105 protein-coding genes (2 of these 105 running past the window's edge) are annotated in these 115343 nt (G+C 66.4%); 46 read left to right on the plus strand and 59 right to left on the minus strand.

Going from position 1 to position 115343, the window contains the following annotated elements; translation table 11 throughout:
* From AC5Y6X_RS02980 to AC5Y6X_RS03020, 9 genes are all read right to left on the minus strand, one after another.
* Positions 1-224, minus strand: the start of a protein-coding gene (locus tag AC5Y6X_RS02980; protein ID WP_499984391.1) for an MCE family protein. Its footprint begins 1522 nt before the window's first position; 224 of the gene's 1746 nt are visible here — the first part of the coding sequence; the start codon lies at positions 222-224; its stop codon lies beyond the left edge, outside the window.
* Positions 225-1448, minus strand: a complete 1224-nt coding sequence (locus AC5Y6X_RS02985) for an MCE family protein (protein ID WP_499984393.1) — start codon at positions 1446-1448, stop codon at positions 225-227.
* A complete protein-coding gene (locus AC5Y6X_RS02990) occupies positions 1445-2869 on the minus strand; it encodes an MCE family protein (RefSeq protein WP_499984396.1) in 1425 nt (474 codons plus the stop codon). Before AC5Y6X_RS02990 ends, AC5Y6X_RS02985 begins: the two co-directional genes overlap by 4 nt.
* Entirely contained in the window at positions 2866-3984 is a 1119-nt protein-coding gene (locus tag AC5Y6X_RS02995; RefSeq protein WP_499984397.1) for an MCE family protein, read from the minus strand. The genes AC5Y6X_RS02990 and AC5Y6X_RS02995 overlap by 4 nt, the downstream gene beginning before the upstream one ends.
* Positions 3984-5006 carry an MCE family protein gene (locus tag AC5Y6X_RS03000; RefSeq protein ID WP_499984399.1) on the minus strand — a complete coding sequence of 341 codons (1023 nt, stop codon included), beginning with the start codon at positions 5004-5006 and terminating at the stop codon, positions 3984-3986. Before AC5Y6X_RS03000 ends, AC5Y6X_RS02995 begins: the two co-directional genes overlap by 1 nt.
* Entirely contained in the window at positions 5003-6217 is a 1215-nt protein-coding gene (locus AC5Y6X_RS03005; RefSeq protein ID WP_324675003.1) for an MCE family protein, read from the minus strand. Before AC5Y6X_RS03005 ends, AC5Y6X_RS03000 begins: the two co-directional genes overlap by 4 nt.
* Before the next feature lie 83 nt (positions 6218-6300).
* The gene (locus AC5Y6X_RS03010; protein WP_324673932.1) at positions 6301-7146 is read right to left on the minus strand and encodes an ABC transporter permease; all 846 of its coding nucleotides are present in this window, start codon (positions 7144-7146) and stop codon (positions 6301-6303) included.
* Positions 7147-7155: 9 nt separating this feature from the next.
* Positions 7156-7974, minus strand: a complete 819-nt coding sequence (locus tag AC5Y6X_RS03015) for an MlaE family ABC transporter permease (protein ID WP_324673930.1) — start codon at positions 7972-7974, stop codon at positions 7156-7158.
* 386 nt (positions 7975-8360) lie between these two features.
* Positions 8361-9566, minus strand: a complete 1206-nt coding sequence (locus AC5Y6X_RS03020) for a CaiB/BaiF CoA transferase family protein (protein WP_324673928.1) — start codon at positions 9564-9566, stop codon at positions 8361-8363.
* Between the two features lie 317 nt (positions 9567-9883).
* Between AC5Y6X_RS03020 and AC5Y6X_RS03025 the strand changes: the two genes are divergently transcribed.
* From AC5Y6X_RS03025 to AC5Y6X_RS03040, 4 genes are read left to right on the plus strand one after another with little or no spacing between them, the layout of a single operon-like run.
* Positions 9884-10585, plus strand: coding sequence for an SDR family NAD(P)-dependent oxidoreductase (locus AC5Y6X_RS03025; protein WP_499984401.1), 702 nt, complete (start codon positions 9884-9886; stop codon positions 10583-10585).
* 27 nt (positions 10586-10612) lie between these two features.
* A complete protein-coding gene (locus AC5Y6X_RS03030) occupies positions 10613-10810 on the plus strand; it encodes a ferredoxin (protein ID WP_499984403.1) in 198 nt (65 codons plus the stop codon).
* Between the two features lie 13 nt (positions 10811-10823).
* A complete protein-coding gene (locus AC5Y6X_RS03035) occupies positions 10824-12188 on the plus strand; it encodes a cytochrome P450 (RefSeq protein WP_499985205.1) in 1365 nt (454 codons plus the stop codon).
* A 57-nt stretch (positions 12189-12245) separates the two neighbouring features.
* Positions 12246-12689: a hypothetical protein gene (locus AC5Y6X_RS03040; RefSeq protein ID WP_499984404.1), complete on the plus strand. Its 444-nt coding sequence runs from the start codon at positions 12246-12248 to the stop codon at positions 12687-12689.
* Positions 12690-12704: 15 nt separating this feature from the next.
* On the opposite strand, the gene AC5Y6X_RS03045 is transcribed toward AC5Y6X_RS03040, so the two are convergent.
* The 10 genes from AC5Y6X_RS03045 to AC5Y6X_RS03090 all read right to left on the minus strand — a co-directional run bounded on the left by AC5Y6X_RS03045 (position 12705) and on the right by AC5Y6X_RS03090 (position 21977).
* Positions 12705-13880, minus strand: coding sequence for an acyl-CoA dehydrogenase family protein (locus AC5Y6X_RS03045; RefSeq protein WP_499984405.1), 1176 nt, complete (start codon positions 13878-13880; stop codon positions 12705-12707).
* Positions 13864-14862: an acyl-CoA dehydrogenase family protein gene (locus tag AC5Y6X_RS03050; RefSeq protein ID WP_499984407.1), complete on the minus strand. Its 999-nt coding sequence runs from the start codon at positions 14860-14862 to the stop codon at positions 13864-13866. The genes AC5Y6X_RS03045 and AC5Y6X_RS03050 overlap by 17 nt, the downstream gene beginning before the upstream one ends.
* A gap of 180 nt (positions 14863-15042) precedes the next feature.
* Positions 15043-15693, minus strand: coding sequence for a nitroreductase family protein (locus AC5Y6X_RS03055; RefSeq protein WP_499984408.1), 651 nt, complete (start codon positions 15691-15693; stop codon positions 15043-15045).
* 10 nt (positions 15694-15703) lie between these two features.
* The gene (locus AC5Y6X_RS03060) at positions 15704-17086 is read right to left on the minus strand and encodes an acyl-CoA reductase (RefSeq protein ID WP_499984410.1); all 1383 of its coding nucleotides are present in this window, start codon (positions 17084-17086) and stop codon (positions 15704-15706) included.
* The gene (locus AC5Y6X_RS03065; protein WP_499984412.1) at positions 17083-18429 is read right to left on the minus strand and encodes a hypothetical protein; all 1347 of its coding nucleotides are present in this window, start codon (positions 18427-18429) and stop codon (positions 17083-17085) included. Before AC5Y6X_RS03065 ends, AC5Y6X_RS03060 begins: the two co-directional genes overlap by 4 nt.
* 46 nt (positions 18430-18475) lie before the next feature.
* Positions 18476-18916, minus strand: a complete 441-nt coding sequence (locus tag AC5Y6X_RS03070) for a hypothetical protein (RefSeq protein WP_499984414.1) — start codon at positions 18914-18916, stop codon at positions 18476-18478.
* 10 nt (positions 18917-18926) lie between these two features.
* Entirely contained in the window at positions 18927-19625 is a 699-nt protein-coding gene (locus AC5Y6X_RS03075; protein ID WP_499984415.1) for a hypothetical protein, read from the minus strand.
* A 280-nt stretch (positions 19626-19905) separates the two neighbouring features.
* A complete protein-coding gene (locus AC5Y6X_RS03080; RefSeq protein ID WP_499984417.1) occupies positions 19906-20520 on the minus strand; it encodes a TetR family transcriptional regulator in 615 nt (204 codons plus the stop codon).
* 47 nt (positions 20521-20567) lie between these two features.
* Positions 20568-21329: an alpha/beta fold hydrolase gene (locus AC5Y6X_RS03085; RefSeq protein WP_499984418.1), complete on the minus strand. Its 762-nt coding sequence runs from the start codon at positions 21327-21329 to the stop codon at positions 20568-20570.
* A 21-nt stretch (positions 21330-21350) separates the two neighbouring features.
* Positions 21351-21977 (minus strand): TetR/AcrR family transcriptional regulator, encoded by a 627-nt coding sequence (locus tag AC5Y6X_RS03090; RefSeq protein WP_499984420.1) that lies wholly within the window; start codon positions 21975-21977, stop codon positions 21351-21353.
* Between the two features lie 65 nt (positions 21978-22042).
* On the opposite strand from AC5Y6X_RS03090, the gene AC5Y6X_RS03095 reads away from it, so the two are divergent.
* The 7 genes from AC5Y6X_RS03095 (at position 22043) to AC5Y6X_RS03125 (ending at position 28538) form a co-directional block, all read left to right on the plus strand.
* Positions 22043-23467, plus strand: a complete 1425-nt coding sequence (locus tag AC5Y6X_RS03095; RefSeq protein ID WP_499984422.1) for an aldehyde dehydrogenase family protein — start codon at positions 22043-22045, stop codon at positions 23465-23467.
* Positions 23468-23487: 20 nt separating this feature from the next.
* Positions 23488-23868: a carboxymuconolactone decarboxylase family protein gene (locus AC5Y6X_RS03100; protein WP_499984423.1), complete on the plus strand. Its 381-nt coding sequence runs from the start codon at positions 23488-23490 to the stop codon at positions 23866-23868.
* 9 nt (positions 23869-23877) lie between these two features.
* Complete coding sequence (locus tag AC5Y6X_RS03105; protein WP_499984425.1) at positions 23878-24780, plus strand: NAD(P)-dependent oxidoreductase; 903 nt, start codon at positions 23878-23880, stop codon at positions 24778-24780.
* Between the two features lie 201 nt (positions 24781-24981).
* Positions 24982-26073, plus strand: coding sequence for an amidohydrolase family protein (locus AC5Y6X_RS03110; protein WP_499984427.1), 1092 nt, complete (start codon positions 24982-24984; stop codon positions 26071-26073).
* A 37-nt stretch (positions 26074-26110) separates the two neighbouring features.
* Entirely contained in the window at positions 26111-27256 is a 1146-nt protein-coding gene (locus AC5Y6X_RS03115; RefSeq protein WP_499984429.1) for an amidohydrolase family protein, read from the plus strand.
* A gap of 1 nt (position 27257) precedes the next feature.
* Positions 27258-27656: a Rieske (2Fe-2S) protein gene (locus AC5Y6X_RS03120; protein WP_076059019.1), complete on the plus strand. Its 399-nt coding sequence runs from the start codon at positions 27258-27260 to the stop codon at positions 27654-27656.
* Positions 27657-27671: 15 nt separating this feature from the next.
* Positions 27672-28538: an alpha/beta fold hydrolase gene (locus AC5Y6X_RS03125; protein ID WP_499984431.1), complete on the plus strand. Its 867-nt coding sequence runs from the start codon at positions 27672-27674 to the stop codon at positions 28536-28538.
* Between the two features lie 4 nt (positions 28539-28542).
* Here the strand turns inward: AC5Y6X_RS03125 and AC5Y6X_RS03130 are convergent, their stop codons facing one another.
* Complete coding sequence (locus AC5Y6X_RS03130) at positions 28543-29016, minus strand: hypothetical protein (protein WP_499984432.1); 474 nt, start codon at positions 29014-29016, stop codon at positions 28543-28545.
* A gap of 36 nt (positions 29017-29052) precedes the next feature.
* Here AC5Y6X_RS03130 and AC5Y6X_RS03135 point away from each other — a divergent pair, with 36 nt between their 5' ends.
* The 12 genes from AC5Y6X_RS03135 (at position 29053) to AC5Y6X_RS03190 (ending at position 57005) form a co-directional block, all read left to right on the plus strand.
* Positions 29053-30351: an NADH-ubiquinone oxidoreductase-F iron-sulfur binding region domain-containing protein gene (locus tag AC5Y6X_RS03135; protein WP_499984433.1), complete on the plus strand. Its 1299-nt coding sequence runs from the start codon at positions 29053-29055 to the stop codon at positions 30349-30351.
* Positions 30348-30647 (plus strand): ferredoxin, encoded by a 300-nt coding sequence (locus AC5Y6X_RS03140; protein WP_499984435.1) that lies wholly within the window; start codon positions 30348-30350, stop codon positions 30645-30647. The genes AC5Y6X_RS03135 and AC5Y6X_RS03140 overlap by 4 nt, the downstream gene beginning before the upstream one ends.
* Positions 30648-30714: 67 nt before the next feature.
* Positions 30715-31029: a hypothetical protein gene (locus tag AC5Y6X_RS03145; RefSeq protein ID WP_499984436.1), complete on the plus strand. Its 315-nt coding sequence runs from the start codon at positions 30715-30717 to the stop codon at positions 31027-31029.
* A gap of 93 nt (positions 31030-31122) precedes the next feature.
* A complete protein-coding gene (locus tag AC5Y6X_RS03150) occupies positions 31123-49134 on the plus strand; it encodes a BTAD domain-containing putative transcriptional regulator (RefSeq protein ID WP_499984438.1) in 18012 nt (6003 codons plus the stop codon).
* 252 nt (positions 49135-49386) lie between these two features.
* Complete coding sequence (locus AC5Y6X_RS03155) at positions 49387-50448, plus strand: transcriptional regulator (RefSeq protein WP_499984439.1); 1062 nt, start codon at positions 49387-49389, stop codon at positions 50446-50448.
* On the plus strand, positions 50438-51019 hold the full coding sequence (locus AC5Y6X_RS03160) for a prevent-host-death protein (RefSeq protein ID WP_499984441.1): 582 nt from the start codon (positions 50438-50440) through the stop codon (positions 51017-51019). Before AC5Y6X_RS03155 ends, AC5Y6X_RS03160 begins: the two co-directional genes overlap by 11 nt.
* Positions 51020-51354: 335 nt before the next feature.
* The gene (locus AC5Y6X_RS03165) at positions 51355-53010 is read left to right on the plus strand and encodes a thiolase C-terminal domain-containing protein (protein WP_499984443.1); all 1656 of its coding nucleotides are present in this window, start codon (positions 51355-51357) and stop codon (positions 53008-53010) included.
* Positions 53007-53906 carry an alpha/beta fold hydrolase gene (locus tag AC5Y6X_RS03170; RefSeq protein WP_499984445.1) on the plus strand — a complete coding sequence of 300 codons (900 nt, stop codon included), beginning with the start codon at positions 53007-53009 and terminating at the stop codon, positions 53904-53906. Before AC5Y6X_RS03165 ends, AC5Y6X_RS03170 begins: the two co-directional genes overlap by 4 nt.
* A complete protein-coding gene (locus AC5Y6X_RS03175) occupies positions 53903-54715 on the plus strand; it encodes an NAD(P)-dependent oxidoreductase (RefSeq protein WP_499984447.1) in 813 nt (270 codons plus the stop codon). Before AC5Y6X_RS03170 ends, AC5Y6X_RS03175 begins: the two co-directional genes overlap by 4 nt.
* A complete protein-coding gene (locus AC5Y6X_RS03180; protein ID WP_499984449.1) occupies positions 54712-55479 on the plus strand; it encodes an NAD(P)-dependent oxidoreductase in 768 nt (255 codons plus the stop codon). Before AC5Y6X_RS03175 ends, AC5Y6X_RS03180 begins: the two co-directional genes overlap by 4 nt.
* 109 nt (positions 55480-55588) lie before the next feature.
* Positions 55589-56794 carry a cytochrome P450 gene (locus AC5Y6X_RS03185; protein ID WP_499984452.1) on the plus strand — a complete coding sequence of 402 codons (1206 nt, stop codon included), beginning with the start codon at positions 55589-55591 and terminating at the stop codon, positions 56792-56794.
* A 10-nt stretch (positions 56795-56804) separates the two neighbouring features.
* Positions 56805-57005: a ferredoxin gene (locus AC5Y6X_RS03190; RefSeq protein WP_499984454.1), complete on the plus strand. Its 201-nt coding sequence runs from the start codon at positions 56805-56807 to the stop codon at positions 57003-57005.
* A 109-nt stretch (positions 57006-57114) separates the two neighbouring features.
* Here the strand turns inward: AC5Y6X_RS03190 and AC5Y6X_RS03195 are convergent, their stop codons facing one another.
* The 9 genes from AC5Y6X_RS03195 to AC5Y6X_RS03235 form a co-directional block, all read right to left on the minus strand.
* A complete protein-coding gene (locus tag AC5Y6X_RS03195; RefSeq protein WP_499984455.1) occupies positions 57115-57414 on the minus strand; it encodes a DUF1330 domain-containing protein in 300 nt (99 codons plus the stop codon).
* Between the two features lie 23 nt (positions 57415-57437).
* A complete protein-coding gene (locus AC5Y6X_RS03200) occupies positions 57438-57629 on the minus strand; it encodes a ferredoxin (RefSeq protein WP_499984457.1) in 192 nt (63 codons plus the stop codon).
* Entirely contained in the window at positions 57626-58879 is a 1254-nt protein-coding gene (locus AC5Y6X_RS03205; protein ID WP_499985207.1) for a cytochrome P450, read from the minus strand. The genes AC5Y6X_RS03200 and AC5Y6X_RS03205 overlap by 4 nt, the downstream gene beginning before the upstream one ends.
* Before the next feature lie 125 nt (positions 58880-59004).
* Entirely contained in the window at positions 59005-59520 is a 516-nt protein-coding gene (locus AC5Y6X_RS03210) for a hypothetical protein (protein WP_499985209.1), read from the minus strand.
* Positions 59517-60134, minus strand: a complete 618-nt coding sequence (locus AC5Y6X_RS03215) for a TetR/AcrR family transcriptional regulator (protein ID WP_499984459.1) — start codon at positions 60132-60134, stop codon at positions 59517-59519. The genes AC5Y6X_RS03210 and AC5Y6X_RS03215 overlap by 4 nt, the downstream gene beginning before the upstream one ends.
* A 103-nt stretch (positions 60135-60237) precedes the next feature.
* Positions 60238-61386: a thiolase family protein gene (locus AC5Y6X_RS03220; RefSeq protein ID WP_499984461.1), complete on the minus strand. Its 1149-nt coding sequence runs from the start codon at positions 61384-61386 to the stop codon at positions 60238-60240.
* Positions 61379-62200: an enoyl-CoA hydratase/isomerase family protein gene (locus AC5Y6X_RS03225; protein WP_499984462.1), complete on the minus strand. Its 822-nt coding sequence runs from the start codon at positions 62198-62200 to the stop codon at positions 61379-61381. Before AC5Y6X_RS03225 ends, AC5Y6X_RS03220 begins: the two co-directional genes overlap by 8 nt.
* A gap of 16 nt (positions 62201-62216) precedes the next feature.
* Positions 62217-63383, minus strand: coding sequence for an acyl-CoA dehydrogenase family protein (locus AC5Y6X_RS03230; protein ID WP_499985210.1), 1167 nt, complete (start codon positions 63381-63383; stop codon positions 62217-62219).
* 109 nt (positions 63384-63492) lie between these two features.
* A complete protein-coding gene (locus AC5Y6X_RS03235) occupies positions 63493-64791 on the minus strand; it encodes an amidohydrolase family protein (protein WP_499984464.1) in 1299 nt (432 codons plus the stop codon).
* A 362-nt stretch (positions 64792-65153) separates the two neighbouring features.
* Here AC5Y6X_RS03235 and AC5Y6X_RS03240 point away from each other — a divergent pair, with 362 nt between their 5' ends.
* The 8 genes from AC5Y6X_RS03240 (at position 65154) to AC5Y6X_RS03275 (ending at position 71301) form a co-directional block, all read left to right on the plus strand.
* Positions 65154-65684 carry a carboxymuconolactone decarboxylase family protein gene (locus tag AC5Y6X_RS03240; protein ID WP_499985212.1) on the plus strand — a complete coding sequence of 177 codons (531 nt, stop codon included), beginning with the start codon at positions 65154-65156 and terminating at the stop codon, positions 65682-65684.
* Positions 65685-65697: 13 nt separating this feature from the next.
* Positions 65698-66975: an aromatic ring-hydroxylating oxygenase subunit alpha gene (locus AC5Y6X_RS03245; protein WP_324673853.1), complete on the plus strand. Its 1278-nt coding sequence runs from the start codon at positions 65698-65700 to the stop codon at positions 66973-66975.
* Complete coding sequence (locus tag AC5Y6X_RS03250) at positions 66959-67282, plus strand: hypothetical protein (RefSeq protein WP_499984466.1); 324 nt, start codon at positions 66959-66961, stop codon at positions 67280-67282. The genes AC5Y6X_RS03245 and AC5Y6X_RS03250 overlap by 17 nt, the downstream gene beginning before the upstream one ends.
* Before the next feature lie 3 nt (positions 67283-67285).
* Positions 67286-68506 (plus strand): metal-dependent hydrolase family protein, encoded by a 1221-nt coding sequence (locus tag AC5Y6X_RS03255; RefSeq protein ID WP_499984470.1) that lies wholly within the window; start codon positions 67286-67288, stop codon positions 68504-68506.
* Positions 68490-68909 (plus strand): nuclear transport factor 2 family protein, encoded by a 420-nt coding sequence (locus AC5Y6X_RS03260; RefSeq protein ID WP_499984472.1) that lies wholly within the window; start codon positions 68490-68492, stop codon positions 68907-68909. Before AC5Y6X_RS03255 ends, AC5Y6X_RS03260 begins: the two co-directional genes overlap by 17 nt.
* Positions 68906-69997 (plus strand): acyl-CoA dehydrogenase family protein, encoded by a 1092-nt coding sequence (locus tag AC5Y6X_RS03265; RefSeq protein WP_499984473.1) that lies wholly within the window; start codon positions 68906-68908, stop codon positions 69995-69997. Before AC5Y6X_RS03260 ends, AC5Y6X_RS03265 begins: the two co-directional genes overlap by 4 nt.
* A 24-nt stretch (positions 69998-70021) precedes the next feature.
* Positions 70022-70777, plus strand: a complete 756-nt coding sequence (locus AC5Y6X_RS03270; protein WP_499985213.1) for an acyl-CoA dehydrogenase family protein — start codon at positions 70022-70024, stop codon at positions 70775-70777.
* Positions 70778-71025: 248 nt separating this feature from the next.
* On the plus strand, positions 71026-71301 hold the full coding sequence (locus tag AC5Y6X_RS03275) for a DUF4190 domain-containing protein (RefSeq protein ID WP_499985214.1): 276 nt from the start codon (positions 71026-71028) through the stop codon (positions 71299-71301).
* 18 nt (positions 71302-71319) lie between these two features.
* Here the strand turns inward: AC5Y6X_RS03275 and AC5Y6X_RS03280 are convergent, their stop codons facing one another.
* Complete coding sequence (locus AC5Y6X_RS03280) at positions 71320-72495, minus strand: acyl-CoA dehydrogenase family protein (protein WP_499984476.1); 1176 nt, start codon at positions 72493-72495, stop codon at positions 71320-71322.
* Positions 72496-72716: 221 nt separating this feature from the next.
* Between AC5Y6X_RS03280 and AC5Y6X_RS03285 the strand changes: the two genes are divergently transcribed.
* The 4 genes from AC5Y6X_RS03285 to AC5Y6X_RS03300 all read left to right on the plus strand — a co-directional run bounded on the left by AC5Y6X_RS03285 (position 72717) and on the right by AC5Y6X_RS03300 (position 76476).
* Positions 72717-73367, plus strand: a complete 651-nt coding sequence (locus AC5Y6X_RS03285; RefSeq protein WP_499984480.1) for a TetR/AcrR family transcriptional regulator — start codon at positions 72717-72719, stop codon at positions 73365-73367.
* Between the two features lie 195 nt (positions 73368-73562).
* Positions 73563-74765: a cytochrome P450 gene (locus AC5Y6X_RS03290; RefSeq protein ID WP_499984482.1), complete on the plus strand. Its 1203-nt coding sequence runs from the start codon at positions 73563-73565 to the stop codon at positions 74763-74765.
* Between the two features lie 23 nt (positions 74766-74788).
* Positions 74789-75628 carry a mycofactocin-coupled SDR family oxidoreductase gene (locus AC5Y6X_RS03295; RefSeq protein WP_499984486.1) on the plus strand — a complete coding sequence of 280 codons (840 nt, stop codon included), beginning with the start codon at positions 74789-74791 and terminating at the stop codon, positions 75626-75628.
* 11 nt (positions 75629-75639) lie between these two features.
* On the plus strand, positions 75640-76476 hold the full coding sequence (locus AC5Y6X_RS03300) for an SDR family NAD(P)-dependent oxidoreductase (RefSeq protein WP_499984488.1): 837 nt from the start codon (positions 75640-75642) through the stop codon (positions 76474-76476).
* A gap of 6 nt (positions 76477-76482) precedes the next feature.
* On the opposite strand, the gene AC5Y6X_RS03305 is transcribed toward AC5Y6X_RS03300, so the two are convergent.
* The 7 genes from AC5Y6X_RS03305 to AC5Y6X_RS03335 are packed head-to-tail and all read right to left on the minus strand — an operon-like array spanning position 76483 to position 84583.
* A complete protein-coding gene (locus AC5Y6X_RS03305) occupies positions 76483-78912 on the minus strand; it encodes a CaiB/BaiF CoA-transferase family protein (protein WP_499984490.1) in 2430 nt (809 codons plus the stop codon).
* Positions 78913-80031 (minus strand): M24 family metallopeptidase, encoded by a 1119-nt coding sequence (locus AC5Y6X_RS03310; RefSeq protein WP_499984492.1) that lies wholly within the window; start codon positions 80029-80031, stop codon positions 78913-78915.
* A complete protein-coding gene (locus AC5Y6X_RS03315; RefSeq protein ID WP_499984493.1) occupies positions 80021-81265 on the minus strand; it encodes a M24 family metallopeptidase in 1245 nt (414 codons plus the stop codon). The genes AC5Y6X_RS03310 and AC5Y6X_RS03315 overlap by 11 nt, the downstream gene beginning before the upstream one ends.
* Positions 81265-82437 carry an amidohydrolase family protein gene (locus AC5Y6X_RS03320; protein ID WP_499984495.1) on the minus strand — a complete coding sequence of 391 codons (1173 nt, stop codon included), beginning with the start codon at positions 82435-82437 and terminating at the stop codon, positions 81265-81267. The genes AC5Y6X_RS03315 and AC5Y6X_RS03320 overlap by 1 nt, the downstream gene beginning before the upstream one ends.
* Before the next feature lie 28 nt (positions 82438-82465).
* Complete coding sequence (locus AC5Y6X_RS03325; RefSeq protein ID WP_499984496.1) at positions 82466-83710, minus strand: cytochrome P450; 1245 nt, start codon at positions 83708-83710, stop codon at positions 82466-82468.
* Position 83711: 1 nt separating this feature from the next.
* A complete protein-coding gene (locus tag AC5Y6X_RS03330) occupies positions 83712-83906 on the minus strand; it encodes a ferredoxin (protein ID WP_499984498.1) in 195 nt (64 codons plus the stop codon).
* A gap of 11 nt (positions 83907-83917) precedes the next feature.
* On the minus strand, positions 83918-84583 hold the full coding sequence (locus AC5Y6X_RS03335; protein WP_499984499.1) for a TetR/AcrR family transcriptional regulator: 666 nt from the start codon (positions 84581-84583) through the stop codon (positions 83918-83920).
* 106 nt (positions 84584-84689) lie between these two features.
* Here AC5Y6X_RS03335 and AC5Y6X_RS03340 point away from each other — a divergent pair, with 106 nt between their 5' ends.
* Positions 84690-84935 (plus strand): hypothetical protein, encoded by a 246-nt coding sequence (locus tag AC5Y6X_RS03340; RefSeq protein ID WP_499984500.1) that lies wholly within the window; start codon positions 84690-84692, stop codon positions 84933-84935.
* A 53-nt stretch (positions 84936-84988) separates the two neighbouring features.
* Here the strand turns inward: AC5Y6X_RS03340 and AC5Y6X_RS03345 are convergent, their stop codons facing one another.
* Positions 84989-85810 (minus strand): SDR family NAD(P)-dependent oxidoreductase, encoded by an 822-nt coding sequence (locus AC5Y6X_RS03345; protein WP_499984502.1) that lies wholly within the window; start codon positions 85808-85810, stop codon positions 84989-84991.
* Positions 85811-85951: 141 nt separating this feature from the next.
* Between AC5Y6X_RS03345 and AC5Y6X_RS03350 the strand changes: the two genes are divergently transcribed.
* Both AC5Y6X_RS03350 and AC5Y6X_RS03355 read left to right on the plus strand, forming a co-directional pair.
* Entirely contained in the window at positions 85952-86707 is a 756-nt protein-coding gene (locus AC5Y6X_RS03350) for an SDR family oxidoreductase (RefSeq protein WP_499984503.1), read from the plus strand.
* Positions 86700-88304: a multicopper oxidase family protein gene (locus tag AC5Y6X_RS03355; RefSeq protein WP_499984504.1), complete on the plus strand. Its 1605-nt coding sequence runs from the start codon at positions 86700-86702 to the stop codon at positions 88302-88304. Before AC5Y6X_RS03350 ends, AC5Y6X_RS03355 begins: the two co-directional genes overlap by 8 nt.
* Here the strand turns inward: AC5Y6X_RS03355 and AC5Y6X_RS03360 are convergent.
* The 8 genes from AC5Y6X_RS03360 to AC5Y6X_RS03395 are packed head-to-tail and all read right to left on the minus strand — an operon-like array spanning position 88292 to position 97406.
* The gene (locus AC5Y6X_RS03360; RefSeq protein WP_499984506.1) at positions 88292-89119 is read right to left on the minus strand and encodes an alpha/beta fold hydrolase; all 828 of its coding nucleotides are present in this window, start codon (positions 89117-89119) and stop codon (positions 88292-88294) included. The genes AC5Y6X_RS03355 and AC5Y6X_RS03360 overlap by 13 nt on opposite strands.
* Positions 89119-90108 carry a cyclase family protein gene (locus tag AC5Y6X_RS03365; protein ID WP_499984508.1) on the minus strand — a complete coding sequence of 330 codons (990 nt, stop codon included), beginning with the start codon at positions 90106-90108 and terminating at the stop codon, positions 89119-89121. Before AC5Y6X_RS03365 ends, AC5Y6X_RS03360 begins: the two co-directional genes overlap by 1 nt.
* Positions 90096-90926: a coniferyl-alcohol dehydrogenase gene (locus AC5Y6X_RS03370; protein ID WP_499985216.1), complete on the minus strand. Its 831-nt coding sequence runs from the start codon at positions 90924-90926 to the stop codon at positions 90096-90098. The genes AC5Y6X_RS03365 and AC5Y6X_RS03370 overlap by 13 nt, the downstream gene beginning before the upstream one ends.
* 20 nt (positions 90927-90946) lie before the next feature.
* Positions 90947-92254 carry an LLM class flavin-dependent oxidoreductase gene (locus AC5Y6X_RS03375; RefSeq protein WP_499984509.1) on the minus strand — a complete coding sequence of 436 codons (1308 nt, stop codon included), beginning with the start codon at positions 92252-92254 and terminating at the stop codon, positions 90947-90949.
* 2 nt (positions 92255-92256) lie between these two features.
* Positions 92257-93990: an FAD-binding protein gene (locus AC5Y6X_RS03380; protein WP_499984511.1), complete on the minus strand. Its 1734-nt coding sequence runs from the start codon at positions 93988-93990 to the stop codon at positions 92257-92259.
* Complete coding sequence (locus tag AC5Y6X_RS03385) at positions 93987-94904, minus strand: 3-carboxyethylcatechol 2,3-dioxygenase (RefSeq protein WP_499984512.1); 918 nt, start codon at positions 94902-94904, stop codon at positions 93987-93989. Before AC5Y6X_RS03385 ends, AC5Y6X_RS03380 begins: the two co-directional genes overlap by 4 nt.
* The gene (locus AC5Y6X_RS03390) at positions 94852-96534 is read right to left on the minus strand and encodes a bifunctional 3-(3-hydroxy-phenyl)propionate/3-hydroxycinnamic acid hydroxylase (protein ID WP_499984514.1); all 1683 of its coding nucleotides are present in this window, start codon (positions 96532-96534) and stop codon (positions 94852-94854) included. The genes AC5Y6X_RS03385 and AC5Y6X_RS03390 overlap by 53 nt, the downstream gene beginning before the upstream one ends.
* Complete coding sequence (locus AC5Y6X_RS03395) at positions 96534-97406, minus strand: alpha/beta fold hydrolase (protein WP_499984517.1); 873 nt, start codon at positions 97404-97406, stop codon at positions 96534-96536. The genes AC5Y6X_RS03390 and AC5Y6X_RS03395 overlap by 1 nt, the downstream gene beginning before the upstream one ends.
* A gap of 98 nt (positions 97407-97504) precedes the next feature.
* Between AC5Y6X_RS03395 and AC5Y6X_RS03400 the strand changes: the two genes are divergently transcribed.
* Positions 97505-98182 (plus strand): IclR family transcriptional regulator, encoded by a 678-nt coding sequence (locus AC5Y6X_RS03400; protein WP_499984519.1) that lies wholly within the window; start codon positions 97505-97507, stop codon positions 98180-98182.
* Positions 98183-98196: 14 nt separating this feature from the next.
* On the plus strand, positions 98197-99813 hold the full coding sequence (locus AC5Y6X_RS03405; RefSeq protein ID WP_499984520.1) for an FAD-dependent oxidoreductase: 1617 nt from the start codon (positions 98197-98199) through the stop codon (positions 99811-99813).
* A 93-nt stretch (positions 99814-99906) separates the two neighbouring features.
* Here the strand turns inward: AC5Y6X_RS03405 and AC5Y6X_RS03410 are convergent, their stop codons facing one another.
* The 4 genes from AC5Y6X_RS03410 to AC5Y6X_RS03425 form a co-directional block, all read right to left on the minus strand.
* Entirely contained in the window at positions 99907-100260 is a 354-nt protein-coding gene (locus AC5Y6X_RS03410; RefSeq protein ID WP_499984522.1) for a nuclear transport factor 2 family protein, read from the minus strand.
* A gap of 140 nt (positions 100261-100400) precedes the next feature.
* Positions 100401-100874, minus strand: coding sequence for an Rv1443c family protein (locus AC5Y6X_RS03415; RefSeq protein ID WP_324673786.1), 474 nt, complete (start codon positions 100872-100874; stop codon positions 100401-100403).
* A gap of 28 nt (positions 100875-100902) precedes the next feature.
* A complete protein-coding gene (meaB, locus tag AC5Y6X_RS03420; RefSeq protein ID WP_499984524.1) occupies positions 100903-101778 on the minus strand; it encodes a methylmalonyl Co-A mutase-associated GTPase MeaB in 876 nt (291 codons plus the stop codon).
* Between the two features lie 7 nt (positions 101779-101785).
* Complete coding sequence (locus AC5Y6X_RS03425) at positions 101786-102925, minus strand: thiolase family protein (protein ID WP_499984525.1); 1140 nt, start codon at positions 102923-102925, stop codon at positions 101786-101788.
* A gap of 143 nt (positions 102926-103068) precedes the next feature.
* Between AC5Y6X_RS03425 and AC5Y6X_RS03430 the strand changes: the two genes are divergently transcribed.
* Positions 103069-103929: a proline iminopeptidase-family hydrolase gene (locus tag AC5Y6X_RS03430; protein ID WP_499984526.1), complete on the plus strand. Its 861-nt coding sequence runs from the start codon at positions 103069-103071 to the stop codon at positions 103927-103929.
* Here AC5Y6X_RS03430 and AC5Y6X_RS03435 read toward each other — a convergent pair.
* Positions 103868-104569: a TetR/AcrR family transcriptional regulator gene (locus AC5Y6X_RS03435; RefSeq protein WP_499984528.1), complete on the minus strand. Its 702-nt coding sequence runs from the start codon at positions 104567-104569 to the stop codon at positions 103868-103870. The two genes, AC5Y6X_RS03430 and AC5Y6X_RS03435, sit on opposite strands and share 62 nt — an antisense overlap.
* 79 nt (positions 104570-104648) lie before the next feature.
* Here AC5Y6X_RS03435 and AC5Y6X_RS03440 point away from each other — a divergent pair, with 79 nt between their 5' ends.
* Genes AC5Y6X_RS03440 through AC5Y6X_RS03450 form a run of 3 tightly spaced genes read left to right on the plus strand, consistent with a single transcriptional unit; the run spans position 104649 to position 106845 of the window.
* Positions 104649-105809 (plus strand): sulfotransferase family protein, encoded by a 1161-nt coding sequence (locus AC5Y6X_RS03440; protein ID WP_499984530.1) that lies wholly within the window; start codon positions 104649-104651, stop codon positions 105807-105809.
* On the plus strand, positions 105806-106240 hold the full coding sequence (locus tag AC5Y6X_RS03445; RefSeq protein WP_499984532.1) for a hypothetical protein: 435 nt from the start codon (positions 105806-105808) through the stop codon (positions 106238-106240). Before AC5Y6X_RS03440 ends, AC5Y6X_RS03445 begins: the two co-directional genes overlap by 4 nt.
* Positions 106189-106845 carry a DUF7064 domain-containing protein gene (locus AC5Y6X_RS03450; protein ID WP_499984534.1) on the plus strand — a complete coding sequence of 219 codons (657 nt, stop codon included), beginning with the start codon at positions 106189-106191 and terminating at the stop codon, positions 106843-106845. Before AC5Y6X_RS03445 ends, AC5Y6X_RS03450 begins: the two co-directional genes overlap by 52 nt.
* 14 nt (positions 106846-106859) lie before the next feature.
* Here AC5Y6X_RS03450 and AC5Y6X_RS03455 read toward each other — a convergent pair whose 3' ends face one another.
* The 4 genes from AC5Y6X_RS03455 to AC5Y6X_RS03470 are packed head-to-tail and all read right to left on the minus strand — an operon-like array spanning position 106860 to position 110989.
* Complete coding sequence (locus tag AC5Y6X_RS03455) at positions 106860-107627, minus strand: enoyl-CoA hydratase/isomerase family protein (RefSeq protein ID WP_499984536.1); 768 nt, start codon at positions 107625-107627, stop codon at positions 106860-106862.
* Complete coding sequence (locus tag AC5Y6X_RS03460) at positions 107628-108716, minus strand: acyl-CoA dehydrogenase family protein (RefSeq protein WP_499984538.1); 1089 nt, start codon at positions 108714-108716, stop codon at positions 107628-107630. It abuts the gene before it with no gap.
* Positions 108703-109608, minus strand: a complete 906-nt coding sequence (locus AC5Y6X_RS03465) for an acyl-CoA dehydrogenase family protein (protein ID WP_499984541.1) — start codon at positions 109606-109608, stop codon at positions 108703-108705. Before AC5Y6X_RS03465 ends, AC5Y6X_RS03460 begins: the two co-directional genes overlap by 14 nt.
* The gene (locus AC5Y6X_RS03470; RefSeq protein WP_499984543.1) at positions 109586-110989 is read right to left on the minus strand and encodes a class I adenylate-forming enzyme family protein; all 1404 of its coding nucleotides are present in this window, start codon (positions 110987-110989) and stop codon (positions 109586-109588) included. The genes AC5Y6X_RS03465 and AC5Y6X_RS03470 overlap by 23 nt, the downstream gene beginning before the upstream one ends.
* Before the next feature lie 100 nt (positions 110990-111089).
* On the opposite strand from AC5Y6X_RS03470, the gene AC5Y6X_RS03475 reads away from it, so the two are divergent.
* Both AC5Y6X_RS03475 and AC5Y6X_RS03480 read left to right on the plus strand, forming a co-directional pair.
* Entirely contained in the window at positions 111090-111425 is a 336-nt protein-coding gene (locus tag AC5Y6X_RS03475; protein ID WP_324674988.1) for a 2Fe-2S iron-sulfur cluster-binding protein, read from the plus strand.
* Positions 111426-111445: 20 nt separating this feature from the next.
* Positions 111446-111760: a hypothetical protein gene (locus AC5Y6X_RS03480; RefSeq protein WP_499984545.1), complete on the plus strand. Its 315-nt coding sequence runs from the start codon at positions 111446-111448 to the stop codon at positions 111758-111760.
* Between the two features lie 118 nt (positions 111761-111878).
* Here AC5Y6X_RS03480 and AC5Y6X_RS03485 read toward each other — a convergent pair whose 3' ends face one another.
* The 4 genes in view from AC5Y6X_RS03485 to AC5Y6X_RS03500 are tightly spaced (each overlapping or abutting the next) and all read right to left on the minus strand, a layout consistent with a single transcriptional unit that may run on beyond the window.
* Positions 111879-112913, minus strand: coding sequence for a CaiB/BaiF CoA transferase family protein (locus AC5Y6X_RS03485; RefSeq protein WP_499984547.1), 1035 nt, complete (start codon positions 112911-112913; stop codon positions 111879-111881).
* Complete coding sequence (locus AC5Y6X_RS03490; RefSeq protein WP_499984550.1) at positions 112910-113866, minus strand: LLM class F420-dependent oxidoreductase; 957 nt, start codon at positions 113864-113866, stop codon at positions 112910-112912. Before AC5Y6X_RS03490 ends, AC5Y6X_RS03485 begins: the two co-directional genes overlap by 4 nt.
* A complete protein-coding gene (locus AC5Y6X_RS03495) occupies positions 113851-114285 on the minus strand; it encodes a cobalamin B12-binding domain-containing protein (protein ID WP_499984552.1) in 435 nt (144 codons plus the stop codon). The genes AC5Y6X_RS03490 and AC5Y6X_RS03495 overlap by 16 nt, the downstream gene beginning before the upstream one ends.
* Positions 114286-115343, minus strand: the 3' portion of a protein-coding gene (locus AC5Y6X_RS03500; protein WP_499984553.1) for a methylmalonyl-CoA mutase family protein. It continues 520 nt past the right edge of the window; only the last 1058 of its 1578 coding nucleotides appear in the window; its start codon lies beyond the right edge, outside the window — the gene reads right to left on this strand; it ends in the stop codon at positions 114286-114288.

Raw genomic sequence — 115343 nt, forward strand, 5'->3', positions numbered from 1 at the left:
GGCGTCAAACCGACGGACGTCACCTTCCCGAGCTGAACCCCACGATAGGTCACGTTGGAAAACCGGTACAGGCCGCCGGTGGCCGGCAGCTCCAGCGTCACGGTCATGCGGCCGATCCCCAGCAGCGTCGGCGCTTGGATGTAGAACAGGACCATCGCGATCACGCCGATGATCCCGACGATCGTGAAGATCGCCAGCTGGATCCGAACGAAGCGCGACAACATCTATCCGCCGCCTTCCGTCGGTGCCGGTGCCTGTGCAGCAGGCGGAGGCCCGGGCAACGGTGCCGCACCCGGCGGAGGCCCGGGCAGCGGAGGCAGGGCCGCCGGGTCGACCCACGGTGGCCGCACGGGATCGTGCAGCGGATCGTGGGTGTACTGCAGGTAATACGGGTCCCCGGGCGCCGGTACCAACGGCTGGTCCAGCTGGCCCCAGTGGGTCCCCAACATCAGTCCGCGCTTGAGGCGTGGAATCGACAGGTCCAAATCGACGTGCAGGTTGAAGTAGTCGCCTCGGACGGCTCGGTCGACGAAGTTCTGCGTGAACGGGAACACGAACGCCGCCGCGAGCGCCGTGCCCAATTCGGGTCCGACGTCGGCGAGCCCACGGAGGGTCGGCTCCAGGTTCTTGAGATCCTTGACCAGGTCGGCCTGGGAGTCGTTGATCAGCCGGGTGGCGGTGTTACTGAAGACGCGAAGTTTGTCCAGGGCGGCGGTCAGCCGTGGGCGCTCCTTGATCAGCACATCGAGCGCGGGCGGTACCTTCTGCAGCGCCCGGGTGAGAACGTCGCGCTGGTCGGCGAATGTGCCGGCAAGCCGGTTCAGCGCATGAATGGAGTCAACAATGTTGTCCCGCTGGTCGTTCAGTGTTCCGACGAACGTGTCGAGTCGGGTGATCAGATCACGCACGGCGCCCTCCCGCCCGGACAAGGCGACGGAGAAATTGTGGACGATCTCGCCGATCTGTCCCAGCCCCCCGCCATTGACGACCGCTCCCAGCGACGAGAGCGTCTGCTCGGTCGAGGGGTAGGCCGACGACCGGCTGAGCGGGATGGTGGCGCCCGGCTGCAGCCGTCCGGTTCCCTGCTGGCCGAGCGGCGTATTGAGCTCCACATGCATCGACCCCAGCAGGCTGGTCTGGCCGACGGTGGCCACCACGTTGGCCGGGACGACGACATCGCGCTTTACCGAGATCTCGACGTCCGCGTGCCAGCCCTGCACTCTCATCGTCCCGACACTGCCGACTACGACGTCGTCGATCATCACCGGCGAATTCGACTCCATCGTACCGACATTCGGGAGTTCGACGTGGTAGATGTTGGCCCCCGGCCCGCGTCCGACCGCGCCGGGCAGCGGCAGTGAATTCAGGCCGTGGAATGCGCATCCCGTCACCGTCAACATCACGCAGGAGCCGACCGCGAACACCCGCCGCGCTACCCGGGCGATCATTGTTGGGGCCCTTCGCCAGGCAGCAGCATGCCCGACACGCTCGGCGCCGGTGGTGGTGGTGCCATCGGTGTCGACGGCGGGGGCGGCAGCGGCATCGCCGCACCCGGTATCCGCGCCGGCGGCACCGCCCCCGGCGGTCCAACCGGATCACCGGGCAGACCGGTGTAGGCCGATACCGCGGGCGGGATCTCGGGCGGTCCCGGTTTCGGCCCCTCGCCGCCGGGTGCCAGGCGCGGTTCGGTGTAGAGGATCTTGGAGGGGTCTATCGACTTCTGCAGGAATATGTTGATGGGAATCGGCAGGCTGTTGAAGTTGAGCACCCGCAACCCGGGACCGAGGAACAGCGAACACAGCTTGCCCGATTCAACCGCGGTGACGTTCTCGATGGCGCCGAGCGCCGTGCACCCGGGCACGGGCAGCGGAACCATCAAACCCGAAAACGTGGAATTCGCGAAGTTCATGATCCCGAACCCACCCACGATGGTTCCGGTGTCGGCGTTGTAGTCGTTGAAGAAGTTGCCCAGGGCGTTCGGCGAGGTGTGCAGGATATTTTCCAGAGCCGTGTGCTGATCGACCAGGGTCTGCGTGACGTCGGCCAACCGGGCGATCTGCTCGCTGGTCTGGTTGCGCGTCCCGGCGATGAAGCGCTGCACCTCGCCGACCGCCGTCGACAGGTCGGTCAGGGCCGCGTCCAGGTCGGACTTGCTGTCGTTGACCACGCTGGTGAGCGTGGCCAGGCGATTGTTGAACTGCACGATCTGCACGTTGCTGTCGCGCAGCGCGCCGACGAAGGTCTGCAGGTTTTTGATGATGTCGACTATGTTGCCGCTGCCGTTGGCGAGGATGCGGCCCACCCCCGACAGTTGACCGAGTGTCTGCCGCAACTTGTCGCCGTTGCCGTTCAGCGCATCGGCGGCGCTGTCGATGAACCGGCCCACCGACGTGCCCGATACACCGCTCTTGGGCCCCAAATCCGTTGCCAGCCGCATCAACTGGGTTTTGACCTCGTCCCACTCGACCGGTACTGCGGTCCGCTCGACCGGGATAACTGCCCCATCGCGCATGACCGGGCCACTATCGCGATAGGCCGGCGAGAGCTGGACGTAGCGGGCGGCCACCAGATTCTGGGCGACGATGACGGCCTTCGCGTCCGCCGGAATGGGCACGCCGTGGTCGACCTTGAGGGTCATCTTGGCGTGTGTGCCCTGCGGCTCAATGGATTTGATGTTGCCGACTTTGACACCCGAGACCCGCACCTCGTCACCGGGGTAGATCGCGGTGGCGGTGGTGAAATATGCCGTAATCGTCTGTGGGCCGAACACCGTAGCACGGACGAGCACGACGGCGCCGGCAACGATGAGCCCGACCAGCACAACGGCCGCCGCGACCGTCAACCTGCCGCGAGGGATCCGCGAGATCACTGTGATCCTCCGATCCTGCCGCCCAAGGTGCAGGCGGGGCACACCGGAATACCGTTGTACGGCCAGGGAGTCAGTGACCGAGGCACCGGTGAAGGATAGCCAGGACCCTTGGACGTATCGAACGTGCGGAATCCCCAGAGGTAGTCGATGATCGGTTGGAACAGTTGCGGGGCAAGGAAGTTCGGGACGAACGCCTGATAGGCGTACATGCTGGAGATGCCCTCACCGACCGTGATCTCGAACTTGGCAAGGCCCGGCAGCGCCTTGCTGATGTTGTCGCGGTTCTTTTCCAGCATCGCGGTCACCGAATTCAGCCTCTCCAGCGTCGGTGCCAACTTGCTTTCGTTCTCGTGCACCAATGCCGTCAGCTGCTTGGCCACCGCCGACGTGTTGGCCAGCAGGTCCACGATCTCTTGTCGCCGCTCCACCAGCACTTCGAGCAGGGTGTCGGAGTTGAGGATGAGTTTGTTGACCTGCTGGCTGCGTTCGGAGAGCACCCCGGTGACGTCGCCGGCACTCTTGAACAGCTCGCCCAGGTTCTTGTTGCGGCTGTTGAGGGTTCGTGACAGCCGGGTGAGCGCGTCGAAGGCCGGCCCCATCTGAGGTGCGATCTGGTCGAGCGTGGCCGACAGCGTGTCCAACGACTGATTCAGTGCCGTGGTGTTCGTTCCGGCGGTATCCGTCGTGAAGTCGCTGACCGCTTCCGTCAGCGAGTAGGGCGAAGACGTGCGCGAGACGGGGATGAGAGCCATCGGATGCATCGTGCCGCTGCCGGCGGACTCCAACGTCAGCGTCCGCTCGCCCAGCAGCGTCCCGGTGCGGATGTGTGCGGAAGTCTCCGACCCGAGCAGGATGTTGCCCTTCATCGCAAACGTCACCAGGGCGTCGCCGTGGCGCAGCTTCACATCCGACACCGTGCCGACCTTCATCCCCGACACGATCACGGGGTTGCCCGTCGCAAGGCCACCGGCTTCGGAGAACAGCGCCTGATACCTGACCATCGTCGCCCACGAGATGAACCGGTCGGGTGACAGGCCCACCAGGATGACCATCACGATCAAGACCGCGCCGATGAATCCGGCCTTGATGAGCCCCACTCCGCGATACTTGAGCATTAGGGTTCCGTGCACCTTCCAGCTTCAGATCGGAATATCGGGGCTTTCACCGTCCTGCCCTGAAGATCCGTGCCGCGGAGCTCCAACATGCAGAGGTAGTACGGAATGGTGGAGCCGTTCGCGCCGAGTCGAACCAGCTTGCGGTAGTTTTTCGGCGCCTTTCCGATTGCCGCGTCGAGGCGGTCCTTGTCGTCGTCGAGTATCGGCGCCAGCCGACTCAACTGATCTATCGTGCCCGACAGCGGCGGCCGGGCGCTGCTCAGCAGATCCGCCAGCGAGGCGGTTCCGTTGTCCAGGGCGTCGATCGCGGACCCGATGGTGTCGCGGTCGTTCGAGAGCCCGGTGACAAGCCGCTCGAGGCGATCGATCGCGGCCGAAAAGTTACCGCCCTCCTTGTCGATGTACGCCACCACCGTGTTGAGGTTGTCGATCAGCTGCTGGACGGTTTGATCGTTGTCGGCCAAGGTATTCGAAAACGATGTCGCCTTGGTGAACAGCGAGTCGAGAGTCCCGCCCTGACCCTGGAAGACCTGCAGCAGTCCTGCGGTCAGCGCGTTCACATCGCGCGCATTCAGGCCCTGGGTAACGGGTTTCAGTCCGCCGAGCAGCAGATCGAGGTCGAGCGCCGGCGCGGTGCGATCGACGGGAATCTGACCGCCGGCCGGCAGACGCCTGGTCGGGCCCGGACCATCGACGAGCTCGAGGTAGCGATCGCCCACCAGGTTGAGGTAGCGGACCGCCGCCCTAGTGCCCTCGGTGAGGACGATGTTGCGGTCGGCGTCGAACTTCACCACGACCTTCTTGTCCGGCCGCAGCGCAACGCTGTTTACCGTGCCGACCCGGACCCCGGCTACCCGCACCGACTGCCCCGGCTTGAGACGCGACACGTCGTTGAACACCGCCGAATACCCGGTCGTCGCACCCGTCCGGTACTGGCCGAAGATGAAGAACAGGAAGGCGGTCAGCATCGCCATCACGACCGCAAAGATCGCGAATTTGATCAGCGTGGCGCGTGTCCTCATCCGGGCATCCCGACCTGAACGGAGTTGCGTGGCGGACCGGCGATCGGGCCGTACAACAGCTGCTTGAGCAGATCGGAGTTGATCAGCAGCTGTGGGTTTCCGTACCCCACCGGGTCGGCCCCGATATCCGCAATCAGCTGCTTGGGATTCGAGTTGAACGGGATCCTCGGCAGACCCATGCACTGGGGGCCACCCGTCGCCGCAACCTTGGGCAGGTTCGTCGGATACCGGTAACGTTCGCCGCCCCACGTGAGGCTCGCGGATATGTTGATGCTCGGTTCCGACAACGGCGAACCGTGCCCGATGGTGATCAGGCCACCGAACGCACAGGTGAACACCTCGTGGTACTCGTTGGTCAGATCGGTGGTCGGCACCAGCAGATGGAACACATTCGTCAGCGGTTGGCGGTTTGTCGACAAGACGTTGTTGCCGATGTCGGCCAAGCCGATCGCGCTGATCAGCAAGGCATCCAGGTTGTGTTGCTCATCGACAAGCGTCTTGCTGATCGTGGTCGCGTTGGCCGCGGTCTTCACCAGGTCCGGCGCCGCGTCAGCATAGGCGTTGGACACCGTTGGCAGGACGGCAAGGTCGTGCCTGAACGCGGGAAGGCTCGGCTCCAGCCTGGCCAGGAACGAATCCAAGTCGGAGAGCGATTGGCCCAGCTGTGGGCCCCGCCCGCTGAACGCTTGTGCCAGCGCACCCAGTGACTCGTTGAGCTTCGGCGGGTCGATGTGTTCCAGCACCGAAACCAGTTGCTGGAACACCGTGTTGACTTCGACCATGACGTGCTGACCCTGCAGCGTCTGGCCACTGTGTAGCCGCTGCGCCGAGGGTTGCTCGGGCGGTACCAGCTCGACGGACTTCGCGCCGAACACCGTCGACGACGCGATGTTGACGAGCACGTTGCTCGGAATGAAGTGCAGCTGCGACGGGTCCATCGCCAGGTGAATGGCCGCCTGGCCGTTGGGCAGCGATTCGATCGAGGCGACCTTGCCCACCTGCACGCCGCGCATCTTCACCTTGGCGTCCGGGTTCATGACCAGCCCGGCGCGTTGCGAGATCACGGTCACCGGCACGCTTGGGGTGAAGCTGCCCTGAAACAGGCCCACCGCCAGAACGAAGATCCCGACGACCAGCGCGACGGTGGCCAGGCCGGCCAGGGGCCGCGCGTACGAACGGGCGCCGAAGTGCTGCCCCGGCGCGGCGCCGATCGGCGTTGCGGCACTGGTGGTTTCAGACCGGTGGATGGGGCCCGGCCCGAGGTTTCCCGTCACTTTTCTGTTCCCATCCTCTCCTACCCGGATAGGTTGAAGTTGCCGTTGCTGCCGTAAATGGAAAGTGAGACCAGCAGCGTTACCGATACCACGACGATCAGCGAGGTGCGCACCGCGTTACCCGTCGCGTTGCCGACACCGGATGGCCCGCCGGTAGCGAAATACCCGTAGTAGGTGTGTATCAGCAAGATGGTCAGCGCCATCAACACGGCCTGCAGGAACGACCACAACAGGTCGATCGGGTTCAGGAACGTGTCGAAGTAGTGATGGTACAAACCCTGGGACTGCCCGAAGAGGAACGTCGTGGTGAACTGGCTGGCGACGAACGACAGGATGACGGCGATGCTGTACAGCGGCGTGATCGCGAGCATTCCGGCCAGGATCCTGGTGCTCACCAGGTACGAAATCGGCCGAATGGCCATGCTTTCCAGCGCGTCGATCTCCTCGTTGATCCGCATGGCGCCCAGCTGGGCGGTCACCCCGGCGCCGAAGGTCGCCGCCAGACCGATCCCGGCGACCACCGGTGCCGAGATACGCACGTTGATGAACGCGGCAAGAAAGCCGGTCAGCGCCTCGATACCGATATTGCCCAGCGAGCTGTAGCCCTGAACGGCCAGCGTGCCGCCCGCCGCCAGGGTCAGGAACCCGACGATCACGACGGTTCCGCCGATCATCGCCAAAGTGCCTGCGCCCATGCTGATCTCGGCGATCAGTCGAATGACTTCGCGGCGGTAATGCACCGCCGCAAACGGTATGCCGGCGAGCGATTTCCCGTAGAACAGGGTGTGGTCGCCGATCCGCCCCAGCGCGCCGACCGGCTTTTCGAGTTGATGGCTCAACCGTGGATATACAGCTCTCAGCGCCACCGCAGCCCCCTACTTCACCGTCATCTTGATGCCGATCGCGGTGACGACCACGTTGACGACGAACAGGGACATGAACGCATACACCACGGTTTCGTTCACCGCGTTGCCGACGGCCTTGGCGCCGCCGCCGGTGATGATCAGGCCGCGATAGCAGGCGACCAGTCCGGCGATGAGGCCGAAAAGCGCTGCCTTGACACAGGAAATGATCACCTCGGGCACCCCGGTGAGCAAGGTGATACCCGCGGCGAACGCGCCGGGGTTGACGTCTTGCACGAACACCGAAAACGTGTAGCCGCCCAAAATGCCGATGATGCAGACCAGGCTGTTCAACAACAGCGCGACCAGACCCGACGCCAACATCCGCGGCGTAACCAACCGCTGCACCGGGTTGATGCCCAGCACCTCCATCGCGTCGATCTCCTCGCGGATGGTTCGCGACCCCAGGTCCGCGCATATCGCGGTGGCGCCGGCACCGGCCACGATCAACACGGTGACCAGCGGGCCGACCTGGGTGACCGCCCCGAACGCGGCACCGGCGCCGGACAGGTCCGCGGCACCGAGTTCGCGCAACAGGATGTTGAGCGTAAAGCTGATCAGCACGGTGAACGGGATTGCCACCAGCAACGTGGGGGCCAGCGCGACGCGCGCGATGAACCATGACTGTTCCAGGAACTCGCGTGCCTGGAACGGCCGGCGGAACGCGAACTTGACCGCGTCCGCGGACATCGCGAAGAGACCCCCAACCGCCTGCATGGGCCCGGAGAGATTCCTGGTCAGTCTCAGCTGGGGCAGTCCCGGTGACCACCGGTCGTCGCGGCTAACCGACATCGGCCTCAGATCCTTCCAAAGTTATGAGACCGGTAGTCTTGTTCTTGCGCAACGGCTCCGGTAAGTTCAGCTGAACCGGGGGTTCGGGGTCCACGCCACCGACGGCGAAATGCCCAGCGGGCAGCCACATTTCGGCGTTCGTCTCCGGCGTGACAGCCGCTACCACCCTCACGCCAGTCCTCCGTTTCGTTGCGTGAGTCGGCGCTCCAAGACAAGGCGGGCCGAACGAGACCACTTGTCTTGCAGCGTCCGGAGATTATGACTCATGCCGCGTCCAGGTGGAATGGAAAACGCATAACCGTTATCGGACGGCCCGGACCCTCCGCGCTCGCGCACGAGCGGGTCGACAGCCGCGACCTTCGGCTCAAACATTGGCAGCTCCGGTATCAGGTGACGGCGCCGGCCGTCTTGAGTTCGATGATGCGGTCCCAGTCGAGGCCGATCTCCATCAAGATCTCGTCGGTCTGCTCGGCGAATCCGGGCGCCGGGCCGGTCTTCGGCGCGGTGACATCGAACTGAACCGGGTTGGCGACCAGTTCGAGTTCACCTGCGCGCACTACATACTCGTTCGCACGGATCTGCGCGTCGTCGGCCGCCTGCAGGGTGTCCTGCACGGGCGCCCACGGCCCCGCGAGCGTAGCAAAGCGTTCGCTCCATTCGGCGAGGGTGCGAGTCGCGATGGCCTTGGTCAAGATCTCGACCGCGTCGGGTGTGTTGGCCGCGATCTTCTCGACGGTGGCGAAGCGCGGATCGTCGGCCAATTCCGGCTTGTCGATATGCCGGCACACGTCGGCCCAGAACTTGGTGGGCTGCATCATCACGAAGGATATGTAGCGGCCGTCGGACGTTGTATACAGCCCCACCAACGGGTTATTCGGCGCCCCGTGCACGCCGGGCGGCGGCGATTCCATTCGCTGGCCCAGGTGCCTTGTCAACGCCACCGTATGTCCCAGCGACCAAAAGCCGCTGCCCAGCAGCGACACGTCCACGACGGACGCTTCCCCGGTGCGCTCGCGCTTGAGCAACGCCGCCGCGATGCCGCCGGCGAGGTTAGTGCCTGAGATGGTGTCGCCGTACGCCGGCCCGGGCGGCGCGATCATGCCGGGCATCCCCGCCGGGGTGATGGTGGCGGCGGTCCCGGCCCGGCACCAGAACGCGGTCATGTCGTAGCCGCCCTTGGTCGCCTCTTCGCCGCGCGGACCGAGCGCGCTTCCGCGCGCGTAGATGATCGACGGGTTCACCGCCCGGATGTCGTCGACGTCGATGCCGAACTTCTGCCGGGCGCCGGGCAGGAAGCTGGTCAGGAACACGTCGGATCGGCGCGCCAGCTCGTAGAGTACCTCCTTGCCCTCGGGCACCGACATGTCCAGTCCGATGCTGCGCTTGCCGCGGTTGGCGTGCTCGATATTGGGGTTCGGGTCGCCTTCCACGCGCAACATGCCGGTCTGCCGAAGCCCGCGCTGCGGATCGCCGGTCACCGCGTGCTCGACCTTGACCACGTCGGCGCCCCACTCCGCCAGCACGGCACCCGCCGACGGGACGAACCCGTACATGGCGACTTCCAGCACGCGGATGCCCTCCATTGGCCTCATGCCGGTGTCCCCGTGTCGCGGCCGTCCTGCGCTGGCATTCGACTCCCTGGTGTGGTTACGGTCACGAAAATTTCATTCTCTTCCCCGGCGAATCTTACATTCGAGTCTCGAGAATTCAAGAAAGTCTCAGGAATGAGATCGGCCTGCTGACCAGCAACGTAATCGATGCTGTGTTGCCGCGCTAGGACTCTCGGCGCTGGCCGACTGCGGTTTTCTGGGTATGTTGCACGCCGCTTCGGCGCGAGAGTAAGGTTCTCATAATTGTAAGGGAGATTCTTTGTGACTGAGACGACCCAGTTCGCGGCAGAGGCCTCGTCGTGAAGACCGCGGTGGTCACCGGTGGCGGATCCGGCATCGGCCTCGCGGTCGCGCATCGACTCCGTGCCGACGGCCTCGACGTCGCCACCATCGACCTCAGGTCGTCCGACGCCGACCTGTCCTTCACCGCCGACGTGACGGACCGCTCGCAGGTGGACGCCGCGCTGTCGGCGATACGCGCCCGGCTCGGGCCGGTGACTGTTCTGGTCAACGCCGCGGGCCTGGACGGGTTCAAGCGGTTCAACAACATCACGTTCGAGGACTGGCAGCGCGTGATCGACGTCAACCTCAACGGCGTGTTCCACACGATCCAGGCCGTGCTGCCGGACATGGTGGAGGCCGGGTGGGGGCGGATCGTCAACATCTCGTCGTCGAGCACGCATTCGGGCGCTGCCTACATGAGTCATTACGTGGCGGCCAAATCCGCGGTCAATGGGCTCACCAAGTCGTTGGCGCTCGAGTACGGGCCGAGCGGCATCACGGTCAACGCCGTGCCCCCCGGTTTCATCGACACCCCGATGCTGCGCAGCGCGGAGAAGCAGGGTTACCTCGGCGACATCGAGGAGACCATCGCCCGGACCCCGGTGCGCCGGATGGGCAAGCCGGAAGACATCGCCGCGGCGTGTGCCTTCCTGGTGTCGGAGGAAGCCGGCTACATCACCGGTCAGATATTGGGCGTCAACGGCGGTCGCAACACCTGAACGCACCCGATCCCTGAAGGAGACACCGTGAAGGTCTGGGTTGATCCCGAACGCTGCCAGGGCCACACCCTGTGCTCGATGATCGCTCCGGATTCGTTCCTGCTCAGCGACATCGACGGAACTTCGTCGGCGATCGACGAAGAGGTGCCGACAGAACATCAGGACAGCGTCCGCGAGGCCGCGCGGTCCTGTCCCGAGCAGGCCATCATCATCACCGATGAATGAGGGAGACAGCGCATTGAGTGTCGACGACGTCGTCAGCGACAGCGATCGTGAAGCGCACCGGTATCACTTCGACCGGCACACCGCCGAGTACCGCACGCGGTTCAACGCGATCACCCAGGAGATGCACGCCAAGTGCCCCATTGCGTGGAGTGATACCTACGGCGGCCATTGGGTGGCGGCGGGCAGCCATGAGGTGTTCGAGCTCGCCCGCTGCCCCGCGGTGTCCAACGATCACGATGTCAACAACGAGAGGCGTGGCTACAAAGGCATTTCCATCCCGACGGCCAGCCGCATCAACGGCGTGCGCGGCGGCATCCTGGAGATGGACGACCCCGAGCACCGGATCTACCGAAACGTGCTCAACCCTTATCTGTCGCCGGCGGCGGTCAAGCGCTGGGAGCCGTTCGTCAACGATGTGACGCGCGCCTGCCTCGACGAGAGGATCGAGGAAGGCAGCATCGACTTCGTCGACGACTTGGCCAACGTCGTGCCCGCCGTTCTGACGCTGGCACTCATGGGCATTCCGCTCAAGAACTGGAAGATGTACAGCGAGCCGACGCACGCGGCGATCTACACACCCGAGCACTCCCCGGACATCCAGCGCGTCACGGAGATGCACCGGCAGATGGGGCTCGACCTGGTCAACAACATGATCGAGATCCGCGAACATCCGCGACCCGGAATCGTGAACGCTCTGCTCGAGATGCGCATCGACGGCGAGCCCGCCCCCGATCTGGAAATTCTGGGCAATCTTGGATTGGTCATCGGTGGTGGCTTCGACACCACGACGGCCCTGACCGCCCACTCGCTGGAATGGCTTTCGCAGCACCCCGACCAACGCGAGCTGCTCAGCAAGGAACGCGACACCCTGCTCGACCCGGCGACCGAGGAATTCCTGCGCTACTTCACCCCGGCACCCGGCGATGGCAGGACCTTCTCCGACGATGTCGAACTCGACGGCACCCACTTCAGGGAGGGTGAGCGGTTATGGATTTCCTGGGCGATGGCCAACCGCGACCCGTCGGTGTTCCACGACCCGGACGAGATCATCCTCGACCGTAAGGGCAACCGGCACTTCAGCTTTGGACTCGGCGTGCACCGGTGCATCGGATCCAACGTGGCGCGCACCGTGTTCAAATCCATGCTCACCGCGGTTCTCGACCGGATGCCCGACTACCGGTGCGACCCCGAAGGCACCGTCCACTACGAGACCATCGGTGTCATTCAGGGCATGCGGAATCTGCCCGCCACCTTCACCCCCGGCCGCAGGATCGGTGCCGGCCTGGACGAGACGCTGGACAAACTGCAACGCATCTGCGACGAGCAAGAGCTCGCCCGGCCGATTACCGAACGCAAGGAAGCCGCAGTAATCGACTGAGCCACTTCCTGGTCGGCGTGGCTACGAGTTATATTCAGGCCGATCGCGTGCGCGGAGATGGGAGACGCATCCGTGAAGAGGTTCGCAATATGCGTTGCGCTGATCATGGCCGCGGTGACGTTCGCCCCGACGGCCCACGCGGACATGCAGATCGGCAACTACCGGGTGGTCACTGACCGCGATCCCGGCCACGTCTGGATTTGGGCGATTCGGCCGTGCGTTTCTCGCGAACCGGGATGTCGAACCGTCCAAGGGGTGCCGCAACCCAACGGGCAAGCGGCGCCCTGGAAGGCGGACGCTTACCTGTCCAACGGCCGCTACACCATGACCGTCGACGTGCCCGACGGCGTGCGCTGCGTGGTCCAGTTCTTTCCCTCGCATGATGTCTATTCGTGGGATCCGGTCTCACTGGGCGGTGAGCTGGTCTCGACCTATGACACGGGTTGCGGCGGCGGCCCCGGGGGCAGCAGCACGTACCCCTTCTCGCTGGTGCGTTGGTAGCTAGGGCGAACTTGTCTAGCCGCGTGGCAGCCCGAGCACACGCTGCGCGATGATGTTGCGCTGGATCTCCGATGTGCCCCCGGCGATGGTGCCGGAAAAGCTTCGCGCATAACGCTCGAACCAGCTGGCGAAGTAGTGGTCGAGGTTCATCGGCGCGTACGGTCCGGTCTGTCCCGGGTGGATGAGCCCGTCGGCGCCGGCGCTGTGCAGGGCATGTTCGAAGCCGCGTAGTTCGGCTTCGGATCCGAGCAGCTTGAGCACAGATATCGCGGCCACGTCGTCTTCGCCGCGAGCGGCGCGGGCCAGGGCCACCGAACCCAGCAGGCGGAGCGCCTGTTTGTCCATGATCGTGGTGGCGTACTGATCGCGCTCCAGCTCGGTGGCGGGATGCCAATCGGCGAGCAGGTTTTCCATGCGATCCGCGAAACCCAGCCACATCATGGTGCGTTCGTGCCCGAGTGATCCGTTGGCCACCCGCCAGCCCTGATCGAGCTCGCCGACCAGGTTTTCGGCCGGCACCCGCACGTCGGTGAAGAACACCTCGTTGAAATCGAGGTCGTCGACGCCGCAGATCGACGGGAACGGCCGGCGCACGATACCCGGGGTATCGGTAGGGATTATCAGCGCGCTGATTCCCTTGTGCTTCGGGGCATCCGGATTGGTACGCACGAATGTCAACAAGACGTCGGCGTCGTGCGCCCCCGAGGTCCACACCTTCTGCCCGTTGACCACGAAGTGGTCGCCGTCGAGCACCGCGCGGGTGCGCAGCGACGCCAGATCGGAGCCGGCGCTCGGCTCGCTCATCCCGAGCGAGGCGGTGATCTCGGCGCGCAGGATCGGCACCGCCCAGCGCTGCTTCTGTTCGTCGCTGCCGAACGTCAACAGCGATGCCGCAACGATATTCACCCCCTGCGGGTTGAGGCTGTGGTAGATCCGCCGGCGGCACAGTTCCTCGAGGTGAACGAATTGCTGGACGACGGTCGCGTTGCGCCCGCCGAATTCGGGGGGCTGGCCGGGCAGCAGCCAACCGTTGTCGAACAGCAACCGCTGCCAACGGCGCGCCCATTGCGGCATGTGCGAAACCGAACGCGGGCGCTCCAGGGTTTCGCTTGCGGGAGGCAGGTTTTCGTCGAGAAATGCCGCGAACTCCGCCCGGAACGCCTCGACGTCGGGATCAAAAGTCAGCTGCACGATATTCCTCTGCGATCCGCGCGCGATGCTCCGCCGCGCCGCCGAGCATGAGCTCACCCGCCTTGGCCCGCTTGAGCGCGAACTGCAGATCGTTCTCCCAGGTGAACCCCATCGCGCCGTGCAGTTGCAGGCCGTGCCGGAATACCAGCGCTTGGCACTCCCCCGCCGATGCCTTGGCCATCGCGGCCGCCAACCGGCGGCGGGGATCATCGGCCGAGATCGTCAACGCGGCGAAGTAGGCCAGCGCCCGGGCGCGTTCCACCGCGACGTGCATGTCGGCGCACTTGTGCTGGACGGCCTGGAACGAGCCGATCGGCACGCCGAATTGCTGCCGGCTTTTGACGTGCTCGAGGACCAGATCGAGGATGCGCTGGCAGGCGCCGACGATGTGGATCGCCATGCCCGTCAGCGCGACGTGGTGGGCGTGCTCGGAGTCGACGGTCAGCCGGTCGCTGTCGGGTACCCGAACTTCGGCGAATGACAGGTCGGCGACATGCAGCACGGGGTCGAAAACCGTAGAGCGCCGGGCGGATACCCGATTGGCCGGCACGAGGAACACCCCCGCGTCGGTCACCACGGCCAACCGGTCGACGCGATCGCCGTCGAGGACGTGGCGCGCCGTGCCGTCCAGCACCCAGCCCTCGGCGTCGCGGTGCGCCGACACCCCGTTGTGCACGGCGGTACCCGACTCGTGCGGGTCGAACCGATCCGCGGCCAACGGCGCGAACTGACTCATCGTCGCCAGGAAGGGCGTGGGATCGGTCGCGCGGCCCAACTCCTCGAGGACGATCGCGAGCTCCACCGTGCCGGCCGGATCGTTCAGCTCGGTCCAGCCCTGGTCCACGTACGACTTCCACAGCGGGCTGGGGTCCACGCCCTGCTCGGCCACGCTGCGCACCAGCGACGGCGGACACTGCTTGCCGACGACGTCGCGCACCGTGTCCTGCCACAGCCGCTGATCAGCATCGAACTCCAACAGCATCCGGGCCGCCTCCTGTCGTCGCCTAGCGGCGAGAATACCATTCTCTCTTCCGAAAGTAATAATCTCGAAAATGGCGTATGACGTGACGCGACCGCCTTCGGACAGCGAGATCGACGCCAGCGTGCACGTCACTCGCACTTCTTCGCGCCAGCGTCGATCTCGACGAAAAGTCAGTGAGGTCTAGGGCACCGCGGCGATCAGGTCGCCGGCCGGCTCCCCCCAGCGGTCGAGGTTCACGAACTCGACGAGCGGGCGGCGGCGAACCGGCCCGTGCTTGCCCTTCGGCCACCCCACCACGATGTGGCCGGCGATCATCCAGTCCTCGGGCACGCCGACGGCTTCGCGCAGCAGTTGCTCGCCGCCGTACGAGGCCCAGCTGGTCATGCATGCCCCCAAACCCTGGGCGCGGGCGGCGAGCAGAAAGTTCTGCATGGCGGGAAAGATCGAACCGCCCAGCAGGAGTTCGGATGCGGTCGGATAGTGCTGCTGCGCGAACAGGACCGAGGTGAATTCGCCCGCCCGGTCGTGCAATTCGTAGGTCGCGCGGTAGGTGCGGGCGCGGCGGCTGTCGTCGTCGTCGGCGGGCCGGGTCATTCCGTACACCGGCTCGATCACCTCCAGCGCGTGCGCCGCGGCCTTGGCGACGACGGCCCGCTGCTCGGGCGATCGCAGCACGACGAAGCGCCAGCCCTGCGCGTTGGCGCCGGAGGGCGCCCACCTGGCCGCCTCGAGGCACCGGGCCAGGGTGACGTCGTCGACCGGCACGTCGGTGAACCGCCGGATGGTCCTGGCGGTCGACATCACTTCCCAGATGTCGCTGCTTGCTCCCATGGCTGACAACCTATGCGATGTCGTCGTCGCCCATCCAATGGACGAATCGCTGCAACGGATACATGGCATCGTGCGGGCTGCCGAGGACGTGAGCGTTCGCAGTTCCCAAGCGGCACAGGCGTTGAGCCCCGGCGCTGGCCAGCCGGTCTCGTAGTTGTGCCTTGCGCTCGTACGGGTAGACGCCGATGGTTTGGGTGGCGACGTTGACGTAGCGGACCGCGTCGTCGAGCGAATCGACCATGACTACGTTCGAGGTCTTGTTGGTGGGCTGGAACTCCACCGGCCGGTCCGACAGGATCACCAGGCCTCGGCCATCGAAACCGCCCCATACGTTCACGTCGCCCATCGCCTCCATCACCTGGATTTCCTCGCGGCGCTCCGTCGACAGTGGCGGGCCGCCGGCCGACGCGAACTCACGGTCGGCGCCCAGGCGCTCCGCGAGCTCGGCGCAGAACGATTCCACCTGGGGCCGTTGGCCTTCGACGAAAGCGTAGCGGCTGGCCAGGCAGGCCTCCTGGTTGAACACCGTCGTGTCGGCGGCAAGCAGCTCGGCCACCTCGGCGACGCGGTCCTCGGAGTCGAAGGCCTCGCGGCCGATCATCGAGATCGAGGATTTCGGGTCGAACGAGATCAGCTGGATGCCGGGTCCCAGGTACTGGATCACGTTGTTGATCGCATCGCCGCCGCCCCAGGCGACGATTTTGTCGAAGTACTGCGGCCGGTACAGGGTGCGCTCGATCGCGGTGTCCCCGCCCTGCCAGTAGATCGCCGACATCGACCGCACCACAGGGTGTTTCGGATCGATTTCTGCCATGGTGCGCAGCACCGCGACCGTGGTGAACGGGTCACTCGAGGGCATCTTGAACAGGTTGACCGCCTTGACCAGCGCTCCCTGCGCGATAGACGACACACACCCCGATGGGGCATTGCCCGCCAACATGTGCACCATCCGCGGAGGGAAGGCCCGGATCGCCCCCTTGTTGCCGTATATGTCGACGCGCTCGACCCACCCGTCGAGCGCCTCACGGTTGGCAAAGTTCGAATCGACGATGCTTTCCAGCAGCGGCCTGGTGAGGAAGTAGGGGGCCTGACGGTAGAGATTCTCCACGACGCGCCGCGGCAACGGATTGGTGGCCGCGATCAGTTCAAGGCATTCCTGAAGGTGCGGGTTGCGATCCAAATGCAGACGCTCACCGGTTTCGACCAGGAAGTCGATGATCTCGGCCAGCTTGACGTCGAGCAGCGGCGGCAGCCGCGACCGCGGCAGCACGAGGGAATCGAGATCGATTGCGGGAGTGATGAAATCGGCACCCAGATCGCGGGATCTGTGGCGGACGGCGTCCCCCTCCACGACCGCGCCTTGCACGAAATGGGGCGCCGGCAACGCGGTCATGCGATTCCCCGCACGTAGGCGTCGATGCTGCCCGCGCAGGTGATCTTGTCGCCTCCCGGCAGGTCGGCGTAGCGGGTGATGTCGCGGCCCACGGTCGGACCCCGGTGTCCGCATGGGCACCTCGCAAAGCCGACACGGACCCGGTCTCCGCTGATCACCCCACCCCAGCGGCCTTCGATCGAAGCGTCGAAAAAGGCTGCGCGGGCCTCGATCTCACCATCAGCGGGGTCCAGCAATTTCTCGCCGGAGGCATCCAGCGGCAGCATGATCACCCACGGCGAGATGTGGTACCGCTGGGCGCGGCACAGCGGGAACGTCGCGTTGATCTCGCGCATGCTGTACGCGTGGTACAGCCGCTCCTCGGCGACATTGAACGTCTCCAGCACGTATTCCCGGTAATTCTCCGGCAGCGCGGCGCCTTTGAGTCCGCCCGCGACCATCATCGCGTTGTTGGGGTTGAAATCGTCGCCGCCGTGGCCCTTGGCGCGGATGCCTTCGGCGATCTGGTACAGGGTGGCGAACATGCCGGTCGCCAGCAGCGGCAGGTCGCGCGCGTCGATCACCGCATCGATCGCCTTGTTGGCCGAGGCGTCCATGTCACTCGCGCGCTGAGTGGCGATGCGTTCGAACTCCGCGATCTCATTGGGGCGTGCGGTGCCATCGGCCAGCTTGCGCCGCAACGTGATCATGTCCACCATCGACCCGACCGTGATCGGCTCGCCGTCGCCGAACTGGTAGGGCGGGTATCGCGACGAGAAGCAATCGACCATAGCCTGGCGGATGGCGTCCTCGCGCGGGGCGGCGAATTGCGGGCCCAGGCCCAGGAATTTTCGGTCCTCCCCACGCGTGAGGCCGGTCGCCCACAACAGCGCCTCGATGTTGATCCGCGCCGAGAGCTCGATGTCGCCCTCGGTGCAGGACAGCATGGCCGGCTTCCCGCCGGTCCCGCTGGAACACGACAGGTAATGGCCGACGGTCTCCAGCTGCTTGATCCAGTCATCGAGGGTCTGCACCCCGTCGGTGTCGAGGCCGTCGACAGCCCGGGTGGACACGGTGGCCAGCCACCTGCCCATGCGATCCCACTGCCGCTCGTTGAGCCAGCCCTCCGCGTACGTCTTGTAGGTGGTGTGGGCGAAGAGCAGCGGCACCAGGTCGGTGGGCCGCTTGATTCCTGTCACCCCGCCCGATTCCGCCCGGTTGGCCAGCAGCGGGATGGAGCCGAGTTGGCTCTGCAGCCGTTCGTTGGCCGCTGCCAGCTGCACGGGCAGCAGGTCGGCGGGTGCGATGTCAAAGCACTCCTTGGCCCCGACCAACCCCACCAGCTGCCCGGTCGCAGATGTCATCCCTAGCTCCTCGCGTCGGCCCTTAGTAAGTAAACATCACCGTATATTAATGCGGCGCGTTGTGCTCTGCCTGCTGCCGGGCAATCCGCTGATCGTGGATTCTGACCAGCTCGCGGAAGCCGAGCCGCGGGTACTCCGGTACCGGCTGAATACCCCATCGATCCTTGGCCGTGGCGATACCCGCCCCCTCGGGTGCGCCGTTGATCGGTGGGCCGGGGAACGGGTAGGGGTACTGGCATTCCAACGACTCGTTGTTGTAGCGCACCTTCATCAGCTCGCTACAGATGTCGCGGAAGCTCAGGGTCGGGTAGCCGTACCAGACTGCCAGGAACGGCAGGGTGAACGCGCCCTCGAGGACAAGACCGACCAGGCACACCATGATGCCGCGCCGCAGCCACTTGTGCAGCCGCGCATACTCTTTGGCGGTACCCAGGGGCAGATCCGTGGTTTCACCCGGCAACTTCTCGTCGGTGGATGATGCGCTCATTGGGTTCTCCTTAGTCCGAGAAGATTTCGCGATTGACGGTGTGCAGGTACGGGATCGCGAGGAATGGGGTGATGTACATGATGTCGTAGATCCACCACCCCAGGACCGGGAAAACCACGCCGGCATAACGGACGTCGGCGTACACGGTCATGTTCATCACGTAACCGACCCAGATCACCACGCCGAACCAACAGGTCACCAGCAGCCACTGGTAGCCCCATCGCTTCATCTGCAAGAAGGCGATGGCTGCGGCGATTCGCATCGGAAACACAGTCAGGATGAGCGCGACTTCCCAGCCCTTCTCCCCCGGAGCGCTCGCCCCACCGATCCAGAGCTGGTTGTAATGCCAGAAGTATCCGGCGTCAAAAGCGTTGCCCCATGCCGTGTACAGGACCCGGTAGATGAGGGTGTGGTTGGCGACCATGTCGAGGATCCAGCCCTGCAGGTTCAGTCCGGCATCGAGGATGACCAGGTAGCCGATCAAGGTGACCATGATCGGCCGCACCGACAGGCCCGATTTCAGTGCCCGTCGAAGCAACGCCAATCCGTACAGGAACAAGGGCAGGCCGAAGATGCCGGGCACGTTGGCCCCCATCAGCAACGTCCCGGCGATGAGCCACCTGTCGGCGCGGCGCTGCGCCAGGCGGCTCTGCTCGAGTTGGTCGTCGAGTGAAATGCCGGAAATCCGGTTGGTCAGCGGCAGATTCACGTTTTGCTCCTACCAGTTCCGGGTTGCCCACATCGACAGCTGGATGCCGAACATGAGCAGCAGGTAGCCGTAAATGAAGATCTGAAAGACGATCAGCGCCCGCCTTCGTTGCTGCTCTCTCTCGTTCACGGTTGGCCTCTCGATCAGAAGGTGCCGATGCCGCGCATCACGTAGTACCAAAAGCCGACCAGCACGGCGGCCCCGCCCCATCCGATGCCAAGGCGCACCAATTCCTGCCACACGGTTGAATCTCCAATCGTTCGATCGACACCCGGTCGGTTTACCGAGCCTCCAGGCCGCGGCGCGTGCTCGCGACAAACTCACCGATCACGCGACTGCGTGCGGACTTGGAGTCGTGGTGGGTGACGAGCAGCGCGTAGAACCCCAGCAAGAAGAAGAGCGCGCTGTTTTCGGGGTTGGCGTCCGGATGGGCCACACCCTGCAGCTGCGCCCGCGCGATCTCCTGCGCAAGGAGCGCTACGAGCGGATGGTCCGCCGGCTTACCGAATCCGGGCGGGCGCGTCTGTGAAAAATGCAGTGCCAGAACATCTCTGAACAGCCTGGTGCCGAGCCGTGACTCTGCCGCCACGACTAGGCGTACCACCTCCGACATGGTCGACCAGAGGTCGGGCTCCGAGGCCACAAAGCGGGTTAAGTCACCGGCGAGCCGGGTGACCAGGTTGCGCTCGACCTCCTCGAGAACGTGTTCTTTGGTGGGGAAGTGAAAGTAGAAGGTTCCGCGGGCGATGCCGGCCGCCGAGATGATGGCGCCGATATCGGCATCCGCCATGCCCGATCTCCTGAACTCCGCCATCGCCGCGTCGTACACGCGCTGGCGCGTCTCGAGCCGCTGCGCTTCGCGTCCCCGTGGGCTTTCGTTCGCCTGTGCCGTCATCATCTTATATGGTGACGCTCATCACTGACAAATGTCAATGACAAATTTCAACGAGTGGTGTCAGATCCTCGGGCGCGCAACCGGCAACGTTCGACCAGGATGGCGGCCAGGCGTCCGGGCTGCGAGAACATCACGTCATGGCAGGCGTCGATGCAGATCATGGTGTCGACGCCGCCGAGTGATCTGATCGCGTACAGCTGCTGACGCACCGACAGTGCCCGGTCGGCCAGCGTCATGATCCACGTCCGCGGAACGTCGGCGGGCAGGTCGCTGCGGTCGGCCGGCTCGAAAATCACGTTCGGGGATTCCATGCACAGGCGCGACAGCGTCAGCCTGCGCTGCTGCCGCGTCATGCCGTTGCAGAATGCGTATCGCGCCAGGACCGCGGGCATCGGGAACGACTTTCGTTCGACCCGGCCGGCCGATCTCGCCAACGGAGCCAACGGTCCGCGCAGCGTGTCCACCACCGACGTTCCCTGCGGCGGGACGAACGCCGTCAGCAGGATCATCTCGCGCACCCGCGCCGCCCCGAGTTTCGCGACGATGCCCGGGACGGTGAGCCCGGCCATCGAGTGCCCGACCACCACAACGTCGCCCAGCCCAGCGTCCTCGATGTCGGCGACCGCGGAGTTCACCCAGTCGTCGATGGTGACGGTGTCCAAATTCGCCGGCTTGCCGCCACGGCCGGGCAGATCAACCGCGAGGACGCGCAATTCGGGTGCGCGCCGGGTCAATTCGGCGACGGTGAGATCCCAGCAATCGGCGGCGTGCGCGCCACCGTGCACCAGTACAAGATCTGGCCACACCATCGCGGGAGACCGGGTGGCGGGTCAGTCGCGGGGCTGGACGCCGCGAAGGAACAGGTTGACGGCGTGCTGCAAGTTGCGTTCCTCCTCGTCGGCACTGCGATAGATGCCGCAGTCGGCCAGTCGCGCGGGCAGATGCTCGATCATGCCAATGAAGTGGCCCGCGGCTAACTCGAGGTCCTCGACCTCGACGCTCCCGTTCTCCTGGTGGCGCCGCAGCAGGTCCATGACCTGGCGGTGGCGCGCCGACCATGTCATCGAGTGCGCACTGATCGCGAACTCGGGAAAGCGCGCCGACTCGTTCATCGCGATCCGGGTCAACCGCACGATGTCCGGGTCGATTGCGCGCGCGAGCCCGGCGCGCCCCAGCGCGATCAGGGAGGCGCGCAGATCGCCCTCATCGATGTCGTCGGCTTCGCGCTCGGTCTTGCGGGTCAGCGCCCAGGGAATGACGTCGACGAACACCGCGCGCTTATCCGGATAGCGGGCATAGAGCGTGCGCCGCGTGATGCCGGCCGCCCTGGCGATCGCTTCCATGGTGGTGCCGTCGTAGCCATACTTTACGAACGTCGCCACCGCGGCCTTGCGCAACTTCTGGTGCAGCTTCTTGGCTTCGGCCTGAGTCGGCCGCCCCCGTCGAGTCGTCACCATCGACAGAAATATACAGTACCGTATAGATACTCGTTGAATGCGACGCACGACAGTCAGGGGCCACCGTGACCATCACACAGTCGTTCATCGACGGCGAATCGGTGGCCTCGGCGGACGTCTACGACAACGTCGACCCGGCCACCGGTAGGCCCCTCGGGCAGGTGGCGCGCGCGGGCGGCGACGAAGTCGGCCGCGCCGTCGCCGCGGCGCGAGCGGCATCGCAGCGATGGCAGGGCACACCCCCGGCGGACCGGGCGACGCTGCTGACGCGGATCGCCGATCTGATCGACGACGATCACGATCGGTTGGCCCGCATCGAAAGCGAGGACACCGGAAAGCCGTTGAGCCAGGCCCGCGCCGACGCCACCGTCGCCGCGCGCTACTTTCGTTTCTACGGCCACGCCATCGACACCTATCGCGGCGAAACCATCCCGTTGTCAACGGATCTGCACGCTTATACCCGACGCGAAGCCTTCGGCGTCACCGGTCACATCGTCGCCTGGAACTACCCGATGCAATTGCTGGCCCGCGCGGTGGCCCCGGCCATCGCGGTCGGCAACTGTGCCGTCGTGAAACCGGCCGATGAAACTCCGCGCACCGCAGTGGAATTGGCCCGACTCGCGGTTCGGGCCGGTTTGCCCCATGGCGTCTTCAACGTGGTCACCGGGCTGGGCGCCGAAGCCGGCGCCGCCCTGACCGCGGACCCCGACGTCGACCACCTGAGCTTTGTCGGATCGAGCGAGATCGGTTCGGTGGTGGCCCACGCCGCCGCCGACCGGGTGGCGCCCACGACGTTGGAATTGGGCGGAAAGTCACCGCAGATCGTTTTCCCCGACGCACATCTGGGGCGCGCCGCCGAGGCGATCGTGAAGGCGATCCTGCAGAACGCGGGCCAAACATGCTCGGCCGGCTCCCGGCTGCTCGTGCACGATTCGATCCACGACACGTTGGTGGACATGGTCTGCGGCTTGATGGGGCGCGCAACGATCGGGCCCGGCACCGAGGACCGCGACCTCGGACCGCTGATCTCGCGCAAGCAACAGCGGCGCGTGCAATCGATGATCAATGCCAACGCCAAGGGCGAAATCCTTTGCGGCGGCGGCCCGCCGGAGGACATCCAGCTGGCCGACGGAGCCTACTTTGCGCCCACCGTGATCGACGACGTCGATCCCGCATCGCCCATCGCCCAGGAGGAGGTCTTTGGTCCCGTTCTCACCATCAACAGATTCTGCGGCGAGGACGACGCGATCAAACTGGCCAACGGCACGCAGTATGGGTTGATCGGTGCGGTATGGACCACCGACCTCTCGCGCGCGCACCGGCTCGCGGCCCGGATCCGGGCGGGACAGGTCTACGTCAACACCTACGGCGCCGGCGGGGGCGTGGAATTGCCGTTCGGGGGTTTCAAGAAGTCCGGGTACGGCCGCGAGAAGGGCTACGAAGCGCTCGACACGTTCACCACCACCAAGGCGGTCGTGGTGCGCCTGTGATGAGGTAAAGGAGAACATCGTTGGATCCCGACACCTACCAGCGTGGGCTGGAAATACGCTCCGCAGTGCTGGGCGAGGAGCACGTCAACCGGGCACTGGCCGAGGCCGATGAATTCACCCGGCCGATGCAGGACCTCCTCACCGAATACTGCTGGGGAGCGGTGTGGGGCCGCGAGGGCCTCACGCGCAAGACGCGCAGCATGCTCAACCTGGCGATGACCTCGGTGCTCAACCGGCCCCACGAATTGCGCACCCACATCAGGGCGGCGCTCACCAACGGCGTCAGCCGCGACGAGATCCGCGAGGTATTCCTCCAGGTCGCCATCTACGCGGGCGTTCCCGCGGCGGTCGACAGCTTCCGCACGGCCGGCGAGGTCTTCGCCGAGCTGGACAAGGGCTAGCGGCAAACCATGGAAATCGGGTTTATCGGGTTGGGCCACATGGGCTTTCCCATGGCACGCCGGCTCCTCGGCGAAGGTCACGCCGTCATCGCCTTCGACGCCCGCGGCGAGGCGCTGGAACGCGGCGTCGCGCTCGGGGCACAACCCGCGGCGTCGGTCAAGGACGTCGCCGACCGCGCCGAGACGGTGCTGGCCAGCCTCCCCTCGCCCGCCGCGTCGCTGGAGGTGGCGACCGGTGCGGCGGGAGTGATCGAGGGCTCGCGGGTCAAGCGCTACGTCGACCTGTCGACCGTCGGGAGCCACACGGCCGCGCGAATCCACGACCGTTTGGCCGAACGGAACATCGTGGCGATCGACAGCCCGGTCAGTGGCGGGGTCGGCGGGGCCGAAACGGGAGTGCTCGCCGTCATGGTGTCCGGCCCGCGCAGCGAATTCGGCGCCATACGAACGGCTCTCGAGGCGATCGGCCGGCCGTTCTACATCGGCGACAAGCCGGGCTCGGCGCAGACGATGAAGCTTGTCAACAACATCCTCGCGGCCAACGTCTTGGCCGCAACGGCGGAAGTCGTCGTGATGGGCGTCAAGTCCGGTCTCGACCCCGGCGTGGTGATCGAGGTGCTCAACGCGGGCTCGGGCGCGACGAGCGCGAGTCGTGACAAGTTTCCCCGCGCGATCCTGCCGCGAACCTTCGACTACGGGTTTGCCACCGGGCTGATGGTCAAGGATGTGCGGCTCTACCTCGACGAGGCCAAGGCGCTGGGCGTGCCGACCGACGTCGCCGAGACGATCGGGCGACTCTGGGAGACGGCCGCGCAGGATCAAGGCCCCGATTCCGATTTCACGACGGTGATCAAGCCGTTGGAGAGGGCCGCCGGCGTCGTCGTGGGCGGTCCGGGCCAGCCCTCGGGCTAGGACGCCAACCCGCCGGAGAATGGTATTATCCGTATTGAAGAACGCTACTTGCCCGTTGGACAGCAATACCACCCACCACCAGCGACGATGTTTAACCGAAACGCTTACCGGAAATGCATTGATTGGCGCCCGATCAGAATGTTAGGTTGTCTATCATATGACTGATTCCGACCCCCTTTGGCGACCGGAAGGGTGGCTTCCGTGATCGAGCACGCCGACGGAACGCGCACGCCGGTGATCGACGCGAGCGTGCACATCTTCTTCCCGTCCAACAAGGACCTGCGCTCGTTCCTGCGTGAGCCGTTCAAGAGCCGCGGTTTTCCCGACTACGAGATGGACTGGTACGGGGCACCCGGTGGCGAGTACGCGCCGAACACCAAGGGGCCGGACCGGCAGTACCCGGGGTCGGATCCGGAATTCGTTGCCAACGAACTGTTTTCGAAGCGGGGGGTCGATGTGGCCGTCCTGCATCCGATGGGCCGCGGCATCATGCCGGACCGGCACCTCGGCAGCGCGCTGCATGCCGCCCACAACGAGATGATGGTGTCGCGCTGGCTGGACTCCGGCGAGTTCGGCGAGAGGTTCCGCGGCACCATCCGGGTCAATCCCGACGACATCGCCGGCGCGGTGCGCGAGATCGAGAAGTGGCGTGCGCACCCGCGCGTCGTCCAGATCGGTGTCCCGCTGCAGTCGCGCGAGCTCTACGGCAAACCGCAGTTCTGGCCGCTGTGGGAGGCCGCCGCCGACGCGAACCTTCCGGTGGCGGTGCACATCGAGACGGGCGAGGGCATCGGGTTTCCCCCGACCCCGTCCGGGCACACCCTGACCTACGAGCAGTACGTCGGCTTCATGGCGCTGAACTACGTGTATCACCTGATGAACATGATCGCCGAGGGCGTGTTCGAGCGCTTTGCCAACCTCAAGTTCGTCTGGGCCGACGGCGCCGCGGACTTCTTGACGCCGTTCATCTGGCGGATGGACACCTTCGGCCGGCCGCACCTGGAGCAGACGCCGTGGGCGCCGCGGATTCCCAGCGACTATCTCCGCGGGCACGTCTATTTCGTCCAGGGCAGCCTCGACGGCCCGGGCGACGCCGAGTTCGCCGGCGAGTGGTTCGGCTTCACCGGCAAGGAAGACATGGTGATGTTCGGCTCCAGCTATCCGCACTGGCAGTGCGGCGACGTCACGAAGCTGCCCAAGGCGCTGTCGGCCGAACAGCGCGAGAAGCTGTGCTGGCGCAACGCGGCCGACCTGTACGGGATCGACATTTCTGTCGACCTGGCCGCGGGCTAGTCGCAGAATAGAAGCGAGGGAGACCTAGGAGTTCGAGATGACCCTGACCCATACGCAGGAACGTGTTCCCGCCGCCGAGCGCATAGCCGTCCGGTGCGTCGACTCGGATGTCCACCCGGTGCCCAAGCGGGGCGAGATCACCCAGTACATTCCCGAGCCCTGGCGCAGCAAGTTCTTCCGTGACCATCGAATCGGCGAGCTGATCTACTACGACGCGCCGGACTACGCGCACAGCTTCGCGATGCGCACCGACACCTTCCCGCCCGACGGCGAGTTCCCGGGCAGCGACCCGGACATGGCGTTTCGCCAGCTGATCATGGAGGCCGGATCCGACATCGCGATCCTGGAGCCAGGCGGCCGCACCCCGCGCCTGGCCGAAGCGCACCAGGCCTACTCGACGGCGCTGAATCACTGGCAGGCCAATCACTGGCTGGACAGCCACAACAACTGGCACCAGCGCTGGCGCGGTTCGATCTGCGCGGCGGTCGAGGATCCCGAGGGCGCGGCCCGAGAGATCGAGACGTGGGCGGGGCACCCCTACATGGCGCAGGTTTTGATCAAAGCCGAGCCGCGACCCTCATGGGGCCACCCCAGGTACAACCCGATCTGGGAGGCCGCCACCAAGCACGACATCACGGTGAGCTGCCACCTGTCGCGCAGCAACTACGAGATGCTGCCCACCCCGCCGGTGGGTTACCCCAGCTACAACCACGACTTCATGGTGACCTACTCGCTGCTAGCCGCCAACCAGGTGATGAGCCTGATCTTCGACGGCGTCTTCGACCGGTTCCCGACGCTGCGGATCGTGTTCGTCGAGCACGCCTTCACCTGGATCCTGCCGCTGATGTGGCGCATGGACGCGATCTACGAAGCGCGCAAGTCGCGGGTGGAGATCAAGCGCAAGCCGTCGGAGTACGTCAAAGAGCACATCAAATTCACCACGCAGCCGCTGGACTACCCGGAGGACAAGACCGAGTTGACCCGCGCGATGGAGTGGATGGAGTGCGACAAGATCCTGCTGTACTCCTCGGACTACCCGCACTGGACGTTTGACGACCCGCGCTGGTTGGTCAAGCACCTTCCCAAGGCGGCGCGGGAAGCGGTGATGTACAAGAACGGCATCGCCACCTATCACCTGCCGGAGACGGTGCCGGTCCTCGAGGGCCAAGTCCGGGTGCTCTGAGTTGGCCGAAGAAACCAAGCGGCCCGAACCCCGCCTCGCCCAGGGCCGCGAGCACGTTGTCGCGACAGTAGACGAAATCCCGCCGGGTACGCACAAGCTGGTGCCGATCGGGCGCCACGGCGTGGGCGTCTACAACGTCAACGGAACGTTCTACGCGATCGCCAACTACTGCCCGCACCAGGGCGGACCGCTGTGCTCGGGGCGCCCGCGCGGTCGCACCATCGTCGACGAGACCGCCCCCGGCGACGCGGTCATGGTGCGAGACCTGGAATACATCTACTGTCCCTGGCACCAATGGGGTTTCGAGCTGGCGACCGGCACCACCGCGGTCAAGCCGGAGTGGAGTATCCGCACCTATCCGGTGCGCGTCGTCGGCAACGACGTTCTGGTGATGGCCTAACTACAGGAGAGTCGTGTGGCTTCGATCGAGGTGAACGGTGGGAACGTCGTCTACGAAATCCTCGGAGACTCAGGCGATCTCATTGTCCTGACCCCGGGCGGCAGGTTCAGTAAGGAAATCCCCGGTCTGCGCCCGCTCGCCGAGGCGCTGGTCGCGGGCGGCTATCGGGTGCTGCTGTGGGACCGGCCGAATTGCGGTGCGTCCGATGTGCAGTTCTACGGACAAAGCGAGTCGCACATGCGCGCCGAGACCCTGCACGGCCTGCTGAGCGCGCTCGGCGTCCAGCGGTGCATCATCGCCGGAGGCTCCGGTGGGGCAAGGGATTCCATGCTGACGACCATGCTCTACCCCGAGCTCGTGGAGAAGCTCGTGGTGTGGAACATCGTCGGCGGTATCTACGGCACGTTCGTGCTGGGGTCCTTCTACATCGTCCCGAGCATTCTGGCCGCACGCGGAACCGGGATGGAGGGCGTGATCAAGGTTTCTGAGTGGCGCGACCGCATCGAGGAGAACCCGGCCAACAAGCAGCGCTTCCTCGATTTCGACAAGGACGAGTTCCTCAAGGTGATGCTGCGCTGGCTCAACGCGTTCGTGTCCAAGCCGGGGCAGACCATTCCGGGTGTCGAGGACGAGATGTTCGACCGAATCCAGGTGCCCACGTTGATCATTCGCGGCGGTGAGAACGACTGGGACCATCCCAAACGCACATCGCTGGAGGTCAGCTGCCTGATCAAGGGCTCCAAGCTGATCGATCCGCCTTGGCCGGAGGACGCCTGGGAGCGGGCGTCCGAAGATCGCGCGGCCGGCAGGGTGCAGCACTTCAACATGTTCGACACGTGGGTGCAGGCCGCCCCGGCGATCCTCGAATTCTTGGGGTCCTGACGTGTTATTTGGTACGAATGTGAACCTCACAGTTGAGCGATGCCTCGAGGGCCGTGTGGATGCGGCTCTCCGGAATGCGCTCGAGGTCGTCCTCGCGCAGCGTCACGTAGACGATGTCGAACCCGTCGTCGCCGGGCGTCCGCTCGATGTCGCCGGTGAGCCCGAACCCGGACAGCACACCGTGCGCGTCGGCGTCGGTGCCCCGGCTGATAAAGGTGACCACACCCGGCGCCGGACTGGTGCCGAACACCTTGGCGCACAACGCAATAGCAACACCCTTGGCCGAATCTCCATCTTCGGCCGCCACCAGCAATTCGACGTCGCGGCGACGGGCGGGCATGGTGGCGAGATCGTTCTCGACCACGTCGACGCCGGCCTCACCGGCGAGCTCGAGGAGCGCTGCCATGCCGTCTCGTAATTGCTCCGGCGTGAGCACGCTTCCCGGGTCGACGTTCACGCGCACCACCGCAGTCCGCATGTGCGCAAGCCTAACCAAGACGATGGCGGGCCGGCCGTGAGCACCACTCAATCCGCAAAGATCACCATCGCCAGCGCGCCCGGATGCCAACGCCGGTTGCTGGGTGAACAACCCGGCCGCGAGGACTTCGCCGCGTATCGCGGTCTCGGCGGCTACCCACCGCTGGCCGACGCCGACGCTTTGCTGGGCGAGGTCGAGTCCAGCGGGTTGGTCGGCCGCGGCGGTGCGGCCTTTCCGCTGGCGGTGAAGTTGCGCACTGTGCGCGACAACGGACGCGCGGCGGGCGGCGCCGTCGTCGTCGCCAATGGCGAAGAGGGAGAACCGGCTTCGGTCAAGGACCGATGGCTGCTGCGCCACCGCCCGCACCTGGTGTTGGACGGATTGCGGTTGGCCGCGGCGATCGTCGCGGCCGACCGCGCCTACGTGTACGTGTCGGACCCGGAATCGGCGCACAGCGTGGAAGCCGCTCTGGGCGAAGTCGACCCGGGGGTGTTCGGTGTTCCCGTCGACCTGATCACGGTGCAGCCCGGCTACGTGGCCGGCGAGGAGACCGCGGCGGTCCGCGTGCTCAACGGCGGCCCGGCCAAGCCGACGGACAAGCCCCCGCGCCCGTTCGAATCGGGCGTGGGCGGGCGGCCCACCCTGGTGAGCAACGTCGAGACCCTGGCCAACCTGCCGTATCTGCAGCGCCACGGCTCGGCGAGCTTCCGCTCGCAGGGCACCCCGCTGTCGTCGGGCACCTTCCTGGCCACCATCACCGGCGCCGGCCGGCCGCCGGTCCTCTACGAGCTTCCCCACGGCCTGCCGTTCACCGAACTGCTTGCGCTGCACGGCGTTTCGCCCGATGACGTGCGGGGCGCGCTGCTGGGCGGCTATTTCGCCGGCTTCCTCAACCGCGACGTGCTGGAGACGACGCTGGACCACGAGACGATGCGACGGTTCGGCAGCGGCCTGGGCTGCGGCGCGATCTCGCTGATCACCGACGACTGCCCGATCGCGGTTGCGGCGTCGGTGCTGGCGTACTTCGATCGCGAAAACGCCGGGCAGTGCGGGTCGTGTTTCAACGGAACGGCCGCGATGGCCGCCGTCGGCGGGGCGTTGCGCGACGGCGCCGCGACGACCGAAGACGTCGACCGATTGCGCCGCTGGTCGGTGGTGCTGCGCGGGCGCGGCGCCTGCGCGACGCTGGACGCCGCCACCAATGTCGCCGCCAGCCTGCTCGGCCAGTTCCCCGACGATGTGGCGCGGCATCTCGACGACGGCTGCCCGGACTGCGGTGACCGCCCGTTCCGCTTCGATCGCCCCTACGAGGCCGAGGCTGCGAGGCAAGCATGAAAATCCGTTTGGACCGCACGGTGTGCGACGGCTTCGGCATCTGCGCCAAGCACGCGCCTCGCTACTTCTCCCTGGACGACTGGGGCTACGCGTCGCTCATCGGGGATGGCACCGTTGCCGAGGCGGACCGCCACGAGGTCATGCGCGCCCTGCTCGACTGCCCGGTGCATGCGATCACCGAGATCGGCGACCGCACACCGACCGTCGCCCACCCGTTCCACAGCGAGTCGGACGAGGATCCCGCCGCGCACGTCAACACCGAGTCGAACGAAGCCCAATGGGGATTCACGCGGTGACTTAGGGGCATCCAAGGCCTAGGCTGAAGCGAACCAAGGTCTGGATGGTCCATCCGGGAGGCCCGCCATGAGGTGGTTCGGTCGTCTGGCCGCCGTTGTCGCGGCCCTGTTCGTGTCGATGGCGGCGGCGGTCGCGGTCCCGGGCGCCAGCTCGGCGGCATGCGCCCCCAACATGTCGTTCAATCAGATGACCAACGAGTGCAAACTGCCGCCGCCGCCACCGGCCTGGTACACACCCCCACCGCCATATGCGCCCGCCTATGCACCGCAGGACGTGCCCCCGCCCCCGCCACGGCCGGCGTGGTCACCGGACGCACCGATGTGGAGCAACCGCTACCACCAATGGGGTGTCTACGTGGGCGGCACCTGGGTGCCGCTCTGACCATTCACCAGCAGCTCCGGGGCGGCTTTACTCGATCTTGACCATGCATTGAATCGCCCCACCGACGATGGCAATGTGAGTACGCTTCCATGGGTGGAACTGGGGGTTTTGGGCCCTCTCCAGGTCCGGCAGGGCGGGGCGCCCGTCACTGTGCCGGGCGCCAAGCCGCGCGCCATCCTCACGATGCTCGGGTTGCACGGCGGCTCCGTCGTGTCCGCCGACACCCTCGTCGAGTTGCTCTGGGGCGAGGATCCGCCGCGCACCGCCGCCAAGGCCCTGCAGACCCACATCTCCTCGCTGCGCCGCGTCCTGGGTGACGGGTTTGTCCTGACGGCGGGCGCGGGCTGGACCCTCGCCGAAAGCGACGTCGACGCCCTGCGCTACAAGGCGGCCGCCCGGTTGGGGCGCGACGCCGCCGCCGCCGGCGACATCAGCCAGGCGGTGGCCCGCTTCGAGGAGGCGCTTGCGCTGTGGCGCGGGATCCCCGAACTGCCCGACGGCAGGCGCGGGACGTCCGAGAAGACGCGGTGGATCGAGGGCCATGCCGCGCTCGTGGAGGATCGGGCCGACGCGCTGCTCGCCACCGGCCGCGCCGCGGAGATCATCGGCGAGCTCGAGGCCGCGGTGGCCGAGGCGCCGCTGCGCGAGAGGCGTTGGGGCCAACTGATGCTCGCCCTGTACCGGGCCGGCAGGCAGGGTGAAGCCCTCGGCGCGTACCAGCGGGCCCGGTCGCTGCTCGCCGACGAACTGGGGGTGGACCCGGGACCCGACCTTCGCCGGCTCGAGGCCGCGATCGTCGCACAGGACACCGCGCTGGAAATCCCTGCGGCACAACAGCCTTCGGTGATGACGCGCGCCGTGACCTTCCTGCTGACCGACATCGAGGGGTCGACGGCCGCCTGGGAGGCCGACGCCGACGCCATGGCGGTGGCGCTCGCGCGACACGACGAGCTCGTCGAACAGGTCGTCACGTCACGCGGCGGACGGTTGATCAAGACGCGCGGCGAGGGCGACGCCACGTTCTCGGTGTTCGAGCGGCCGTCGGCGGCCGCGGGCGCGGCAATAGAGCTGCAAGAGGCCATCATTCACGAGCCGTGGGCGCTGGCCGAGCCCATGCGCGTCCGCGTGGCGTTGCACACCGGGGAGGCCGAGCTTCGCGACGGCGACTACTTCGGCCGGGCGGTCAACCGCGCCGCGCGCCTGCGGTCGCTGGCGGTGGGCGGCCAGATCCTGTGCTCGGGTGCCACCGCCGAGCTCGTCATCGACTCACTGCCCGACGACGTGCTGCTCGCCGATCTGGGCATGCGCGAACTGCGCAACCTGGCGCGCCCGGAACACGTCTTCGAGCTCCGGCTGGAAACGGCCGACGACCATGCGCAGGCGGACATCCCGACCGATGAGCCCGTGCAGCGTCCGAGCCTGCCCGCCGTGCTGGCCGGCCCCGGACCGTTCGTCGGGCGCGGGCGCGAGCTCGAACGGCTCTTTTCCGCGTGGCAGCGCGCGCTCGCCGGTGGCACCAACGCCGTGCTGATCGCCGGCGAACCCGGCGTCGGCAAGACGCGCCTGGCCGGCGAATTCTCGCGGCAGGCCTATGACCAAGGCGCCCTGGTGATTTACGGCCGGTGCGACGAGGACCTCGGCGCGCCGTACCAGCCGTTCGCGGAGGCGCTGCGTTCGCTGGTGCCGTGCATGGGCAGCAGCGCGCTTCGCGGGCTGCGCGGCGTGGAGGCGCTGCTCCCACTGGTTCCCGGGCTCTCCGATGCCCTGCCCGATATCGCGATGCCGACACGCGCCGACCCGGACACCGAACGCTACGCGCTCTTCGACGCCGTCGTCGCGCTGCTCGGAATCGCCTCGGCCGGAACGCCCGTCGTGCTGATCCTCGACGACCTGCACTGGGCGGCCAAACCCACGCTGCTGCTACTGCGGCACCTGCTGCGTTTCGGCGAGCACGCCCGAGTGCAGATCGTCGGCACGTATCGCAGCACCGACCTCGACCGCTCCCATCCCCTGGCGGCGATGCTGGCCGACCTGCACCGCGACGGCACCGCCGACCGGCTGCAGCTTGGCGGGCTCGACGAGGACGACGTCACGGCGTATGTCGCCGAGGCCGGCTACAACGACGAAGAGCTGGCCCGGGCGCTGGCGGCGGTGACCGGTGGCAACCCGTTCTTCCTGATCGAGGCCCTGCGGCACGTCGACGAAAGCGGCGGCCGGTGGGACCAGAGCACGCTGCCGCAGGGGGTGCGCGAGGCCGTGAGCCGCCGCCTATCGCGGCTTCCGGCGGAGACGAACAAGGCGCTTGCCGCGGCCGCGGTCGTCGGCAGCCGGTTCGCGTTGGAACTGGTCGAGCGAGTGGTCGGCGACGACCTCGTCGACGCGTTCGACGAGGCGTGCAAGGCCGGCATCGTCATCGAGGAGCCCGGCGGCCGCTATCGGTTCAACCACGCCATCGTGCGGCAGTCGCTGCTCGCCGAGCTGCCGTCCGTGCGGCGGATGCGGCTACATCAGCGCATCGCCGCGACGCTGGAGAGCGAGGCCGGCGACGACGACGAGCTGCTGGCCGAGCTGGCCCACCACTACTTCGAATGTGCCTGGGCCGGCAACGCCGCCAAGGCCGTCGAGTACTGTCGGCGCGCGGCGGACCAGGCGATGACCCGCCTCGCCTATGAGGGTGCGGCCGACCTCTACGATCGGGCGCTGCACGCGTTGGAGGAGATTGACGACGAGCTGCCCGACCGCGACGACCAGGTCGCCGAGCTGCTGATCGCGCGTTGCGAGGCTCTGCTGGCCGCGGGCGACGTGGCTTCGGCGGCTGGCGCGGTCTCTCAATTGCAGGGCGCGACAATCGATTCGGCCCGGCTGGCGGCGTGGGCGACATGCTTCGACGGCCAGCTGTCAATGCTGAGCCATCCCGAACGACTGGACGAGGTCGAGGCCGCGGTGGGCGCGGCCGCCAGCAAGCTGGCCGAACTGAACGACGCGGCGGGAGAAGCCAAGGCGCACACCGTTCGCGCCGGGTGCCTCGCGCGCCTCGGCAGGATCGGCGACTGCGAGATCGCCCTCGACGACGCCCTGACGGCGGCGCGGCGGGCGCGTGAACACCGGCGGGTGAACGCGGTTTTGGCGAACGCGCCGCTCGCGGCGCTGTGGGGACCCAACCCGGTGCCGCGCGCGGGCGGCCGCTGTCTCGACGTGGTGCGGCTGCTGCGAATCACGACCGATTCGCCCGCGGTCGAGGCGACGTCGACGCGATGCCAGGCGGTGCTGGAGGCCTTCCGCGGGCGGGCCGCGGCGGCGCGCCGCATGATCGACTCGGCCCGGCGCACCGTCACCGAACTCGGTCTGCGTCATGCGTTTTTGGAGGTCGAGCAGTTCGCGGGCATCGTCGAGCTTGTGCTCGGCGATCCGGCTACCGCAGAGCCGCATCTTCGTAAGGCCTACAACGGCTTTCGTCGGATGGGACTCGACGCCGACACCGCCGAGACGGCAGCGCTGCTGGGTCGAGCGTGTCTGGTGCTCGGTCGCGAAGCCGAGGCCGACGAATTGTGCACGGAGAGTGAGCGTCTCGCCGGTCACGCGCTGAAGGCCTCGATCGCCTGGCGTACGCTGCGGGCGCAGCTTTTGGCCCGTCGCGGTGATCATGGCGCGGCCCGGCGGGCGGCCGAGGAGGCTGTCAGCGTGGCCGGGCACACCGACCTGTTGGTGGATCACGGCGACGCGTGCCACACCCTGGCAACGGTTTTGGGTGCCGCCGGCGATGCCGCGGGAGCGCGAGCCGCCGCCGGCCGGGCGGTCGACCTGTACGAGCGGAAGGGCGCCGCGGCACTTGCCGAGAGGGCACGTCGGGCTCTCGGCGAGCGCGCCGTTCCGCCCACCGCCCCGGCGCCACCCGAAAAGCCGGTTGTCGATCTCGACAATGCATGCGTACGAGTGGCCGAACGTGTCATAGCTGCCATTCATAGCAAGGCCTGGGATGCGCTCGAGGAGCTGTATGCGCCTGAGGGCCTCGTCGAGAGTCGTCGGAAGATCGTCGGTTTCACGACCGACCTGTCACCGGCGGACTGGGCACATCTAAGCAGGCGCTCTGTCGAGACGGGCGGCGTACGGTTCAACCAAGTCGTTATCGCCGTGCGTGGCGAGCGCCTGGCTCTCGCTCACTTAGTGGTGGGCAGTGACGACGTGAGCCCTGGGGCGCCACGAGACGAATTTCTCTCGCTGAACGGCATCGACGAGTCCGGTCGAATCGCGCTGCAGGTGTGGTTCGACGTCGAAGACATGGATGCCGCGATCGCCGAACTCGACGCCGCGCACGCCCGGTTCGAGGCGGAGCACCCGCCCGCGCGACGGCTGGAAAATGCAGCGACGCGGGTATACGAGCGCCTGCACGCATATTTCAAAGCCCGCGACTGGGACGCAATAGCCGAGCTTCTCACCGACGACTATTGCGGCGACGATCGTCGTTCGGTTGTGGGCGTCGGGATCCGACGCGGCCCGGATGCTGCGATCGAAGACTATCGGTCGGCCGCCGATATCGAGGTCACGGACGCGAGCTCAGAGGCCATCGCGATCCGTGGGGCGCGCCTCGCCCTCACTCGTGCCCGCTATTCGCGCAGCGCCCAGGAGACGGAGGCGTTCCGCGTCGATTTCCTGCAGATAGTCGAGATTGATGCGGACGAGCGGATCGCCGCGATGGTGGCGTTCGACCTCGGAGACTTCGACGCCGCCATCGCCGAGCTCGATGCCCGCTACCTCGCCGGCGAAGCGGCCGCCCACGCACGCACCTGGTCGGTCATCACGGGTGCATACGCCGCGATGAACCGGCATGAGCTGTTCGCGACAGCGCCGGACTGGGTCGACATCGACCATCGGCACGTGACCACAATCGCGTCCGGAGACGCGATCGCAAACCTTCGCGCTTCATGGGAGCTTGCGTCGGACCTGAGCATCCACATCGAGGCTGTGCACCGGCTCAACGATCTCGGAGCGGTCGTCACGTATGCGGCCAAGGGAACCTCACCGAACGGTTTTGAGGGCGAGTGGCGTGCGATCAACATCTTGACGGTCGAAGGTGACCTACCCAACCGCTGTGAGCTTTTCGACGAGTCCGACCTCGACGCCGCGATCGCGAGGTTCGATCAGCTCAGCCGACCGGCGCGGCGGCTAGAGAACAGGGCAGCCCTGGTATTCGAACACGTCTGGTCGCACTTCGCGACTCGCGACTGGGAAGCATTGGCGGCCACCGTCGCTGACACCTATGTCGGCATCGATCACCGGCGGGTCGTGAGTGCCGAGACCCAACACAGTCGGGGTGAGGTGGTCCGAGACTTGCAAGCGGCCGCGGACGTCGGCTTCACGATCTCGATGGTGAGCACTGTTGCAATCCGCGGTGAGCGTCTCGTCCTCGCACGTTCTCGCGCCGCCGGCCACGACCCCGACGCGATCCAAAACGATGCGCTCAACGTCGTCGAGATCGACGCCGACGACCGGGTCGCCAACGTCGTCACGTACGACGTCGAAGACATCGAGGCCGCCGTCGCGGAACTCGACGCCCGCTACCTTGCGGGCGAAGCGGCCGCTTACGCACGCACGTGGTCGGTGATCACGCAGGCCTACGACGCGCTCAACCGACGCGAGATGCCGCCGACGACACCAGATTGGGTCAATATCGACCACCGGCATGCGGCGTCGTTTGCGCCTGGTGAACTCCCCGCGTTACTAGCCGAGTGGAAACTCGCGTCCGACGTGAGCAGCTCCGTCGAGGTTGTGCACCGGCTGGACGGCCTTGGAGCGGTAGTCAGCTCCGTGTCGCATGAGACCTCGCAAGAGGGCTTCAAAGCCGAATGGCGGAGCATCGCCGTCATCACGGTCGACCGCGACCTGGTCGACCGGTTGGAGGTTTTCGACGAGGCGGACCTCGACGCCGCGATCGCGAGGTTCGAGGAATTGCACCCGCAGTCGCGGCGGCTGGAAAATGCGGCCAGCCAAGCGATCGAGCGCTACACGGCGCATTTCGCGGCCCGCGACTGGGATGCGCTCGCAACGGTCGTGGCTGACGACATCTCCACCGACGATCGCCGACGGGCCGTAAACGCTGGGCTTCGACGCGGTCGAGACGCCGAGATTGCAAACCTGCGGGCGGTCGCCGATGTCGGGACGGCGTACATCGCGTTCCCCGTCATCGCGACCCGTGGGGAGCGCCTCGTCCTCGCGCGTGCCTCGGGAGGCCCTAGCGGATCCGAAGAGTTCGTCATCGAGCTGCTATGCGTTGTCGAAACCAACTCCGACAACCAGGTTGCGACGATCGTTTTGTTCGACCTCGATGACTTCGACGCCGCCATCGAGGAACTCGACGCACGCTACCTGGCCGGCGAAGCCACCGCCCACGCACGCACGTGGTCGGTGATCACCGAAGGCTACGCCGCACTCAATCGGCACGAGCTGCCCCCGACGACGCCGGACGCCATCAGCATCGACCACCGCCGCGGGACAGCGTACGCGCCCGGTGAACTGATCGAATACGTCCGTGCTGGTTGGCAACTGGGTCAAAACATCCGAACCTACGTCGAGGTGGTACATCGGCTGAGCAACCTCGGAGCGGTATGCACCCATGCGGCACAAGGCGCTTCGCGTGAGGGATTCGAGGCAGAGTGGCGAGGGGTCGACCTCTTGACGGTCCAAGGCGATATGGTCAACCGCTGCGAGCTATTCGACGAGGCCGACCTCGACGTTGCGGTCTCCAGGTTCGAGGAATTGCACCCACAGCCGCGAGGGCTGGAAAACGCCGCCAGCCAAACGTACGAACGCTTCCGAAGTTACTTTGCCGCCCGCGACTGGGACGCCATGGCGAAACTACTGACTGCCGATACAACTGTCGACGACCACCGACGAGTCGTGAGCGCCGAGATCCGACGCGGCCGGGACATCGAAATCGCGAACATGCGGGCCTTTGCCGACCTTGGGGCCACGAGGAGTACGGCGACGGTCGTCGCGACTCGAGGTGAACGCCTAGTCCTCTGCCGGACCTGTATCCGGGGTGAAGACCAGCAACCCGGGGGATTCCACATCGAGATGCTCGTCATCGTCGAAACCTCCGCCGACAAACGGATCCTGGCACGCGTCGCATACGATCCAGACGACATCGACGCCGCGTTCGAAGAACTGAATGCTCGCTACATCGCCGGCGAAGCAGCCGCCCACGCGCACACGTGGTCGGTCGTCGCGGGCGCTTTCGCCGCGATCAACAGACACGAACTACCCGTGCTGGCACCCGACTTGGTCGACGTCGACCACCGGCGCGGAGCAGCATTTGCGACCGGAGACCTGACCGCCTACATCCATGATGTGTTCGACGACGCGCAGGATTTCCATGCCTACGTCACGGTCGTGCATCGCCTGAGCGACCTCGGAGCGGTCGTCACCATGACATCGCACGGCACCTCGCAACAGGGCTTCCAGGCCGAATGGCGGGAAATCGGGATCTTCACGTTCGACGACGATCTGCTCAACCGTTGCGAACTGTTCGACGAAGCCGACCTCGATGCCGCTCTTACCCGCTTCGACGAACTGCACTCGCAGGTGCGGCGACTGGAAAACACGGCGAGCCAAATCAGCGAGCGCTTCCTGGCGCGCTTCGCGGCGCGCGACTGGGACGCGATGGCCGAGATGACGGCCGACGACTTTTCGAGTGACGATCGCCGTCGCGTGGTAGGCGCGGGGGTCCAATCAGGTCGAGACGTCGATATCGTCAACATGCGGGCGTGGGCCGGTGTCGGGATCAAGAACATGACGTCGGACGTCATCGCGATCCGGGGGGAGCGCCTCTTGCTCGGCCGTACTCGGTTCTGGGGTCCCGAGCAACGGCCCGACGCGTTCCACAGCGAGGTACTCGGCCTCGTCGAGATCGATGCCGAAAACCGGATCCTAGCCCGAGTCGTGTTCGACACCAACGACATCGACGCTGCATTCGATGAACTCAACGCGCGATACCTCGCTGGCGAAGCGGCGGCTCACGCGCACACGTGGTCGCTGCTCATGGCGGGCGACGCCGCACTCGACCGGTATGAGATCCCCGCCCACACCGAGGACTGGGTCAATATCGATCACCGGCGGGCGACAGCGTTCGAGCCGGGTGACCTAATCGCATACCTGCGTGCCGGCTGGGATTTCGCGCAAGACATGAAGAATCGCATCCTCGCCGTGCATCGGATGACCGACCTGGGAGCAGTCGTCACCCACTTGGCGCATGGCACATTGCAAAACGGATCTGACATCGAGTACCGAGAGGTCGCCCTTTTCACCTTCGAAGGCGATTCGCTCAGCCGCTGCGAGCTATTCGACGAGGCGGATCTTGCCGCTGCGCTCGGCCGGTTCGAAGAGCTGAATCGGCCCGCACCCCAACTGGAAAACGCCGCAACCCGAGTCGCCAAGCAATTCCTGGCGCATTTCGCGGTCCGTGACTGGGATACCATGGCGGAACTACTCGCCGACGACATTTCCTCGGACGACCGCCGCGCGGTCATAAATGCCGGGGTCCGGCGAGGTCGGGATGCCGAGATGGCGAATTGGCGTGCTACCGGCAGTATTTGGCGCACTCATATGGCATCGACCATCGCTACCCGCGGAGAGCGCCTTGCGCTCTTTGATAGCGCTTTCACAAGCCATGATCAGTCGCCTGAAGCGTTTTCCGCTGCCGGACTCGCCGTTGTCGAGGTCAACAACGACAGCCGAATTGCGGGAATCGTCATCATCGACCCCAACGACATCGACGCTGCATTCGAGGAGCTCGATGCGCGGTACCTCGCAGGCGAAGCCGCGGCATATCCGAATACGTGGTCGATGGTTGCAGGGACGCAGGCGGGGTTCACTCGGCGCAAACTTCCTGCGACAACACCAGACTCGGTCTACATCGATCATCGACGGACCATTACGAGCGAGGCGGTCGATCTCGCCACATCTCTTCGTGCCGTGTGGGACGTCATTTCGGACGACATCAATGTTTACATCGAGGCGGTGCATCGGCTGAGCAACACCGGAGCCGTCGTTACGCAAGTGCTGAAAGGGACCTCGCAAGACGGCTTTGACGCCGAGTGGCGAATGATCAACATTTTCACATTCGAAGGGGACCTGGCTAGCCGGTGTGAAGTGTTCGACGAGGCAGACCTCGGCGCCGCGATCGCCCGCTTTGAAGAATTGCACACGCAACCGAGGCGGCTCGAAAACGCGGCGGCCCACGTGAACCAACGCTTCTGGAGCTCCTACGCAGCCCGAGACTGGGATGCCATGGCCGACTTGCTCGCCGCCGACCTCTCCACGGACGATCGCCGGCGGGTCGTGAATGCCGGCGTCCTACACGGTCGAGATGTCCACATTGAGAGCATGCGAGCCTTCGCCGAGCTCGAAGCGAATATCACGTCTGTCGTCATCGCGACCCGCGGAGAGCGCCTCGCCCTTACCCACTTAAACCGTGGCCTGAGCCACGGAGAATTCGGCCTTGAGCTCCTGTACATCATCGAGATCGACACCGACCACCGGATCGCGGCGGGAGTCTTCCTCGACCCCGACGACATCGACGCCGCTTTCGCCGAACTCGACGCTCGCTACCTCGCCGGCCAAGCGGCAGCCCACGCGCAGACGTGGTCGGCGATCACGCGGGCATATTCCGGATCCAATCAACGCGAACTTCCCGGCATGACACCCGATTCGGTCTACATCGACCATCGAGCGGTCTTAACGACCGAATCAGAAAATCTGGCCGGATACCTTCGTAGCGAGTGGGACCTCATACCGGATTTCACCGCCTATGTCGAGGCGGTGCATCGGCTGAGTGACCAAGGGGCGGTCATCACACATGCTGCGCATGGAACCTCGCAAGAGGGCTTTGACGCCGAGTGGCGGGTAATCGTCGTTGGCATACTCGAAGGCGGCCTCTACGGCCGCGTCGAGGTCTTTGATGAGGCCGACCTCGACGCAGCCCTCGCCCGCTTTGAAGAATTGCACACGCAACTCAACCGGCCCGAAAATGCCGCAACCGTAGTGGACCAACGCTTGTGGGCCTGCTTCGCGGCCCGTGACTGGGCCGAGGTGGCGAAGCTGATAGCCGACGACATTTTTACAGATGATCGTCGCCGGGTCGTGAACGCCGGGGTCCGGCACGGTCGAGATAACTATTTAGCCGAAATGCAAGCCGTCGCAGACGTCGGGACCGAGAACATCACTTCGACCGTCGTGGCGACCCGCGGAGCTCGCCTCGCCCTCACTCGGATCCGTGGCTCGAAGTCCAGCCTGCGGTCGAACGAGTTCAGTCTTGAGGTGCTCAACATCGTCGAGGTTGATGCCGACAACCGGGTCGCGGCGCGCATCGGGTTCGACCTGGGCGACATCAACGCGGCCTTCGCCGAGCTCGATGCCCGGTACCTCGCCGGCGAAGCGGCCGACCACTCACACGCCTGGTCTGTCGTTGCCCGGAGCTACGGCGCATTCAACCGGCGCGAAGAGTTTCCGACGACGGCGGACTGGGTGAACATCGACCACCGGCAAGGAGGTGCGTTCGCGCCCGGTGACATAACCGCAGCCATCCATGCGCTGTGGGACCTCATGCCGAACACCAGTTGCCACATCGAGGCTGTGCACCGGCTGACCAATTTCGGCGCAGTCGTAACCAGCACGACGCGCGGGACCTCGCAAGAGGGTTTCGACGCCGAATGGCGTCAGATCGACATTGTGATCGTCGAAGGCGAGCTCGTCAGCCGTTGCGAGATCTTCGACGAGGCAGACCTCGACGCCGCGCTCGCCCGCTTTGAAGAACTGCGCCCGGCGGCGCCGCAATTGGAAAACGCGGCTAGCCAAGTGGATGCGCGCCTCCATGCCTACTTCGCCGCCCGCGACTGGGACGCGATGGCCGAGGCTATGACGCAGGACTTTGTCTATGACGATCGACGTCGTGTGGCGAACGCCGGTCTCCGGCGGGGCAGAGACGCCGAGATGGTAAACATTCGGGCGCTCGTCGACCTCGGGGCAACTGTGACGTCGACCGTCATGGCGACCCGAGGCGAGCGCCTCGTTCTGACGCATTCCCGCTTCTCGGGCCCGGATCAACGGCCCGAAGCATTCCACAACGTGATGCTCTCCGTGGTGGAGATCGACGCCGACGAACGGGTCGTGGCACGAGTCATCTTTGACGTCAACGATATTGACGGTGCCTTCGAAGAGCTCGATGCTCGGTACATCGCCGGAGAAGCGGCGGCTTACGCGCAAACGTGGTCGGTCATCCTGCGGGCGTGCGTCGCGCTGAATAGACGCGAAATCTTCGCGACGACTGCAGATTTTGTCGACATCGACCATCGGTCAGTTGCAGCGATTGGGTCTGGTGACCTGAAGGCATACATGCGTGCGGCGTTAAACGATGGCGAGTACAACGTGTACATCGAGGCCGTGCATCGGCTGAGCGACCTCGGAGCAGTCGTTACCCTCGTGTCGAGCGGGACCTCACAAGAGGGTTTCGACGGCGAGTGGCGCATGGCGGACATCTTTGCGGTCGAAGGTGACCTGATCAGCCGCTGCGAAATCTTCGACGAGGCAGACCTCGACGCCGCGCTCGCAAGGTTTGACGAACTGGAACCCCAGGCGCGGCGGCTCGAAAACGCGGCAAGCCAAGCGCTAACACGCTTCTGGTCCTGCTTCGGGAGCCGAGACTGGGCCGCGATGGCCGAAACGATGGCCGACGATCTTTCCTCGCACGATCACCGGCGGGTCGTGAACGCCGGTGTACTACGCGGTCGTGATGTCAACGTCGCAAACATGCGGGCCGTTGCCAAGGTCGGATTCGAGGGCCTTGCGTCGACCGTCATTGCGACCCGCGGGCAACGCCTCGCCCTCACTCGTACTCGGTCCTCGGTCCATGACTTTGAACCCGGGGAAATCAGCGCCGATATGCTCGGCGTCGTCGAAATCGACAACGACAACAAGATCATTCGCACTGCCTGGTTCGACCTGGAAGATATCGATGCCGCCTTCGCCGATCTCGATGCTCGCTACCTAGCCGGCCAAGCGGCAGCCCACGCGCAGACGTGGTCCGTGATTGCAGGGGCCTACGCCGGGTTCAATCGGCACGAACTCCCCCCGATGACACCGGATTCCGTTTACGTCGATCATCGGCCGCTTGTAACGGCCGAAGCGGTTGATCTGGCCGCATCCGTTCGTACCTTGTGGGATCTCACTCCCGAAAACAGAATGTACGTCCAGGCCGTGCATCAGCTGGGCGAACTCGGAGCCGTCATCACGCACGCACGGGAGGGCACCTCCCCAGACGGCTTCGACGCCGAGTGGCGAGGGGTCACGATGCTGATGGTCGAAGGCGACCGGATCAGTCGGTGCGAGGTCTTCGACGAGACAGACCTCGACGCCGCGCTCGCCCGCTTTGAGGAACTGCACACGGAGACGCGGCGGCTGGAGAACGCGGCAAGCCGGGTGCATGACCGGTACTTTGCATACTTCCGGGACCGCAACTGGGCGGCGATAGCCGAGGTCCTGAGCGACGACAGTTTTATCGACGATCGCCGTCGCGTGACAAGTTCCGGGTTCTGGGACGGTCGCGATGTTGTGATGGCAAACCTGCGAGCCCTCGCCGACGCCGCGCCCGTAGCGTGGGCGGTCATCGCGACCCGCGGGCAGCGCCTCGCCCTCACTCACATCAGTTCTCCGAACCGAAATCTGCAATACGGGGAGTTCAGCAGCGACATGCTCATCGTCGCCGAGATCGACACCAGCGAACGGATTGCGGCGCAGCTGGCGTTCGACCTCGACGACATCGACGCCGCCTTCGAGGAGCTCGATGCCCGGTACGTTGCCGGCGAAGCTGCCGCCCACGCGCGCACGTGGTCGCTGATTGCCGACGGCCACGCGAGATTCAATCGGCAAGAACTACCCGCGACGACTGCGAATCCGGTTTACATCGATCATCGAGCGGTCGTATCGATCGAGCGGGGTCATCTGGCCGCAACTGTGCGTGCGGTGTGGGACGTCACTCCGACCGCCAGCGTCTATATCGAGGCGGTGCATCGACTGGACGACCTCGGGGCCGTCGCCACCCAAGTGATAAAAGGAACCTCGCAAGAGGGCTTTGACGCCGAATGGCGAACGATCACCGTTTTCACCTTTGAGGGCGAACTGCTAAGACACTACGAAACATTCGACGAGGCAGACCTCGACGCCGCCCTCGCGAGATTCGAGGAGCTGCACTCGCAAACACCGCGGCTGGAAAACGCGGCAAGCCGAGCGTACGAGCGCTGCCTGAAATACTTCGCTGACCGCGACTGGGACGCCATGGCGCAGGTGTTCGCCGACAACTATTACAACGACGATCGCCGTCCTGTCGTGAATACTGGGGTCCGACGCGGTCGAGATGTCGAAATCGCCAACGCAAAAGCCGTCGCCGACGTCGGGGCCGAGAACATTACGTCGACCGTCATTGCGACCCGCGGCGTTCGCCTCGCACTCTGTCGCACGTGCATCTGGGGTCAAGATCAACCGGAGGCATTCCGCATCGAGTTTTACAGCCTCGTCGAAATCGACTCCGAAGAGCGGATGGCAGCGCACGTGGCGTTCGACCTCGACGACATCGACGCCGCCTTCGCCGAACTCGATGCCCGCTATCTCGCCGGCGAAGCTGCCGCGCACGCGCCGACGTGGTCGGTTATCGCACGGGAATGCGCAACCTTCAATCGGCACGAAGTTCCCGCGGCGGACTGGGTCACCATCGACCACCGACAGCTCGCCGTAATCGACGCGACCGAAGGGCAAGCAGCCATGCGCGCCATTTGGGACGTCACTCCAGACCTCAGTTTCCGCATCGAGGCCGCGCATCGGCTCAGCAATTTCGGAGTGGTCGCCACCTATCAGGCGTCTGGGACCTCGCCAGAAGGCCTCGACGCCGAGTGGCAGATGATCCTCGTTCTGAGAGTCGAAGGCGACCGGATCAGCCGCTGCGAGGTATTCGATGAGGCAGACCTCGACGCCGCGCTCGCCCGATTCGAGGAACTCGACCGGCCAACGCCGAGGCTCGTAAACGCGGCAAGCCAAGCGTACGAGCGCTACTGGACGTGCTTCGCGGCTCGCAATTGGGTCGCTATGGCTGAGCTACTGGCCGCTGACACTTACACCGACGATCGCCGTCGGGTCGTGAATGGCGGGATCCGGCGCGGGCGGGACGTCGAAATCGCGGATATGCGAGCCCTCGCCGAAGTCGTCGCGCCCGACATAACGTCGACCGTGATTGCGACCCGCGGAGAGCGCCTAGCCCTCAGTCGGATTCACGCCCCGGCGTTTCAAACCGACGTACTCAACCTCGTAGAGATCAACACAGACAAACTGATTGCGGCAGTCGTCGGGTTCGACGTCGACGACATCGACGCGGCATTGGAAGAACTGGACGCCCGCTACCTCGCTGGCGAAGCGGCCGCTCACGCGCGTACGTGGTCGGTCATCGCGCGCACCAACACCGCATTTAACCGGCGCGAGCACTTCCCGACGACCTCGGACTGGATCAACATCGATCGGCGACGGCTCTCAATGATCGAGGAAGGTGGTCTGACCGCAACCGTCCGTGACACGTGGCAGCTCACGCCGGATATCAGCGCGCGAATCGAGGCCGTGCATCGGTTGACGAACCTCGGCGCGGTCTTTACACAAGCTGCGTACGGGAGCTCACAAGAGGGGTTCGACGCCGAGTGGCGGGTGATTGGAATCTTGACGGTCGATGGGGATCTGGTCAACCGCTGCGAGCTCTTCGACGAGACAGACCTCGACGCCGCGCTCGCCCGCTTTGAAGAACTGCAACCGCAGGCGCCACGGCTGGAAAACGCGGCAAGCCGAATACTCGAGCGATACCAAGCGTGTTTCTCGGCCCCGGACTGGGCCGGAATCGCAGAGCTCCTGGCCGACGACATTGTCGTGGACGATCGCCGACGTGTCGTGAACGCAGGAGTTCGTCATGGTCGAGATGTGCACATCGCGGACCTGCGAGCCGCGGTGGAGGTCGGCGCAAAGACCATATCGTTGAGCGTCATTGCGACCCGCGGAGAGCGCCTTGCCCTCGCCCATGCCCGCGCCTTCAACCGCGACATGCCCGACGAGGTCGGCGCCGAGTGGCTCGGCGTCACTGCGATCGACGCCGACGAGCGGTTCGTCGCGATGGTCATATTCGACCTTGACGACATTGACGCCGCCTACGAGGAACTAGACGCCCGCTACCTCGCCGGCGAAGCGGCACCATTCGCACGCGTGTGGCAAATCGCTTTGGACACGCTGGGCGAGGCCAACCGTCATGAGCCGGGGCCAATGCTGACCGGATTCGCATACACGGACCATCGACGAGTTCCGTTCGCGCCGGGAGATTTCAGGCGGGCGGTCGAGGAGTTGTGGGCTCTCGTACCCGACGCCCGCTACCGGATCACAACGGTGCATGCGCTCGATGCCCACGGCCTAGTCGCCAGCTTCGTGATCGAAGGAACCGACGAGTACGAAAACGAATTACAGTGGCCACGCCTGCTTTTACTCAATCCCGACGAACCGCGGATGGAGGTGTACGAAGAGGATGACGTCGATGCCGCGCTTGCCCGATTCGCCGAACTACATTCGCAGGCACCGCGGCTGGAAAATGCGGCAACGCAAGTGGCCGAACGCCTTCGCGCGAACTTCGCGGCCCGCGACTGGACCGCACGGGCGGAACTACTGGCCGACGACTGCTCCATCGACGATCGCCGTCGGGTCGTGAACGCCGGAAACCTACACGGCCGAGACGCCGACATCGCGAACATGCGTGCCATCGCCGACCTCGGAGTCGCAAATATCGCATTGACGGCTATTGCGACCCGCGGTGAGCACCTTGCCCTCAGTCGTGCCCGCATGTCGGGCCGAGACCAGCGGCCCGGAGCCTTCTACACCGAGACTCTCACCATCCTCGAGATCGACACGAACAACCGGGCCGCGACGCAGGTTGTGTTCGACCCCGACGACATCGACGCTGCCTTCGAAGAACTCGAAGCTCGGTATCTTGCGGGGGAAGCTGCGGCCCATGCGCGAACATGGTCGGTCATCACGGGGGCGTACGCCGCGGTCAACCGACACGAGCTGCCGCCGACGACGCCCGACTGGTGCAACATCGATCATCGCCGAGGGGGCCGAGCGTTCGCGCCAGGGGATCTGGAGGCTTACCTTCACGTCACCTGGGATCTCATAGCGCCGGACGTCAATGCCTACGTTGAGAAGGTGCACCGGTTGAACGACCTAGGTGCGGTCGTCACGCGGGTGATCAAGGGGGCCTCGCGGGAGGGCTTCGACGCCGAGTGGCGGGAGGTCGGCCTTTCGACCGTGGAGAGCGATCGGATTAACCGGTCCGAGTTGTTCGATGAGGCAGACCTGGACGCCGCGCTCGCGAGGTTCGACGAACTCAACCGGCCGCCGCTGCTTGACAACGCCGCGACCCGGATCTGGGAAGGCATGGCTGACGCGTTCAAGCGCCGCGACATAAATGGTTTCCTTGCCCTCTGCACTGCGGACATCCGATACCAGGACCGGCGGAAAGGCCTGCGCGATGAATTCGAAGGTGAAGCACAGCAGAGGATAGCCGTGCGGGCCATGTTCGAGACGGCACCCAGCGGCTTTCGGCTGGAGGTGGAGCCCATCGCCATAAGGGGTTCTCGGCTCTCGCTGATCCGCGTGTGTTATCGCGACACCGATCACGCGGATCGACCAGTCGTCGTCGAGCTCTTGCAAATCACGGAAGTCGACGAGACCGGCCTACTGCACTACAGCGTGACGTTCGACGTCGATGACATCGACGCTGCCTTCGCGGAGCTTGACGCGCGGTATCTCGCCGGCGAAGCGGCCGCTTATGCGGATACATGGTCCGTGATTTCACGGGGCATCGCCGGGTTCAATCGGCGCGAACTTCCTGCGACAATTGCGGATCCGGTTTACATCGATCATCGACCGCTCGTTTCGATCGAGGGGGTTGAGCTGGCCGCGTCGCTTCGCGCAGTGTGGGACATCACTCCGGACTTCAGGGTCTACATCGAGGCAGTGCATCGGCTGGACGACATCGGAGCCGTCGTGACCCAAGTGCTGAAAGGGACTTCGCAAGGGGGCCTTGACGCCGAGTGGCGGATGATCGCCCTCGTCACGATCGAAGGCGACCTGATCAGCCGCTCCGAAGTCTTCGACGAAGCGGACCTCGACGCCGCGCTCGCCAGGTTCGACGAACTCAACCGGCCTCTGCCACTAGAGAACGCCGCAACCCGAGCCCGCACGCGCACTGCCGAGGCAATCAATCTCCGTGACGTGGACGGCGTACTGGCCCTAGCCACTTCCGACTCGCGATATCAGGATCGGCGGAGGGGGCTGCGTGATGAACGCGCAGCCACGCGTGAAGTTGTGCGTGCGATTTTCGAGGCGCCTACCGCGTGGCAGTTGGAGGTAGAGCCCGTAGCCATCAGGGGATCCCGCCTCGCGTTGACCCGCGACATATATCGGGACACGGATGATGTTGACCGACCCGTCACCGCCGAGCACTTGATGCTCACGGAAGTCAATGCCGACGGACTCGTGTGCAACTCGGTGATTTTCGATCCCGACGACATCAACGGCGCGTTCGCTGAACTCACCGCCCGATGGATCGCATCTGGGGAAGTCGAGCATCCGGAAGTCATCGAGGCGATGTGCAAGCTGACCGAGGCCACCAACCGTCACGACTGGGAGGCGTTCGCCGCACTCAGCGCCGGAGCTACATACGTCAACCACCGACAGCTGTCCAGCCCCGGCGTGGAAACCATCGGCGACCACATGCCATCGATCCAGACGATGGCGTCGCTCGTACCTGATTTTTGGGTCGAACAAGCCGAGGTCCTCACGCAGTCGGCGTTGGGCGTCGTCAACCACACGGTCTTGCGGGGCACGTCGGTCGATGACGTTGCGGTCGAGATTCCACTTGTCGTGCTGATGATCTTCGACGCCGACCGCGTGAAGCGTTACGAGGCCTTCGACGCAGACCAATGCGACCTAGCCCTGGCCCGGTTCGCGGAACTCAACATCGAGCCCCAGCCGCAATGACCGTCACCAGATCGCGCCCGCTCGGCAGTGATAACGAAAATTCTCGATTCATAACGGGCCTACCGCCCACGTCCGGCCCCCGGAGGTGACGTGTCGGCAGCACCGGGTCGTCCGCTGCCCCTGGTCACGGACGCAAACCGCCCTCTCCACTGCTACGGCCTGGGCTGCCCGCAGACAGGGACACTATTGCTGAGCCCATAGTGTTCGGTGTTCGGTATTGACCGAACACCGAACGCATGCGATCATCGACATATGAACACCCGAACAGGAAAAGCGGACGACATGCTCGAAAAGTTCGCTGAAGCTGTTGCAACGGTCGGTTTGGAGCTTCTGACCGAGCCATCCGACGATGAGTCATCGGCCGATGCCTACTTGGTACTTCCTGGGGAACGTCCCATGCCTGTGGAAATAAGGCGATCGTCGCTGCTTTCGGCAAATGGGCTGTCGGATTTGCTGCAACGTTGGGACCGCCAACGGCCCGGCGACGCAATCCGCGTGGTGGTGGCCGACCGCATCACTACCGACGCGCGCCAACTACTTCGAGAAGCCGACTGGGGATGGCTCGACTTGCGCGGCCACCTCCGACTGACAGCCAAGGGACTGCTTGTAGACACCGACATCGAGCGGCATACGCATCGGTCACGTCGTACCGAGCCATTTGCAGGCAATGTGGGCCTCGAAGTCGCCGCGGCGATGCTCCTCGACCCCAACCAGCGCGTCGGAATCCGCCAGATAGCCAACCAAATTGGTCGCGCCGCTAGTTCTGTGTCTGACACCGTGAGGGCACTGCGCGAGGCTGGCCTGATCACAAAGGATGACCTACCTCGTACACCAGAACTATTCTGGGAATTGGCATCTGCGTGGAAATCCACACATATCGATGTAGCTGTGCTGCCCCAAAATGACGGCGGGACTCTCGCCGCATTGCGGGCGAACCTTCATGACTTGGAGCAACCAGGTTGGGCTCTCAGTGATACTCGTGCGGCAGCCGCGTATGGCGCTCCTGTCGCGGTCCGCTCCGACCATCCCCCCGACTTCTACGTTCCCGACGAGCGAGTGTTGCGTCGCGCGACCCAACTGCTTGGGCTCGCACCTGACCATGCCTCACGCGCGGCGACGTTGCGCGCCGCGCCCATACCAGTGATCTGCGCGAGCAGGCAGGATCCGACGGCGTATGAGGCGAATTTCAACGCCGAGTTCTGGCCGTTGGCTCAACCGCTCTTCGTAGCCCTGGACCTCGCGCAGGATCCGGGACGCGGTCGCGAAGTGTTGAACGACTGGGTTCCACCGAAGCCGTGGTCTCGTGTCTGGTAATTCTGCAAGTAATCCAACGGTGGACTTGATTGGTACGTCCATGTCTGCGCTCGCGCACGCTGTCGGCACGACGGAGAGACTTACCGGACGTCCAGTTATTGTGATCGGCGGATTAGCCGTGGTTTGCAGGCTAAGTACGCCGCACCGAGCGACCGTTGACCTCGACGTCGTTAATCGTCGCCATGACGACGAGCCAAGACAGCTCGAACTCTTGATTGCCGGCAGCGCACCAGCTGAGGGCCGCGCTGGGGCGGTCATCGCAACACCGCTAGGTGCTGTGTATGTCGACGTGCTGGAGGTGTCAGACGCGGACTTCAATCCATTGCCCGATGAGCCCACAGGACGGCTATTTGTGTTGGGCCACGCCTGGGCAGCCGACACTGCCACACCGGTCATCATTCGCGCGCAGGGCTTAGCCGACTTGACAGTAGCGGTTGCAGAGCCCGGTCCCTTAATCGCGATGAAACTTCAGTCGACGTTTGATCGAGGCACCGCCAAGGAAGGTACGGATCTGCTGGACATGGTCCGACTCACCCTAGATCGGGTATCCGGACCGCTTGCGCGAGAGTAACTTTCGCAAGCCGACGAGCAACTTGCGACCGATGTCGCGTGGCACGTGTGGTGGTGCTTCGATGAGCATGTCGAGCGATCGCTGAACCTAATTAACGCAATTCCGGAAGGCGTCGGAACGCAGATCGACGACTTGCACCTCGTTCGGGACTTGCTGTTGGAAGCAGTAACCCGCGCATAGAGGTCTTTGCCCGGCCAACACCATGCTTATTTGTGATGCGTTGGCCACCGCCGTGTACGGCGTACGGCCTAGATCGCGCCTGCTCGGCAGTGATAACGTAATTCTCCGATTCGTATAACGGGCCTACCGCCCGCCGTCCGACTCCCGGAGGTGACGTGTCAGCTGCACCGGGTCGTCCGCTGCCCCTGGTCACGCCGGAGAACGAGTTCTTCTGGACTTCGGGCGCTGACGGCGCGCTGCGACTGCAGGAATGTAGGGCATGCCGATCGCTGATCCATCCCCCGGCGCCGGTGTGCCGCTACTGCCGATCCCAAGACATCGGTGTGCGGGCGGTCTCCGGCACGGCGACGCTGGCCGGGTTCACCATCAACCATCGGTTCAGCCTGCCCGGACTCCCGGCGCCGTACGTCGTCGCTCAGGTGGCAATCGCGGAGGACCCGCGGGTCCGGCTGACCACCAACATCGTGGAGTGCGACCCGGAAAGGCTGGAACTCGGTCAACAAGTGGAGGTGGTCTTCGAGCAAGTCGAGGACGTCTGGTTGCCGCTGTTTCGGCCCATCGCAAATGCCAAACCCGCGCCCCTGCCGATCGACGAGATCGCGCCCGAACGCTTCGGTGAACACGTCCGACCCATGCTGACCGCGGAAAAGTTCGAGGACAAGGTCGCGCTCACCGGGATCGGCATGTCCCCCATCGGACGTCGGCTGATGGTGCCGCCGCTATCGCTGACGGTTCAGGCCTGCGAGGCGGCCATCGCCGACGCCGGCCTGACGCTCGACGACATCGACGGACTGTCGACCTACCCCGGCGCGATCAACGTCGGCGGCTTCGGGGAGGGTGGCGTCACCGCCTTGGAGGCCGCGCTGGGAATCCGGCCGACGTGGCACAACGGCGCCATGGAGACGTTCGGCCCCGGCGGTTCGGTGATCGCCGCAATGCTCGCTGTCGCAGGCGGTTTGGCCCGCCACGTGCTGTGCTTCCGGACGCTGTGGGAAGCCACCCACGGTGAGCTGATGAAGCAAGGCAAGATTACCCCGTCCATGGGCCGGATGGCGGGCTGGCAGATGCCATTCGGCGCCACCTCGGCGGCTCACACCCTGGCGATGAACGCGCAACGGCACTTTCACCGTTACGGCACAACGAAAGAGACGCTGGGCTGGATCGCGCTGAATCAGCGCGCCAACGCCGAACTCAACCCGTCCGCGATCTATCGCACCCCGATGACGATGGACGACTACCTGAACGCGCGGCCCATCACCACGCCGTTCGGCCTGTATGACTGCGACGTGCCGTGCGACGGCTCGATCGCGGTGATCGTCTCCGCCGTCGACGCCGCCCGCGACCTGGCCAAGCCACCGATCCTGGTGGAGGCGGTGGGAACACAGATCATCGAGCGAATCGATTGGGACCAAAGCACTTTGACACATGAGCCGCAGGTTCTGGGCCAAGCCGCGCATGTGTGGACTCGAACCTCGCTGCGACCCAACGATGTCGACGTCGCCGAACTATATGACGGGTTCACCATGAACTGCCTGTCCTGGATCGAGGCGCTGGGCTTCTGCGGAATCGGCGAGGCCAAGGAATTCCTGGACGGCGGCAAGAACATCGCCCGCGACGGCCTGCTGCCGCTCAACACCCATGGCGGGCAACTGTCGCACGGCCGCACCCACGGCATGGGCCTGCTGCACGAGGCAGTGACCCAGTTGCGCGGCGAGGCCGGCGACCGTCAGGTCGCGGACGCCCGCGTGGGTGTGGTCAGCAGCGGTGGCCTGACTCCCAGCGGCGTGCTCCTGTTGCGAGCGGACACATGACCGCGCCGGCGCCGCGACCCCGGGTGGTCATCGTCGACGGCGTGCCGATGTCGGCGTTGGTCGCCGAAGCCCCAAATGCCCAGGGCCCCAAGGCCGTCATCGTAGCCATCCACGGCGGCGGCACCACCGCGATGTACTTCGACTGCCCGGGCCACCCGTCGTTTTCCCTGCTGCGGACGGGCGCGGCGGCCGGGTACACCGTTGTGGCGCTCGATCGGCCGGGGTATGGCAGCTCCGCGCCCTATCCCGAGGCGGTGGTACAGCCGCAACAGCGGGTCGACCTCGCCTACGGCGCGGTGGATCGCATCATTGGGGATCGCGAGCGCGGAGCGGGCCTGTTCTTGATGGGGCATTCGGGCGGGTGCGAATTGACCATGCGCATGGCCGCCGACGACCGTGGCGCCGATCTGCTCGGCATCGAATTGGCGGGCACCGGCCGGCATTGGCACCCCGCGGCGCGGGAGCTGCTCAAGACGGCGACCCGGCAAAGCCGACCCGCCGGAATGCGCGAGCTGTTGTGGCACCCGGAGCGGCTGTATCCGCCAGAGGTGTTGTCCGGCGCCACGGTCTATCCGGGCGCCCCTCCCTATGAGGACCTCATGGTGTCCAACTGGGCCCGCCAGGACTTCCCCGCACTCGCCCCCGCGGTGCGGGTGCCGGTGCATTTCAGCATCGCCGAGCACGAGAAGGTCTGGCAGACCGACGATTCGGCGCTGGCCGAGATCACGGACATGTTCTCCGGCGCGCCACGGTTCGCAACCCACCGCCAGCCCGACGCGGGGCACAATATGAGTCTCGGCTACACCGCGCCGGACTATCACGCGGCGGTCCTTTCGTTCGCGGACGAATGCGTCATGGCGCGTGAAAACCCAACTGCCGCTGAGGAGGCCGGGTGAAAGTCGGATTCATCGGGCTGGGCAGCCAGGGCGGACCCATGGCGCGGCGGATCGTCGAAAGCGGTTACCCCACAACGCTGTGGGCGCGCCGACCGGCGACGCTCGAGCCCTTCGCCGACACGCCCGCGAAGGTCGCGGAGTCGCCGGCCGAACTCGCCGCGAATAGCGACCTGGTCTGCCTGTGCGTCGTCGGTGACTCCGACATCGAGGAAATCACCGACGGGCAGGGCTTGCTGGCGGCGATGAAGCCCGGCAGCGTCATCGCGGTGCACAGCACGGTGCACCCCGAAACCTGCCGAAAACTTGCGAAAAACGCCGCCGCCCACGGTGTCTCGGTGGTCGACGCGCCGGTCAGCGGCGGCGGCGGGGCGGCGTCGGAAGGACGCCTGCTGGTGATGGCCGGTGGCGACACCGACGTCGTCGAGCGCTGCCGCCCGGTCTTCGAGACCTATGCCGATCCCGTCGTCCACCTCGGCGAGCTCGGCTCCGGGCAAACCACCAAGCTGCTCAACAACCTGCTCTTCACCGCCAACCTCGGCACGGCGGCCGCCACCCTGTCGCTCGCGCAACAACTCGGCGTCTCCCCCGACCGTCTCACCGAAGTCGTCTCCCGCAGCAGCGGAAACAGCTTCGCGCTCAACGCCCTTGGCGGGGTCGGCGGCCTGGACAGGCTCGCGCCCCTGGCCGGGGCGCTGCTGCAAAAGGATGCCCGGCTGGTCGTCGACCTCGCCGAGCGGGCCGCCGCCCAGCCCGGTGCCGTGCTCGATGCGGCCGACGCCGCGCTGACATCGATGGGGCACCCGCGGTGAGAATCGGGTTCATCGGCGCGGGACGGATGGGCCGTCCCATGGTGGCCCGCCTCGTCGAGGCCGGCCACGACGTCAGCGCGCTCGGCTCCACCGCCGTGACCGAAGTCGCCGAGACCGCCAAGCAAGCCGACGTCGTGATCGTCTGCGTGTTCTCCGACGAGCAGGTGCGGCGGGTCTGCCTGGACGGCACCCTGCTGCAGGCCATGCGGCCCGGTTCGGCGCTGGTGGTGCACACCACGGCCAGCCCGACGACGATGCGGGCCATCGCCGCCCGCGCCGGCGACGTCGAGGTCGTGGATGCTCCAGTCAGCGGCGCCCCGCACGACATCGCGGCCGGCGCGATCACCCTGTTCGTCGGCGGCTCCGACGACGCCGTAGCCCGACTGCGACCGGTGTTGGGCTGCTACGGCGACCCCATCCTGCACGTCGGGCCGTGCGGCGCCGGCCAGAAGGTCAAGCTGGTCAACAATGCCCTGTTCGCGGGCCACATCGGGCTGCTCGCGGAGTCGATCCGGCTGGGTGAGCGGCTCGGCCTGCCCGAATCGACCCTGCTCACAGCGCTGCAGCGCGGCAGCGCGGGCAGCCGGGTGCTGGACATCGTCGCCGCGCGCGGCTCGATCGCGTCGTTCATCGAGGTAACCGCCGAATTCGTCGGCAAGGATGTCGACGTCGTGCGCGACATGGCCGAGGAACTCGGCACCGAGCTCGGCGCGCTGGACGCCGCCATCAAAGGCCATCGGTGTCGCGGGAAAGATCTGAAATGACTGCATGTTGGCCTTTTCGGCGCGCCACGAAAGCGCTACCGTTGACATTACAGTCGGGCGTTCCACTGTAACGATTCCAGCCCCCAACCCTCACCGCTGAGGAGATGCAGTGACAAAACCGAAAGTCGTCTTCGACCCGTTCTCCGAGGAGTTCTTCAACAACCCCTTCGAGATCTACCGGCGAATGCGCGAGGACGCGCCGCTGTATTACGACGAGAAGGAGGACTTCTACGCGCTGACCCGTCACGAGGACGTGGCGGCCGCGTTCAAGGACTTCGAGACCTACTCCTCGGCGCGCGGTTGCGACCTGGCGATGGTGCGCAAGGGGCTTCCCCCCGAGCAGAAGTCGATCATCTTCATGGACCCGCCCGAGCACCGGCACATGCGCAGCCTGCTCAACAAGGCGTTCACCCCACGAGCCATCCAATCGCAGCGGGACACGGTCATCGAGGTGATCGAGAAGTACCTGAGCGCGGTCGATCCCGACAACTTCGACGTCGTCCAGGACTTCTCCGGGCCATTCCCCGTCGAGGTGATCACCACGATGATGGGCGTGCCGGAGGAGTACCGCCAGCAGGTCCGGCACTGGATCGACGCCAGCCTGCACCGCGAACCGGGCCAGATCGAGGTCAGCGAGGCCGGCATGCAGGCCAACATCGACACCGCGATGTACTACTTCACCCTGGTGCAGGAGCGCCGCGAAACCCCGCAGGAAGACTTCATCACCCGACTGATCGACGCCGAGATCCCCGGCGAGGACGGTCAGCCGCGCAAGCTCGACGATATCGAAATCACCGGCTTTGCAACGCTTTTGGGCGGTGCGGGCGCCGAGACCGTGACCAAGTTGCTCGGCAACGCCGCCGTCATCTTCGCCCGCCACCCCGACCAGTGGCAGAAGCTGCTCGACGACCGCTCCAAGATCCCCGGCGCGGTCGAAGAGCTGTTGCGCTACGAGGGCCCGGTCCAGTACAACGTCCGCTACACGCTGAAAGAGGCACACGTCAGCGGTGGCGTGATCCCCGCCGGCAAGCCGGTGTTCCTCATCGGCGCGTCGGCCAACCGCGACCCCGATGCCTTCACCGACGCCGAGACATTCGACATCGAGCGCGACCAGACCGAGGCTCAGCACCTCGGCCTCGGCTACGGGATTCACAGCTGCCTGGGCGCAGCACTGGCCCGCATGGAAAGCAGGATCGCGCTGGAGAGGCTGCTCGATTTCATGCCCCGCTACGAGGTGAACTGGGACGGCCTGCAGCGCGTCCACATGCAGAACGTCGCGGGGTGGCAGAACGTACCCGTCAAGGTGATCCGGTAGGGCGATTGCGATGACGAAGAAGATCGAAGTCGACTGGGGCCTTTGCGAAAGCAACGGCGTCTGCATGGGCATCAACCCCGAGGTCTTTCACCTCGGCGACGACGACATGCTGACCGTGCTGCAGGAAGAGGTCACCCCGGAGATCGAATTGGACGTGCGCGAGGCGGTCCGCCAATGCCCGCGTCAGGCCATCTCCATCGTCGAGGACTAGCCGGGAGGCGTCTGACAAAGTGGGCTAGGACGTCGTCGAGCGTGAAGCTGCTGCGAATTTTTTGCCGATTTTTCGCAACGGCTTCACTCTCGACGAAAGCTGTCGAGGACTAGCCACCCAACCCGGCGAGGATGACCGCGTTGCAGTCGGCGGCCGCTTGGCGCAGTTTCGCCGCCTTCTGGTAGGCCTCGGACTCGTACCACGCGCGGGCCGCGTCGACCGATTCGAACTCGAGCACGACGGTCTGGTCGCCGTGCCAGGTGCCCTCGAGGACCTTGGGGGCGGTGTCCACCGCGAGGACTTTGACACCACCCATCGCCGCCCCCGCGGCCTTCCCGTAGGCCTTCATGCCTTCGAGATCCTTGATGGCCTCGGTGAGAATGACATATCCTTTTGGCCCTGTCGCCACCCGAATCTCCTTACCTGCGCGGGTTATTGGGTCTTGCTGATCGCCTGCTCCGGGCAGCACTCGATGGCCTCTTCGGTGGCGGCCTCGAATTCGGTTGGGACGTCGGACTCTATCGCCTCCGCGTAGCCGTCGTCGGTCAGGCTGAACACCTCCGGGCACAGCGTCGTGCACACGCCGTGACCGCGACAGCGCTGGTCGTCGACCGTGACTTTCATGCCGGGGTGAACTCCAGGTGCAGCTCGGTCAGCCCGCGCAGGATGTACGTCGGAACATATTGGTAGCGGCGGTCATTCGCGGGGCCGTGGACGCTTTCGTCGATCCTGATGTCCGACGTCCGGTCGAGCAGCCGCTCGAGCGCCACCCGGGTTTCGGCTCGCGCCAGCGGCGCGCCGGGGCAGCTGTGGATGCCGCGCCCGAACGAGATGTGCTGGCGGGCGTTCTTGCGGGCGGGATCGAACGTGGCGGGGCCGTCGAACCGGCGCGGATCCCGGTTGGCGGCCGCCTGCACCACCATCACGGTGGTGCCCGCGGGCAGGTCGACGCCACCGACGTTGACGGGCACCCGGTTCATCCGGAAGTCGCCCTTGACCGGGCTCTCGTGCCGCAGCGACTCCTCGATGAAGTTGGGGATCAGGCTGCGGTCCCTGCGCAGCTGTTCCTGGATGTCGGGTCGCTCGCCGATGGTCTGCAACGCCGCGCCGAGGAGCCGCACGGTGGTCTCCTGGCCCGCCGAGAACACGTTGCTGGCGACGCGGGCCACGTCTTCGACCTCGGGTATCGAGCCGTCGGGGTAGGTGGCGGTGGCCAGGCCGGTCAGCACGTCGTCGCGGGGCTCGCGCCGGCGGTCCCGGACGTAGTCGGAGAACAGGCCGTAGAGGAATTCCAGCGGGCTGTGTGCCAGCGCTTCCTTGCCGGTGCCGCCTATGCCGCCGCCCGAGTGCTGGCGGATGCCCTTGACGAACTTGTCGCGATCTTCCATGGGCACGCCGAGCAGGTCGGCAATGACCAGCAGGGTGAAGGGACCCGCGAAGCCCTTGATCCATTCGCCGCGGCCGGGCGCCAGGAACGTGTCGAGCGCCTGGTCGGCGAGCGCCCACATGGCGTCCTCGTTCTCCTTGAGGCGCTTCGGGGTGATCAGCCGCATCAGCAGGGAGCGGTGGTTGGTGTGGGTCGGCGGGTCAAGCGTGGGCAGCTGGTCGCTGAACGGAAGCTCGTCGCGGTGCTGCTCGATCAGCTCGGTCACGTCGTCACCCTCGAGCGGAACCGGAAAGCCGGGGAACGGTCCCGTCACCGAGATGCACGACGAGAAAGTCTCGGCGTCGTTGAGCACCGCGCAGGCCTCGTCCCAGCCGGTCACCATGGTGACCCCGTGGTGAGCTTCGCGGGTCACCGGGCATTGCTGCCGGAGAGCCTCGTAGTAGGGGTACGGGTTCTCGACGAGCCGGGCATCGCGGAAAAAATCCATCTCGGTGAAGTCGTTCACCTTCAAGCTCCGTTCGAATCTCGATTAGTGAGAATGATCCTCTCAGAGATGAGTATTAGATTTCCACACGGCCCGTTCGCCGTCAAACGACGACGGTGGCGCAGCGGTCAGCCGGCGGGAACGAGGTCGGCGGCGACCGACGGGCAGCTCAGCAGCCCGCTCCGGAACGTTTCGATGTGACCCACCGGGCCCTCCGGCACGGCCGCGGCGGCCAGCGCCCTCCCCTTGAAGATCTGGGCGGCCATGCTCAGCCGGTGCTGCACCAGGCCGACGCTGTCATTCAGCTCGGCGGGCCACGTCTCGCCCCACAGCGTCACCTCGGTGACGCCGTGATCGAGGGCCTGCAACACGCCCTGGCGCACGCGTGAGTCGCATCCGAAGAGGTCCGCCGCGGCGGCCAGGGCCTGGGGCCGGGGGCGGGTGTCCACCGAGGCCAGCGCGTCTTCGAGGTCGAGCACCCCGACGCCGAGGATCTGCAGCGGCCGGTCGTCTCGACGGTCGGCCAGGTCGGCCAGGAGCACGGACACGTCCCATCCCGCCATCGCCCTGTCGAAGAGCCACCCGCCGGCGAATCGCACCACGTCGACGACGTCGGCGGCGACGACGTCGAGCCGGTATCTCAGGTGTTCGCCGGGGGCGTCTTGGGCGGCGTGAAGTCCCGCGCCAGTGTCTCGGCGTACTCCTTGAACACCTCGGACAGCGGTATCGACGGATCGAGCAACCATATCGTTTCCATTCCGTGGACGAAGGCGAGAATTTCTACCGCCTTGATGGCGGGGTCTATGTCGGTGCGGTACCGCCCGTCCGCCTGACCGAGCCGGATTAGCTCGGCGACGATGTCGATCGCTTCCCGCTGCCTGGCCAGCATGCGATCGTGCAGCGGGGCGTCGGGAAGGATGCTCTCGGCCAGCAGCACGGTGAACGTGCCCAGCATCTCCGGCGCGCGGTTGAACCGCTCAGCGACGCGGGCGATCTCGACGAGCAGGTCCCCCGCCCGGTCGGCGTGGGAGTCGTCATCGAGGTCACGCGCGTCCAGCACCGCGTGCAGCAGCTGCTCCTTGGATTCGAAGTGATGCAGCAGGCCCGCGGGGGTGACCCCGGCTTCGCCGGCGATCTGCGCGAGCGTCGTGTTGCGCCAGCCGTTGCGGGTGAGCAGGCGCTGCGCCACGTCGAGGATCCGCTGCTTGCGGTCCTCGCCCTTGGCGAGAAGCGTGTCGTATCGCCGCGCGTCGGGCACCGGACTCCTTCGACTTCGGCCGATTGGTGGTCTGAACCAACCTACTGAACAGACATTAGGTTGGTTTGGCCCCCGTGACAAGGGCCTCGGGCGGACGACGGCGCTATTTCACCAGCTCGACCAGGGTGGCGTTGGCCGTGCCGCCGCCCTCGCACATGGTCTGCAGCCCGAACCGGATGCCGTTGTCGCGCATGTGGTGGACCATGCGCGTCATCAGCACGGCTCCGGAAGCGCCCAGCGGGTGGCCGAGCGCGATGGCGCCGCCCAGCGGATTGACCACGCGCGGATCGGCGCCGGTCTCGGCCAGCCACGCCAGCGGCACGGGAGCGAAGGCCTCGTTGACCTCGAAAGCGCCCACCTCGTCTAGCGCGACGCCGGCCTTCTTCAGCACCTTTTCGGTCGCCGGGATGGGGCCGGTGAGCATCAGCACCGGGTCGGCTCCGGTGACCGCGCCGGCGCGGTAGCGGACCAGCGGCGTCAGGCCCAGGTTGATCGCCATCTCGGACGTGGTCACCAGCAGCGCCGCCGCACCGTCGGAGATCTGGGAGGAATTGCCCGCATGGATGACGCCGTCGTCGACGAACGCGGGCTTGAGCGCGGCCAGTTTGTCGACGCTGGTCCCCCGCCGCACCCCCTCGTCGTCGACGACGACGTCGCCCTCGTCGGTGAAGACCGGAACGATCTGCGCGGTGAAGGCCCCGGCGTCCTGGGCCGCGGCGGCCCGCTCGTGGGATTGGACGGAGTATTCGTCGAGCCGGCCGCGGGAGAAGCCCCACTTCTTGGCGATCATCTCCGCCGACAGGCCCTGGTTGAAGGAGAAATCGTCATAGCGGGCAAGGACTTTCGGGCCATACGGCATCCCGCTGGCCCTGGCAGCCCCGAGCGGAACGCGGCTCATCACCTCCACGCCGCCGGCGACGACGACGTCCTGCTGGCCGGACATGACCGCATGCACCGCGAAGTCCAGCGCCTGCTGGCTGGAACCGCACGCCCGGTTGACCGTGGTCCCGGGGATGCTCTCGGGCCAGCCGGCCGCCAGCACCGCGTAGCGCCCGATGTTGCTGGACTGGTCGCCGACCTGGGATACGCATCCCCAGATCACGTCGTCGATGATCTCGGGACCGATGCCGGCGCGTTCCAGCAGTTCGTCCAGGACGACGGCGGACAGGTCGGCGGCGTGCATGCCGGACAGCCCGCCGCTGCGCTTCCCGACCGCGGTGCGTACCGCCTCGACGATGACCGTCTCACGCATGTTCACTCCGATCCTGCTCAGATTTCGACAGCGCCCACCGACCAGTAAACGACGGCTCTTGTCGCTCCGCGAACGCGGCATAGGCGGCCGCGGCGTCCGTCGTCGCGAAGTTGACGGCCTGCGCGCGGGCCTCGCTGGCCAGCGCGTCACGCAGGGTGCGGTCGGCGCCCTCGTTGAGCAGGGCCTTGGTCTGGGCGAGCGCGATCGGCGGGCCGGCCGCCAACCGCCCGGCGAGGTCGGTGACGAAGGCGTCGATCTCGGCGGCCGGCACCACCCAGGTCACCAAACCCATGGCGTGCGCCTCCGCGGCGTCGATGGTTTCGGCGAGCAGCGCGAGCCGCTTGGCCTGTTGCAGGCCAACGAGTTTCGGCAACAGCCAGGAGCCGCCGAGGTCGATGGACAGTCCTCGCCTGGAAAAGATCTGGCAGAACGTCGATTCCGGCGTGGCGACCACCAGATCGCACCCCAGCGCCAGGTTCCATCCGGCGCCGACCGCCACGCCGCTGACTTTGGCGACCGTCGGGATCGGAAGCTCGTGCAGCGCAAGCGCCACGTCGGTGAGGCGCTGCAGCTTGTCTTTCGGATGGACGTCGTCGCGGACGGAAATGTCGGCGCCGGAGCAAAAGCTGCCGCCGGCGCCGGTGATGACCAGGGCGCGCACGCCGCGGTCGCGGCCGGCACCATCGAGGGCGCGTCGCAAGGCGATCCACAGCTCCGGGGTGATCGCGTTCTTGCGATGCGGGCGGTTGAGGGTCATCGTGCGCACCCCGTCGCGGTCCTCCGACAGCAGCACGGGGTCGTCGGTTGCGGTCATGGGCGGTGGGCGTTCGTCAGTAGCTTCTGGGAAGTTTCAGCGTGTGGGCGCCCAGGAAGTTGAGGATCATCTCCTGGCTGATCGGTGCGATCTTCATCAGCCGGGCCTCCCGGAAGTAGCGCGCCACGTGGTACTCCTCCGAGTAGCCCATGCCGCCGTGGGTTTGCAGCGCCCGGTCCGCAGCGGTGAAGCCGGCGTCGGCGCACAGGTATTTGGCGGTATTCGCTTCGCGCCCACAGGGTTTGCCGTTGTCGTACAGCCAGGTGGCCTTGCGCAGCATCAGCTCGGCGGCGTCCAGCCTGGCCAGCGAGTCCGCCAGCGGGAACTGGATGCCCTGGTTCATGCCGATCAGCCGGCCGAAGACCTCGCGTTCGTTGGCGTACTTCACCGCCTTTTCGAGGGCGACGCGGCCGATGCCGAGCGCCTCGGCGGCGATCAGCATGCGTTCCGGGTTGAGGCCGTCGAGAATGTACTGAAATCCCTTGCCCTCCTCCCCGATTCGATCCTCGACCGGGACCTCGAGGTTGTCGATGAACAGCTCGTTGGAACTCACGGCGTTGCGGCCCATCTTGCGGATCGGGCGGACGTCGACCTTGCTGCGGTCGAGGTCGGTGAGGAAGAGCGTCATCCCGTCGGTCTTCTTGGCGACTTCGTCGTAGCTCTGGGTGCGGGTCAACAGCAGGATCTTGTCGGACTCCATCGCCTTGGAGATCCACACCTTGCGCCCGTTGACGATGTAGCGATCGCCGTCGCGTTTGGCGAACGTGGTGATGCGCGAGGTATCAAGCCCGGCACCGGGTTCGGTGACCCCGAAGCAGACGTGCACCTCGCCGGTCGCGACGGACGGCAAGGTGCGGGCTTTGAGCTCCTCGGAGCCGTGCACGACCACCGGCTGCATGCCGAAGATCGACAGGTGGATCGAGCTGGCCGCGTTCATGCCGCCGCCGGACTTGGCCACTTCCTCGAGAAGCAGTGTGGCCTCAGTGATTCCGAGGCCGTGACCGCCGTATTCGGTCGGAATCGTCATGCCCAGCCAGCCGCCGTCGGCGATGGCCCGGTAGAACTCGGTGGGGAACTCGTGCGCCTGATCCTTTTCCATCCAGTAGTGGTCGTCGAACTTGCGGGCAAGCTCGGCCACCGACCGGCGGATCAGCTCCTGGTCATCGGTCAGCTCGAAATTCATTCCACCGCCGGGCACGAGCGGTGCCTCCTTTCAGCGCGAGCAGACGCAAAAGCACCCGACACGCCGACGAATTGGGTACTTTTGCGTCTGCTCGTCGACTTGGGCGCGCTCAGTCCTTGTTGCCGGTGAGCTCTTTGGCGTTAGCGGCGAAGTCCGCGAACGACGAACCCGCCCTGGTCTCCGTATGGTGGCTCGACGAGCGAATGGAAACGTCGTGCCCCTCGGCCGCCTTGCGCAGCGCGCCCACCGAGGCCTGCTCCGGAGTGATGTGGGTGAACGGGTCGAACGAGTACCACCGCATCGCGTTCTCGTGGGTGATCTTCTTGATCTCGTCGTCCGGAACGTTGTTGATGGACAGCACCTCCCACAACTCCTCCGGCGCGCCCGGCCACATCGAGTCGCTGTGCGGGTAGTCGGCCTCCCAGCAAATGTTCTCGATGCCGATCATGTTGCGCAGCGCGACGCCGACCTTGTCGCTGATGAAGCAGGTCAGGAAGTGCTCGCGGAACACCTCGGACGGCAGCTTGCCGCCGAAGTTCTGGTGCGTCCACGTCGAGTGCATCTCGAAGGTGCGGTCGGCGCGCTCCAGGAAGTAGGGGATCCAGCCGGTGCCGCCCTCCGACAGCGCGATCTTGAGGTCCGGGTATTCCTTGATCGGCCTCGACCACAGCAGGTCGGCGGCGGCCTGCACGATGTTCATCGGCTGCAGCGTGATCATCACGTCCATCGGCGCGTCGGGCGCGGTGATGGCCAGCCGGCCCGAGGATCCGATGTGGATGTTCATCACGGTGTTGGTGTCGCACAACGCTTTCCAAAGCGGATTCCAGTACGAGTCGTGGAAGCTGGGGTAACCCATCGCGGCCGGGTTCTCCGTGAACGTCAGGGCGTGCACACCCTTCTTCGACACCCGTCGCACCTCTTTGGCGCACTCTTCGGCATCCCAGATCACGGGTATGGCCATCGGGATGAACCGCGCGGGATACGCCCCGCACCACTCGTCGATGTGCCAGTCGTTGTAGGCCTGCACCAGGGCTATCGAGAACTCCGGGTCCTCGGTCGCGAACAGGCGACCGGCGAAGCCCGGGAAGGACGGGAAGCAGATCGACGCCAGGATGCCCCCGGCGTTCATGTCCTTGATCCGCTCGTCGACGTTGTAGCAACCCGGCCGGATCTCGTCGAGACCCGTCGGCTCGATCCCGTACTCCTCCTTGGGCCGGCCGGCGACCGCGTTGAGCGCCACGTTCGGAATCACCGTGTCGCGGAACTTCCACATGTCCGAGCCGTCGGGGTTGTGCACCAGCCGGGGTGCGTCGTCGAGGTATTTCGACGACAGATGGTTCTTGAACATGTCAGGCGGCTCGACGGTGTGGTCGTCCACGCTGATCAGGATCATGTCTTCCTTGTTCATGGCCGTTCCCTCTCGATCGAATCCATCGGACGCGCTGCTCCCGGGCACGGCGAACCGCCGCTGAGCGCCAAGACCACTATTTTGAAAACTATCTTCTCGCGAAGTGAGAATCAACATCTATCGGCGCCCGCAGCGAACGGCGGCGCCGTGACCAGCCACGAAACAAAAACCCGGATTGCCCGCCGTCGCGACGCGGCGGACGCGCTCGGCCGAAGGGTGGGCGGCAACCGCCGGACCGCGGGCGCCGGCATCGTCGGCCGGTCCCGATCCGTGCGCGCGGGCATTGACCAGCCGACCGAATCATGCAAGTCTGTTAGTTGGAAATGAGAATATGATTCTCTTTGACCGAGAGGACACTGCCGATGCGCGTGCAGCCGCTGCCGGCTGATCAGTGGGACGAGGCTGTCCAGCGGTCGCTTTCCGGCATGCTGCCCCCGGAAAGGTGCAACCCGCAGGACGCCGGCACGCTCATGTCGACGCTCGCACGGCACCCGAAACTGGCCCGCGCATTCTTGCGGTTCGGCGGCTACCTACTACTCGACTCCTCCCTGCCCGCGCGCATCCGCGAGCAGGCGATCCTGCGTGTGGCCCATCGCCGCGGGTGCGAGTACGAATGGTCACACCACGTGGACATTGCGAAGAAGGCGGGCATGTCCGAGGCCGAGATCGCCGCCGCCCAAACCGGCGAGACGAACGACGAGTTCGACCGCGCCGTCTTCGCGGCCGTCGACGAGCTCGACGAGAAGTCCAACATCTCGGATCAGACGTGGACCGCGCTTTGCGAACGGCTCGACGAACGCCAGCGCATGGACTTGGTCTTCACCATCGGCGGCTACATCGCACTCGCGATGGCCATCAACACTTTTGGCGTACAGCTCGAGAAGGGTCACTAAGAAAGGTAGAGCATTGCCTCACTTTCCGAAACCAGCCGCAGGAAGCTGGACAGAAAACTATCCCGAACTGGGCACCGCGCCCGTCGATTACACCGACTCGATCGACCAGGCATTCTTCGAAGCCGAGCGCGACGCGGTCTTCAAGCGCATGTGGCTCAACGTCGGAAGAGTCAACCGGCTGCCGCGCACCGGCAGCTACTTCACCAGGGAACTGCCGTCGGTGGGCCCCGGCACGTCGGTGATCATCGTCAAGACCAAGGACGGGTCCGTCAAGGCGTATCACAACGTGTGCCGCCACCGCGGAAACAAGCTGGTGTGGAACGACTTTCCCAACGAGGAGACCTCCGGCACCTGCCGGCAGTTCACCTGCAAATACCACGCCTGGCGCTACAGCCTGGACGGTGAGCTGACCTTCATCCAGCAGGAGGACGAGTTCTTCGACGTCGACAAGAGCCAGTACGGACTGGCGCCGGTGCGCTGCGAGGTGTGGGAAGGCTTCATCTTCGTCAACTTCGACAACAACGCGGCGCCACTGGTCGACTATCTCGGACCGCTGGCCAAAAGCATCGAGGGCTACCCCTTCGGCGAGATGACCGAAACCTACTCGTACAGGGCCGAGGTCGGCAGCAACTGGAAGCTGTTCATCGACGCGTTCGTCGAGTTCTACCACGCGCCGATCCTGCACCAGGGGCAATACACCAAGGAAGAAGCCGCCAAGATCCAAAAGTTCGGCTACGAGGCGCTGCACTACGAGGTGGCCAGCCCACACAGCCTGCAGTCGACCTGGGGCGGTCAGGCGCCTCCGGAGGACATGTCCATGGTCAAGCCCATGGACCAGGTGCTCCGCAGCGGGCTGTTCGGCCCGTGGGACAAGCCGGAGATCATCGAGAACCTCGAGCTGCCCCCGGGCATCAACGTGAAGCGGGTGCCGCAGTGGGGCATCGACTCCTGGCATTTCTACCCGAACTTCATGCTGCTGATCTGGGAGCCGGGCTGGTTCCTGACCTACCACTACTGGCCCACCGCCGTCGACAAGCACATCTTCGAGTGCACGCTGTATTTCGTTCCGCCGCGCAACGCGCGGGAGCGGTTGGCCCAGGAGTTGGCCGCGGTCACGTTCAAGGAATACGCGCTGCAGGACGCCAACACGCTGGAAGCGACCCAAACGATGATCGGCACCCGGGCCGTCAAGGAGTTCCTGCTGTGCGATCAGGAGGTCCTGATTCGCCATCTGCACAAGGTGACCAAGGACTATGTGAAGGAGTACGCCAACAATGGCGCTGCCGTCTGAATTCGCCGACCTGGAACCGTTTTTGGATTGGGATCTGGCCACCGAGCCGGAGCGCTACGCCAAGCGGCTGGCCTCCACCATGCCCGAGATGCAGGCGTTCTACGACGCGGCATTTCCCCGCCTGAACGACGTCATCGCCTACTGCGACCAGTTCCCGCTGGACGACCTACCCGAGGACGCGCGTACGCTGATGCACCTCATGCAGTCCCTGGTCATGGTGTCGTTCCCGATAGAGGCCTGGAAGCAGCCTCGAGTGCCCGACAGCGGCGCGGCGTGGGTGGAGCTGATCCGGGAACCGGTGATCTGACAGGTGTTGACGCTCAAGGCCGCCGGGCTGCTCGACGTCGACGCCGGTGAAATCCTGCGGCCCGGCATCCTGCGGATCGACGACGACCGCATCGAAGGCGTCGGCGGCGATACCGAGGGCGACCTGATCGACCTCGGCGACCAGATCCTGCTGCCCGGGCTGATGGACATGGAGGTCAACCTCCTGATGGGGGGCCGCGGCGAGAAGCCCGGGCTGTCACAGGTCCAGGACGATCCGCCGACGCGGGTGCTCCGGGCGATCGGCAACGCCCGCCGCACCCTGCGGGCCGGGTTCACCACCGTGCGCAACCTCGGGCTGTTCGTCAAGACCGGCGGCTACCTGCTGGATGTCGCGCTGGGCAAGGCAATTGACGCGGGCTGGGTCGAGGGCCCGCGGGTGGTCCCGGCCGGCCACGCCATCACGCCGACCGGCGGGCATCTTGACCCGACGATGTTCGCCGCTTTCGCGCCGCACGTGCTGGACCTGACGGTCGAGGAGGGCATCGCCAACGGGATCGACGAGATCCGCAAGGCGGTGCGCTACCAGATCAAGCACGGCGCCGAGCTGATCAAGGTGTGCTGCTCGGGTGGGGTGATGTCGCTGACGGGACCGCCTGGCGCGCAGCACTACTCGGACGAGGAACTGCGCGCGATCGTCGACGAGGCACACCGGCGCGGGCTGCGGGTGGCCGCGCACACGCACGGCGCCGAGGCCGTCAAGCACGCGGTGGCCGCCGGCATCGACTGCATCGAGCACGGCTTCCTGATCGACGACGACGCCATCGCCGCCCTGGTCGAACACGGCACGTTCCTGGTGAGCACCCGCCGCCTGGCCGACGGCGATGCCATGGACGTCTCGCACGCCCCGCCCGAACTGCAGGCCAAGGCCGCCGAGATGTTCCCGAAGGCGCGGACCTCGATATTGGCCGCGCACGAGGCAGGCGTGAAGATCGCCGTGGGCACCGACGCTCCCGCAATCCCGCACGGCCGCAACGCCGATGAGCTTGTCACCCTTGTCAATTGGGGGCTGCCGCCGTTGGCGGTGCTGCGCTCGGCGACGGTGACCGCCGCCGAGCTGATCAACTCGACCGACCGCGGCCGGCTCGCACCGGGCCAGCTCGCCGATATCATCGCGGTACCGGGAAACCCGTTGGAAGACATAACCGTTACCCAGCACGTCAGCTTTGTCATGAAAGGCGGCAAGGTCTATGCCAAGCAGGACTGACGACCTGGTCGAGATCCAGCAGCTGCTCGCCCGCTACGCGGTCACCATCACCCAGCAGGACATCGACGGTCTCATCGGCGTCTTCACGCCCGACGGAACTTACAGCGCGTTCGGCGACACGTACCCGTTGGACAGGTTCCCCGAACTGGTGGCCGCCGCGCCAAAGGGCCTGTTTCTCACCGGAACTGCGTTGGTCGACATCGACGGCGACTCGGCCAGCGGGACCCAACCGCTGTGCTTCATCGAGCATGCCACCCACGACATGCGCATCGGCTACTACCGCGACACCTACTCCCGCACCGCCGACGGATGGCGGCTCAAGACCCGGGCCATGACGTTCATCCGCCGCAGCGGGGTGCACGACTCCGGACGCCCACACGCCGTGGGCCGCCCAACCCCGTGAATGTCGAGGAGTTCCGGTCGGGTCTCCGCGCGTGGCTCGACGACAACGACCTGACCCCCGGCCCAGACCACTCGCTGCAGGGCCACACGCGGCAGTTCGCCCGCGTCAGCCGGGCCCTGTATGACGCCGATTGGATGCGCTACGGCTGGCCGGTCGAAGTCGGCGGGTTGGGCGGGCCCGCAGTGCTGCGCGCGATCGTGGGCGAAGAGGTGGTCGGCCGCCGGCTCGCCGAACCGGGCCCGTATTCGATGCTCGAAGTGCTCGCGCCCACCATGATCGATTACGCCCCAAAGGAACTCGCCGCCGAGATGGTTCCGCGGCTGCTCAGCGGCCGCGAGCATTGGTGTCAGGGCTTTTCCGAGCCGGGCTCCGGCAGCGACCTGGCCTCGCTGACCACCCGCGCCACACCCCGTGGGGATGACTGGATTGTCAACGGGCAGAAGGTCTGGACCAGTTTCGCGCAGTTCTCGACACGGTGCGTCCTGCTCACCCGCACCGCCCCCGGCCATGACGGGATCACCGCGTTCTTCGTCGACCTGGACACCCCGGGCATCACCATCCGGCCGCTGCGCACGATGCACGGCGTCGACGAGTTCTGCGAGGTCTACTACGACGACGTGGTGATCCCGTCGAGCCGGATGCTCGGCCGACCCGGAGACGGCTGGCGCCTGGCGATGGACCTGCTCCCCTATGAACGCTCCACCTGCTTCTGGCAGCGCATCGCCTACCTCTACTCGCGCTTCGACGAGCTCATCACCGAGACGGCGCAGGACGCCGACGAATCCGCCTTGGGCGCGGCCTATCTCGCGTTGCACACGCTGCGCTGCCGGTCCCGCGCCACCCAGCACCGGTTCGCCGACGGCGGGCGGCTCGGGCCGGAAACCTCGATCGACAAGGTGCTCCTGGCCACCGCCGAACAACGGCTCTACGACACCGTCCGCGACCTGCTCCCCGGGACGCTGGAGCTCGACGACACGCCCTGGCGCTCGGAATACCTCTACTCACGCGCCGCCACGATCTACGGGGGCACCGCGGAGATTCAGCGCAACATCATCGCCCGCCGGCTGCTCGACCTCGGGAAGGAGTGAGCCGTGGATCCCGAGGCACTGCGCATGCTGGCCGACTCGCTGCGCACCGCCATGACGACCGCAAGCGGTTCGAAGCTCGACGCGGCGCTGGCCGAACTCGGCTGGCTCGACATGCTCAACGAAATCCCCGACATTGCAATCCCTTTGGTGTTCCGGCTGCTCGGCGAGACGGGCGCGCACGCCGCCGTCCTCAACGATGTCGCAGGCAGCGTGCCGCTGCCGTTCGCCGGCGGACGCTGGGTGGTGTGGGAACGCGACGGCGGTCCGGGCCCCGCGCTCGACGACGAGCTGCCGCTGCGCCCGGTGTCACGGGGAGAGCCGTTGCCGCCGGCCGCGCTAGCCGGCGGGCAGCGCGCGCTGGGCTGGTGGCTGGTGGGCACCAGCCGAACGATGCTCGCGCTGGCGCGCCAGCATGCCCTGGATCGCGTTCAGTTCGGCCGGCACATCAGCTCGTTCCAGGCGATCCGGCACCGGCTCGCCGAGACGCTCGTCGCGATCGAGGGCGCCGAGGCCACCCTGCAGACCGCGGAAACCGACGACCCGGACGGCCTGGCCAGCCTGCTGGCCAAGGCCGCGGCCGGCCAGGCGGCACTCTGTGCCGCGCGCCACTGCCAGCAGGTGCTCGGTGGCATCGGGTTCACCGCCGAACACCCCCTGCACCGCCACGTCAAACGCGCGCTGGTGCTGGACGGGCTGCTCGGCAGCGCGCGAGAACTGACCCATGAGGCGGGAAAGGCGTTGCGGTCCAAGGGGTATGCACCGCGGCTGGCGGAGCTGTAGCGGTCTGGACGACTGACGGTCGTCCGCCGCCCCAGGCTTTGACGGCCTCCTTTAGACCGCGAGCGCGCTCATTTGTACGCCGGCACGCCGTCCAAACCGGCATTTTGAGGACGCTCGGCACAAGTTAGTCGCTAGGAGGCGGGCAGAACGGCACATCCCACAATTTCTGTGACTTATGGGAATCTCATGCGGACGGGTCGCGGGTCTTAGCGCCCCGTAGACTCGTCTGGTCTATGCGACAGAACGAAATGGGTCGCCCCGCCGCGCCGCGAAACCAGGTCGGCGTCGCTTCGGTCATCCTGGGCGCGGTGGCGCTCAGCACCTGCTGGCTGCTGATCGGAGTGCCGCTCGGCATTGCCGCGGCGCTGACCGGTGATGTCGCGCGGCGGCGGGTGCAGCGCGGCGAGGCGAACAACCCTCGCGCCGCAATCGCCGGCATCGTGTTGGGCGCGGCGGCGATCGTCGCCGGGCTCGTCGCCATCGGCTACTACGCCTGGATGGACGCCCGACCACCCGGCCGCTGAATTGGCCGCTCGCGCAGGCTAATTGCGCGGCAGGCCGAGTATGCGTTCGGCGATGATGTTCCGCTGGATCTCTGACGTCCCGCCGGCGATGGTCGCGGCGAAGGTGCGCGCGTAGCGGTCGAACCAGCTGCCGTAGTGGCTGTCCAGGTTCAGCGGCGCGAACGGCGCGGTGACCGCGTGCAGCACGAGCGCGTCCGGTCCCTGCGCATTCAGCGCGTCCTCGCAGGCGCGTTGAATTGCCTCCGAACCGAGAAGCTTCAGCACCGACTGAGCGGGCACGTCCTCGTCCCCGCGGGCGGCCTTCGCCAACGCCGCGGACCCCATCAGCCGCAGCGCGTAGCAGTCCATGACCAGGGTTGCGTACTGGTCGCGCTGCAGCGGACCCGACGGACCGGAGTCGACGGTCAGCGCGTGCAGCATCGCGGCGTAGTCCAGCCACAACATGGCGCGCTCGTGACCGAGCGAACCGGTCGCCACCCGCCAGCCCGCGTTGAGCTCCCCCACCAAGTTCTCGGTCGGCACGCGTACGTCGGTGAAGAACACCTCGTTGAAGTCGACGTCTTCGCCGTCGGACACTGACGCGAACGGACGGCGCACCACGCCGGGTGTGTCGGTCGGAATGAGTAATGCGCTGATGCCCTTGTGTTTTGGTGCCTCGGGGTCCGTGCGGACGAACGTCAACAGCACGTCGGCGTCGTGGGCGCCCGACGTCCACACCTTCTGCCCGTTGACCACAAAGTGGTCGCCGTCGAGTACCGCCCGCGTTCTCAGCGACGCCAGATCCGAGCCCGCGCCGGGTTCGCTCATGCCTAGCGACGCGGTGATCTCGGCGCGCAGAATCGGCACCGCCCATTGTTGCTTTTGCGCCGGCGTGCCGAACGTCAACAGCGATGCCGCGATGATGCCGACGCCCTGCGGGTTGAAACTTTGGTAGATCCGCCGCCGCGACAACTCCTCGAGGTACACGTATTGCTGCAACAGCGTTGCATTTCGTCCGCCGAACTCCGGCGGGTTGCCCGGCAGCAACCACCCGCTGTCGAACAGCAACCGTTGCCATCGGCGGGCCCACTCCGGAATGTGCGAACTGGACCGCGGCCGTTCGCATGCGTCGGCCTCCGGAGGCAGATGGGCGTCCAGGAAGGCCACGAATTCAGCGCGAAACGCCTCGACGTCGGCGTCGAAAGTCAGCTGCACGGCGCTCCTTGACCGGGGGTAGATCACGGTTTCCGCTGACGGCGCAGTTCGCTCTTGCGATTCCGCTTCCATACACGCGTGTAAGAGAATAGTATTCTCGTTGTTAGAAAGTTACAATCTCAGACACGTCGTCCGTGAGGGGGTCGAGCGCACCGATGTCACGGCGTTCTCCGGTAGAGTCCAATCATGTTCTCCCCTCGCGGCAATCCCCCGAGCCGGTCGTGACCAGCCCGAGCGAAGAGCCGGCCTGGAAACAGCGCGCCGTCGAGCGGTCGATCAAGACGGCCAAGCTGCGGGCCGCGCAGCGGGTTCAGCGCTTCCTGGACGCGGCGCAGGCCATCATCATCGAAAAGGGCAGCACGGACTTCACCGTCCAGGAGGTCGTCGACCGCTCCCGCCAGTCGCTGCGGAGCTTCTACCTGCAGTTCGACGGCAAACACGAGCTGCTGCTCGCCCTGTTCGAGGACGCGCTGAGCCGCTCGGCCGATCAGATCCGGGCCGCCACGGAAAGCCACAGCGATCCCCTCGAGCGGCTCAAGGTCGCCGTCGAGTTGCTCTATGAGGCCTCGCGTCCGGATCCCACGGCCAAGCGGCCGCTGTTCACCGACTTTGCGCCGCGATTGCTGGTCACACACCCGGCCGAGGTCAAAGTCGCGCACGCCCCCCTGTTGGCATTGCTGACCGAACTCATGGAGGCGGCCGGCGAAGCGGGCAAGTTGCGCGCGGAGATCAACCCGAAGCGGATCGCCGCGATGACGATGCAGACGGTCATGTTCATCGCCCAGTCCAGCGGGGGCTCCGACGACGCGACCATCCATCCCATCACCGCCGACGAGGTTTGGGACTTCTGCTCTCGCGGATTCGTCCGCTAGCGCGAGCGTGAGCAACTATCGCACGCGACTTGCCCGGTGAGAATCAGATTCTCTAATATCTAGAACTACAAATAGCCAAAACGGATTCGTCGTTGACACTGCATGGTGGCGATGACAGGGTTCTCAGGCGACACGATGGCGCTCCCCTGGGGGACGGGGCGAACGCGGTTTCCGGCGAGAGGCGATTGATCACCCGTGACAGTCAGCGCGGCCAGCGATGTGTACTTCGATCCGTACGACGTGGAGCTGAACGCCGACCCGTATCCGATGTTTCGGCGGCTGCGTGAGGAAGTTCCGCTGTACTACAACGAGCAGCACGACTTCTATGCGCTGAGCCGTTTCGCCGACGTCGATGACGCGCTGGTCGATTTCCAGACGTTCAGTTCGGCCAAGGGCGCGATCCTCGAGCTGATCAAGGCGAACATCGAGATCCCTTCGGGGGTACTGCTGTTCGAGGATCCGCCGATCCACGACATCCACCGCAAGCTGCTGTCCCGGATGTTCACGCCGCGCAAGATCAACGAGCTGGAATCCAAGATCCGCGAATTCTGCGCGCACAGTTTGGATCCGCTGGTCGGCGCGGACCGGTTCGACTTCGTCGCCGACCTCGGCGCGCAGATGCCGATGCGGGTGATCGGGATGCTGCTCGGCGTGCCCGAGGAGTTCCAGGAAGCCGCGCGCGATCGCGCCAATGCCAACCTGCGCACCGAAGCCGGCAAGCCCATGGACTCCACGGCCGAAAACATGATGAACGGCGAGTTTTTCGGGCAATTCATCGACTGGCGCGCCGAGCATCCGTCCGACGACATCATGACCGAGCTGCTGCACGTCGAGTTCGAGGACGAGACCGGCACCGTGCGCCGGCTCCGCCGCGACGAGCTGCTCACCTATGTCAGCGTGGTGTCCGGCGCCGGCAACGAAACCACCACCCGGCTCATCGGATGGACCGGGAAGGTGCTGGCCGAACATCCGGACCAGCGGCGCGCGCTGGTCGCCGACCGGTCGCTGATCCCCGCGGCCATCGAGGAGTTGCTGCGCTACGAGCCGCCGGCGCCACACGTGGCCAGGTACGTCACCCGTGACGTCGAGTACTACAGCCAGCGCGTGCCGGAGGGCAGCGTCATGATGATGCTCATCGGCGCGGCCAACCGTGATCATCGCCAATTCCCGCCGGACGGAGATGTTTTCGACATCCGCCGCGAACCGCGCCAGCATCTGACGTTCAGCGTCGGCACCCATTACTGCCTAGGCTCGGCGCTGGCCCGCCTCGAGGGCCGGATCGCGCTCGAGGAGATCCTGAAGCGTTTTCCGGAGTGGGATGTCGACCTCTCCGAGTGCAAGCTGTCCCCGACTTCCACGGTGCGGGGATGGGAGACAATGCCGGCCGTTCTCCACTGAGCGATCAACGAAACGAGGTAGCCATGACTGGACGTGTTGAGGGCAAGGTCGCTTTCATCACCGGGGCGGCGCGCGGTCAGGGCCGCAGCCATGCGGTGCGGTTGGCGGAAGAGGGCGCAGACATCATCGCCGTCGACGTCTGCAGGCCGATCGTGCAGAACACCACCATCCCGGCGTCGACGCCCGAAGACCTGGCCGAGACCGCCGATCTGGTCAAGGGCCTCAACCGCAGGATCTTCACCGCAGAAGTCGACGTGCGCGATTACGACGCGCTGAAAGCCGCGGTCGACAGCGGCGTGGAGCAGCTGGGCCGGCTGGACATCATCGTGGCCAACGCGGGAATCGGCAACGGCGGCGACACGCTGGACAAGACCTCCGAATACGACTGGCAGGAAATGATCGACGTGAACCTGTCGAGCGTGTGGAAGTCGGTGAAAGCCGGTGTGCCGCACATGATCGCGGGCGGCAAGGGCGGCTCGATCATCTTGACCAGCTCGGTGGGCGGGCTGAAGGCCTACCCCCACTGCGGCAGCTACGTCGCCGCCAAGCACGGCGTGGTGGGCATCATGCGGTCGTTCGCTGTTGAGTTGGGGCAGCACATGATTCGCGTCAACACCGTCAACCCCACGCACGTCAGCACACCGATGATCATGAACGAGGGGACCTGGAAGCTGTTCCGGCCGGACCTGGAGAACCCCGGCCCAGACGACATGGCCCCGATCTGCCAGATGTTCCACACGCTGCCCATCCCATGGGTGGACCCCATCGACATCAGCAACGCGGTGCTGTTCCTCGCCTCCGACGAGTCCCGGTACATCACGGGTGTCACCCTGCCGGTCGACGCGGGTAGCTGCCTGAAATAGGGTTTCCGTCCATGGACGGATTCGAGGGACGCGGGGCGGTGGTCACCGGCGGTGCGAGTGGTATCGGATTGGCCACCGCCACCGAATTCGCCCGCCGCGGCGCCCGCGTGGTGCTCGCCGACGTCGACAAGCCCACGCTGGAGCAGGCCGTTTCCCGGCTGCGCGGCGATGGATTCGAGGCGCATGGCGTGCTATGCGACGTGCGGCATCTCGACGAGATGGTCCACCTCGCCGGCGAGGCCTTCCGCCTGCTGGGCCAGGTCGACGTCGTCTTCAGCAACGCCGGCATCGTGGTGGCCGGTCCGCTGGCGCAGATGACGCACGACGACTGGCGCTGGGTGATCGACATCGATCTGTGGGGCTCGATCCACGCCGTCGAGGCGTTCCTGCCGCGGCTGCTGGAGCAGGGCAAGGGCGGCCACGTCGCCTTCACCGCGTCCTTCGCCGGCCTGGTGCCCAACGCCGGCCTCGGCGCGTACGGCGTCGCCAAGTACGGCGTGGTCGGCGTCGCCGAGACGCTGGCCCGCGAGGTTCGCGACGACGGCATCGGCGTGTCCGTGCTGTGCCCGATGGTCGTCGAAACCAAGCTGGTCTCCAACTCCGAAAGGATCCGCGGCGCGGACTACGGGCTTTCGTCGACCCCCGACGTGACGGGCTCGCTCGGGCCGCTGCCCGCGCAGGACGACACCCTGGGCGTCGAGGACGTCGCCCGCCTGACGGCCGACGCGATACTGGCCAATCGGCTGTACATCCTTCCGCACGAGGCGGCTCGCGCGTCGGTTCGCCGCAGGTTCGAGCGCATCGACCGCACTTTCGACGAGCAGGCCGCCGAGGGCTGGCGCCACTAACGACCGTTAGGCCGGCGCCGTGCCGACGATGCCGTCGGCTTCCAGTTCCGCGATCTCCGACGGCGTCAGGCCCAGCTCGGCCAGCAACTCGTGGTTGTGCTGCCCAAGCAGCGGCGCGGGATTCGCGTGGAACGCGGCGGGCCCGCCGGAGAACCGCATCGGCACTGTGCTGAGCCTGGCCCCGCCGTTCACCGGGTGATCGACCCTTTCGAAGAAGCCCCGAAACGCCAGCTGCTCCAGCTCGGTCTGGCGGTGGGGCTGCATCACCTTGGCCACCGGCACACCGGCATCCCACAGCGTTGCGACGATGTCGTCGCAACCGCGGTGCTCGCACCACGCGGCGAGCCGCTCGTCTATCAGGTCGTGGTGTGCACGCCGTCCGGCTTCGGTCGCCAGCTCGGGATCGATTGCCCAGGAGGGAGATCCGAGCGCACCACACAGCCTTTCCCACTGCTCGTCGCTCGACACCGCTATGGCGACCCAGCTGTCGAGCCGTCCGAACTCGTCGACATCCGCGGCGCGGTACAGGTTCTGCGGCGCCGCGGTGGGCCCCCGATTGCCCGCCCTTTGCAGCAGCGCCCCGTACGCGGTGTGCTCGATGACCTGTTCGGCGGTAATGCTGAGCGCCGCGTCGACCATGGCGGCCTCGACGAGCACGCCCTCCCCGGTGCGGCGGCGGTGTTCCAGCGCCAGCAGCAGGCCGTTGAGCGCATGCACACCCGCGTTGGGGTCGCCGATCGAATACGGCTCGTAGGGCGGGCGGTCGGGATAGCCGGTCAGCCAACTCAGCCCGGAGGCCGACTCGATGGCATAGGCGAACGCGGGATTGTCGCGCCACGGGCCGTCGAGCCCGAACCCGGGCATCCGCAGCATGACCGCGTCGGGCCGAACGGCTTGAACCGCAGCGAAATCCAGCCCGATCTGATCCAGCACCCGCGGCGTGAAGTTCTCCACGATCACGTCGCACGTCGCGATGAGCCGGCGCAACACCTCTTGCCCGCGCGGGCTCTGCAAGTCGAGGGTCAGGCCCTTCTTGTTGGTGTTCAGCGCCGCGTAGATCGGCGACTTCTCCCACCACTGGTCCTCGGTGACCGGCACGCCGGCGATCAGCCGAGTACCGTCGGGCCGGCGCGCGGATTCCACGTGCACCACGTCGGCGCCGAGCATGGCCAGAAAGTGCGTGCAGCAAGGACCCGCCCAGAACGTGGTCATGTCCAGCACCCGAATACCGTTGAACGGCAGCCGGTTTGAGCGGGACAGACCTGTCGGCGCGGGGCGCGGCCGCACACCCGCGGCCCGGTAATGCGCGGTGTGCTCGCCCAGTCGCGGTGCGGGGCCGGGCGGGCGAAGCCGCGCGGGCCGCATCCGGTAGGGATGGCCCGGCTGCCGGAAGCCGTCGCGGGGATTGCGCACGAACGAGCCGCGCTCGACGAAGTGGTCCAGCGACGTGATGTTGGCACCGTTGGCCACCGGCGCATTGGGAATCCGGAATGCCGTTGCGAGCTCGCGGATCTCGTCGACCGTGTTGGCCTCGACCCATTTGTAGATGTCCTCGGCATGGATGTTGGCCTGCTCGGTGATGGTCAGCGGCGATCGCTCGTCGATCCATTCCGGGTGGCCCACCATCGCGCACAGGTCGAACCACTGCTGCGCGGTGCCGCAGCCGAGGTCGACCAGGCCGTCCTTCGCCTGGGCCACGCCGGGCACCGTGAGGCGACGCGCGTCCCGCCAAGGACGGCCAAGCATTTCGAAGTAGGTGACCGGGTAATAGGTCAGGCACAGGATTTGGGTCTCCAGCATCGACAGGTCGATGAGTTCTCCGTGTTCTCCCGAGCCGCGGCCGAACCGCGCCGCCAGGATCGCGGCGCTCGCGTAGGCGCCGGCCATGTATTCCCCGACCTGCCCCCCGATGTACACCGGTGCCCGCTCCGGCAATCCGCGGCCGAGCCCGACGATCCCACCCGACCATGCCTGCAACGTGAATTCGGTTGCGGCCCGGTCCCGCCAGGGGCCGTCCAGCCCGAACGGGGTGATCGAGGCGACGGTCAGGTGGGGGTGCGCCCGGTGCAGCGCCGCGGGCGTGAAGTCTCGGCGCTCGGCCAGTTCGGAACCCCCGGACCAGACCACCGCGTCGGCCGCGGCCAGCAGCCGGTGGACCATCGCGACATCGCCCTCGGCTTCGGGGTCGGCGACGACGCTGTGCTTGGATCCGGCCAGAAAGCTGAACAACGCCCCGTCGTCCCCCGCCTGGATTGCGGCACCGGAGGCCGACCAGCGCCGCAGCGGATCACCCTGCGGCGGCTCGACTTTGACGACGGTGGCACCGCCGTCGGCGAGCAACTTGGTGCAATAGGCACCCGCGATTCCGATAGACAGGTCGACCACCGTGTAACCGGCCAGCGGCGGCGCCTGCGGCTCAGGCGAGGGTTGCCGCACTCATGCCTGCCACGACGGACTGCGAGTGAGCACCTCGGGACCGTCGGCGGTGATCAGGACCGCCTCGCGTCCGAAGACCGCGCCGACTCCCGCTTCCCAGACGTAGCCCGTCACGGCCAGCACCATGCCCGGCTCCAGACGTTCGTCGGCCGCGGTGTCGGGCAGGTGCTGGGAGACGACGGGCGGGTCGAAGCCCATGCCCAGGCCGCGGGCCACCGGCATCGGCGGCGCCGGCTCGCCCGCGGCCCGGTAGGCAGTGAGCAGTTCGCCGGCCGCGACCCCCGGCCGGCACGCCGCTAACAGCTTGTCCCACAGGGCGTTCCACCGCTGGTACAGGGCTGTCGCGCCCGGGACCGTCCCAACGGGCCAGGTCCGCCCCACCTCGCCGATGTAACCGCCGGCCAGCACCCCGGCCGAAAGGGCGACCAGGTCGCCGTCCGCGATGCGGCCGTCACCGTTGACCCGTCGCCAGGGGTGCTCACGCGAGGTCACCCACGCGACATCCTGATTCGACGGTGTGCTCACCCCGCCGGCCGCCACGGCCTCCAGCAGCACGCCGGCCAGCATCTGCTCGCTGACCCCCGGCCGCAGCTCGCAAACCGCGGCGGCCAGGCCCGCCTCCGCCACCGCGATCGCGTCGCGAAGCGCGGCCACCTCCTCGGCCGTCTTGACGCGCCGGGCGGCGCGCATGGCGAGTTCCCCGTCGACCAGCTCGGCGTTGGGAAAGGCGGTCGGCAGCAGCTGCGCGAAAGCCGGTGAGAGCGCATCGGTTCCGACCCGCCGGGCGGTGGCCGCACCGTCGATGCGCTGCAGCGCCGCCATCGTGTTGACCGGATTCCACGAGATGCCGTACAGGTTCTCGTGCGGGATGTCGTCGGGCACGCCCTCGTCCCAGGTGCTCAGCAGGTGAACGGCGCCCGTTTGGCGCACCAGCACACAGGTCGGGCCGAACGGCCGGGTGCCGGCCACCCACAGCTGCGGCGTGCCGGAGACGTAGCGGACGTTGGCCTGGCGGCCGAGGACCAGGACGTCGAGATCGTGTTCGGCCATCTGGTCCAGCGCGCGCTGCCGTCGCCCCAAGCGCAGCGCCCGAGCGTCGGGCAGGACTTCAGTGGCCATAGGGGTCATAGGGGTAGTCGGTCAACCGGATCCAGCCTCCCTCGGTGATCACCAAGACCTCTTCGCTGCGATAGCCGCCGGTGCCGTCCTCCCACACCACCGGCTCCAGGACCAGCACCATCCCGGGCTGCAGGACGAACTTCTCGTCGAACTCCTGGCCGAGATCGGTTCCGATCATCGGCATTTCGGCGGCGTTGACGCCGATGCCGTGACCGAGGTAGAAGTGCGGCAGCCAGGGCTTGCTGCCGCCGTTGGCCTCGGTCGCGGCCCTGCCCAGGTCGGCGGCGGTGACCCCGGCGCGGGCGACGCCCAGCACGGCGGTCATGATGTCGAACCAGCGGTTGAACTGCGCCTGCTGCCGCGGCGAGGGATCACGCCCGACGATCCAGGTGCGCCCGAAGTCCGAGCAGTAGCCGTGGTAGGTGATGCTGACGTCGGTCCACAGCACGTCGCCCTCGGCGAGTTCGCGCTCGGTGGAAAGCAGCGGCAACGCCAGGTCACCGTGCGTGGTCCACACGCCTTCGGCCTTGCTCGGCGGCATCACCTGCCAGATCGGTTCGAGCATGCTGGCCGTGGCGCCCAGCTCGAAGGCCCGGCGCAAAAAGCTTGCGGACAGGTCGATCTGGCGGATCCCGGGCGCCAGCCGCTTGTGGACCTCCACCATCGCCTCGTCGGTGATTCGGATGGCGGTGCGCATGCAGGACAGCTCGTCGGGCGTCTTGATCGCCTTGGCAGCCCCGACGATGGCCGCGGCGTCGGCCGGAGGACCGCTGGGAAACAACAGCTTTCCCGCCCGGGACATGGCGCCGGTGCATTCATCGACGGCGACGGCGGCCCCGGCCGGGATCAAGTCGGCCAGCACACGCGCGAAATTCCGTATGCCCTCGTCGAATTCGAGGTAGACGGGCCCGTGCAGGTGATCGGCGGGCAGGTCGGATTCGTGCGCTGCGCCCTCGCGGAACGGCTGGAACAGGTGCGGCCACTCGTCGTCGGCCAGCACCACGGCCACCGGTCGCTCGACGTAGGACAGCCCGGCGTCGCCCAGCGGCCAGCTGGTCCCGGTGGCGTACACCACGGCGTTGTTGCCCAGCAGGATCATCGCGTCGGCGCCGCGTTCGGCCATCGCCGACCGGAGCCGGGCCCCGGTCTCGCGGCGCATCCGGGCGAGGTCGGGGGTCTCGGGAATCACCAGGCCGTTATCGGTGCCGGCGTCCGCCTGCGCGAACGTTGTCATTATAGCCCAAGGAAATTCGTGATGTTTCCGCTGACGATCCGCGCCGCGTCGGCCGGCCCGACCGCGTCGACGACGGCCGCCAGCGACTTCTCCGAATAGCCGTAAGTGCTTTCGTTGTGCGGATAGTCGCTGGACCACATCACCTTGTCCACGCCGATCCTGTCGATCAGCTGCAGGCCCAGCGGGTCGACCATGAAGGAGGCGCTCATGTGGTTGTCCCAGTAGTGGCGCACGTCGTGCTCCAGCGGCCGGTTGAACATGTGCTGATAGGACGCCACCAGGTGCTCGGCGTCCTGCAGCGCCCACGGCACCCAGGAGATGCCGCCCTCGAACCAGCCGATCCGCAGCCGCGGGTGCCGGTCGAGGATGCCACCGAAGATGTACTTGGAGAACGTCTCCCGGAACCCGTCGATGTTGATCATCATTCCGACGACCACGCTGTTGAACTCGCAGGGGCTCTTCGGCGGCGTCTCGCCGATGTGGTGGGAGAGCGGCAGGCCGGAGGCCTCGATCTCGTCCCAGACCGCGCTCATCGACGTGCTGGCGTAGTCGATCGGGTTGCCGTCGTCGTCCTTGCCCGGGTTCAACGGCATCAGGAACGTCTTGAGCCCCAACGATTTCAGCTCGTCCAGCGTTCGCCGCGTGCCCTGCGGGTCCCACCAGTTGATCAGCCCGGCGCCGTAGAAATGGCCGGCCGAGCGCTCCTGCAGCTCGGCGATGTATTCGTTGTAGATGCGGAAGGCGAGTTCGCGCAGCTTCTTGTCCGGGTAGTGGAAGAGCGCCAGCACCGCGTTGGGGAACGCCAGCTCCTTGTCGACGCCGTCGTCGTGCAACTCCTGGATCCGGGCCTCGATGTTGGTGCTCGCGGCGCCGGGCAGGTCGTCGTACTGCATCAGCACCGCGCTGAAGTCGCCCGGCAGGAACGACTGCCCCTTGCGCCCGACCTGGTAGGCGCCGTCCTCGTACCAGATCCGCGGCGCCTTCTCCTTGAGGTCCTCGGGGAAGCGTTCGTAGAAGATGTCGGCCGCCAGGGAAATGTGGTTGTCGGCGGAAAAGACGACCGTCCCTTCGGGCAGACCCACGTTCGCGCCGCCGGCGTGCCCGCGGCGATCCTTCGGTGCGCCAAAGCCTTCGGGCGGGTAGAGCGAAATGGTGCCTGATTGAGTCGTCATCGTTGACCCTCCATTCGGATCGGCTGGGCTACCATGTCACCGGCAATTCGTACACGCCGTAGGCGAGCCGGTCGTGCTTGAACGGGATGTCCTCGATGTCGACCGCCAGCGCCAGCGTCGGGACGCGACGGAACAGCGTGCGGTAGACGATTTGCAGCTCCGCGCGGGCAAGCTGCTGGCCCACGCACTGATGTCGGCCGTAACCGAACGCCACGTTGCGGTCGGCGCCCGCGCGGTGCAGATACAGGCGGTCCGGTTCGGGGAAGACGCTTGAATCCCAGTTGGCCGGTGCCAGGTCGATGATGATGCCTTCCCCGGCACGAATGACCTCGCCCGCGATCGGGATGTCTTCGAGCGCGACACGGCGCTGACCATTCTGGATGATGCTGAGATAGCGCAGCAGCTCCTCGACGGCGCTCGCGATCACCTTCGGGTCTTCGGCATCGCGGATGACGGCCAGCTGCTCCGGATTCTGCAGCAGCGCAAGCACACCCAGGCCGATCATGTTCGACGTGGTCTCGTGCCCGGCGATCAGCAGCCCGGTGCCCAGTTGCGCGGCCTCCTTGACGCTGAGCTCGCCGGCCTTGACCCGCTCGGCAAGGTCGGAGACCGCGTCCTCGGCCGGGTTTTCCATCTTGGCCTCGACCAGCCGGGCCAGGTACTTGTGCAGGCTCATCGCGCCCTTGACGGTGTCCTCACCGGTCGCATAGCGCGCCAGCCCGACATTGGCGTGATGCTGGAACATGTCGGCGTCCTCGTAGGGCACCCCGAGCAACTGGCTGATCACCAGCGACGGCACCGGCAACGCCAGCGCGGTGACGATGTCGGCGGGCTGCGGGCCGGCCAGCATCGCGTCGATGTGGTCGTCGGTGATCTGCTGGATGGTCGGGCGCAGACCTTCCACCCGCTTGAACGTGAACGGCTTGGACAGCATCCGCCGGAACCGGGTGTGCTCCTCACCGTCGGAGGTGAACACCGATCGCGGGCGCTTGTGCACGGTGGACAACATGCCCGCGTTCCAGTGCGGGAATCCGGGCACCCGGTCGTCGACGCTGACCCGGGAATCCGAAAACAGCTCGCGCACTTCCTCGTAGCCCGTGATGAGCCACGGTGTGCTGCCGTCCCAGATCCGGACCCGCGACAGCGGCTTGCTCGCCGCCAGCGCCATGACGTCCGGGGGCGGGGCAAAGGGGCAGCTCGCCCGCCTGGCCATCGGGTACTCCGGAATCTCGGCGGCGGCTTGGTTTTCGGTGCCTGTCAGCGTGTCCGACATTTCATTCCTCGACGTGGATGGCCTGCGCGGGGCAGGCGGCGGCGGCCTTGCGTGCGCCCTCGGCCTGCTCGGCCGACGGGTGTTCGGTGAGCAGGACGACGACGCCGTCCTCGTCCCGCTGGTCGAAAACCTCCGGCGCGTTCATGACGCAGTTGCCCGAAGATGCGCAAATGTTTTGGTCCACAGTCACTTTCATCGCGATGCTTTTCATTCGTTTGGCGTGACGGGCGCCAGCCACAGCCCCACGATTGCGTCGATGAGGCCGGATGCCGCTGCCCGCCAGGAGGTTTGGTGCATGGTCGAACCGGCCGCAAGTGCGCGTTCACGGTCGGCACAGGTGTGCATCAGCAGGTTGCGGGCCATGACGTTGCGCTCGAACCGCACCTCCGCCGGCAGGTTGGGCAGGCAGCTGTTGATCCCGTCGACGACCTGAACCAGCGACGGCGAGCTGAGCGCACCCTTGACGATGATGTTGTAGTACGCCGGATCGGTCATCGCCTGCGCCGCGAAGCGCGCGTACCAGGTGGGATTACCCAGGTCCGCCAGATGGTCGGTGAGCGGGCGCACCAGGCAGGCCACCCAGTCCCGCATGTCCGGGGACCCGCCGGAGTCCAGCAGCTCGGCCACCATTTGTTCGCGAAGCTGTTCGACGGGGCCGCGGTGCTTCTGCTCGATGGCGCGCACCAGGTCGGCCTTAGTGCCGAAGTGATAGCCCACCGCCGCGTTGTTGCCCTGCCCGGCGGCCTCGCTGACCTGGCGATTCGACACGGCGAACATGCCGTGCTCGGCGTACAGGCGCTCGGCCGCCGCAAGGATCGCCTCCTGGGTGGAGCTGGCCCGCTCCGTGCGAACGGCCCTGCCTGCCGCGGTCATTGCACCAGTCAACCGCCTCCGTCGTTTTAAGTCAAGCGCTTGATTTAACGCGGTGCGGCATCGAAACGCGCATCGGTTCATGGATCTGCGCATGCGATCATGCAATATGCCTAAGACGATCCAGATCCGCGGCATCGACGACGCGGTGTACGCCGCGTTGGTGCGCCGCGCCGGGTATGAAGGGATCACCGTTCCCGAGCTGCTGCGCAGGGAGGCCGCCCGGTTGGCCGCGCGGCCGCCGGTCGCGCAGTGGCTGGCCCGCACCGGCCGGCGGCCGTCGGCGGTATCCACTACTGAGGTGTTGGCGACATTGGACGAGTGGCGAGGCGAGTGGCCAGATGCTGGTCGTTGACGCGTCGTGGCAGCAGATATCGACCGTCCGAAGCAGGTAACCCGCAAAGCTTTTCAGTCAGACTTGCCTGAGTCGCTCCGGCGGCGGATCGGCTTGCCGGCGACCGTTCCGCCGTCCACCGGCAGCACGGTCCCGGTGACATAGCGCGACCGGTCGGTGGCGAAATACAACGCCGCCTCGGCGATGTCGTCGGGGGTGCCTTCGCGTTTCAGCGGGCGGTCCTCCCGCATCGTCTGCCGAATCTGCGCCTCGAACCGCGCGAGCTGCTCGGGATCCACGTCCAGCGCCGACTTCGACACGATCGGCGTGGGAATGTTGCCCGGCGCGATCGCGTTGACCCGAATCTCATAGTGCGCCAACTCGATTGCCGCGGACTTGGTGAACTGGATGACCGCGGCTTTGGATGCGCGATAGGTCATCACGCCACCGCCGGCCTGGATTCCGCCGATCGAGGTCATGTTGATGATGGATCCCCCGCCGTGGGCGGCCATGTGCCGGGCCGCATCTCGGGTTCCGGCCATCACGCCCAGCAGATTGACCGCCATGACGCGGTGGAAATCGGCCAGGTCGTCGTCGAGGAATCGGGGGTGCATGGCGCTCGGCACTCCGGCGTTGTTGACCATGACGTGCAGGCCGCCGAACGTCTCGACGGTGGCAGCCACCAGCGCCCCGACCTGCTCGGGATCGGAGACGTCGGTGCGGCGAAACAGGGCGTCGGCGCCCAGCTCGCGCGCCAGGGCTTCGCCCCCGTCCTCTTCGACGTCGGCGATGACGACGCGCGCGCCCTCGGCGACGAATCGCTCGACCGTGGCCCGGCCGAGGCCGGACGCACCGCCGGTGACGATGGCGACTTTGCCCGCCAGTTCGTTGACCACACGACGAGTTAATCGGCGTTGGCCATATTAAGTCAAGCAGTTGATTTAAGGCCGCGGGCGCTCTTGCGGGGTTCCGGCCGGCCAGCATCCGCGCAATGATGAGGCGGCCAGTTCATCGGCTATCTCGGGGAGGACTCGATCATGAAGGTGTTGGTCATCGGCGGCAGCGGGCTGATCGGGTCGCAGGTCGTCGCCAACCTCACCGAACTGGGACACGAGGCGATTCCGGCCTCGCCACGCTCGGGTGTCAATAGCATCACCGGCGAAGGTCTCGCCGAAGCCGTCGCGGGAGCGCACACGGTGGTCGACGTGTCGAACTCGCCCTCCTTCGACGACGAACCGGTGCTGCAGTTCTTCACGACGTCGACCAGAAACCTTCTCGCCGCGGAACGGGACGCTGGAGTGCGCCACCACGTCGCGTTATCGATCGTGGGTGCCGACCGTGCCCCGGACAGTGGCTACATGCGTGCCAAGGTTGCCCAGGAGAAGCTGATCGAGGAGTCGGGTTTTCCTTATTCTATCGTGCGCGCAACGCAGTTCTTCGAATTCGTCGGCGCGATAGCCGATTCCGCGACCGACGGCGACACGGTCCTCCTGCCGGAGGGGGCGTTCCAGCCCATCGCCGCGAAGGACGTCGCCACCGCCGTGACCGGCGCGACGATCAGCAGTCCGACCAATGGCTTCACCAATGTCGCCGGCCCGGAACGGTGCGGCATGGCCGACTTCATCCGGACCGCGCTCGCCGCGTCGAACGATCCCCGCCAGGTGGTGGGCGACCCCACGGCCCGCTACTTCGGTACCAGGCTGGACGAGCACACCATCGTTCCCCTCGACAGCGAGAACCCGACGATCTACCCCACCCGCTACAGCGACTGGAAGGACTCCATGAATGCCTGAGCTGCCCGCGAGCGGGGTCCCCATCGAGCGGACGCGGCTCACCAGGCGTGGCTTCATGGCCGCCGGGATCGCGGGCGGCGTGACACTGGCCGGCTGCGGCCAATCGAAGCCTCAGGCAACGGGCAGTGCCGCTCAAATGGCCGCCGCCGTCGCCGCGGCCGAGGGGGCCCGCCCGCACAGCGGGCGCACCGTGACCGCGAGCCTGGCCCCGCAGCCGACGCAGATCGACTTGGGTGGACCCATCGTCCATACACTGGCCTACGGCAATTCCGTTCCCGGACCGCTGATCCGAGCCAGCATCGGTGACGAGCTGGTCGTCACGGTCTCCAACCGGCTCGACCACCCGACATCGGTGCATTGGCACGGTATCGCGCTGCGCAACGACATGGACGGGGCGGCACCCGCGACCCCCAACATTGCTGCGGGCCAAGACTTTACCTACCGATTCTCCGTCCCGGCTCCGGGTACCTATTGGGCACATCCGCACACCGGGTTGGACGCCGACATGGGTCTTTACCTGCCGGTCATCGTCGACGATCCAACCGTCAGCGACTACGATGCCGAATGGATTGTCGTTCTTGACGATTGGACCGACGGCATCGGCAAGTCCCCGCAACAGCTCTACAACGAACTCACGAGCCCGAACAAGCCGCCCAAGTCCAGTCCGCCCAGCACGACCGAGACGACATCGACAGCAGCTACAACTTCGACCTCCGAAACGACTTCGACTTCCACAACTCCGGCGACTTCGACGGCCGAGGCGCCCTCGGGCGGCGTCGGCAGGAGCGACCTGCTTGGCGGCGACTCGGGCGACATCGCCTACCCGTACTATCTGATCAATGGCCGAATTCCCACGGCCCCGGTCACTTTCAGCGCCAAGCCGGGCCAGCGGATTCGGATCCGCTTCATCAACACCGGCTCCGACACCGCCTTCCGCGTCGCGCTGGCCGGCCACTCGATGACGGTCACCCACACCGACGGTTACCCCGTGGTGCCCAGACAGGTCGACGCCCTGCTGATCGGCATGGCCGAACGCTACGACGTCATCGTGACCGCCGCCGACGGCGTCTTCCCTCTGGTCGCGCTCGCGGAGGGCAAGGGCGCCCTGGCGCGCGCGTTCCTCTCCACTGGAGCCGGCAGCCAATCCGACCCGGGATTTCAACCGGCCGAACTGACAAAGCGCGTCGGTACCATCGACATGTTCACCGCGACTACACCCGCCAACCTCGGTCGCCCCGAACCCGGGCTGAACCTCCCGGTCACATTGGGCGGCAACATGATCCAGTACAACTGGACAATCAACGGCGAGCCCTACAGCAAGACGGATCCCCTGCGGATCCGAGAGGGTCAGCGGCCCACCATCACGTTCGACAACACGACCGCGATGTATCACCCAATTCACCTACACGGGCACACGTTCCAGCTGATCAAGGCCGACGGCAGCCTCGGTGCGCGCAAAGACACGGTGATCGTCCTGCCGAAGCAGAAGGTTCTCGCCGTTCTGGTCGCCGACAACCCCGGAACGTGGATGCTGCACTGCCACAACACCTACCATCAAGAGGCCGGGATGCAGACCCGCCTGGACTACGTTTTCTGACCTACCGTCGCCAGGAAGTCCAGCAGCAACTCGTTGACCGCCGAGGGCTGTTCGATCTGCGGGCAGTGACCCGCCTTGCCGATCACCGCCGAGCGGGCGCCGTCGATCTGCTTGGCGATCTGAGCCGCCCAGCCGGGCGGAAGGAGCTTGTCGTCTCCCCCCTCGACCACCAGCGTCGGCACATCGATGCGCTCGTAGGCCCGCGCCGCCGGCGGAGTCGGGGACGGCGCGGCGCCCGGGCGACGAAACCGGGCGGCGGCCACGGCCTCCCAGGCCCCCGGCGCGGTGCTCGACTCGTGGCGGCGGCGCACGTAGTCGTCATCGGCCGGGTAGCCCGGGTCGTGGAACAGCGCCTCGACGATGCGCCGCATCGCCGGCACGGTCGCGTCGTACTGCTGCAGCGCCTCGAAGTGTCGGTTCTGCTGGATTTCCCCGCCCCCGCAGATGATCACCAGGCTGCGGATCGGCAGCAGCGGCGCATCCGACGTGGCGTCGGTGAGCAGGTTGATGGCGCCCATCGAGTTGCCGACGAAGTGCGCCGAGCCGATGCCCAGCGCCTCGCAGAACCGCGCCACGTGCCGGATCCGCATGCCACGGCCGTCGACGAAGTCGATCACCTTCGCCGACTGCCCAAACCCCAGCTGGTCGGGCGCCAACACGCGATAGTGATCGGCCAGCGCGGCGATGTTGCGTTCCCAGCCGAGTTCGGCGCTGGCGCCGAACTCGCCGCCGTGCAGCAGCACCACCGGATCGCCGGCGCCGGCTTCCAGATAGCTGGTGGCCAGCCCGTCGACCAGCGTGGTCTTGCGGTGCATCACTTGATCGCGATCGGATTCACCGGCGACCCGACGGCCCCGACAACTCTCAAAGGTGGCGCGATGAGCTGGAATTCGTACACACCGTCGGCGGCGCAGTCATCGGCCAGCGCGGCGAGGTCCCAGTACTCGCCGAACATCAGCCCCATGTCGCGCAGGCACAGTAAATGCAGCGGCAGGAAGACCCCGTCGACCCCGGACACCAGGTCCTCGACCTGCAGGTTGTCGGCGGCGACCGCGGCGACCTCATGATCGTGCAGCCACGAGGCGCACCGCCAGTCCAACCCGGAGTAGCCCTCCATCTTGTTGCCGGTCTGCAGAAACCTTGTCCACCAACCGGTTCGGATCAGCACGATGTCACCGCGCCCGATCGTCACCCCTTGGGCGCGAACCACGTCGTCGAGTTCCTCCGGTGTGATCGGGTGGCCCGGTTCGAGGAAGACCTCCGCGCCGCGGTGGCGAACCAGGTCCAGCAGCACCCCGCGCGAGGTGATGCCCTTGCCGTCGACCTTGTCGATGCCGCAGTGGTAGGCGCCCATGCTGGTCACCGAGCCCGCCGGAAAACCGTTGTAGAGCTTGTCGTCGTAGTAGACGTGGGACAACGCATCCCACTGGGTTGCGGCCTGCAGCGGCATGATGATCATGTCGTCGTTGAAGCGGAACGGGTTTTCCGCCATGTATTGACTCAGCTGCTGCGCCAACGGGTTACGCGCCCACCCGGGTCCGTACCTGGCCAGCGTGTTCACATCGCCGCCGTCAATCGTCATGACGTGCACCGGGTTGTGGCGGAACTCGAAGGCGCCCTGCGGTCCCGACGCCCCGAAGTCCACCCCGAGCGGAAAGACCTTGCCGTGCCGGACCAGGCTGGCGGATTGCGCAACCTTGTCCGCGGTGATGAAGTTCAGGGTGCCCAGCTCGTCGTCGCTTCCCCATCGCCCCCAGTTGGAGACGTCGCGGGCGAGCTTGCGGAAGTCAGTCACGCTGGCCACGGTGCCCGTCCTTCCTCGAGTTCACGGGCGATCGCAGCGCCGACGTTTCCGCCGTCGACCCAGACGACTTGGCCCGAGATGTAGCTGGCTGCACGGCTATTCAGGAACAGCAGAACCGATGCCTGTTCGGCGGGGCCGGCGACGCGCCCCAACGGCTTGGGGATGTCGTCGAGAAAACCCTGCCCGTACGCTGTCCGCAGCTGGTCGAGGATCGGCGTTTCGGTCACCCCGGGTCCGGTGCAGTTGATGCGGATACCGCGCGCGCCCAGCGGCGTGGCGCTCCGCATGGTGTAGAGGACGACCGCCTCCTTGGACAGTTGGTAGCCGCCGCCGGTCAGCTCGTCGGGATGGGCGTGGCACCAGTCGATACCCTCTTGCATCGTTGCGGTATTCAGCAGCGGCGCCACGTCCCGCAGGTGTTCCCGGTATCCGGCCGCCGCCAGGGAGGACACGCTCACGATGGACGACCCCTCGGCCATCTGGGGAATCAGTGCCTCGGTGAAATGCCGCAGGCCGAGGAAGTTGATCGTGACGACCAGCGGCGGATCGCCGACCCCGGAAGAGACACCTGCGACGTTGAACAGCGCGTCGACCCGCCCACCGATGGACGCCGCGGCGCGATCGATCGATCCCGGGTTGGCTAGGTCGACCTCGTGAAAGTCGTTGATTTCGAAGGCCGGCCGGTGTTTGTCCAGGCCGACGACGTCGGCGCCGAGGTCCGTGAGCTGGCGCACCACGTGTTCGCCGATGCCTGACGCACAACCGGTCACGACCGCGCGCCGGCCGTCGTAGCGCCAGAGCTCGTCGATCTGACTCAACACTCAACCCGCTTCCGGCATCACTTGCCCTGCTCCTGCTCCTTCGCGCGCCGCGCCGCCTGGACGCGACCCTCGTTGATCTCCGCCATGGCTTCGGGGATCTCGCTGGCGGTGAACTTACCGCCGCGCCCGGTCGGCAGGCCACCGAAGGAGTAGTTTTCGTCGAATTGCGGTGCCGTCGATTCGGGGCGCCGCGCCTCCACCTTCTCGATGACGGGTGCCAGCCGCGCGGCCTTGTCGGCCGCCGCCTTTTCGTGACGTTCGATGAACTCCGGCAGCACCTCTTTGCCCATCAACTCGATCGATTCCATGGTGCCCTCGTGGCTGCGCGGGTTGAGCAGCAGGATGATCTCGTCGACGCCGCTGTCTTCGTAGCCGCGCAGGAACTCGCGGACGGTGGCCGGAGAGCCGATCGCGCCGCGTCCGGGCCCGTACGCCAGCGTCGGGTCCTTCTCGACCTCTTCGAGGTACCGCTTCCACACTCCGGTCCGCCCGGGGGTGTGAATGCCGGTCATGTAGTAGTGCATGATGCCGAACGAGAAGAAGCCGCCGCCCTGCCCGAGCCGTTTGAGCGCCTCGTCGTCGGTCTTGGCGACCATCATCGACAGGTCGCCGCCGATCGCGAGGATGTTCGGGTTGATCTGCGGGGTGATCGGGACACCGTTCTCCTCGAACTCCTTGTAGTAGCCGTTGACCCGCTCGGTCAGCGGGCCGGGGCCGGTGTACGCGAAACTCAAAGCGCCGATGGCTTTTTGGGCCGCCATCTGCACGCTGGCCGGCCGGGTGCAGGCCACCCAGACCGGCGGGTGCGGTTTTTGCATCGGCTTGGGAATGACGTTGCGGGCGGGCATCTGGATGTGCTCGCCCTTGAACCCCGCGAAGGGTTCCTCGATCATGCATCGGATAGCGACCTCGAGGGCCTCTTCCCATTGCGCCCGCTTGTCGGCGGGGTCGATGTTGAATCCGCCGAGCTCACCGACCGAGGAGGATTCCCCGGTGCCGAATTCGACGCGCCCGTTGGAGAGCAGGTCCAGGGTGGCGATGCGCTCGGCCACGCGTGCCGGGTGATTCACCGCGGGCGGCAGGTGCATGATGCCGAATCCGAGCCGGATGTTCTTGGTCCGCTGGCTGGCCGCGGCCAGGAATATCTCCGGCGCGGTGGAATGGCAGTACTCCTCGAGGAAGTGGTGCTCGGTGAGCCAGACGGTGGAGAACCCGGCCTTGTCGGCGGCCTCGACCTCGTCGAGGCATTCCTGCAGCAGAACGCGTTCGTCGTCGGGCTGCCACGGGCGCGGCAGGGCGAACTCGTAGAACAGCGAGATTTTCATTGTTACCTCCTATGAGAATTAGGGGTTCGGGTGGCTGGTTGGGCGGCAAGGTGTTTGGCCGCGACGAAGCCGAAGGTCATCGCCGGGCCGATGGTCGCCCCGGCGCCGGCATAGCTGCGGCCCATCACCGGCGCGGCGGTGTTTCCGACCGCGTAGAGTCCCCGCACGACGGTGCCGTCGGACCGCAAGACCCGCGCGTATTCGTCGGTGCGCAAACCGCCCGACGTCCCGAGGTCGCCGAGCACGATTCGGAACGCGTAGTACGGCGGACCGGTCAGCGGGTACAGATTCGGGTTGGGCAACGTCGGGTCGCCGTAGTAGTTGTCGTAGACGCTGTCCCCGCGGTTGAAGTCGTCGTCGTGCCCCTTGCGGGCGAGTTCGTTGAAACGCGTTGCCGTTTCTATGAGTTGGCGCGCCGGCACGCCGATCTTGGTCGCCATCTCGTCCCAGCTCATCGCCGCCTTGACCACGCCGGATTCCAGCCAGGCCGGCGGGACCTTGCGCCCCGTGGGCACCGGCGCCCCGGGAATCTTGGGCAGCGGCAGATGACCGGCGATGACATAGCGATTCCAAGACCTGTGGTCGGTGATGAGCCAGCACGGGATGTGAGTGACCCCGGATTTCTGGCCGTCGATCATCGCGTGGCCGAAGTCCATGTACGGCGCCGCCTCGTTGATGAAGCGCTTGCCTTCGCCGTTGACGATGAACTGCGCGGGCATCATCCGTTCGTTGAGCATGAATTGCATGCGGCCGTCCGGCCATTGGATCGCCGGAAACCACCACGCCTCGTCGAGCAGATCGGTTGCCGCACCTACCTTCTGGCCGACGCGGATGCCGTCTCCCATGGACGCCGGATTGCCGAAGCTCCAATCCTGGTCCACGACGGGTAGCTGCTCTTTGCGCCAGGCCAGGTCGTGATCGAAGCCGCCGGAAGCCAGGATGACGCCCCGGTGGGCGCCGATCCGCCGCTTGGCACCGTCTCGCTGCAGCACCGCTCCGGTCACCGATCCGTCGGCGTCGGTGAGCAGCTCGACCATCGGCAAGTCCAGCAACAGCGTGATGCCGCGCTCCCGCATCGCCAGCCACAGCCGCGCTGCCAGTGACTGTCCGATCGCCGCCATCCGCTCGTCGAACACCCTCGCCCTGGCCATGCGCCAGATCAACTTCAGCAGGACCCCCTTGCCGGCCCACGACTGCCTGATCCGATAGAAGGTCCGAAGCTCCTTGGGGCCCAGCCAGATTCCCTTGGGCGCGAGCGCCAGCGGCTTGAGCAGCTTGTCCTCGTCGGGCCCCAATTCGCGCAGGTCGATGGGCGGAACGTTGATCGTGCTACCGAGTTCGGAGCCGCCGGGCAACTCCGGGTAGTAGTCGGCATAGCCGGGCTTCCAGACGAACTCAAGCCATCCGGACAGCTGCTCGAGGAACTCCAGCATCTGCGGCGCCGACTCGACGTACTGCCGGATGCGCGCCTCGCTGACCAGACCGTCGGTGATCCTGCGCAGGTATTCGACGACGGCTTCGGGGTCGGGCACGTAGCCCTCCCTGCGCTGTGCGGGCGCGCCGGGCACCCAGATGCCGCCGCCGGACAGGGCGGTGGAACCGCCGAAGTGGGACGACTTTTCCACCACCAGCGTGTCCAGCCCGCAGGCGTGCGCGGTGAGGGCGGCGGTCATGCCGCCACCACCGGATCCGACGACCAGCACGTCGACAACGTGATCGAAGTCCCCGTCGGTCATTGCGGCGTCGCCGTCCTGATGGCGAAGCCGGCGATCAGCTCGGCCGCCGGCTTGTAGTAGCGCATCACGGTCTGGTACGGCCCCGCCGATTCAAGGGCCGCGAAAGCCGCCACCCACGTTCTGATTTCATGCGCCGAGCCGCCGCCTTCGTGCAGCACGAACGAGTTCGACCACTGATCGAGGTCGTCCAGCCGCCCCGCGTCGATGATCTCGAGGAAGCGATGATCCCACGCCGGGTTGAGCGGCTGCAGGTCGCTTTCGCCCGCGGCGAAGCTCTTGGCCGCGTCGATCACGGTCGCCTGCCGGTCCTGCCGCTGCTCGGGCGTCATCGGCCGGCCGTGCACGATCCGTTCCAGGACCGCCGGGGGTGCGGTCGACAGGGTCGGCACCGGAGGGCTGTGCGAGAGCCCACCGGATCCGATCACCAGGACCCGCTTGTCCAGTGTCGCCAGATAGGCGCCGACGGCGGCACCGAGCGCGCGGCAGCGATGCAGCGGCCCCAACGGCACCGCGATCGCGTTGACAAAGACCGGTATCGTCGGCCGCGCGGTGGCGTCACCGAAGAGCCGCTCCAGCGGTTGAACGGTGCCGTGGTCGACGTCCATGCTGGCCGAGACGGCGACGTCGACACCGGCGGCGAGCACGGCCTTCGCGCATTCGGTGGCCATCTCCTCGGGCACGTTCAGGGGACCGGCGTGGGTGCCGTAATCGCCAACACCGTTGGCGCTCAGTCCGATACAGAACGGCGGCATCACCTTGTAGAAGAACCCGTTGTAGTGATCGGGTGAGAAGATGACCACGAGCTCGGGGTCGTAATCTTCGACGAACGCGCGCGCCCGCGCGATCGCGCCCTCGACGTCGTCAAGCAGGTCCCGCGACGGCCCCGGAAGATTCAGGAGCGGACTGTGGGACATACAACACAGAGCCAGAGCCACTTCGGCGATCACCCCCTCCCGGGGTGAGCGCGAGGGCATCGAAGAGGGCTTTGCTCAGCTCGGGCGCACGCTGAGCGATGCAGGCGCCCGCGATGCACCGATCGGGCCGCAGGAAAACCACCGATTCCGGGTGCGTGTCAAACCAGGATTTGACGTCGCCGGATGGGTCGCCGACGACCACGACATCAGGGTCGTCGTGCCCGGTCCAGTGCAGCTGAGTCGAGGGCCGCAGCGCAATGAACCGCGCTCCCATGGCTTTCCACGCCGCGAACGACTTTTCGCCGAGGATCTCGCGCGGGTTGTTGTTCCAGCACAGCACCGCGAACCAGTTGCCCAGCAGGTCGTCCAGCAGGATGTTGTGCTGGCTACGGGTATCCACGCGGGGCTGGATGAACAGGGTGCCGACCGGCGATTCGGCACGGCGCGGCGCGTTGTGTACGACGGCGCCCTGCTCGTAACGCGGCATCGGCTTGAACCGCATCTCCAGCACATATCGCTTGAGCGAGGGCACAATTGACGCGGATCGCACGAGCAGGTCTCGCGCGGTCGCCACCCGCCGGTTCGTCGGCGAGATCACGCGGCCGACCATGGTGGAAAGGTCGATCATCGCCCGCGCGTGCTTGCGGCGCTCCACATCGTAGGTGTCCAGCAACGCGTCGGCGGCCTGGCCGTTGACCACCGCCGCGAGCTTCCAGCCGAGGTTGGCCGCGTCCCGGATGCCGCTGTTGTAGCCCTGCCCCTGCCACACCGGCATCAGATGCGCGGCGTCGCCGGCCAGCAATAGCCGGCCCCTGCGGAATGCGCCGGCGATCCGGGAATGGTGGGTGTAGACGCGCCGCCGGATCACGTCGACCCGGTCGGGGTGCGGCACCATGCGCGCCAGCATCCGGGTCAGGAAGGCCGGGTCCTCGGCCTGCTCGTCGGACTCGTCGGCGTGAATCATGAACTCGAAGCGGCGAATTCCGTGCGCGATCGAGATCGAGGCGTACGGGCGTTCGGGGTCGGCGCCGACCTCGCTGTTCGGGTGCCCCAGCGGGTCGTTGGCGATGTCGACGACCAGCCAGCGGGTCGGCGACGTCGTTCCGTCGAACGAGACGTCCATCATTCGCCGGGTCATGCTGCGGCCGCCGTCGCACCCGACGACGTAACGCGCCCGCACGGTCGAGGTGTCGCCGTCGCCGCCGAGCTCCACGGTCACCCCGTCGTCGTCTTGCGCGCAGGCCACCATCGGGCGGGCCCACCACACCTCGACATGCTCGAATCTGTCCAGGCCGACGAGCAATTCGGCGTCGACGAGCGGCTGCACGAAGCCGTTGCGTTTGGGCCAGCCGAAACGCGCGTCGGGCGGGGCCATTTCGGCAAGCACCCGGCGCTTGGCGTCGACGAAACGCAGAATCTGGTTGGGCACGGTGTGCGGCAGGACGCGGTCGACCAGGCCTATCGACTGGAAGGTGCGCAGCGCCTCGTCGTCCAGCCCCACCCCGCGCGGGTAGTCGATGAGCGTGTCCCGCTCCTCGACCACCAGCGTCCTGACTCCCTGCAGGCCAAGGATATTGGCTAACGTCAACCCGACCGGCCCGGCGCCGACGACCACAACGTCGACCTCCATCAGCGCCCCAGCAGGAAGTCGAGGTGCAGGCGGTTGAAGGTCTTGGCGTCCTCGTACTGGGGCCAGTGGCCACAGCCGGGCATCACCTCGAAGCGCGCATCGGGGATCATCGACGCGATGCGGCGCCCCTCGGTCACGTCGGCGGTCGGGTCGTCGCTGGTCCACAGCACCAGCGTCGGCGCGGTGATCGACCCGTATTCCGCGGGGCCGAGTATGTTGCGCGCCCGAATCTCGGTGTCTTGCAACGCCATGATGTCGCGCATCGCCGCGACGAATCCCGGTTGGCGATAGATCCGCTGGCGGCTGGCGACCAGGTCGTCGTAATCCTTGGACTTGTCGGCCATCAACCATTTGATGCGGGCCTGGACTGTCTCCCACGTCGGATCCTCGGCGGCGGCCATGGACAACGTGATGATCCGTTGCATCACAGCGGGATCGGCCTGGGAGCCACCGGCGGTGTTGAGGACCAGCCGGTCGACCACGTCCGGATGGTCGACGGCGGCGCGAGCGGCCACCCAGCCGCCCAGCGACTCGCCGCTGATGCTGGCGCGATCGACGCCGATGGTGCGCAGCACGGCCATCAGGTGCTCGACGTAGTGGTGGACTTCCAGCGGGTGGCCCGGCTTGTCGGTGTATCCGTGCCCGAGCATGTCGATCGCCCAGGTCCAGAAATGTTCGGCGTGCGCCGCGAGGTTGCGGACGTAGGCCTCGGCGTGGCCCCCGGATCCGTGCAGCAGCAGCAGCACCGGCTGGCCGGGATCGCCGGCACGCAGGTAGCGGGTGCGGATTCCGCCGGCCCCTCCGGCCATGAGGTAACCCTGCGAAAACGCGACGCCCTGGAGATCGCTCCATATGCTCTCGAACTCCGCCACGGTTCCTCTCCGCCGGTAGCCTTGCATTGTGCTAATATCGCACATTAATGTGCGTTATATAATAGAGCTTCGCTCTCGCATGGAGGTCTGTCAAGGCTGTGACGGGTTCTGGCACCGGCTCGCAAACCCTGGCCAGGGGCCTGACGGCGCTGCAGATGGTGGCCGATTCCCCGGCCGGGCTCACCGTGCAGCAGCTCGCCGACCAGGTCGGAGTGCACCGCACCATCGCGTATCGCCTGCTTTCGACGTTGACCCAATTCCGGTTGGTGGCCAAGGGCGAGGACGGGCGGTACCGGCCGGCCGCCGGCCTGGCGGTGCTCGGCGCGTCCTTCGACCGCAACGTGCGCCAACTGAGTCTGCCGACGCTGCGCGCGCTGGCCGACGATCTCGGCACCACGGTGTCGTTGCTCGTCGCCGAGGGTGACCAGCAGGTGGCGGTCGCGGTGATCGTGCCGAGCCATGTGGCCTACCAGCTGTCCTTCCACGAGGGCAGCCGATATCCGTTGGACCGCGGCGCGGCCGGGATCGCCTTGCTCGCGAGCATGCCCCCGCGCCCCGGCGAACGGGATCTGGTCGCCCGCACTCGCCAGCGCGGGTGGGTGACGACGTACGCGGAGATCGAGCCCAACACCTACGGCCTCGCGGTGCCGGTCCACCGCCAAACGCCGTCCCCGCCAACGTGTATCAACCTCATCTCCCATCGTGAGGATGTGGTGATGCGCGGTAAGGACGCGGTCATCAGGGCCGCAAAGCAGTTGTCCGAGCTACTGAGCTGAAGGGATATCAGTCCATGCCTTGGGACTCCGAAGTCGATGTCGTCGTCCTTGGCAGCGGCGGAGCCGGACTCACCGCCGCGCTGTCTGCGGCCGCCGCCGGCGCATCCGTCGCCGTCTTCGAGAAGGCACCGACCGTCGGCGGGACCACCGCGGTGTCGGGTGGCATCGTGTGGATCCCGGCCCATAACCGTTCTCCCGACGGGGAATTGACGCTAGCGGACGCGTTGAGGTATCTGCGCGCGCAGTCCCTTGGCTCGATGGACGACGCTCTAGTCGACACGTTCGTGCGCACCGGCCCGGCGATGCTCGACTTCGTCGAGGCGCACAGCGGTCTGCGCTTCGAGATCGCCACCGGCTTCCCCGATTACCAGCCGGAGCTGCCGGGAGGACAACCGACGGGCGGCCGATCGCTCAGCGCGGTCCCGTTCGATCTCGCGCAATTGGGCGAATGGGCCACCCGGATCACGTCGTTTCCCGCCGATTGGTCCAACGTCGGCTTCGATGCCGAGACGCGGGCCCGGTTGCACGCGGCCATCGACGAGCGGACCAGCCATCTGTGCGTGGCCGGCACCGCGCTGATCGCGGGGCTGCTGAAGGGGCTGCTGGATGCCGGGGTGACACCGCAGGTGAACGCGCGCGCCGAGCAACTCGTGGGCGAGGACGGGGAGGTCACCGGGGTTCGGGTGGCCTTGCCGGGACGCAGCGTGAGCGTGCGTGCCCGCCGCGGCGTCGTCCTGGGCACTGGCGGCTTCGAGTGGGATCCCGTTCTGGCACAGGCATTTTTACGCGGACCGATGCACGGGGCGGTCTCCCCGCCGAACAACACCGGGGACGGGTTGCGCATGGCGATGGCTGTCGGCGCGGAGCTGGGCAACATGGGCGAGGCGTGGTGGGTGCCGATCGTGCAAATCCCCGGCGACACCATCGACGGCAAGCCGCGCAGCCGCAGCGTGCGCCTGGAGCGCACCCGGCCGAGGAGCATCATCGTCAACGCCGCCGGCCGCCGGTTCGTCAACGAGGCTTGCGACTACAACTCGATGGCAGGCGCCTTCCACTACCTTGACCCCCGCGGCGGGTACGTGAACGATCGCGGCTGGATCATCTTCGACTCGGTGCACCTGCAGCGCTACGGATTTCTGGGTGTCGCTCCGGGACAACCGGTTCCGGACTGGTTCTGCGAGTCAGCTGACCTTGCCGAGCTGGCCGCCAAGACCGGCATCGACGCCGACGGCCTCGCCCGCACGGTCCGGGAATGGAACCGGCACGTGGCTGCGGGCGCCGATCCCGACTTCGGCCGCGGATCGAGCGCGTACGACGGTTACTGGGGCGACGACAGCGCCACCACGCTGGCCGGCAAGACACTGGGCCCGATCGACACCGCGCCCTACTATGCGGTGCCGGTGTGCATCGGCGCGATGGGGACCAAGGGCGGACCGCGCACCGATCCCGACGGCCGCGTGCTGCACGTCAGTGGCGAGCCGATCACCGGCCTGTTCGCCGCGGGCAACGCGATGGCAGGCGCGACCGGTAGGGCCTACGGTGGTGCTGGCGGGACTCTCGGCCCGGCAATGGTTTTCGGCTACCGTGCCGGGCATGCGGCCGCCACTGGCAAGTCCGTCGACCTCCAATAGCTGTGTCTTGCGCCTTGCCTTCGCCGAACGTGAAACCGTTGCGAAGGATCTGGCCAATTTTCGCAACAGTTTCACGTTCGGCGCCGCGGGAGGCTAGCCTACGAGATACGTACCGTGGCCTTCGATCACAAGGTCGCCACTGAACCGCAAGACTTCGCAGACCAGCGCATCCTCCTGGTTGCGGTACACGATGGCAATGGTGTCGATTCCCCGATAGACGCCTTCGATGTCGAACCGGAGATTGGTAGTCTGCTGCAACGCCTGGGTCCAGTAGCGACGCAGCGCGGCCTTGCCGTGCACGATCCCCGCCGTATCGGGCAGGAGCCTGGCGGCCACCGGCGAAGTGAACACAACGTCGTTGTGAAAGTGCTCAAGGACCGATTCCACGTCGTGAGCGTTCCATGCTGCTACCCACTGCTGACCAAAGGCGACGGCGTCAAGGTTCATCGTGGACACGGTAGCCGCCAACGCGGCCGGTGGTCCAAGCATTTTCGGACGCAGTGCCTCCGCCTTGCGCCGAACGTGAAGCTATTGCGAAATTTTTGGCGATTTTTCGCAGTGAGTTCACTTTCGGCGCGGTGGGCGAATCAGCTTGCGTACGCGGGGCCTTCGGGCAACATGTGCCGACGCACGAGTTTGCGCCAACGCCGATGCCGGTAGCGATAGATCCCCTTCGCGAGCGCCGCGACGAAGGGAGTCGCGGCTCCGGCATCGATGTCGACGGTGTCGCTGTATCGACTCGAACGCTCGTCGATCGGTTCGACGTGCAGGGTGTGGTTCCACGCCTTGAGCAGGCCGCCGTGCTCGTGGGTGCGTACCGTCTTGCGGTCCTGGTCCACCTCGACGATTTCGATCGTGTGCCGGTAGGCCGGTATCAGATGGAAGGCGAACAGCCATCCCGTGCCGCGCTCGCCCAGGCGCAGATTCTCCGAGCGTCCCGACAATGCCGGAAAGCCAAGCAAGCCCTTGCACACGTAGAGAAAGGTGACCGGTGACAGCATCGCCGACCACACCCGGTCGGCGTCGGTCGGCAGGATCGTTTCGATGTGGACGGTTCGCACCACTACTCCTTCGGCAGCTTCAATCCTGTTAATCCGTCGGGGACAGCAGTCGTTCGGCCGCCGTGTACGGATCGTCGCGCCCGTCGACCACCGCCTCGGCGAGGCGATCGAGATCCGGCCGGGTGCGCAGCCGCGTTTGCGCCAACGACAGGATCTGCGCTCGGGCGCGGGCCAGCCGGCGCTCGCGGCTGTCGCTGCGGTGATGGTCGTCGATGACGGCCACCAGTTCCGAAATCCCTTCCCCGCGAGCGGCGACGAGGCTGACGATCGGGGCCTTGGTCTCGGCCCGCAGGTCCCGCATGGTCTGTTCGGCGCCGTCGCGGTCGGCCTTGTTGACCACCACGATGTCGGCGACCTCCAGCACGCCCGCCTTGGCGGCCTGCACGGCGTCGCCCGCTCCGGGATTCAGGATGACGATGGTCGGGTCGGCGACGGCCGCGATCTCGATCTCCGACTGACCCACCCCCACCGTCTCGAGCATGACCACGTCGTAACCGATCGCCCCCAGCAGGCGGATGGCCGCCGGAACCGCGGCGGCCAGGCCCCCCAGATGGCCGCGCGTCGCCACCGAACGGATCAATACGTCGGCGTCGTTGATATGCGCCGCCATTCGAATCCGATCCCCCAGCAGCGCACCGCCACTGAACGGTGACGACGGGTCCACGGCCAGCACCGCCACGCGGCGCCCGCGCTCCCGGTAGGCGCTGACCAGGGCCGCGATCGTCGTCGACTTGCCCGCGCCCGGCGGTCCGGTGATGCCGATGACGGGGCCCGCGAACGCCGGTGCGGACCCGATGCTTGCCAGCACCTCGTCGCGGCGCTCGCCCTCGACCAGACTGAGTAGCCGACCCGCCGCCCGCGGAGACCCGTTGCGGGCTCCGGTGATCAGGTCGGCGATGGTCATTGGGGCATTATGGAGCAGCGACCTCGATGACCGTCGCGGAACCCATCCCGCCGCCCGCGCACATGGCCGCAACCCCGATTCCGCCGCCGCGGCGGCGCAATTCGTGCACCAGGGTGACCAGCATCCTGGCTCCGGTCGCCGCCACCGGGTGCCCCAGCGAGCAGCCGCTGCCGCTGACGTTGACCTTGTCCGGGTCGAGATCGAGGATCTTGACGGTCGCCACGCACATCGCGGCGAATGCCTCGTTGATTTCGAACAGGTCCACATCCGAGATCGAAAGTCCCGCGCGCCCAAGGGCTTTCGGGATCGCCTCGACGGGCGCCAAGCCGGTGATCGCCGGGTCGACGCCGACGGACGCCCAGGACCGCACCGTGGCCAGCGCGGGCAGCCCGAGCCGATCGCTGGCGATGGTCAACGCCGCGGCACCGTCGTTGGCGCCGCAGGCGTTGCCGGCGGTGATCGAAAAGCCCTCGATCTCCGGATGCAGCGGCTTGAGCGCGGCCAGCTTCTCCATGCTGGTGTCCCGGCGGGGATGCTCGTCGACCGAGAACAACCCGTGCGGCGTCTCGATGGGCACGATCTCCTCTTTGAAACGGCCCTCGTCGATCGCGGCGATCGCGTTGCGGTGCGACCGCAGCGCCCACGCGTCCATCTCCTCGCGACTCACGCCCGCCTTGACCGCGGCGTTCCACCCCACGGTGATCGACATGTCGAGATTGGGTGCGTCCGGGCGGTCCGGGTGCGTCGGCGGGAACCAGTCGACCCACTCGCCGTCCACCTGCATGCGGGAGCGCGGCGACGTCGACGCCGAGTTCACTCCGCCGGCGATGACGAGCTGATCCATCCCGGCCCGCACGCTTGCCGCCGCGCTCTGCACCGCCGCCTGTCCGGCCGCGCAGTGCCGGTTGTTGGCCAAACCGGGCACCTGGGGCAGGCCCGCCGTGATGGCCGCGTGGCGGGCCAGCACGCCGCCGCCGTAGAGGCCCTCGCCCAGGATCACGTCGTCGACCTGCGCGGTGTCCAGCGTCGCGGCGGCCTCGGAGACGACGTGATGCGCGAGGTCAAATGCGCTGGTGTCGCGCAGCGTTCCCTTTCGGGCGGTGCCGATCGGGGTGCGCAGGGCGGACACGATGACGGCTTCAGGCACGGTCTTCTCCAGTTCAGCGAGCGCGTTGCGGGGCCGGGAAGCCAAACCGCGGATCCATGAGAACACTATTCTCTCATTTTGAGAGTCAGAGTTGCAAGGAGCGGTGCGAGGCGGCAACCGTGTGGATTTGCGATGGTGGGTGCATGACTCACGGGCGTATCGCGGTCCCGGGCGGGAACGTCTGGTTCAACCGCGTCGGCAGCGGGCCCGGTCTCCCGCTGCTCGTGGTTCACGGCGGGCCGGGCCTGCCGCACAACTACTTGCGGGCGCTGGAACGCCTGGCCGACGAGCGCGAGGTCATCTTCTGGGACCAACTCGGCTGCGGGAACTCCGAATCCCCTTCCGACCCAGAGCTTTGGACGATGGAACGCTCGGTGGCCGAAATGGACGCCGTGGTCCGAGCCTTGGGGCTGAACCGCTTTCACGTCTTCGGCAACTCGTGGGGCGGAATGCTCGCGCAACAATATGTGCTAGACGTCGCATCAGGGGCCGTCAGCCTCGTCATCTCGAACAGCATCGCGTCCATACCGCAATTCGCGGAGATGGTCGCGCGCTTGAAGTCCGAGCTGGACCCGGCGACCCAATCCGCCATCGACCGTCATGAAGCCGCCGGCACGACGCACGCGGCCGAATACCAGGCCGCGATCAGGACGTGGAACGAGATGCATCTCTGCCGGGTTCGTCCGTGGCCCAGAGAAGTCGAGGAAGCGTTCAGGAACATGGGAACCGAGGTCTTCGAGACGATGTTCGGGCCCAGCGACTTTCACATCGTCGGGACCATCCGGAGCTGGGACGTGTTCGACCGCTTAGCCGAAATCGCGTTGCCGACGTTGGTGCTTGCGGGCAGGTACGACGAGTGCGTGCCCGAACACGCGTGGGAAATCCACCGGCGCATAGCGGGTTCGCAATTCGAGTTGTTCGAGTTCAGCGCCCACATGCCGTTCATCGAGGAGCCGGACCGATTCGATCAGGTGATGCGTGAGTTCCTGCGTCGACGCGACTGATCGGCGGCTGCCCGGCCCGGACACTTTGGACGACGAGGCCGATGACCCATTCGATCGCCTTAATGGCTTCAGACGAACTCACCCCCCAGTGCACGACCAGACGTTCATAGGACAAGGGGCTCCACAGCACGTCGAGCACGCCCGCCACCAGGGTTTGCTGCTGCGACGACCAGTCGGGAGCGGCTGCCGAGATGGCGCCTCGCAAAGCGTCGCCGCGGGCGCGATCCATGGACGTGAATGTCGGGTCGTCGGGCTCGGCGCTCCACGAAGCGACCGCAAAGAATGAAAGCGCTTCGAAGACGCGGCGCGCCACGGCGGCCACGTCATCGAGCTCGACATGCTCATAGGTCACGCCGGCGCGCTCTTGCAGGCGCTGCATTACCGCGTCATGCAGCTCTCGTTCGGTGGCGAAGTGGCGAAACACCGTGCGCTTGCTGACCCCCGCGCCGTCGGCGACCGCCTGGAACGTCATCGCACTCCAATCCATGTCGGGCAAGCGTTCGACCAGCGCGACGCCGGAGCGAACGATCCGGTCGCGTGTTTCGGCGGTCCGCCGCTCCCGCAATTCGCTGCGGTAACGCCGCTGACCAGGTGCCGCCGCGTCCGGCGAAGTTGCCATTGACAGCCCGTCCCTATTCACGTCATCATGATGACACCAATTAGCTAACAGGTCGAGCCGGCGCCGTCCCCCACGGCATGTGCCGCCCAGGAGAAGCCCAATGGACTCGGTCGAAGACGTGCTGGACGCGGCGTGCCGTGATACCGGACTTGACGACTTCGGCGCCGATACGTTCCGCGAGGGCCTCGCGCTGCTCGTCGAATCGCTGCGTACCGAAGCCGATCTGAATCCGATGGGTGAGTTGATCGTCCGCGATCTGATCATGAAGGCGCTGAGAAACCGGCTCCACATCGAGGACTGGTATCGGCGTCATCCCGAGATCGATGACGAGGTGATCGAGCATCCGTTGATCGGACTCGGCCTACCGCGCACCGGGTCGACCGCCCTTTCCTTCTTGCTTGCTGAAGACCCGAATAGGCGTTCGCTGCGCACCTGGGAGGCCGCCGAACCGTGCCCGCCCCCGTCCACCGTCAAAGGCCCGGACCCCCGGATAGCGGCCGCCGAGTCCCAGCAGCAGATGATGGACGCCGCCGCGCCACGGTTGGCCGCGCTGGTGCCATCGACGGCGACGGGCCCCGCGGAGTGCCTGTCCCTCATGGCGCTCGACTTCAAGAGTCATTACTTTCAGGCGTTCGCGCACATCCCGTCATATTCGCGGTGGCTACTCAACGCCGACCTCACGGCGACCTACGCCTACGAACGGCGGGCCTTGAAACTGTTGCAGTGGCGCCAACCTCGCAGGCCCTGGACGTTGAAGACTCCGACGCATCTGCTGTTTCTGCCTTACCTGGACCAGGCGTTCCCGGGCGCGCGTTACATCTGGACCCACCGCGACCCCTCGGAGGTGATCCTATCGGTCGCCGATCTCTACGCCGAGTTCAGCCAGATGACCTCGAACACGGTGGACCGGGCCTATCTCGGGCGGCTCAATGTCGAGCATTGGTCTGTCGGTATGCAAAGGGCGTTGGCGTTTCGCGATGCGGGCAACGACGACCGCTTCCTCGACCTGGAATTCGGTGCCGTGCAACGTGATCCGATCGGTGAAGTCAAGCGTCTGTACGCTTGGCTTGGCGAACCGGTGTCCCCCGAGTTCGAGGCCGGCATGCTCAGGTGGTGGGGGGCGGCGGCGGCGTCGCGTCCGGCGAACACGCATCCCGACGCGGCGACTTTCGGGCTGACCATGGAGAAGGTGCGCCCGTTGTTCGCCGACTACATCCAACGCGCGGCCACGTGGACAGCAGCCACGGCGAGGCTACGATGACCATCGAATTGACCGGAGGCCTGCGCGAGGATTGGGAATACGTCTGGGCCCAACAGCCCGCGGACCCGGAAGCCCGCGAGTCGGTAAACGCATGGATCTGGGACGACAGCGGCACCTTCGGCATTCCTCGCATCGGGATCGAGGCCGTCGCCGACCAGTGGGAAACCCACGACGTCCAAGTGAACCTCGCCTTCGCCGATGGTCGGGTTTTCAACATCTTCGGCCCGGCGCCCGTCCACAACCCATTGGGCGTCGACGGCATACCGCGAATTCTGGGCGCGGGGCCGCTGTCGTTCGAGCTCGTCGAGCCCTACCGGCAGTTGCGGGTCAGGCTGGACGGCGAGGCCGTCGCCACGACGGTCGACGCCCAGATGAAGGGGTGGACGCGTGGTCGGCCGACGGTGACCGCGTTGCGGTCAAGGCAGAGATAGATATTCGCCCGGCACTGCCGCCCTGGGAAAACGGTTCGACCAGCGACGAGGCGCGGCGGATCCTGTCCACGCAGGAAGAGGGCTACCTCATCGGCTATCCCTGGCGCTTCGAGCAACTCTGCCGCGCCACCGGCACAATCACCATCGGAAGCGAGACGCACGCACTCAACGGCGGCGCCAACCGGATCCGCCGCCAGGGTGTGCGTCGCCTGGCGCCGTTGTGGGGCCACGTCTGGCAAGCCGCCGCATTCCCAAGCGGTTTCGGATTCGGATTCCAGGTCTATCCGCCGCGCAAAGACGGCAAGCCAACCTACAACGAGGGCTACGTCGTCCGGGACGGCCAACTCGTCCCCGCCCGAGTGGTCAAAGCGCCGTTTTTGAGCAAACTTCAGCCAGCGGGGGAAGATGTTTCCCTCACGCTCGAAACCGCCGACCAAATCATCGAAATCGAGGGTCACACAACGATGTCCACGTTCATGATCATGCCTCCCGAGATCTCCGGTGGTCTGCAGTTGCAGCAGGCGCTAACCCGATACAGCTACAACGGCGAGACGGTGATCGGAATGCTCGAGCGCTCGATCGCGCGTGATCAGGTCACCTCCTGACCGACTGGTCGCGGTCAGTTCTTGCCCGCCGCCAGCTTGGTGACGATCGACCGGAAGTCCTCGGTTAGGAACGACTGACTCTCGGCCGACAGCGCATAGTCCAAGCTGGCCAGGACCGCCCGCTCCAGATGAATGTTGAGCACCCGCTTGGTGCTTTCCACCGCCTGCTGGGGCAGCTCGAGAATCTTTTTGGCACAAGCGATTGCCTCCGCAACCGGGTCGGCCACCACGTGATTGGCCAGACCGAGTTCGACGGCGCGCTCCGCTTTGATCCGGGTGCCGGTCAGCGCGTACTCCTTGGCCAACAGCAGGCTGATATGCAGCGGCCAGGTCAGCGGTCCGCCGTCGGCGGCCACCAAACCCACCTGCACGTGCGGATCGGCGAGATAGGCGTCTTCGGCGATGTAGACGATGTCGCTCAGCGCGACCAGGCTGCAGCCCAGCCCGACGGCCGGGCCATTCACCGCGGCCACCACCGGAATTCGGCACCGCGCCATGCCCAGCACGATCTCGCGGCCGTCCCGGATGGTCTTGGCGCGCAGATCGGCGTCGGCCGACAGTTCCTTGAGATACGAGAAATCGCCGCCGGCCGAAAACGCCCTGCCGGCCCCGGTGATCACCGCGGCGCGGGCCGTGGGGTCGTCGGTCAGCCGCTGCCACAGCCGCGCGAGCCCTACGTGCAGGTCGTCGTTGACGGAGTTGAGCGAGTCGGGCCGGTTCAGCGTGATGATGCGCAGTGCACCGTCGGCACGGACGTCGATTTCGGGTGGCATGTCGTACATTCAGACTCCCAATCCCAGGATTCGCGAAGCGATGATGTTCTTCTGTATCTGTGATGTCCCGCCCATGACGCTCTGCGCACGACTGTACAAATAGGCGCTGAGCAGATCGGGATCGCGGGTGCCCGTGACGGCCAGCGCGGCGTGCCCCACGGATTGCTCGACCCAGGTCATCAGCAGCTTGTCGAGCGAGCCCTCGGGCCCGTGCGACACCCCGTCCAGTTGTTCGGACAGTCGCCGCCGGACGTGATGCGTCAGCATCTCCGACTGGACGGCCGCCCACGCCAGCTCGTCGGGCACCGGGTCGTCGTTGCGCGCCAACAACTCTCGGACGAGCTTGCCGTATCTGGCCGCGTAGCCCAGCGTGGATGGCTCGCGCTCGTGCCCGACGACGGTCATGGCGACCGCCCAGCCGTCACCGGGGGCGCCGACCATCCGATCCGCCGGCACGGTTGCGCCGTCGAAGAACACCTGGCCGAATTCGTTGGTGACCCCGTTCATCATGCGCAGCGGGCGCTGTTGCACGCCAGGCTGTTTCATCGCGATCACGAACGCCGAAATGCCGCGGTGGCGTTTGGCCTCGGGGTCGGTGCGGGCCAGCAGCAAACACCAGTCCGCGACGTCGGAGTAGCTGGTCCAGATCTTGTGCCCGTGCACCACGTAGTTGTCGCCGTCACGGGTGGCGGTGGTGGTCAGCGAGGCCAGATCCGATCCGGCTCCCGGCTCGCTGAAACCCTGACACCAGCGCTCGGTGCCGCTGATGATGCCGGGCAGGAAGCGCTTGCGCAGCTCGTCGCTGCCGTGCCTGCCGATGCCGTGTACCAGATAGCCGACGCTGGGGCGCGGCGGGGCACCGGCGCGCACCAGCTCCTCGTCGACGATGACGTCGTACACCGGCGGCAGGTCCTGCCCGCCCCAGTCGCGGGGCCAGGACAGGCCGAAGAAGCCACCCTCGTAGAGGGCGCGATGCCAGTCGGCCATGCGCACCCAATACTCGTCACCGGAGCCGGCAAACTCCTTGGCGTGCACGGAAAGCCACGATCGCAGCCGCTCCCGGAAGGCGGCCTCCTGGTCTGAGTCACGAAAGTCCAAGGTCGATCTCCTTCAGCGTTACCGGCCACAGCTCGGTCGATGTCAGCGCGCGCCGCAGGTAGACGTGCACCACGCACTCCCAGGTATTGCCGATGCCGCCGTGCACCTGCACGGCGGTCTCGCAGACGGTTCGGGTGGCGCGCGCGCAATAGACCTTTGCGACCTGAGCGGCTCGAATGGCTTCGGCGGGCGTCAGCTCGTCTACCGCCCAGGCGGCATGGCGCAACACGCTCACCGAACCTTCGATCAGGGCAAGGCTTTCGGCCAACAAATGGGCGATGGCCTGGTAGGAGCCGATCTGCTTGCCGTACTGCTCGCGGATCTTCGCGTAGTCGACCGCGACGGCGTGGGCGCCCCGGGCGATTCCGACCAGGTCCGCCGTCGTGGTGACCAGCGCCAGCGCGCGCCACCGCGCGGCGGCGTCGGCGGATACCTCACCGAGGGCCACCGGCGACCCGGCCGTGCTCGCCTCGGCGCGGGTCAAGTCGGCTTCGGTCCGGACATCGCCGACATCGGCCGCGAGGATCGTAGTGTTGGAGAGCGAGAGGGCGCGCTGAGCGCCCCGGGCGTCGATCACCCGGTCGTCCACTGCGATGGTCAAGCCCTCGCTCTCGGCACCGAGGTACCGCGCCAGATCGTCGGCCAGCATCGGTCCGAGGAACGGTGCGTCGACGAGTCGGCGGCCGAATTCCTCGGCGACGATGGCGACTTCGACGCCGGATGCCCCGTCGGATCGCAACTCTCGCCAGCCGGTCATCTCAATCTGCTTGTCCAACCGCGTGATTCGACTCTGGTCATCGAGATCCTGCACCGCCCCGGGGCCCAGGTCGTCGGCCAGCTTGGCGGCGGCGTCACGCAGTTGCCGCTGTTCAGCTGTCAGACGTACATCCATAGCGCTCCTTCAGCACTCGCCGCAGCACCTTGCCCGAGGGCAGGCGAGGGATATCGGGCACGAACACGATCCGGCTCAGGTGTTTGTAGGACGCTAGCCTCTCGTCCACGCTGGCGATCAGGTCGGTGGCGTCGATCGGTGCGCGCGCCGCCACCGCGGCGACGATCGCTTCGCCGTTGATCCCGTCGGGAACACCGAACACCGCGCAATCCTCGACGGCCGGATGGCCGTGCAGCACCGTCTCGATCTCGGCCGGCGCGACCTGAAAGCCGCGCACCTTGATCATCTCCTTGAGACGATCGGTGATCCGCAGCCAGCCGTCGGCGTCGAGCCAGCCGACGTCCCCGGTCCGGTACCAGCCGTCGCACATCGCCTCGCCGGTCGCCTCGTCCGGCAGATAGCCGGCCATCAGCGACATCGCTCGCGCCTGGATCTCGCCGACCTCGCCCGCGCCCACCGGCTGGCCGGTCTCCAGCGAGACCACCCGCAGGTCGACACCCGGCACCGGGCGCCCGACCGAGTCGAGGCGGGCACCGTCGAGCGGATTGCACGCGATGACGGGCAGTTCCGTGGTCCCGTACGCGGGCACCCACCCGACGCCGGTCCGTCGGGTCACGGCCTCGGCGACGTTGGCGCTGACCGGCGTCGCGCCCCACATGATGAAGCGCAGCGAGGACAGGTCGTAGGACTCGAGGCCGGGATGCGAGGCGATGGCCAGCGCGATGGGGGCGACCGCCATTTCGATTGTGATGCGGTCGCTTTCGATGTGGCGCAGGATCTGATCGATGTCGAAGCGGCGATGCAACCGCATCCACGCGCGAATCTGCAGGGCCGTGAGGATGTTGAGCAGGCCGAGGATGTGTGAGGGCGGCGTCGCGATCTGGATGCGGTCGTGCCGGGTCAGCTGCAGCGCGTCGCGCCACTGCTGCATGGCCACGCCCAACGACGCGTGGGTGTGCCGGACGGCCTTCGGCAGACCGGTGGTGCCGGAGCTGAAGACGAGGACCGCGTCGCCCTTCGGCGGCACCGAACACGACGTCGGCTCCGCGGCGGCGACGGGTTCGTCGAGGTGCAACATCGGCATCAAACCGGCGAGCACGGGATGGTCCCCGACGGCGTGGGCCGGACCGGTCAGCGCCAGCGCGTGGTCGACCTCGTGGCGCTTCCACGCCGGGCTGATCAGCACCGCCACCGCGCCCAGCCGCCAGATCGCGAGCAGGGCGGCGACGAATTCCGGCCGGTTGGACGCCATCAGCGCAACTCGCTCACCTGGAGCGACGTTGATCCGATCCAGGGTTCGGGCCAGCCCGGCGGCCAGCGCATCGAGCTGCGGCAGGGTGAATCGCCGTTCCTCGAACACGAGCGCGGGCGGCTCGGTCACGTCCCGTCCTTCCAGCAGTCTGGCGTGAGAAGATGCTATCGCCTAGCGAGAATAGTATTCTCTATACTGAAGAACGCAAGTACGGAAGGGGGCGGTCATGGTGGCGGTCACCCGGACCATCGAGGAGACCCGACGGGTGACAGATCCGGTAAACGGCGCCGAGGCCGGCACGGTGACGATCCACCTCGATCGTAAGAAGGTGTCGGTCCCGCTGGTGCCCGGCGAGACGTTGTTGGAAACCGCGCGACGGGCCGGCCTGGAGCCGCCGTTCAGCTGCGAGGCCGGCAACTGCGGCACCTGCATGGCCAGGCTCGAGGAGGGCCACGTGACCATGCGCGTGAACGACGCCCTCGACGAAGACGAGGTGGCCGAGGGCTACATTCTGACGTGCCAGGGCGTGCCCGACTCGGATTCGATCACGGTGCGCTACGAGTAGTCACAGGAGAGGCGGCGACGATGGCCAAGGGAATCATGCTCGTGGAGAGTGTGCCCAGTTCGCCCGATCGCGAGCAGGAGTACAACACCTGGTACGACGAAGTTCACATACCCGAGCTGCTGGCGCTCGACGGAATCGTCGCGGCGCGCCGGCTGCGTCCGGTCGACGGGCAGGGCCCGTATGTCGCCATCTACGAGCTCGAGGGCGACGACCTGCAGGCCATCTTGGACAACATGATCGCCAACGCCGGCCAGCTGCACATGTCCGACGCCCTGCAGCTGGATCCGGCGCCGATCCCGCGACTGCTCGAGGTGACAACCGAGCAGCGCGGCTAGGGTGTGAGCTGGTGGCTTCGAGTGTGAGCTCACGGCTTCGAAAGTGAACTGGCGGCGGCGTTTTCGCGATTTCGGCGCCCTGGATGCACGCTCGAAACCGGTGTTCACAGTCGAACGGTCAGCCGTCGCTCAGCTCCGGCGGCGGACGGTATTCGGGCTGATAGCCGGAGACGTTGATCGGACTGCCGACAAGACGGAAATCGCCCGCCGTCACAACCGCTTCCGGTGTCGCCTTCAACGCCTCGGACAGCGTCCTGACGGCCGCCGCGGGAACGCCGAGCGGACGCAACCGTCGTTCCCAGCCGGGCGCGCTGTCGGTCGCCAGCATCGCCGTGACGACGGCAAGCACCTCGTCGCGGCGGGCCACCCGCTCCGCCATGGTTTCGAAGCCGCCGATGCCCGCCTCGGCGGCGAACGATTTCCAGAAGCCGTCGTGCGTGATGAACAGCGCCAGATACCCTTCGGCGGTCGGAAACAGCTGAGCCGGCACGTAATACGAGTGTGCGCCGTGTGGATGCCGCTGCGGCTCGACGCCGTCGTTCAGGTAGGCGGAGGCGTGATAGTTCAGCTGCGACAGCATCACGTCGCGCAGCGACACATCCACCTGTCCGCCGGTGCCGGAGATGATCTTGGCCAAAAGCCCCAGCGCCGCGCACATTCCGGTGGAGTTGTCGGCCGACGAGTAGCCCGGCAGCGTCGGCGGGCCGTCCGGGTCGCCGGTCAGCGCGGCGGTGCCGACGCCCGCCTGAACCACGTAGTCGAACGCCGGGTCGTCGCCGCCGTGCAGGCCGAAGCCGGTGATCGCCACGCAGACTATCCGCTCGTTGTGCCGCCGCAACGCGTCATACGTGAGGCCCAGCCGGCGGATCGCCGACGGTTTCAGGTTCACCAGCAGCGCGTGGGATTGCGACACCAGCTCGCCCAGGTGTTGCTGTCCGCTTTGCGAATTCAGGTCCAGGCAGATGCTGGACTTGTTGCGGTTCAGGCTGGCGAAGTAGCTGGGGCCGACGCCGCGGGAGATCTCGCCGCCGCGGGGCTCGATCTTGGTGACGTCGGCGCCGAGATCGGCGAGCAGCATGGTGGCGTACGGGCCGGCCAGCATGGTGCCGACCTCGAGGATCCGTATCCCCGCCAGCGGTCCGCCGCCCGTCACCGCAACTCCGTCGCGAGCGTGGCGATCATCTCGCGGGTTCGGCGCTTGGAGGCGACGAGCTCGTCCCGGTTGTCGCCGATGGGCAGCAGCCGCACCGACAAATCGGTCACACCGGCGTCGGCGAATCGTCGCATCCGGGCCAGGATCTCCCCCTCGTCGCCGGCCGCACACAGGTCGCCGACATCGCGGGCGTCGCCGCGTTCGAGCAGCCGCTGGTAGTTCGGCGACACCTCGGCCTCCCCGAGGATGCGGTTGGCCCGCTCCTTGGCCTCGTCGACTTGTGCAGGCGCACACAGGCATACCGGGATACCCGCGACGATCCGCGGCGCCTGGCGTCCCGCATCCGCGGCGGCCTTGGTGATCTTCGGCGCGATGTGCTCGCCGATCGCGCGCTCGTCGGCCATCCACAACACGGTGCCGTCGGCGAGTTCACCGGCAAGCTGCAGCATCACCGGCCCCAGCGCGGCGACGAGCACCGGCATCGGGGTGTCGGCCCCGATCGCGAGCGGATTGTGCACCCTGAACGAATCGTTCTCGACGTCAACCGGTCCCGGGCCGGCGATGGCGGCGCCCAGCACCTGCAGGTAGTCGCGGGTGTAGGCGGCGGGCTTGTCATACGGCAGGCCGAGCATGTCCCGGATGATCCAGTGATGCGAGGGCCCGACGCCCAGCACCAACCGTCCACCGGCCACCGCATGCGTCGAGAGCGCTTGTCGGGCAAGGGCAATCGGGTGCTGGGCCTGCAGCGGCACCACCGCGGTGCCGAGCTCGATGCGCGCGCTGTGCGCGGCCATCAGCGACACCATGGTCAGGCAGTCGAAGTCGTCGGGCACCTGGGGCATCCACGCGGTGTCCAGGCCCGCGGATTCGGCCCATTCGATATCGGAGGCCAGCTTGTGCACCTTGCGGGCCATATCGCCGCGCTCGGCGCCGATCATCACTCCGATGCGCACGTTTCCTCTGTTTCTGTCGAAGCGGGTTCGGGAGCGCCGGTCAGCGCGCGGATCTCGCGCACCAGCGTGTCGAGCGGTGTCCCGGTGGGAAATACCGCGGCCGCGCCGGCGGACAGCAGCTTGGGCACGTCGGCGTGCGGAATGGTGCCGCCGACGACGACGGCGATGTCGCCGGCGTCGGCCGCCCGCAACGCCTCGATGGTGCGTTGGGTCAGCGTCAGGTGGGCGCCGGACAGGATGCTCAGGCCCACCACTGCGACGTCCTCCTGGACCGCGATCGACGCGATGTCTTCGATGCGCTGCCGGATGCCGGTGTAGATGACCTCGAAGCCAGCATCGCGCAGGGTGCGGGCGACGATCTTGGCCCCCCGGTCGTGCCCGTCGAGGCCGGGCTTGGCAACCAGAACCCGCACGGCCATTCAGAACACCACCGGTTGCTGGAATTCGCCCCACACCGCTTTGAGCGCGGAGACCATCTCGCCGACGGTGCAGTAGGCGTTGGCGCAGTCGATCAGCTTCTGCATCAGATTGTCGGTTCCCTCGGCGGCGCGCGACAGCGCGTCCAGGCTGGATTTCACTGCGGCCGAATCCCTTTCGGCCTTCACCTTCGAGAGCCGCTTGAGCTGTAGATCGCGGCCCTCGGCGTCGAGCTCGTAGGTGTCGACATCGTGTTGCGGCTCCTCGGTCACGAACCGGTTGACCCCGACGACGGGCCGGGTGCCGGCTTCGATGTCCTGGTGCATCCGGAAGGCCTCGTCGGCGATGAGCCCCTGCAGGTAGCCGTCCTCGATCGCGCTGACCATGCCGCCGTGCCGGTCGAGGTCGTCCATGATCTCGATGATGCGGGCCTCGGTTTCGTCGGTGAGCGCCTCGACGAAGTAGGAGCCGCCGAGCGGGTCGGCGACGCTGGCCACGCCGCTTTCGTAGGCCAGGATCTGCTGGGTGCGCAGCGCCAGCGTGGTGGATTCCTCGGTGGGCAACGCGAACGGCTCGTCCCAGGCCGCGGTGAACATCGACTGGACGCCGCCCAGCACCGCCGCCATCGCCTCGTAGGCCACCCGCACCACGTTGTTGTGCGCCTGCGGGGCGAACAGCGACGCGCCGCCGCACACGCAGCCGAAGCGGAACATCGACGCCTTGTCCGTCGTCGCCCCGTAGCGTTCCCGCACGATCGTCGCCCAACGTCGCCGTCCCGCACGGTATTTGGCGATCTCCTCGAAGAAGTCGCCGTGGGTATAGAAGAAGAACGAGATCTGCGGCGCGAACTGGTCGATGGTCATCCGCCCGCGTTCCACCACGGTGTCGCAATAGGTGACGCCGTCGGCCAGGGTGAACGCCATCTCCTGCACGGCGTTGGCGCCCGCGTCGCGAAAGTGCGCCCCGGCCACCGAGATCGCGTTGAATCTCGGGACCTCCGCGGCGCAGAACTCGATGGTGTCGGCGATCAGCCGCAGGGACGGCTCCGGCGGCCAGATCC

It is taken from the genome of Mycobacterium sp. NGS26 (assembly GCF_059813025.1).

What these genes read in the sequence shown, in the direction of transcription:
- AC5Y6X_RS02985 (WP_499984393.1), bottom strand. Translation starts at nt 1,448, where the DNA reads ATGATCGCCCGGGTAGCGCGGCGGGTGTTCGCGGTCGGCTCCTGCGTG.
- AC5Y6X_RS02995 (WP_499984397.1), bottom strand. Translation starts at nt 3,984, where the DNA reads ATGCTCAAGTATCGCGGAGTGGGGCTCATCAAGGCCGGATTCATCGGC.
- AC5Y6X_RS03000 (WP_499984399.1), bottom strand. Translation starts at nt 5,006, where the DNA reads ATGAGGACACGCGCCACGCTGATCAAATTCGCGATCTTTGCGGTCGTG.
- AC5Y6X_RS03015 (WP_324673930.1), bottom strand. Translation starts at nt 7,974, where the DNA reads ATGTCGGTTAGCCGCGACGACCGGTGGTCACCGGGACTGCCCCAGCTG.
- AC5Y6X_RS03020 (WP_324673928.1), bottom strand. Translation starts at nt 9,566, where the DNA reads ATGAGGCCAATGGAGGGCATCCGCGTGCTGGAAGTCGCCATGTACGGG.
- AC5Y6X_RS03040 (WP_499984404.1), top strand. Translation starts at nt 12,246, where the DNA reads ATGGGAGACGCATCCGTGAAGAGGTTCGCAATATGCGTTGCGCTGATC.
- AC5Y6X_RS03050 (WP_499984407.1), bottom strand. Translation starts at nt 14,862, where the DNA reads ATGCTGTTGGAGTTCGATGCTGATCAGCGGCTGTGGCAGGACACGGTG.
- AC5Y6X_RS03055 (WP_499984408.1), bottom strand. Translation starts at nt 15,693, where the DNA reads ATGGGAGCAAGCAGCGACATCTGGGAAGTGATGTCGACCGCCAGGACC.
- AC5Y6X_RS03060 (WP_499984410.1), bottom strand. Translation starts at nt 17,086, where the DNA reads ATGACCGCGTTGCCGGCGCCCCATTTCGTGCAAGGCGCGGTCGTGGAG.
- AC5Y6X_RS03065 (WP_499984412.1), bottom strand. Translation starts at nt 18,429, where the DNA reads ATGACATCTGCGACCGGGCAGCTGGTGGGGTTGGTCGGGGCCAAGGAG.
- AC5Y6X_RS03070 (WP_499984414.1), bottom strand. Translation starts at nt 18,916, where the DNA reads ATGAGCGCATCATCCACCGACGAGAAGTTGCCGGGTGAAACCACGGAT.
- AC5Y6X_RS03080 (WP_499984417.1), bottom strand. Translation starts at nt 20,520, where the DNA reads ATGACGGCACAGGCGAACGAAAGCCCACGGGGACGCGAAGCGCAGCGG.
- AC5Y6X_RS03085 (WP_499984418.1), bottom strand. Translation starts at nt 21,329, where the DNA reads ATGGTGTGGCCAGATCTTGTACTGGTGCACGGTGGCGCGCACGCCGCC.
- AC5Y6X_RS03090 (WP_499984420.1), bottom strand. Translation starts at nt 21,977, where the DNA reads ATGGTGACGACTCGACGGGGGCGGCCGACTCAGGCCGAAGCCAAGAAG.
- AC5Y6X_RS03105 (WP_499984425.1), top strand. Translation starts at nt 23,878, where the DNA reads ATGGAAATCGGGTTTATCGGGTTGGGCCACATGGGCTTTCCCATGGCA.
- AC5Y6X_RS03115 (WP_499984429.1), top strand. Translation starts at nt 26,111, where the DNA reads ATGACCCTGACCCATACGCAGGAACGTGTTCCCGCCGCCGAGCGCATA.
- AC5Y6X_RS03130 (WP_499984432.1), bottom strand. Translation starts at nt 29,016, where the DNA reads ATGCGGACTGCGGTGGTGCGCGTGAACGTCGACCCGGGAAGCGTGCTC.
- AC5Y6X_RS03140 (WP_499984435.1), top strand. Translation starts at nt 30,348, where the DNA reads ATGAAAATCCGTTTGGACCGCACGGTGTGCGACGGCTTCGGCATCTGC.
- AC5Y6X_RS03145 (WP_499984436.1), top strand. Translation starts at nt 30,715, where the DNA reads ATGAGGTGGTTCGGTCGTCTGGCCGCCGTTGTCGCGGCCCTGTTCGTG.
- AC5Y6X_RS03155 (WP_499984439.1), top strand. Translation starts at nt 49,387, where the DNA reads ATGAACACCCGAACAGGAAAAGCGGACGACATGCTCGAAAAGTTCGCT.
- AC5Y6X_RS03170 (WP_499984445.1), top strand. Translation starts at nt 53,007, where the DNA reads ATGACCGCGCCGGCGCCGCGACCCCGGGTGGTCATCGTCGACGGCGTG.
- AC5Y6X_RS03190 (WP_499984454.1), top strand. Translation starts at nt 56,805, where the DNA reads ATGACGAAGAAGATCGAAGTCGACTGGGGCCTTTGCGAAAGCAACGGC.
- AC5Y6X_RS03200 (WP_499984457.1), bottom strand. Translation starts at nt 57,629, where the DNA reads ATGAAAGTCACGGTCGACGACCAGCGCTGTCGCGGTCACGGCGTGTGC.
- AC5Y6X_RS03205 (WP_499985207.1), bottom strand. Translation starts at nt 58,879, where the DNA reads ATGGATTTTTTCCGCGATGCCCGGCTCGTCGAGAACCCGTACCCCTAC.
- AC5Y6X_RS03220 (WP_499984461.1), bottom strand. Translation starts at nt 61,386, where the DNA reads ATGCGTGAGACGGTCATCGTCGAGGCGGTACGCACCGCGGTCGGGAAG.
- AC5Y6X_RS03225 (WP_499984462.1), bottom strand. Translation starts at nt 62,200, where the DNA reads ATGACCGCAACCGACGACCCCGTGCTGCTGTCGGAGGACCGCGACGGG.
- AC5Y6X_RS03230 (WP_499985210.1), bottom strand. Translation starts at nt 63,383, where the DNA reads ATGAATTTCGAGCTGACCGATGACCAGGAGCTGATCCGCCGGTCGGTG.
- AC5Y6X_RS03235 (WP_499984464.1), bottom strand. Translation starts at nt 64,791, where the DNA reads ATGAACAAGGAAGACATGATCCTGATCAGCGTGGACGACCACACCGTC.
- AC5Y6X_RS03240 (WP_499985212.1), top strand. Translation starts at nt 65,154, where the DNA reads ATGCGCGTGCAGCCGCTGCCGGCTGATCAGTGGGACGAGGCTGTCCAG.
- AC5Y6X_RS03250 (WP_499984466.1), top strand. Translation starts at nt 66,959, where the DNA reads ATGGCGCTGCCGTCTGAATTCGCCGACCTGGAACCGTTTTTGGATTGG.
- AC5Y6X_RS03260 (WP_499984472.1), top strand. Translation starts at nt 68,490, where the DNA reads ATGCCAAGCAGGACTGACGACCTGGTCGAGATCCAGCAGCTGCTCGCC.
- AC5Y6X_RS03270 (WP_499985213.1), top strand. Translation starts at nt 70,022, where the DNA reads ATGCTGGCCGACTCGCTGCGCACCGCCATGACGACCGCAAGCGGTTCG.
- AC5Y6X_RS03275 (WP_499985214.1), top strand. Translation starts at nt 71,026, where the DNA reads ATGGGTCGCCCCGCCGCGCCGCGAAACCAGGTCGGCGTCGCTTCGGTC.
- AC5Y6X_RS03295 (WP_499984486.1), top strand. Translation starts at nt 74,789, where the DNA reads ATGACTGGACGTGTTGAGGGCAAGGTCGCTTTCATCACCGGGGCGGCG.
- AC5Y6X_RS03300 (WP_499984488.1), top strand. Translation starts at nt 75,640, where the DNA reads ATGGACGGATTCGAGGGACGCGGGGCGGTGGTCACCGGCGGTGCGAGT.
- AC5Y6X_RS03310 (WP_499984492.1), bottom strand. Translation starts at nt 80,031, where the DNA reads ATGGCCACTGAAGTCCTGCCCGACGCTCGGGCGCTGCGCTTGGGGCGA.
- AC5Y6X_RS03315 (WP_499984493.1), bottom strand. Translation starts at nt 81,265, where the DNA reads ATGACAACGTTCGCGCAGGCGGACGCCGGCACCGATAACGGCCTGGTG.
- AC5Y6X_RS03320 (WP_499984495.1), bottom strand. Translation starts at nt 82,437, where the DNA reads ATGACGACTCAATCAGGCACCATTTCGCTCTACCCGCCCGAAGGCTTT.
- AC5Y6X_RS03325 (WP_499984496.1), bottom strand. Translation starts at nt 83,710, where the DNA reads ATGTCGGACACGCTGACAGGCACCGAAAACCAAGCCGCCGCCGAGATT.
- AC5Y6X_RS03330 (WP_499984498.1), bottom strand. Translation starts at nt 83,906, where the DNA reads ATGAAAGTGACTGTGGACCAAAACATTTGCGCATCTTCGGGCAACTGC.
- AC5Y6X_RS03335 (WP_499984499.1), bottom strand. Translation starts at nt 84,583, where the DNA reads ATGACCGCGGCAGGCAGGGCCGTTCGCACGGAGCGGGCCAGCTCCACC.
- AC5Y6X_RS03340 (WP_499984500.1), top strand. Translation starts at nt 84,690, where the DNA reads ATGCCTAAGACGATCCAGATCCGCGGCATCGACGACGCGGTGTACGCC.
- AC5Y6X_RS03350 (WP_499984503.1), top strand. Translation starts at nt 85,952, where the DNA reads ATGAAGGTGTTGGTCATCGGCGGCAGCGGGCTGATCGGGTCGCAGGTC.
- AC5Y6X_RS03355 (WP_499984504.1), top strand. Translation starts at nt 86,700, where the DNA reads ATGCCTGAGCTGCCCGCGAGCGGGGTCCCCATCGAGCGGACGCGGCTC.
- AC5Y6X_RS03360 (WP_499984506.1), bottom strand. Translation starts at nt 89,119, where the DNA reads ATGCACCGCAAGACCACGCTGGTCGACGGGCTGGCCACCAGCTATCTG.
- AC5Y6X_RS03375 (WP_499984509.1), bottom strand. Translation starts at nt 92,254, where the DNA reads ATGAAAATCTCGCTGTTCTACGAGTTCGCCCTGCCGCGCCCGTGGCAG.
- AC5Y6X_RS03380 (WP_499984511.1), bottom strand. Translation starts at nt 93,990, where the DNA reads ATGACCGACGGGGACTTCGATCACGTTGTCGACGTGCTGGTCGTCGGA.
- AC5Y6X_RS03385 (WP_499984512.1), bottom strand. Translation starts at nt 94,904, where the DNA reads ATGTCCCACAGTCCGCTCCTGAATCTTCCGGGGCCGTCGCGGGACCTG.
- AC5Y6X_RS03390 (WP_499984514.1), bottom strand. Translation starts at nt 96,534, where the DNA reads ATGGAGGTCGACGTTGTGGTCGTCGGCGCCGGGCCGGTCGGGTTGACG.
- AC5Y6X_RS03405 (WP_499984520.1), top strand. Translation starts at nt 98,197, where the DNA reads ATGCCTTGGGACTCCGAAGTCGATGTCGTCGTCCTTGGCAGCGGCGGA.
- AC5Y6X_RS03410 (WP_499984522.1), bottom strand. Translation starts at nt 100,260, where the DNA reads ATGAACCTTGACGCCGTCGCCTTTGGTCAGCAGTGGGTAGCAGCATGG.
- meaB (WP_499984524.1), bottom strand. Translation starts at nt 101,778, where the DNA reads ATGACCATCGCCGACCTGATCACCGGAGCCCGCAACGGGTCTCCGCGG.
- AC5Y6X_RS03430 (WP_499984526.1), top strand. Translation starts at nt 103,069, where the DNA reads ATGACTCACGGGCGTATCGCGGTCCCGGGCGGGAACGTCTGGTTCAAC.
- AC5Y6X_RS03440 (WP_499984530.1), top strand. Translation starts at nt 104,649, where the DNA reads ATGGACTCGGTCGAAGACGTGCTGGACGCGGCGTGCCGTGATACCGGA.
- AC5Y6X_RS03445 (WP_499984532.1), top strand. Translation starts at nt 105,806, where the DNA reads ATGACCATCGAATTGACCGGAGGCCTGCGCGAGGATTGGGAATACGTC.
- AC5Y6X_RS03455 (WP_499984536.1), bottom strand. Translation starts at nt 107,627, where the DNA reads ATGTACGACATGCCACCCGAAATCGACGTCCGTGCCGACGGTGCACTG.
- AC5Y6X_RS03465 (WP_499984541.1), bottom strand. Translation starts at nt 109,608, where the DNA reads ATGGATGTACGTCTGACAGCTGAACAGCGGCAACTGCGTGACGCCGCC.
- AC5Y6X_RS03480 (WP_499984545.1), top strand. Translation starts at nt 111,446, where the DNA reads ATGGCCAAGGGAATCATGCTCGTGGAGAGTGTGCCCAGTTCGCCCGAT.
- AC5Y6X_RS03495 (WP_499984552.1), bottom strand. Translation starts at nt 114,285, where the DNA reads ATGGCCGTGCGGGTTCTGGTTGCCAAGCCCGGCCTCGACGGGCACGAC.